Genomic DNA, 111,492 nt, shown 5'->3' on the forward strand with positions numbered 1-111,492 from the left:
CCACCGCCCACCACAGCGACCGCCCCAACCCTCGCACCCAGCCGACCGACGCCAGCGCCCCCGCCGCCCGGCCGGACGCCACGGACGCGACAGTGACCCCGTTGCGGCGGAAACGAGCCCCGGCCGTGCCGACACGCCGCCAGCGCCGCACACAGCCCCCGCCTACGGGGCGGATGTGGGTCGGGCCGACCAGTGAGCAGACCCGCCGCCTGGTCGCCGAGAGCCGCCTGCGGCAAGGACTCCCGCCCCGGATCGAGCACCCCGCCGTGATCGAATCCCTCGCCCTGTTCCTGCGCAACACGCTCGCCACCCTTCCCCCAGACCGCGACCAAGACCGCGACAACGATCGCCGCGCCGCCTGACCCCGAACACCGAACAGACGCGGGCCTCGGCGGGCCGGGTTGCTTTCCCGGCCTACCGAGGTCCGCGTCCGTGCGTAACGGGTCCGGGTCTAGCCGAGGTCGCGCCACAAGATTTCGACCGAGGACTCATCGAATCGCCATAGCTTGCCGTTCTGGTCCTCCCATTTGGCGGCATACACGCGCGCGGGTTTGACGATCACTTTCTCGATCAGCCGCGCAGCGGCCTCGTGCCGCCACCGCGACCCCTTCGTGTCCCACGCCTTGCGCAGCTCGCCCGGTGTGGACCCGATGTCGGCCAGCACGGCCAACGCTTGCGTGCTCCGCAGCGAATTCTGCTCGCTGCGAAGATCTTTCAATGTATGTTTCAGACCCGCGATGGTGCGTTCGATCACCCGCAAGTCGTCGGCGTCCCGCGCGCCGGTCAACACTTCGGTGCGGCGGTCGGTTTCGGCGTCCAGATTCCCCGTCGTGGTCTCGATCCGCTGTTGCAACTCCGCGATCCGGGCGGCGTTGTCGTTGCCGCGATCCAAACGAGCCAGGATTTCCGGGTTCTCGTATTCGGCGATCACCGCTTGCGCGACATACATCTCCAGCGCGCCAGCGTCACGGAACACCCGCCCGCAGCCACACCGCACTCGCGCGGAGTCGGTGGCTTGGCACCCGTAGCGGCGCTGCACGATGGTGCCGTGCTTGCGTTCTCGCTCGATCAGTGAGCCCACCAGCCACTGCCCGCAATACTCACCCGCCCGTTCGGTGCCCGCTTTCCAAGTCCCGCCACACTGGGCCAGCCCCGTCAGCCAGTACTCGCCGTTGCGCTGCCGGGGCCGCTCCGGATCCTTGCCGCGACGGTGCGCGATCAACGCCGCCCGCATCGCCTCGTGCTCGGCACGGGTGAAAATGCCCGGCCACTGGGCGCGATGGCGGGTACCGGTGCGGGCGTGCACGCGAATACCGTTGCCCTGCGGATTGTCCAGGCACCCACACCGGGCACCGGTCGCGTCGGTGTGCTCACCCAGGTCGTAGATCACATACGCCTCGAGCAGCAGCTGCTGCGACAGTTTGCCCACCCGCCACCGTCCACCCTCGGACGTGGTGATCCCGCGCGCGTTCCAATCGGTGATGATCGCCGTCTGCGACTCGCCGTTGATCACCCGGTCCCGGCCTTCGCGCAGTACCGCGACCTCCTCCGCGCGCAGCGCATACCGATCCAGGATCTCGGCGCCCGTAATCGGATGCGTGCCAACAACTTTGCCGTATCCGAACCGGCGTGAACCCCCCTGCATCACCCCCTTCTCCGCTTCCTCAGTCATCCGGTCCAGCAGATTCTCGGTGTTGACCTCCCGGTACTCCGCCGCCTCGGCCACCTTCACCGTGAAGTTCTTCCTGCCCGCGCCGGTGGTCAGGTCGTACTCATGGTCCTTCATGAATACGAACCGCACACCCTCGTCCCGGCCGAGTTTCATCAGCTCGTTGCCCAAGTCGTAATCGCGTGTCAACCGTGCCACATCACGAGCAAGAACCATCTTCGCCGGGCCGGACGTCACCAACTCGAGCAGTTCCCGCAACGCCGGACGATCCGGATCCGCGCCCGACATGTCGTTGTCACAGAAGATCCGCGCCAGCCGCAACCCCTTCCGCTCCGCATACGCCACCTCATACTTGGCCTGCAACCGCACCCCCTCCGCGCCGTCCTTGTCATCCCTGGAAATTCGCACATACCCGTAGACCCACTCCACCGGGTCCACCCCGACCAACCCTGCCGCCAACGCTTCGTTGATCTCCGCCAGCCATGCCAGATCGTCATCCGATTTCCGTGCCATACCAACCACGGTACGGACGGAGTGTATAGGCGCAATGTCGCTGGGGTCGGCGTGTCCTGGTACACCTGGCTCGAGCAGGGTCGCGATATCAAGGTGTCGTCCGAAGTGCTCGACGCGGTCGCGAGAGCACTGCGATTGACCGAGTGGGAGCAGGCCCACCTGTATGTACTGGCGGGAATGAATCCGCCTCGGGCCGTGGGGAATCGGGATGCGCGGGTCACCGACGAACTGCGACATCTGCTGACGGTATGGTCGCCGCGGCCTGCGGTGCTGCGTGACCGGTACTGGAACATCCTGGCCGTCAACGATGGGGCGCGCACGGCCTTCGGCTACGACTGCGACGACTACAACTGCCTCGTCTCGTTTTTCACCAACGCGAGCTACCGGGAGATGCATCTGCACTGGGCCGCCGCCGCACCGGCGGTCGTCGCCGCCTATCGTGCCGATGCGGCGCAGGGCGATCCCGAATTCGACCGGGTGATCACCGAACTCTCCACCGTCAGTAGCGAATTCGCCGAGTTGTGGGCACGGCACGACGTGGGCGCCCCGACGCAGGCGGTCCACGCGGTGCGCCATCCGGACGCGGGCGACCTGTACTTCGACACCACCACGCTGATCCTCGCGGACCATCCCGATCTGCATCTGGTGCTGTACAACCCGCGGCCGGGCACCGGGACCGAGCAGCGACTGGGCCTGCTGGCGCCGGAACGGTCGGCCGCACCCGCATAGCCTGGTGGTAGTAATCCCACGTTGACCTCGCACTGGTTGTCCCGGGCGATCCTCGGCAGGCTTCTCGCCATGGCACACAACAGATTCGACGGCAAGACGGCACTGGTCACCGGCGGTACGAGCGGTATGGGACTGGCCACCGCGCGGCGGTTGCGCGACGAGGGCGCGCGAGTGATCGTCACCGGACGCGACCCGGCACGGCTGGCCGCGGCGGCCGATGATCTCGGACCGGAGGCGCTCGCGATCGCCGCCGATACGACCGATCTCGCCGCTCTCGATGCCCTGTTCGACACCGTCCAGACCAGGTACGGCCGGTTGGACGTGCTCTTCGTGAACGCGGGCATCGGATTCTTCCCGCCGACCGACGCGGTGACCGAGGCCGATTTCGACCGCGTGGTCGGCGTCAACCTCAAAGGAGTGTTCTTCACGATCCAGAAGGCGATTCCGCTGCTGTCGTCCGGCGCGGCTGTCGTGATCAACGCCTCGTGGGCACTGCACCGCGGTATGCCGTTCGGCTCGCTGTACTCCGCGAGCAAGGCCGCCGCGCACAATCTCGCGCGCACGCTCGCGGCGGAATTGGGCGGCAAGGGAATTCGGGTCAACTCGGTGAGCCCGGGATATATCGACACCCCCGCGCTGCGGTCCGAACTGCCCGCGGCCGCGCAAAGCGCTGTGGCCGACGATATCGTCGCGGGGAGGATCGGCTCAGCCGAGGACGTCGCGGCTGCGGTGGCATTCCTCGCCTCGCACGAGGCGTCGTACATCACCGGTCAGGACCTGCTCGTCGACGGAGGCCTGGTGGGCCTGGTTCCGGGCGCGGCAACCTGATATCCCGGTCCGCAGTGGTCACCGCTGAGCGTGCGGCCGATGCTCGCACATGAACTCCCGCTGCGCCTCGTCCCACGGCAGGTCGCGGTCCACGAGCTCTGTCGGGGTGGCCGAGGCAGTCGCCTCCGCCGTCGGCACACAGGCGCGTACGCCCGAACCTACGTGGGAGGAGCGGGGTGTTCGTGGACGCGCGGAGGCGCGGCACCAACCGTTCGGCTGCCGGCTGCCGGCTTCACGAAGCTCGATCGCCGTTCACGAAGTCCACCATGAGGGCGGGGTCACGACTGGGATTCCATGCGTAGTCCAGTGCTGCCAGCAGATGCTGCTTCAGCCCTCGCGTCTCCCTGTTGTCCGTACGGCCCGGAGCCAGCGCCGCCTGCAACATCTGCAGGAACCGTCGTCTGGCGACGCCGAAACGCACCAGCAACTCGCTGGAGTCGGCACCGCCGAACGGCGCCCAATGAATGGCGAATACGACTATCGACCGCGCATGCGGATCGAGATAGCCGTCTCTCTCGAGAAGTCGGCATTGCTGCAGCGAGGTCCGGACCCATGCCTGGCTGTAGCACCGCGCGACACGAGGTTCACCGCGGCGCACGGTCTCGTCCGTCGGAACCGGAGGACGTCACCGATTCGCTGTGCCGGCGATCAGCACAGACGACGAAAACCGGAAACCTGTCGTCTCGCGGACGCGGCGGCTGGAAATGCACACGCACCGGCCGATCCGCGAGCAACGGCACCTCTCCCTCCAGCGAGGTGTAGACCCATGGACCCTCGTCGAGTTCGACGATCGCGACCGTCGACTGAGCCAGCACACCACCCGCACCGGCACGTTCCACCACCCGCCACGACACGATCGAACCCGCACCCGACGACGGCACCCGTTCCAGAACATCCGACGCACACGAGGAACATCCCGCCGTCAGCGGCGCGAACAACTTGTCACATTTCGCGCAACGCCGAATCATCAAGACCTCTTCCGAGGCCGTCGTACCGATATGAGACCTGTGCTGAAGCGTGGGTGCAGACATCGAATCCTCCGCAACGTGACCGATAGAACGCACTCCAGCCTCGTCACCGACGGGCACCACCGCGACGGTAGAACTACCCCTGCGTATACCTATTTCTCGGCAATCGGCTTGCCGAGTGACACCGCGCGCCCGTCGAACACCTCGCTGGCAGTCAAGTGATTCCATCGCGCGTCGGCCCCTTGTCGGCCACTTCACGACTCAGGCCACCCGGTATGGGGCGCGAGATCGGGGGAGGACACGTCTTCTACCTGGGAAAATGAAGTGGGCGCAGAGGGGTTCGAACCCCCGACCGCTGGTGTGTAAGACCAGTGCTCTACCACTGAGCTATACGCCCGGACTTCACCGGCCGGGCGGCGGTGAAGATGGTGTGCTGCGCGGGCCGGGTGACCGGGTCCGTGCGCGGCGGTTCATGAATCTAGTGCAGTGAGCGCTTTCTCCCAAGCCGCCTGGTCACGGGGCTCTCCGGGGCCGTTCATTTCGGCGAAACGGATGATTCCGTCCTTGTCCACGACGAAGGTGCCGCGGTTGGGGAAGCCGGTTTTGTCGTTGAAGACACCGTAGGCCTGGGTGACGGCGCCGTGCGGCCAGAAGTCCGACAGCAGCGGGAAGGTGTAGCCCTGCTCGGCCGCCCAGATCTTGTGGGTGGGCGGGGGTCCGACGGAGATGGCGAGGATCTCGGCGTTGTCGTTCTGGAACTTGGGCAGTTCGTCGCGCACCTTGCACAGCTCACCCTGGCAGATGCCGGTGAACGCCAACGGATAGAACACGATCAGGACGTTCTTGTGGCCCCGGTAATCGGCGAGGCTCACCTCCTGGTTGTTCTGATCCTTCAGCGTGAAATCCGGTGCGGCCGTACCCACTTCGAGCGGCATGCGCAGTCCTCCTGTCTTCGACGGCGGGCTGTTCCGGTACTCGGCGGCCGCCCGTGCGAAACAATAGTCACGCGGTGGATCAGCGCTGCTTCGAGGGCGTCTTGGGCTGCATCAGCTTGGTGCCGGTCCAGGTGCCGAGGCTGACCGGTGTGGTCGACGTCAACCCCGCGGTGGGGGCGGATTCGGCGATCTCGCTGGGATCGACATGCCCGGGCTGGCCGGTCTTGGGGGTGAGCACCCAGACAACACCGTCCTCGGCGAGCGGACCGATGGCATCCATCAGTTCGTCGACCAGGTCGCCGTCTCCGTCGCGCCACCACAGCAGTACGACGTCGATCACCTCGTCGGTGTCCTCGTCGAGTAGTTCGGAGCCGATCGCGTCCTCGACAGACGCCCTCAACTCGTCTGCGGTGTCCTCGTCCCAGCCCAACTCCTGAACCGCCATGCCGTGGGCAATGCCAAGCTTCTGAGCGTAGTTCTGCGCGTCCGCCGCGGCGACCACGGTGGTGTCCTCCTCAACTCCCGACAACAGATAGTTGCAAGCGAACATGGTTATCGGCCGCAACGCAAGCCGATCCGCTCAAATAGCCTCCGAAATGTCGCGGATGCATGCCCCGGGACGAAGCGTGCAGAGGCGGTTCGCAACGCCCTGAGCGGCCCCGGGACATCCGTTCCCCGGCTATCGCGCCGGGCATGCGGTACGCACCGCGTTCAGCGCGTCGTTGACTCGCTTACTGGCGTCGTTGAGCGTGCCGACGGGCGCGGTGTAGGTCATCTTGCGGGATTCGCCGGCCAGTCCGCGGGCGGCGTTCACATAGTCGGTGAACTTCTGCGCTAGGTCCGCGGGTAACGCGTCGCCGGCGGCGGTGACCCGTCCCTCCACGGTCCGCGCGGCGTCCTCGAGGGTCTGGGCGGCGGAATCGCGCTTGGCGTCCTGGTCGGGGGCGTTCGCATCGTGCGCGTCGACGAAGTCGTTGTACTTCGTCACCGCGGCGCCGGTGGTCTCACGGAACGGTGTGCAGTTGTCGGCGACGGCTTTCGTCTGTGCGGCAGCCTTTTTCGACGAGGTGGCCGCGGCCGAGGACGACGCCATCTCGGTGCGGAACGCGGCCGCGTCCGCCTGGTTCACCGTCGCGGTACCGTGGACAGCGGTAGAGCATCCTGCCACCACCAGTCCGGTGCCGACCGCCAAGGTCGCGCACATCAGTCCGAACCCACGTGGGTTCAGCAGTTTCATCGTCCTCCCCGCTTCTCGAGCAGTCGAAAGAATGTTCTGTGGCGAGCTTCGCTGCAACGAGCGTCACAGCCTAGCGAACGGTACTGGATTTACGGCTGACATGATGACCTGGGACGCATCATCGACAAGGATGTGAGGTGCGCCCCAACCGTGAGCGACGGACGGCCCGCACACCAGCGGTGCTGCCCGGGGTTAGAGCCATCAGCTTGTCCACCCCCTGTACGAGGAGCATTGATTTTGACCGACCTGATGCACCCGATTTCGTCAAGTTCTGCATCCGACCCCGAGCCGACGAGCAGCAACGGTTCCGCCGATCACCAGTCGGCGCCCGCCCGCCCGGCCGGTGCGCGGGTGCGTGTGATCCGCGAGGGGGTGGCGTCATATCTACCGGACATCGACCCGGAGGAGACGAGCGAGTGGCTCGATTCCTTCGACGAGATGCTCGAGCGCGAAGGCCCCGGCCGCGCTCGCTATCTGATGCTGCGCCTGCTCGAGCGCGCCGGTGAACGTCACGTCACCATTCCTTCGTTGACCTCGACCGATTACGTCAACACCATCCCCACCGAGAACGAGCCCTGGTTCCCCGGCGACGAAGAGGTCGAACGCCGCTACCGCGCCTGGATCCGCTGGAACGCCGCGGTCATGGTGCATCGCGCGCAGCGGCCGGGAATCGGTGTGGGCGGCCATATTTCGACCTACGCGTCGTCCGCGGCGCTGTACGAGGTCGGCTTCAACCACTTCTTCCGCGGTAAGAACCATCCCGGCGGCGGCGACCAGATCTTCATCCAGGGCCACGCCTCCCCCGGCATCTACGCGCGCGCCTTCCTCGAGGGCCGCCTGACCGAGGATCAGCTCGACGGCTTCCGCCAGGAATACAGCCACGGCGGTCCGGGCCACGGATTGTCGTCCTATCCGCATCCGCGACTGATGCCCGATTTCTGGGAATTCCCCACGGTATCCATGGGCTTGGGTCCGATGAACGCCATCTACCAGGCGCGCTTCAACCACTACCTGCACGATCGCGGGATCAAGGACACCTCCGATCAGCACGTGTGGGCCTTCCTCGGCGACGGTGAGATGGACGAGGCGGAATCGCGCGGTCTGGCCCATGTGGCGGCGCTGGAGGGTCTGGACAACCTGACCTTCGTCATCAACTGCAACCTGCAGCGGCTCGACGGCCCCGTCCGCGGTAACGGCAAGATCATCCAGGAGCTGGAGTCGTTCTTCCGCGGCGCCGGCTGGAACGTCATCAAGGTGATCTGGGGCCGGGAGTGGGATGCGCTGCTGGGCGCCGACCGCGACGGCGCGCTGGTCAACCTGATGAACTCGACCCCGGACGGCGACTACCAGACCTACAAGGCCAACGACGGCGCCTACGTGCGCGAGCACTTCTTCGGCCGCGATCCGCGCACCAAGGATCTGGTGAAGGACCTGACCGATCAGCAGGTCTGGAACCTCAAGCGCGGTGGCCATGACTACCGCAAGATCTACGCGGCCTACGCGGCGGCGCTGGCGCATCAGGGCAAGCCGACGGTGATCCTGGCCAAGACCATCAAGGGTTACGGTCTCGGCAAGCACTTCGAGGCGCGCAACGCGACGCACCAGATGAAGAAGATGACGCTCGACGATCTGAAGGCGTTCCGCGATGTGCAGCGCATTCCGATCACCGACGCCCAGCTCGAGGCCGATCCGTATCTGCCGCCGTACTACCACCCGGGCATGGATTCGCACGAGATCGGCTACATGCTGGACCGGCGCCGCGCCCTGGGCGGCTACCTGCCCGAACGGCGTTCGGTCGCAAAGCCTTTGCAGCTGCCCGGCGACGCGCCCTACGCCTCGGTGCGCAAGGGGTCGGGCAAGCAGAACGTGGCGACCACCATGGCGTTCGTGCGGCTGATGAAGGAACTGTTGCGCGACAAGGAGATCGGCAAGCGCATCGTGCCGATCATTCCGGACGAAGCCCGTACCTTCGGTATGGACTCGTGGTTCCCGTCGCTGAAGATCTACAACCGCAACGGGCAGTTGTACACCTCCGTCGACGCGGAATTGATGCTGGCCTACAAGGAAAGCCAAGTCGGCCAGATCCTGCACGAGGGCATCAACGAGGCCGGCTCGACCGCATCGTTCACCGCGGCCGGTACGTCCTACGCCACCCACGGCGAGCCGATGATCCCGCTCTACATCTTCTATTCGATGTTCGGGTTCCAGCGCACCGGCGACGGCCTGTGGGCGGCCGCCGACCAGCTGGCCCGCGGCTTCGTCCTCGGCGCGACCGCCGGGCGCACCACGCTGACCGGTGAGGGTTTGCAGCACAACGACGGTCATTCGCTGCTGCTGGCCTCGACCAATCCGGCGGTGGTCTCCTACGATCCGGCGTTCGCCTTCGAGATCGCCCACATCGTGCGCGACGGCCTGCGCCGGATGTACGGGGGCGGGCGACCGCAGCTCGGGCCGGGCGGAACGCTGGCCTCGGAGGTGCCGGGAACCCATCCGGTCATGAAGGACGACGTCTTCGGCGGCGAGAACGTCTTCTACTACATCACCCTGTACAACGAGCCGTATCAGCAGCCGGCCGAGCCGGACGACCTCGATGTCGAGGGCCTGTTGAAGGGTATCTACCTGTACCGCCGGGGCAACGAGGGTGACGTACGCGCCCAGATCCTGGTCGCGGGTGTGACGCTGCCCGACGGCCTGCGCGCTCAGGAGCTGCTGGCGCAGGACTGGGGTGTGCAGGCGGACGTGTGGTCGGTGACCTCGTGGAGCGAGCTGCGCCGGGAGGCGCTGGCCAAGGAGATCCACACACTGCGCCATCCGGACGCCGGAACCGACGCGCCGTACGTGACGCGGGTGCTGTCCCAGGCGCAGGGGCCGTTCGTGGCGGCGTCCGACTGGATGCGCGCGGTGCCGGACCAGATCCGCAAGTGGGTGCCGGGCGACTACACCACCCTGGGCACCGACGGATTCGGGTTCTCCGACACCCGGCAGGCGGCGCGGCGGGTGTTCAACGTCGACGCCGAATCCATCGCCCTGGCGGCACTGGAGGCCCTGGGACGCACCGGCGGTATCGATCCGGCAGTCGTCGCGCAGGCCGCGGCCCGCTACCGCATCGACGACGTCGATGCCGCACCGAAATCGATGAGCAGCGAAGAACAGCTCGCGTGACCGGTCCGGTAGGGGCGCGAATCGCGCCCCTACCGGGGGGTTGCGGAGACCGACCAGCGCGATGACGGAATATTGAACAGTGGAACGTAAACCGCCGCGGCCTCGCCGGGTTTCCGAGGGGTCGTCCGAGCATGAGGTCTACCTGCCGACCGGGGCCCTGTCACCCAATCGGCAAACCCGCGATCCGCTGCCGGACACCCTGCTGAAACGGGTGAAGCAGTTCTCCGGGCGGCTGTCCACCGAGGCGATCGCCTCGATGGAGGACCGGCTACCGTTCTTCGGCGATCTGGACGCCGCCCAGCGGGCGGGCGTGCAGATGCTGGTGCAGACCGCGGTGGTCAATTTCCTGGAGTGGTTGCAGGATCCGGAAAGCGATATCCGCTTCAGCCTCGACGCGTTCCAGGTGATCCCGCAGGATTTGGCCCGGCGCCTGACCCTTCGCCAGACCGTCGACATGGTCCGCGTCGCGATGGAGTTCTTCGAGCAGTGGCTGCCGGCGCTGGCCCGCAACGACCGCCAGCTGGTGGCGCTCACCGAGGCGGTGCTGCGCTACGGCCGCGAACTCGGTTTCGCCGCGGCCTCGGTCTACGCCTCGGCGGCGGAATCCCGCGGCGCCTGGGACACCCGCCTGGAGGCGCTGGTCGTCGACGCCGTGGTGCGCGGCGACACCGGCGCCGAAATGCTCTCGCGCGCGGCCACATTGAACTGGGACGCCACCGCCGCGGCCACGGTGCTGGTCGGTACGCCGCCGAAAGATCAAGTGGCCGTGGTGAGTTCGGTACACGTCATCGCCGCCCGGCACGGCCGCGCGGCACTGGCGGTGGTGCAGGGTTCGCGGTTGGTGATGGTGGTCAGCGGCAATCTCGGTGACACCGGCTACCCCTCGCCGTTCCTGATGGACCTGCTCGCCGAAGCGTTTTCCGACGGTCCCGTGGTGATCGGCCCGACCATGCGCACGCTGTCCGCGGCCCACGTCAGCGCGGTGGAGGCGATGGCCGGAATGGAGGCCGTGGTGGGCTGGCGGGCGGCGCCGCGACCGGTGCACGCCTCCGAACTTCTGCCCGAGCGAGCACTGCTCGGGGATCGGGCTGCGGTCGACGCTCTGAACGAGTATCTTGTGCTACCGTTGGCCGCCGCCGGGTCGGCCCTGTCGGACACCCTCGACGCCTACCTCGATTGCGGTGGAGCCGTCGAGACATGTGCCCGTCAGCTGTTCGTTCATCCAAATACGGTCCGCTACCGGCTCAAGCGCATCGCCGAGGTCACGGGCCGGGATCCGATGAATCCGCGTGACGCGTATGTGCTCCGAATCGCGGCAACAGTGGGTCGTTTGACACGAACCCGTAACGAATCGTCAACACCTGCCCCAGAAGACTCCCCGGCAACTTTCTACGAAGATCGCCTGTAACGGACATCGGGGCGCGGTCGATCGCGACAACCCACGTGCCGTTTTGTGGGGTCCACACAAAAGCGTCGCTCAAACATCATCGGCGCCGACATCTCCACAGAGCCCCCTCACAGTGTTTTGTTAGAGGCGTGATCGCGTTGTTCGCCCCTGGACAGGGCTCCCAGACACCCGGCATGCTCGCGCCATGGCTCGATCTTCCCGGCGCGCGTGACCGCCTCGAACTGTGGTCCAAGGCCTCCGGCCTGGATCTGCTCCGCCTCGGCACCACGGCCACCGCGGAGGAGATCACCGATACCGCGGTGACCCAGCCGCTGGTCGTCGCCGCCGCACTGCTGGCTTTCGCCGAGATTCCGCACGAAGCGGTTCCGGCGGATACCATCGTCGCCGGACATTCGGTCGGCGAGCTCGCCGCCGCAGCCGTCGCCGGAGTCGTCTCCCCCGATGACGCGGTGAAACTGGCCGCGATCCGCGGTGCGGAGATGGCGAAGGCGTGTGCGCTGGTTCCGACCGGCATGTCCGCCGTGCTCGGTGGCGACGAAGCCGCCGTGCTCGACCGGCTCGCCGAGCTCGACCTGGTCCCGGCCAACCGCAACGCGGTCGGCCAGATCGTGGCGGCAGGCCGGCTGGATGCGCTGGCGGAACTGGCCGCGAACCCGCCGGAGAAGGCGCGGATTCGTGCGCTGCCCGTCGCCGGGGCCTTCCACACCGCGTTCATGGCACCCGCCCAGGACGCCGTGGCCGAAGCCATCTCCCAGATAGTCCCCGGTGAGCCGACCCGTACCCTGCTGTCGAACTACGACGGCAAGCCGGTCGACTCGGGCTCCGACGCCATCGAGAAGCTGGCGGCACAGGTGACCCGGCCCGTCCGGTGGGATCTGTGCACCGAAACCGTTCGCGCGGCAGGGGTTTCCGCGGTGGCCGAATTGCCACCGGCCGGAACCCTGGTCGGCATCGCCAAGCGGGAGCTCAAGGGCACCCCGAATCTGGCGCTGAAGACCCCCGAGAACATCCCCGCGTTTGTCGAGCTCTCGGCAACCGGCTAGCTTTCCTCGCGGCTCGCAGTGACGCGACCGTGAGCAAGCAGGACGAAACATTCGTCCACCTCGTACCGAAGAAATAATCGGACCTCCGATTCACGTCGGACCAACGAAAGAACAAGAAGGGAGCCACCAAGTGGCCGCTCTGACCCAGGAACAGATCGTCGAAGAGCTCGGCAAGATCATCGAAGAGGTGACCGGCATCGAGCCCTCCGAGGTGACGATCGAGAAGTCTTTCGTCGATGACCTGGACATCGACTCGCTGTCGATGGTCGAGATCGCCGTGCAGACCGAGGACAAGTACGGCGTGAAGATCCCCGACGAGGATCTCGCCAGCCTCAAGACCGTGGGTGACGCCGTCTCCTACATCCAGAAGCTCGAGGCCGAGAACTCCGACGCGGCCGCCGAGCTCAAGGCCAAGTTCGACGCCCAGTAAGGCCGACACTGTGACCACTCCTTCCACTTTGAACGGGAACTTCCCGAACGTCGTCGTCACCAGCATGGCGGCGACCACGTCGATCGCGGGTGACGTCGATGCGACGTGGAAGGGACTCCTCAACGGCGAGAGCGGCATCGACGTTCTCGAGGATTCCTTCATCGAGGAATACGACCTGCCGGTTCGCATCGGCGGCCACCTGAAGGTTTCGCCGGACACCTTGCTCAGCCGAGTCGAGATCCGCCGCATGGCCTATGTCGAGCGGCTGGCGATGGTGCTGGGGCGTGAGGTGTGGAAGAACGCCGGCAGCCCCGAGGTCGACCCCGAGCGCCTGGCCGTGGCGATCGGCACCGGCCTCGGCGGCGGCGACGCGCTCATCGACTCGGTGGACAAGCTGAAGAACGGCGGCTACCGCAAGATCTCGCCGCTGGCCGTTCAGATGGTCATGCCGAACGGGCCGTCCGCTGTCGTGGGCCTCGAACTGGGCGCCAAGGCGGGAGTGGTCACCCCGGTCTCGGCATGTTCGTCGGGATCCGAGGGCATCGCCAACGCGTGGCGGATGATCGTCATGGGCGACGCCGACATGGTCGTCACCGGCGGTGTCGAGGGATACATCTCCGACGTGCCGATCGCCGCGTTCTCCATGATGCGCGCGATGAGCACCCGCAACGACGACCCCAAGGGCGCGTCGCGGCCGTTCGACAAGGATCGTGACGGCTTCGTCTTCGGCGAGGCCGGTGCACTGATGGTCGTGGAGACCGAAGAGCACGCCAAGGCGCGCGGGGCCACCATCCACGCTCGCCTGCTGGGTGCCGGCATCACCTCCGACGGCTTCCATCTGGTCGCCCCGGATCCCACGGGTGCCGGTGCGGCGCGTGCCATGGAGCGCGCCATGCAGACCGCCGGACTGACGAAGTCCGACATCACGCACATCAATGCGCATGCGACCGCCACCCCGATCGGGGACACCGCGGAAGCGAACGCGATCCACAAGGCCGTGGGCACGCACGCCTCGGTCTACGCGCCCAAGTCCGCCCTGGGCCACTCGATCGGCGCTGTGGGCGCCCTCGAGTCGGTACTCACAGTGCTCAGCATTCGCGACGGCATCGTTCCGCCCACGCTGAACCTGGAGAACCAGGACCCGGAGATCGACCTGGATGTCGTGCACGGTGAGGCCCGTCGCCAGGACATCGAGTACGCGATCAACAACTCGTTCGGTTTCGGCGGCCACAACGTGGCGCTCGCCTTCGGACGGTACTGATCCGACTCGTCGACAACGTCTGTCGACAACTTCAGCGAACCCGGTGGGGCTTTTCGGCCAAGGCAGATCCCCTCGTCGAAAAGCCCCACCGGGATTTTCATCTTCGCAGCCGCGTCAGCGACTCCACATTCCCTCGAGGAGAGACCGCGATGACCATCATGGCCCCCGCGCAGGCGGACGCCACGACCGATCCCCGGGATCCGCTGGGTCGGTTGCAGCGCTTCTTCGATCCCGGAACGGTCCTCCCGCTCCACCCCCGCGACAAGTCCGGCGTGCTGGCCGCCATCGGCGAGGTCGACGGCGTGCGCACCGTCGCGTACTGCTCCGACGCCACCGTGATGGGCGGCGCCATGGGTGTCGACGGGTGCAAGCACATCGTGGACGCGATCGATACCGCCATCGACTCCCGGATTCCCGTCGTCGGCATCTGGCATTCGGGTGGCGCGCGCCTGGCCGAGGGTGTCGAGGCACTGCATGCGGTGGGCACCGTCTTCGAGGCCATGGTTCGCGCGTCGGGCCTGGTCCCCCAGATTTCGATCGTGGTCGGCTTCGCCGCCGGCGGCGCCGCGTACGGTCCCGCGCTCACCGACGTCGTCATCATGGCGCCCGAGGGCCGCGTCTTCGTCACCGGTCCGGATGTCGTCAAGTCGGTCACCGGTGAGAACGTCGACATGGCCACCCTCGGTGGTCCCGAGACCCACGGCAAGAAGTCCGGCGTGTGCCATATCGTCGCCGACGACGAGAACGACGCGATGCACCGCGGCCGCCGCCTGGTCTCGATGTTCGCCGAACAGGGCGAATTCGACCTGTCCGCCGCCGCCCACGGCGACGTGGACCTCAAGGCGATGCTGCCGGAGTCGGCCAAGCGCGCCTACGACGTCAAGCCGGTCGTGCGCGAGCTGCTCGACAAGATCCCCTCGCCGGACGGTAACGACGAATCCTCCTTCGAGGAGCTGCAGGGCGGTTACGCCCGCAGCATCGTCACCGGCCTGGGCCGCCTCGGTGGGCGCACGGTCGGTGTGCTCGCCAACAACCCGCTGCGCATGGGCGGCTGCCTCACCAGCGAATCCGCCGAGAAGGCAGCGCGTTTCGTGCGCCTGTGCAACTCCTTCGGCATTCCGCTGGTCGTGATCACCGACGTGCCCGGCTACCTGCCCGGTGTCGGCATGGAGTGGGAGGGTGTGGTGCGCCGCGGCGCGAAGCTGCTGCACGCCTTCGCCGAGGCCCGCGTTCCGCGCGTCACGCTGGTGACCCGGAAGATCTACGGCGGCGCCTACATCGCGATGAACGCCCGCTCGCTGGGCGCGACCGCGGTGTACGCCTGGCCGGAGTCCGAGGTCGCCGTGATGGGCGCCAAGGCCGCGGTCGGCATCCTGCACAAGAAGGCCATCGCGAAGGCCCCCGAGGAGGAGCGCGAGGCTCTGATCGAGCGCCTCACCGCCGAACACGAGACCATCGCCGGCGGTGTCGGGCGGGCCCTGTCCATCGGCGTCGTGGACGAGGTCATCGATCCCGCCAAGACCCGGTCCACCATTGCCGCCGCGCTGGCCTCGGCGCCGGCCAAGGCCAGCCACAACAAGAACATCCCGCTGTAAAGCTCTCGGCGGCAACACATTACGGGTGGTCTCCCGCGCGGAGGCCACCCGTCGTGTTTCCCGGGACCGATGCGGAACTCAGCCGACGTCGCGACGGAGCCAGGTGACCTCGGCGCCTTCGCCGCCGGTGCGGAAGGGTTCGAGTTCGTCGTCCCAGGCGGTGCCCAAGGCGCGATCGATATCGGCGGAGATGTCGCCGTGGCGGCCACGAGCCCGGGCCGAGCGCACGATTTCGCGCAGGCGCATCTCGCCGACCATGACGTCGCCGTTGGCGCTCATCGCACCGGTCCACAATCCGAGGCCGGGAACGAAACTGTAGCGTTCGCCGTCGACCCCTTCGGAGGGATCCTCGGTGACCTCGAAGCGCAGCACCGGCCAATCCCGCAACGCCTTGGCAATTCGCCCCGCGGTGCCGACCGGGCCCACCCAGTCGGTGGTTGCGCGCAGTTGTCCCGCGGCGGCCGGCTGGGCGGTCCAGCGCAGCGACGCAGGCGATTTCAAAGTGGAGGAAAGCGTCCATTCGATGTGCGGGCACAGCGCGGCCGGTGACGCGTGGATGTACACCACACCACACGTCACATCCGCGAACTGATCAGATGCGCGCACCTGTACACCTCCAGCCTCGACGTCGGACGTCTTCCCCAACATCCCGTCGAGCGCAGGCGTTGCCCGAGTTTACTGGAGTGCCCGATGTTACGGCTGTTACTTTTCGGCCGTGTCGCGAATCCGCTGGATATCGGCGATGACGGCATCGCTGAGCGTCGGCCACACCGCTCGGGCCCAATCGCCGAAATTCTCGTCGCTCAACGCCACACACGCCACCTCGATCTCCGGATCCACCCACAGGAAGGTGCCGGACTGCCCGAAATGCCCGTAGCTTCGCGGCGAGTTGGCTCCCCCCGTCCAATGCGGAGTCTTGTGGTCGCGGATCTCGAATCCCAGACCCCAATCATTGGGGCGCTGCGATCCGTATCCGGGAAGTACTCCGCCGACGCCCGGGAATTGCACGGAAGTCGCCGCAGTGAGCATGTCACCGGATATCAAGATCGGGTTCAGCAATTCTCCGGCGAAACGCAGCAGATCGTTCACCGTGGAGCGGGCGGCGTGCCCGGCGGATCCGGCCAGTACCGAGGATTTCATTCCGAGTGGCTCGAATACCGCTTGCCGCAGATATTCGGGGAATTCGATTCCGGTCTCGCGCGTGAGGAACTCGGCGAGCACTTCGAATCCGGCGCTGGAATAGATGCGGCGCTGCCCGGGCTCGGCCATGATCACGGTGGTGTCGAACGCCAGTCCGGCCGTATGCGCCAGCAGGTGCCGCACGGTGGAGCCGGGCGGGCCGGCGGGCTGGTCCAGTTCGATCGCACCTTCTTCGACCGCCACCAGAACCGCGTAGGCGGCAAGGGGTTTCGTGACCGACGCGAGGGCGAACACTCGATCGAGGTCTCCCTCGGTGCCGACCACGCCATGGGTATCGACGACGCCCGCCGCGGCGTGCCGGACGGGCCAGTCGCGAATCTGTTCCAGTGCTCGCACGGCACCGAGCCTACGAGAAGGGCCCGAGCCCACCGCCGCGGGGAGTCCGGTTACGCCGGGCCGTCGTTGCGATAGGGCGCGGCCACCAGTTGCTCGTCCTGACGAGCCAGCAGCGTGCGGCGCCGGGTCAGCTCGGCGATCTGCGCGTCGAGGTGAGAAAGGCCCTCCCGCATGATCTTTCGGGTGTGATCGCAGTGCTGCAAGCCCGTGGCGGTCGCACACGGCAGCAGTTCGCGGATGGCGCTGGTCGGCAGTCCGGCAGCGAGTAGTTCGCGAATGCGATGCACCCGCTGCGGCGCGTCGCCGGTGTAGACGCGGTAGCCGTTACCGTCGCGGCGGGCGCTCAGCAGACCCTGTTCCTCGTAGTAGCGCAGCAGGCGGGTGCTGACGCCGGTGGTGTTCGCCAGCTCGCCGATCAGCACCGCACCCTCCCGGCCTTGACCTTCACACTCATGTCAATCCCTAACGTCGCGGCCATGACGAACATTTCACTGTCCACATCGGTCACCGGCAGCGGTCCCGCGGTCGTGCTCGCGCACGGCGCGGGCGGCGGGATCGAGGCCAACTTCGGTTCTCTGATCCCGTTGCTCGCCGAGCGGTACACCGTGATCGGCTCCGACTATCCGGCCGACGACACCGTCCTGACTCTCGACGGGTTGGCCGACGCACTGGTCGAGGAGGCCGTGGCGGCGGGCGCCGAGCGGTTCCCGATCATCGGGTTCTCGCTCGGCACGGCGGTGGCGGTGCGCGCCGCCGTGCGTCATCCCGATCGGGTCACCGGGTTGGTGCTCGCGGCCGGGCTGGCGCGAGCCGACCATCGGGCCCGGCTCGTGCTGGATCTGTGGCGCGGAGCGCTCGCCGCCCGCGATCACGACGCGTTCGCGCGCGTGGTGCTGCTGTCCGGATACAGTGCCGCGTTCACCAATTCGCTGCCGGACGAGGTTTTTGCGCAGTATCTGGCGCAGATCGCGGCCCAGGTTCCGGGCGGGGCGGCGGCGCAGGCGGATCTGGTGGCCCGGGTGGACACCCGGGCAGATCTGCCGCGGGTCACGGTGCCGACCCGGGTCATCGCCGCCACGGCGGATCTGCTGGTCGATCCCGCGAATTCGCGTGAGCTGGCGGCGGCGATTCCGGGCGCCGATTACGTCGAGGTGGCGGCGGGGCACGTGCTGATGCACGAGGCGCCGCAGGCGTGGCATCGCGCCGTCCTCGACTACTTCGCGGACAGCTCCCGGATCCACGCCGCCTGATCGGTTTCCGATCCGGGTGGACACCGCACGACGCCGCAGCGATGACCGTTACCATCGGTTGCACTATGGGCGAGGTTGCTGAGGTGCACGGTGAGGTGGCGAGCGGTTTCGAGCCGGTCGCGGACGCGTTTCGACGCAACTTCACCCGATTCGGCGAGATCGGCGCGGCCGTGGCCGTCTACGACGGGGACCGGCCGGTGGTGGATCTGTGGGCGGGGTTCCGCGATCGCCGCGGACAGCTGCCGTGGGAGCGCGACACCATGGTTCCGGTGTTCTCCTCGACGAAGGGGATGACGGCATTCGCCGTGGCGAGTGCCGTCTCGCGTGGGGTGCTCGACTACCAGGCGCCGGTCGCGCAGTACTGGCCGGAATTCGCCGCGCACGGCAAGGAATCGATCACCGTGCGGCAGCTGCTCGACCACCGCGCGGGTCTGCCGGTGCTGGATCGGGTGGTGCGGCTGTCGGATATGGCCGACCGGGATCGGCTCGCGGAAATTCTGGCCGACCAGAAACCACTGTGGAGCCCGGGCACCCGGCAGGGTTATCACCCGATCACCGCCGGGCTGTATCAGGGCGAACTGCTCCGCCGCGTCGATCCGCGGCACCGCACCCTGGGCCGCATCTTCGCCGAGGACTTCGCCGGCCCGCTCGAGCTGGACTTCTTCATCGGACTGCCGGAGGAACAATCCCTCGATCGCATCGCCACGCTCGCGTCCACCTCCGGGCTGGACGTGCTGCGGTACGAGCGAGACGTGCCGCTGCGCATCGCGATTCAGATGTTCCTGCGGCGCGGACTGACCTATCGCGCCTTGAGCAGCCCCCGCACCGGCGCGCCCGAACGTGCCACCCGCCGCGAATTCCTCGGCGTCGAGAGCCCGGCCGCGGGCGGCGTGGGCACGGCACGGTCCCTGGCGCGGGTCTACGGCGCAGCGGCCGGACGCACCGGTGAATTGCCCATCGCACCGGGCATTCTCGACCGGCTGGCCACCGCCGACACCGTCGACGACGTGCCCGCCGACGATCTGGTGCTCCTCACCCGCAGCCGCTACCACCTGGGGTTCCGCAAATCCTGTGGCAGCTTTCGTTTCGGCAGCGACAAGCGCGCCTACGGCACCACCGGTTACGGGGGCTCGTTCGGATTCGCCGATCCGGCAACGGGTTTGGGTTTCGGCTATGTGATGAACCGCCTCGGCACCGCCGTCCTCGACGATGCGCGGGCCCGTGCCGTCCGGGAGGCATTACTCCGCTGCGGCTGATCTCGCCACCCGCGCCGACTTACCACCACTGACGATGACCTCTTCCGTGCTGTTAACTCACTCGTTGCCGGCAGGTGACCGTGTGTGCGAGCGGATCGCACACACTGTCCGAGCCGGACGGCGAGAAGAAAGCGCGGATGCGAATGGTGATCGGACACAGGCCAACCCACGCCACCACTCGGGACGGCATCCGAGACCCCGGTAGATTCGGTGCCTTCGGCGGGCGTTACGTTCCCGAAGGACTGATGGCGGCGCTCACCGACGTGGAGAACGCCCATCGAGCGGCCTGGGCGGATCCCGAATATCACCGTGAACTCGACCGGTTGCTGCGCGAGCGCGTCGGCCGGCCGACCTTGCTGCATGCGGCGCCGCGGCTCGCGCGGGCGCTGGGAGTGCCCGGGGTGCGGGTCTTCCTCAAGCGCGAGGATATGACGCACACCGGCGCCCACAAGATCAACAATGCGCTCGGGCAGGCGCTGCTGGCCGTGCGGATGGGCAAGACCCGCATCATCGCCGAAACCGGGGCAGGGCAGCACGGCGTCGCGGTGGCGACCGTCTGCGCCATGCTCGGACTGTCGTGTGTGATCTACATGGGCGCCGACGATATGGCCCGGCAGCAGAGCAACGTCGTGCGGATGCGCCTGCTCGGGGCGGACGTGCGCGCGGTTCGTTCCGGGGATCGCCGCCTGAAAGCCGCGGTGACCGAGGCCGTGCGAGATTGGGTGGCGCACACCGAAACCACGCATTTCCTGTTCGGCACCGCCACCGGGCCCGCACCCTATCCGCGCATGGTGCGCGACCATCAGAGCCGGATCGGCATCGAATCCCGGGCACAGCTGCTGGCGGCGACGGGGCGGCTGCCCGACCACGTCATCGCCTGCGTGGGCGGAGGCAGCAACGCGATCGGCATGTTCCACGCGTTCACCGGCGATGCGCAGGTGCGGCTGACCGGCGTGGAAGCCGGGGGCCGCGGGTTACACACCGGCGAGCACGCGGCCACCCTCAGCGCGGGCACACCGGGTGAGATGGACGGCTCGTTCAGCTACGTCCTGCAGGACCACGAGGGTCAGATCGCGCGAACCCACAGCATCGCGGCCGGGCTGGATTATCCAGGGGTGGGCCCGGAACTGAGCCATCTCAAGGACATCGGCCGCCTCGATCACGCCGTCGCGACCGATGCGGTGGCGCTGCGCGGACTGGATACGCTGTGCCGGACGGAAGGCATCATCACCGCGCTCGAGTCCGCGCATGCCGTGGGATATCTGCTGGAGTCGGCCGAGCAGGGCGGGATCGCCGAGGACGCGCTGATCCTGCTGTGCCTGTCCGGCCGTGGCGACAAGGATCTGGCCATCGTCGCCGATCTGCTCGACGCCGGCTGACGCCGTGCCACATCCGCTCATTCGCAGAGCCGGGCGGCCTTCTCGAACAGTTCCAGCGTGATGGCGTGCAGGAAATCGCCGGTCTGCTTGGGCGCCTTGCCGGCGAAGGCCCGGGCGTGCGTGCCCTCGAGCACGATGCCGAGTTTGAAGCAGGCCAGCACCGTGTACCAGGTGGCGTGGCCGAGGTCGCGGTCGGAGAAGTTCGCGTAGTGGGCGATCATGTCCTCGGCGGTGGGCAGGCCGCCCGCGGCGCCGAGCTTGCCGACCAGGGCGGCGCCGGTGGTTCCGGGTTCGGGCCGGGTGGCGATCTGCCAGCCCAGATCCAGCAGCGGATCACCGATCGTCGACATCTCCCAGTCGACCATGGCGGCGACCTCGGGCCCGTCGTAGGAGAACATCATGTTGGCGAGGTGGCAGTCGCCGTGCAGGATGCCCGGCCGCCACTGCGCGGGCCGGTTGCGGTCGAGCCAGTCCCCGACCCGGTTCACACCCGGAATCTGCGGGCCGGGATAGCCGTCGTTGCTGTTGTAGGACTCGAGTTCGCCGAGCCAGCGCGGCACCTGACGTTCCAGGAAACCATCCGGCTTGCCGTAATCGGACAGGCCCAGCGCCTCGTAGTCGAGCGATCCGAGCCGGGCGATGGCCTCGACCGCCGACAGTCCCATCTGCCGCCGCACCTCCGGATCACCGGCGTGCAGAGCGGGCAGTTCGTTCTGCGGGTTGAAGCCGGTGATCGGCTCCATCAGATAGAAGACCGCGCCGATCACCGATTCGTCGGCGCCCGCGGCGATCACTCGCGGGGCGCGCACGCCGGTGCCGGCCAGCGCGCCGAGCAGGCGGGATTCGCGGCGGATGACGTCGTTGCTCTTGGGACGCAGATGTTTCGGCCCGCGGCGCAGCACGAAATCGCGGCCGCCCCGGCGGAACCGCAGCATGATGTTCTGGGTGCCGCCACCGAGCGAGGTCACATCCTCGAAGTCACCGCCGGGCAGGCCCTGTTCATCCATCCATTCGCCGACGGCCGCGAAGTCGACGACCTCGCGCTCGACCTCGGCCGGTTGCACCACAGACATGCCCCACATTGTGCACCACCACGACCGGCCAACTGAAGGCATATGCCCTCACTGCATGGTCCGAGATGCCCGATACGGTGATGCACATGAGTACGTCCTGGTCTCGGCATTCGAGCGAGACCACTGTCGACCACGGGGTGCAAGCCCGGACCCCCGTGCGCACGCTGCTGGTCGACAACTACGACTCGTTCACCTACAACCTCTTCCAATTGATCGGCACGGTGAACGGGGCCGAACCGCTCGTGCTGCGCAACGACGAGATCGACACCCTGGCCGGGTTGGACCTCGACCGGTTCGACAACATCGTCGTCTCCCCCGGGCCCGGACGCCCCGATGTGCCAAGGGATTTCGGGATCTCCCAGACGCTGATCGAGCGGGCGGAGCTCCCGCTGCTGGGCGTCTGCCTCGGCCATCAGGGCATCGTGCTGGCGGCCGGTGGGCGGGTGATTCCGGCGCCCGCACCCCGGCACGGCTATCCGGACCGCATCAGCCACGACGGTCACGACCTCTTCGCCGGCATTCCCGCCGACTTCCTGGCCGTGCGCTACCACTCACTGTGCGCCGCCCAGCCGCTGCCGGACGCGCTGGCTATCACCGCGACCGCGCCCGACGGGGTCGTGATGGGCGTTCGGCATCGCCATCGCCCGCAGTGGGGTGTGCAGTTTCATCCGGAGTCGGTGTCCAGCGAATTCGGCGCCGCATTGCTGGGGAATTTCGCGCGGCTGACGCGCGAGTGGTGGGCGCGTCGGGAGATGCGGCGATCGTCGGTCGTGGTTGCCGCACCGGTGACAGGGGCGGGTCCGGCCTCTCCGGGCGAGACCACGACCGAGGCGTCCGATTCAGCGCGGACCGCGGGGCCGTCGGCTTCCGATACGAGGACCGTGCTTTCGAGGCGCGATCCCGACGGCAGTGCGACCGGCGCGGCTGGCCACTCGGAAGCGCGAGCCCACGCCCCCGCGTCGGCATCGTCGCCTGATGCGTCCGAGCCGGATTCCGGTGCGGCCGGACGTGCGGGCAACGCCGCAGCCGGACGTTCCACGATCCGGTCCCTCACCGTTCTGCACGAGGTGATCGATCGCCCCGTGGACACGGAATCGGTTGTGCTGCATATTTATTCGGATTCACCCACGGTGTTCTGGCTCGACAGCTCGCATGTGGAGCCGGGCCTGGATCGGTTCAGTTTCGCCGGTGATGCGGCCGGGCCGCTGGCGGAGGTGGTGCGGTATCGGGTCGGCGCGGGATGTGTGATCGAGGATCGATCCGGGACTCGCACCGATCCGCGGCCGGTGCTCGACTATCTGTCGGCACGGCTGAGTGAGCTGAGTATCCGATTCCCCGATGTGCCTTTCGATTTCGTGGGCGGCTACGTCGGTTATCTGGGCTACGAGATGAAGGCCGACTGCGGTGCGCGGGCCGGACATCGATCGCCCTATCCGGATGCGCAGTGGATCTTCGCCGATCGGCTGGTCGTGGTCGATCACGTCGCGGGCCGCACCCATCTGCTCGCCGTCACCGACGCGGAGTCGGCCGAGGCGAATCACCGCTGGCTGGCCGATACCCGCGCGACCGTCGCGACACTGCCGGATCGGCGAAATCCGGAACCGCTCACCCTGCCCGCCGACGAAGAGGCCGTCGTCTCGCGCCTGAGCCGTGGCCGGGACCGCTATCTGGCCGATATCGCGGCGATCGATGCCGAACTACGCGCCGGGCAAACCTACGAGGTGAACCTCACCGACAGCGCCGGCATCGACTCCGATGCGCCGGGGCTCGACGTCTACCGGGTGCTGCGGCGCAGCAATCCCGCCCCGTACGCGGCGTATCTGAGATTCGGTGAACTCCATATCGCCTGTTCCTCACCGGAGCGCTTCCTCAAGGTCGACCGCACCCGCACGGTGGAGACCAAACCGATCAAGGGCACCGCTCCCCGCGGCGCCACCCCGGAAGCCGATGAAAACCTATGTCGCGCATTGGAATTGGATCCCAAGACGCGAGCCGAGAATCTGATGATCGTCGATCTGCTGCGCAACGATCTGGGCCGGGTGTGCGAGCTGGGCAGTGTGCACGTCCCCGAGCTGATGGTCGCGGAGACCTACACGACCATGCATCAGCTGGTGAGCACCGTGCGCGGCCGGCTGCGTCCCGAGGTGGACGTGATCGATTGCCTGCGAGCCTGTTTCCCGGGCGGCTCGATGACCGGGGCCCCGAAGCTGCGGACCATGGAAATCATCGACGGGCTGGAAACCGAGGCGCGCGGCATCTACTCGGGCACGATCGGATTTCTGGGTCTGGGTGGCACGGCGGATCTCAATATCGTCATTCGCACCGCGGTCCGCGACGAGCGCGGCTGGCGGGTCGGCGCGGGCGGCGCGGTGGTGCTGGACTCCGATGCCGACGAGGAATTCCACGAGATGGTGCTCAAGGCCGCCGCCGCGGCTCGGGCGGTGATCGCCACGGCGGATATGCCGCGGCCGGTGGGCGGGGCGGATCTATTTTCCGCGTCGACGTGACTTCGGCGCCGGTTGCGGTGGTTCCGCCTCGCGGCCGGTGAGGCGGCCCAGCATCGAGATGCCCGGAAGTTTCGACAGCCGGCTGAGCACGTCCTCACCCAGCGCGATCACGGCCTCGAGCCGGGGCAGCAGCCGGTCGTAGGCCGCGAAGGCCGGATCGGCCAGAGCCAGGGTCCGGTCGAGGCGGTCGATGGTGGAATTGAGCCGGTCGATGGCGGTCGCCAGATTCTCGATCAGATCCGGAAGTTGCGCGGCCAGCTGTACGGACGCGGGCGGGAGCCGCACCGCGGTGCCGAAGGCGGTACCGGCGGTGACCTGCGCGGCGTCGATGGCCTGGCCCGCGGCGGTCTGTGCGGCCTGCGCGGCGGCCTGGGCGGCGGCGAGGATTTCCGTCGCACCCGGCACCCGCGCGCCGCCGGGCTTGCGCCCGGAGTCACCCTTCGGGTTCGTCATGGTTCCACTGTGCCGCACCCGGACGGTCACGAAAAGCTCCGCGCCGACCGCGCGATTCGTGTCGGGACGGCCTGGCATAGTTCGGGGCGATGACAACCATGCGCCCCACCGTCGACGGCGACGCCACGCCGGTACCGACTTCGCTTCTGTCGGTACTGGTTTCGTGGCGTTCGACGGCGCTGCTGGATGCGCATGCGGTCCTGCTGACCGCCGCCGGACGGGTCCGCTCCGCCCGCGACGTGGTGTATTTCAACGCGCCGCGCCATCCCTCCCAGGCGGTGACCGTCGATCAGGATCCGCAGCCCGGCACCGCACGGCTGTCGGTCTCGCTGCCCCGCACCGAGGCGGAGATCGTCCGCATCCTGATCACCGGGTCCGCTCCCGACGAGCCCCTGACCGCACTGCCGGGCCTCGCGATGTCGGTCGAGGATGCCGAGGGTCTGGTGGCGCGTGCCGACGTCGCCGCGGAACCGGGTGCGCGGGCCGCGGTGTTCGGCGAGTTCCGCCGCGCCGAGGACCGCTGGTGGTTCGTGCGCGGCGGACCGCAACATGCCGACGCCGCGGAGTTGTTCACGACCTTCGGCGCACCCCTGGCGGATTCGCCGCAGCACCGCTCGCAGCGACTGTCGTTGCACCGCACCAGATTCGCCGTGCCGATGCCGCCGCCTCAGGACGAACGCCCGGATTGGCATCCCGATCCCGCGGATGCGGCGTCACTGCGCTGGTGGGACGGCTCCCGGTGGACCGACCAGACGGTGGCGCGCCCGCCCGCCGACCCGCGCGGCTGTCCTCGCTGCGGCCGGCGGCGGGGCTGGCGACTGCTCGGCGCCGCGCTCTGCCGCGCCTGTGCGGCCGAGGTCGAGGACTATCTGTCCGATTGGCGCATCCGAGCGCTTCGCGTCCTGACCACCACCGGTCCGAGCGGACCCGACTGGGACGAGCTGTGGACCCGGATCCGCCATCAGCGCATCGACCCCGATACCGCCCGCGCGGCCCTGCGCGGACCCGCCGTCGCGCATCTCGAGCGCACGGCGGCCTTCGCCCTGGCCGACGGCACGATCACCGGCGCCGAACTGGAACGATTCGACGCGACGGTCGCCGCGCTCGGGGTGCGCGACGGGTCGGTGGACGAGTTGCGCCGCAGTCTGCGCCGGCTGCGCATCCTGTCCCGGCTACGGGCGGGCGAGCTTCCGGTGATCGCGGTGCCCGATCTGCATCTGGACCCGCAGGAACGCGTCCACCTCGACACCGCCGCCACCCGCCTCCGACGGACGGGCCGCGGGGCGCACGCGTCGCCGGGTCGGTTGATCTGCTCGAACCGGAAGCTGCGCTTCATCGGGCCGGACGCCGGTATCGAAATCCCCTGGACCCGAGCGGTTTCCGTATCGGCCACCGAGACCGGGGTGACGGTGGCGGCGACCTCGGCGCGCGGCGGCGCCGCATTCGATGTCGACGAGCCGGAATTGGTGGCCGCGATCATGGAAGGCGCACTGCGTGTGGCGAAACGGCTCACCGTCGCACCGGGCAGACGTGACAGCCGGTCCATCGCGCCCGATATCAAGGCCGAGGTGTGGCATCGCGACGGCGGCCGGTGTGTGGAATGCGGCGCCACCCACTACCTCGAATTCGACCACATCATTCCGCTGAGCCGCGGCGGGGCGACCAGTGCGGCGAATCTGCAGATCCTGTGCCGCGGCTGCAACCGCGACAAGGGCGACCACATCTGAACCGTCGTCAGCCCGCGTCCCCGGCGATCTCGAATCCGGCCTCGGTCAGCGCATCGGTCGCGGCGGCGCTGCGCGATTCGGGGACCAGCACCAGGTCCGCGTGGTAGGTCGAGGCGACGAACACCGGAATTCCGTGCTGCGCCAACGGTTCCAGGATCGCGGTCAGCGCGCCGGAGGTGTCCAGCTCGCGCGGCGTGGCGGCGTACAGCCCGAGCCAGCACGACTCCCGCTCCCACGGCGGAGCCTCGCGGACGACCGTCAGCCCCTCCGGCGCTCGCACCAGCGCCACCCATTCGTCGTCCTCGGGGAAGGTCGCGGCCGGGAGGTGGTCGACGCTGAATCGGGACGGCACGATGTGCAAGCGCTGGGATTTCGCCATCGGCTCATCGTAGGCGGGACTCAGGTCGTCGCCACCAGCAACTCCTCGCCGTTCGAGGTGCGCAGCCCGTCCGGACGCCCGGCGAAGTACCGGTTGTTCAGCTCGTCCGCCGAAATGTGGTGCGCCGAAGCGAAACCGGCCTCCCGGGCCATGGCGACGATCTGCGCCGGGGCGTAGAAGCTGCGGAACGGCGTGCCGGAGGCGGCCGCGCCCGATTCCGCGAACTCCCGGCTCGTTCGGTCCTGTTCGTCGAGCAGTTCCAGTGGCGGCATGAAGGACAGGACGACCGTGGAACCGGGCGCCGAGGCCGCCAGCAGCGACAGCGTTTCGCGGTTGGCCTCGTCGGTGAGATACATGCTCACCCCCAGCGAGGCGACGATCGCGGGCCGGGCCGGATCGAAGCCGGCCGCGGTCAGCCGCTCCAACCACGAATCCTTCTCGAAATCGACCGGGACCGAACGCAACCAGTCCGGGAGCTCATAGCAGGTCTCGACCAGGCGCCGGCGCTTCCACTCCTGCGTCTGCGGTTGATCGACCTCGAAAATCCGGAAGCGAGAAGCGATCTCGGGTCTGCGCTGCGCGAACGTCTCCAGTCCCGCGCCCAGCAGCACGTACTGGTCGACGACCCCGGCCTGTTCGGTGAGCAGATCCTCCACGAATCGCGACCGCACCACGATGCTCGCCCGGAAGCGGCTGGTGCCCACCGGATCCATATCGCCGCGCTCCCGCCAGCCCGCCGGCGGATCGGTCAAGCGCAGGCCGATCTCGTCGTCGAGCACATGCGGCGGCGGATCGAGCTGGACGTGCAGCGCGCGCCACAGCGCAACCCGCACGGCGGTCTGGTCGGGGACCACGGTGCGCTCGGGCACCGCACCGGTCCGGGTATCGCTCATCGGTCACCACCGGGAGCCTGCAGCGTCCACACCCGCCCGTCCGGGTCGCGCACGGTCATCTCGCGGGTTCCGTAATGGGTGTCGGCGAACGGCGACACCACCTCCACCGGCGCCGGAAAGTCCTGCTCCGCTTGCACTTTCAGCACGACCTGCATTCCGGGTTCGCGGTCCGCCGGCACCTCGGCGATGAACAGGTACGGACCGTCCCCGTTGCGGAGCTGTCCGGAATTGTGGTCGGTGGCGAATTCCAGTTCGAAACCCAACTGCTGGAAGAACTTCGCCGATTTCCCCCAATTGTGGGTCTCCAGAAAAATCGCCTCGACACCTCTGGTGGCCATATCACTTCTCCTTCTCACGCGTCGGCGGTTCGGCGCCGAGGTACGCCCGCAGCGCCTCGGCCACCAGCGCCGACAGCGACATCTCCGATTCGACCGCCCGGTATTTGACCTGCTTGATCAGCTCCACCGGGAGATACACGTTGAACTGCTTGACTTCCTCGGCACCCACGAGAGAACACTAACATGCTAGCAATCTAGATTGCTAGATCCAGTTCCGCACGAACTCCACGAAATGACAGCCCAGACCGATTACTCGGACGACTCCTCATCCGACCGCGGCGTCCCGGACAGCCGGATCACGCCCGCGTCCAGGTCGAGATCCAGCCGCGGCCGATGCTGCTGCCCGTCGCTGTCACCGCTGCTCTCATCGGTCAGCTTCTTGCCGGGGAACATCTCACCGAACACGCCCATAACCCCACGATAGCCGCCTGTCCGTCCGCAGGCGGGGATGGAACGGCCTCAGCGGAGTTTGATGGAACCGCCGTCGACCATCAGGGTCTGACCGGTCATGTATTTCGCGTCCGCGCTGGCCAGGAATACCGCGACCCGGCCGATATCGGTTTCCGGATCGCCGAAGCGGTGCAGCGGGGTGCGCGCGAGCAAGGCCTCCTCGACGCCCGGATTGGCCTCGATATAGGCCGCGACGCCCTCGGTCAGCGCCAGCGGCGAGATGACGTTGACATTGATGTCGTCGGCGGCCCATTCGTTGGCGGCGACCCGGCTGATCGCCCGGATCGCCTCCTTCGCCGCCGCATAGGAGCCCTGCCGGACCTGTCCCTCGAGCCCCGCCCCGGACGCGAAGTTGATCACCGAACCGCGATTGCGTTTCAGGTGCGGATAGCAGGCGCGCATCAATCGGAAGGTCGGATAGAAGCCGGTGCCGAAGGACAGATCGAACATCTCCTGCGTGGTGTCGAGCAGCGGCGCCTGCTGGGACACGTGGGCGTTGTCGACCAGCACGTGCACCGAACCGAACCGCTCGACCGCCGCGGTGACGATCAGCTCGGCGCTCTCCTCGCGCGTGATGTCGGCGTGCAGATACACCGCGGCGCCGGCCAACTCCTGTTCCAGCTCGCGGCCGGCCTCGTCGTTGATGTCGACGAACAGGATCTCGGCGCCTTCCTTCGCGAAGGCCCGCACGATCCCCCGGCCGATGCCGCCCGCGCCGCCGGTGACGATCGCAACCTTTCCCCCGAGCCGCACACCCACTCCTCTCGCTTCGAAAAACCCCACGCTGTCAGCTCCGCGAGACCGGTTCGGGCGCCGTTCCGGTCAGCGGGATACCGGACGAACGGAACAGACCGCCATCGCGCGGTGTGTCTGGCGTCACTACACTCGGGCTTCAATTCCGGTTCTCGCCCAGATTCGACGGGCAGGATGGAAGCGACTCACGATCGGAGGCATCGATGCCACTGGCCACTTCGGCACCCGGGCCCCTGCCGCCATCGATGGTGGAGCGGATGACGCTCATTCTCGACATGTTCGAGCACCGGTCGACGCGGCTGAGCCTCGTGGAGATCTGCACACACAGCGGGCTCCCGCGCTCCACCGCGCATCGCATCCTCGACCAGTTGGTGAAACTGCACTGGCTCGAGCACACCCCCTCGGGCTACTGCCTGGGCCGGCGCTCGCTCGGGCTCGGCGGGTACGACGGCCGGCACGGCGAGATCCGCGAGGCGGCGGCCGAGCACCTGCACGAGTTGCAGCTGCGGACCGGACTGGTGGTGCACCTGGCGGCGCTGGAGGGCGCCGACGAGGTGTTCCTGGACAAACTCGGCGGGCCGTTCGCGCGCACACTCGAATCGCATGTGGGGCGCCGCAGTTTCGCCCACCTCACCACCGGCGGCCGCGCGATGCTGGCCTGGTTGCCACCGGAGGAGGTGGAGGCGCTGCTCGGTAAGCAGCTGTCGAATCCGGTGCAGGGCCGGGGATGGGATGTGCCGAGCCTGCATCGCGAATTGAACCGGATCCGCCGCAATCGCGGACTGTCGTTCGACCGCGGCGAGTACGCCAATGCGATGGTGGGCCGGGTGCTTCCGAGCGTGGCCGCCGCCGTCCGGGGTCCGCAGGGCCCGCTGGCCGCGATCTGTCTATGCGGGGAAACGAACTTCGCCACCATGGAGCGACTCGCCCCGCTGGTCGCCGAGGCGGCCGCCCGCACCTCGCGCGCGCTGTCCGCCGAGCCCCGCGGGCGACGGCAGGTACCGGCCGCGCGGCGCGGTCAGGCGGTCCGGACGGGCGGTCGCCCGCTCGCCTCCTCGCCGAGTCGCGCGTAATCGCGCGGGAGTCTCGCTGAGCGGAAACGCCGGCATCTGCGGCCGGTGGGCGTGACACAGTGCGGTGGTTGTGATGCTCCACACAGAAGGACCGCCCATGACCACCACGTCCATGCCCGATATCGCCGCCGTCATGCGGGAGCTGACCGGTCCGGGCGGCCGGTTCGAGCTCGTCGAGGAGGAGGTTCTCGGCGCGCGCATGCCGGTGCTGCGGCATCGCCGCCGCGCGGTCGCGGAACTGCTCGCCGCATCGGTCGCCTTCGGTGACCGGGACTATCTCGTCACCGAGGACCGGCGGCTCAGTTATCGCGAACATGCCGCTGCCGCAGCCGCTCTCGCGGCCGCGCTGCGCGAGGAGTACGGGGTGGGGCGCGGTGATCGGGTTGCGATCCTGGCCGCGAACACCGTCGAATGGGTGATCACCTTCTGGGCGGTGCAGAGCCTCGGCGCGATCGCGGTCGGGCTCAACGGGTGGTGGGTGCCGCGCGAGATCGAGTACGGACTGGCGTTGACCGAACCTGCCGTGGTGGTCGTGGACGCGAAGCGGGCGAAACTGCTCGCCGATATCGACACCTCCGCGGCCGTGGTGACCATGGACGAGGATCTGCCGCGTCTGATCGCCGCCCACGCCGGCGCCGAACCCACGGTCCCCGATGTGGTGGAGGACGATCCCGCCGTCATCCTGTTCACCAGCGGGACCAGCGGAAAACCCAAGGCGGCCTTGCATTCCCAGCGCAATCTGCTGGCCGTCACCGGCTATTTCGAATACACCGACGCACTCGCCGCCGCGTTCACCGGGAAGACGCCGGAGCCCGGTGCATCGCTGGATCTGCGCTGTCTGCTGACCTCTCCCCTGTTCCACATCGCCAGCCTGCACAACCTGGTGGTGCCGCGGCTGGCCACCGGAAGTGCCGTGATCATGCCGCAGGGCGGGTTCGACGCCGACCGGATTCTGCGCCTGATCGAGAAGGAACGGGTGACCAACTGGGGTGCGGTGCCGACGATGGCCTCCCGGCTTCTCGAACACGGCGATATCGGACGCTACGACACCTCCTCGCTCACCGCGTTCGCCCTGGCCTCGGCGCCGTCCTCACCGGCGTTCAAACAGCGTCTGCGCGAGGAGGTTCCGTTCGCCGCCGACGCCCTGGTGGACAGTTACGGTCTCACCGAATGCAGTACCGCCGTCGCCGTCGCGACCCCCGCCGACCTCGCCGAATCCCCCGGCACCCTGGGCCGGCCGATCATCAGCGTGGCACTCGAGATCCGCGATGCCGACGGGGCTCCGGTTCCCGAGGGCGTCGAGGGTGAGGTCTACGTCCGCAGCCCCTTCGTCATGCTGGGTTACTGGCGCAATCCGGAAGCCACCGCGGCAGCGATCGATGCCGAGCGCTGGTTGCGCACCGGCGATTTCGGCGTCATCGAACAGGGCCGGCTGCGCTTGACCGGCCGCCGATCGGATCTGATCCTGCGTGGCGGCGAGAACATCTACCCGGTCGAAATCGAGCAGTGCCTCGACGAACACCCCGACGTGGTGGAATGTGCCGTCGTCGGTGAGCCGCACCCCGATCTCGGACAGCAGGTGGCGGCCGTCGTGGTCCTCGCCGAGGGGTCCACGGCGTCGGAGGCGGATCTCCGCGAATTCGCCCGTGCGCGGCTGGCCTATTTCAAGGTGCCCGAACGGTGGCGGATCACCTCGGAGCCGTTGCCGCGCAACATCACCGGCAAGATGATCCGGGCCGAGATCACGATCTGACAGGGGATCCCTCCCGATATTGCCGAATGTACGCCACGCCGGGCTCTACACTGGTGCGGACCTGATTGCCCTGTGTCACAGAGTGAGTGGTGTGCATGCCTCCGGATCCCGGCCAGATGACGGCGGCGTTCGAACGATTATCGACCCGAATGACGGTGCTGCAGGCCGGAATGCTGCTCGCGCCGACGATGCACGAACAGGGTGCCGCCCGCTACGGCCGCATTGTCGCCGCGCAGCTGGCGGCACTCGCGATCCGTGGTCATATCGATGTGCATATCGGTAGCGACGGATTCGACGGGGCGGATTCGTTGCGCGCGGTCCTGCTGCCCGGCCCGCCCGACTCGGTGGCCACGGAGGAGCGGCAGTTGGTGCGCCACCTGTTCGGCAACGGATACTCCGTGCGCATCGCCGCCTGCACCGACGGCCCGGGCTGGGATCGGCTGAACGCGACGGTGCGTCACGAGTTGATCGCCAACGGTTTCGGCTGGGCCCGGCCCGACCGCTACCGGGCGTTGCGCACGATGGTCCGGCTGCGCCGGCGAATGCTGGACTATGCGGCGCAGCGACCGGCGTGGCAGGACAACGAACCGCTGCACCGCGCGGGCTATCCCTATGCGGTGCTGTTCGCCGTCGACACCGGTCCGGGCCCGCATTGGCCGGGACCGGAGTACGGCGCGCACGGGCAGCTGTCCCTGCCGTGGAATCTGCCGCAGGCGTGCGCGCACGCCGTCCGCGATTCGGGCGAGATCGCCTACAGCGCGCCACCGGTCGGCACCGAGGAGCGGCTGGCCGAAGTGGAGCAGTTGCTGATCGCAATGGACTCCCATTCGCAAGGAGTGCGGTATCACCATGTGGTCGAGGCCGAGCGACTGCACCGCCTGATCGACGATTACCGCTGGCGCTACAGCTTTCACACGCTGACCACCTCTCCCCGCCCCGAGGTATTGCGGGCGGCGCTGCTGGATCTGGTCCGCGAAACCGAAACCGTGCGCGCGTACGTGCCGCCCGGGGTGCCGGGTCACGAAGAGGCCGTACTGGTTTCGATGTACGCGGTACGGCTGTCGGACCTCGTGCTGGACCGGACGCCGTGAGTCGGGTTCAGGTCTCGTTCAGTCATGGAATCCGGTGAGCGGCCAGCCACCGGCGGCCAGTTTCGCCGCCACCTGGCGCAGATCGTCCTCGCTCGGATCGCAGCGGGTGACCTCCACGATCGCCGCCTCCACCTGCTCGCGATCGACCACGTCGGGCCGCCCGGCCAGCAGCAGGCCGAGAATCCGGTCGAGTTCGTCCTGGTTCAGCTGTTTCTTCAACAGCGCGAGCAGCGGGAAGTAGTCCTTCGGCGGGACGCCGTCCGGGTAGCCCGCGCGCAGCCAATCCAGGATCTGCGCGAGCAGGCCTTCGTCGTTGGTCCTCGAATTCACCTAGCGAGCTCTATCGTTTCCATGGTTCTCAGACCTTCGCGATCGTGTCCGCGGGAGCGACCGGCTCGTCCCATTCGGCGTTGACGTTGGTGTGGTCGACCTTCTGCAGCTGGGCGCGCCGGTACATGTAGACCGAGAGGGCGCACAGGATCGCGAAGGCGATCAGCGGGCCGAGCAGGGTGGGGATCTTCGCCGCGATCACCCACATGACCGCACCCACCGCCGCGGCGGCCGGCAGGGTGATGACCCACGCCGCCACCATGCGCAGCGCGATGTTCCAGCGCACCCGCGCGCCGGGCTTACCGACACCGGAGCCGAGGATCGAGCCGGTGGCCACATGGGTGGTCGAGAGCGCGAAGCCGAGGTGGCTGGAGGCGAGAATGATTGTGGCCGAGGATGCTTCGGCCGCCATGCCCTGCGGCGAGCTGATCTCGACCAGCCCCTTGCCGAGGGTGCGGATGATGCGCCAGCCGCCGATGTAGGTGCCCAGGGCGATTGCGGCGGCGCACGCGAACTTCACCCACAGCGGCACATTGTCGGTTTCGTGCCAGGCGAACGGACCGGTCGACTGCGGGTCGGAGGCGCTGTATCCGATCAGCGCCAGGGTGATCACGCCCATCGTCTTCTGCGCGTCGTTGGTGCCGTGCGCGAGCGAGACCAGTGAGGCGGTACCGATCTGCCCCCACCGGAAACCGGCCTCGGTGAACCGTTCGCCGATACCGACCACGATCTTGAAGATCAGGAAGGTGCCGACCGCGGCCACGATGCCCGCGATCACCGGCGAGAACAGCGCGGGCATGATCACCTTGCCCACCACGCCGTCGATCTTGCCGTGCCCGATCCACACCACGCTCGTGCCGGAAGCCAGTGCGGCGCCGATCAATCCGCCGAACAGCGCGTGCGAACTCGAGCTCGGCAGACCCAGCAGCCAGGTCAGCAGATTCCAGATGATGCCGCCGATCAGCCCGGCCATGACGATGATCAGCAAGGCCCGTCCTTGGTCCGAAGCCGTTGGTGAAATCTGCGCCTTCTGCCTGCAGGTTTCATCTATGTCGGGCGAAGATTCATCAAAAGTTCCCGGTGGAATCGTCTGCGTGCCATCTGCGGGAATCGACGGGATTTCGGTGAACTATTCGTGCAAACCTCGTCGCCTTTTCGCGTTTTCCGCCAATTTCGCCGAGGTTTGCACGGAAAGTTCACCGGGTGCGCGGTGGGGTGCCGCTGCACCACGGCCGCCCGCGCTGTACCGATCGTCGCGATCCCCGCCCTAGGCGGCGACGATCGTATCGGCGACCAGGCGGAGATCCGGCACGATGCCCTGCGGTTCGCGCACCCATGTCCGGCGCGGATTGCCGGGTGTCGGGAGGGCGATCAATGCGCCGGGTCTGGTCTGGGTTACGAAGCAGCGGAACAGGTCCACAGACCACCAGCCCGCTCCCTCACCGCAGCGGGGATTCTCGGCGAGAAACGACCACACGCACCGATCCCCCACCCCGACCTCCATCACCGGCACCTGCAGATCGCCGAGCAGGCCGAGCACCGAGGCGCCCAGCCCGGCCGGTGTCATCACCGCGCACAGCCGCCCCGACCGCATGACCAGCGCGCCGATCCGTTCCTCGTACCAGGTGTCACCGAACATCTCCCGATACCGCGACTGCGCGGGCGCAATGCACGGACCCGGCTGTTCGATTACCTGCTCACTCGCGTAGATGGCTGTCATCAGCCGATCCTGCAGCCCGTTCGCTATCGGACTGTGGCGGTGGAGTGACAGACGTGCTACGTCATCGGCGACCGACCGGCATAGTTCGGTGGGGGCCGAAGGGTTTCGCTTCTACTGTCCCGGCATGAGTTCAGTGCAGCAGAGCCGTGAGGCCGAGGCATTTTTCGCGGCGCGTCGGACCATTGCTCCGGATGTCGTCAGCGCGTGTGCGGGGTGGACGGCGCATGAGGTCACCGCGCATCTCGTGGCCGGGGCCGTCGAGGTCAGCCGGCATCTCGAGCCGTATCTGAACGGCGATCCGGTGCCCGCGACGCGCGGCTTCGAGGAGCGGGAGGCGCCGTTTCGGGCGATGAGTGATCCGGAGTTGATGCGGCGGCTGGAGCTCGAGGACCAGCGGCTGCGGGGGCTGCTCGGGGACGTCCTGGCCATCGACCGTGACGCGGTGATTCCCTGGACCGGCCGGAGGATGCCCGTGGCGATGTTCCTCCCACATCTGCGCAGCGAGTTCGCCGTCCATCGCTGGGACATCACCGGCGACGACGGCATCGGCGACGAACTCCTCGCCCAGCCCGAACTCACCTCCCACGCCGTCCGGGTGCTCGGCCCGATGCTGCTGGCGTCGGGCGTGCGCCGCGATCCGTCTCCGGAGCAGGACTTCCACGTGCGTCTGCGCTCACCGGGGGCTCCCGATATCCGATTGTCGGTCGAATCCGGTTGCGCCGAACTGGGATTCGCCGAGGCGGAGTCCGACGAACCCGGTCTCGACCTGGACGCGGCGGCCCGTCTGCTCGTCCTGTGGGGCCGCCGCCCCGAGCGCCGCGACCGCATCCGTAGCACCCTCACTCCCGCCCAGCTGACCAGACTGCACGCCCTGCTCGCCGGCTACTGACGCGGAACGGCGAAACCACCTTCGCGCCATGCATTTTCACCGCGAGGCGCTGCCCGCCCGAGCCCAACTAGGCCGTCGCACCCCCGACCCGGTAGCATCCCCCACGCGCGTGCAGCGCGGCGAGGGGCGGTAGCTCAGTCGGTTAGAGCCGCGGACTCATAATCCGCTGGTCGTGGGTTCGAGCCCCACCCGCCCCACAAATGCCTTCTCAGATCAACGTCGTGACCGAAATTCGCTAGCAGCGCCTGGCACTCCGGACGCCAGAATGAAACGTTATGCGCTCAACCGCCCCGGCCGTCATATTGATGATGGCGGCAGTCCTGCTGACAGGATGTACTCTTCCGACACGAGGGCCCGACCAGGCCGAGCGTGACAGCTGGTCACGCGTGATCGAGACTGCCATCCAGGCTCTTCCCGGGGTGGTCGATGCCTCACATTGGTTCGATTACGAGGGCAAGTCCCGCACGTACGCCTCCCGACTCGATGTGCATCTGGAGGATGGCGCCACACCGGACGAGGCCGCGTCCGTGGTGCGTGCCATGGGCGCCCAGCCGCTTCCGCCGCGGTACCGAGGCGACTACACGCAGGTCAATCTCGACCGGATGGCGGATTCTTATTCTGCGGATTGGGGGTTCGGTCGGGACGTGAGCAGGGAAGCGAACTCGGCACATACCTGGGTGAGAGTCTCTGCCCCGGGCACACAGGTGGGCTGGCTGTCACGCGGCTTCGTCGTAGACAAGATGAGCAACGCCATCGGCGTGGCATCGGGCTCCGATGCCGAACCCCACCGTGCCACCGCGGCGATGCGCCGAATCATCCAGGACTTCCCCGAACTGGCCTCCAACTACTGGACGGTGTCCACCATTCCTGAGGAGAGCGGGTACCACAATCACTCGAAACTGGAACACGGGTGGCTCAACACGGACCTCTCCGGCTTCCCGCCCGGCCGACCGCGCTTCCCGTCCGATGGTGAACTCGAGATGTGGGAGTGGTTCCTGACCGATCAACCCACCCCGTTTTTCGTCGAGATCTCCGTATACGACCCGCCCGGCAAAGCAGGACGCACCCTGGACGTCGCGATATACCCTCCTGCCGGAACGCAATTCACCGCTGCGCAGGCGACGCAACTCGCCGACAAGCATCTTCCCTACCTGGCCCAGCCCGGTGCCGTGGTCGACTACACGATCGGAGGCCCCTACATCCCCGTTCTCGCGGTCTTCATCGGCGGTTGCCAGCCGTCCACGCGCGATGTTCCACCGGAGTCGCAGCCCTACGCGCGTCAGTATGAACGCTGCTGAGCCGGCCTGGCCGAACGTACCGATGCTCACCGATCACACCGGTCCGCGTTCCAGTACCAGCGATGCGGCTCGACGCGACGGTAACCACGCCGATCGGGGCGTCCGTTTCGGGTGCATCCGCGTGGCCATGGTGCAAGGCTGGATCCGACAGCGATGCGATCCGAGGAGCAGTCATGGGCACCACTGCCCGCGGCGAGCCCGACAGCGCCGCGTTCCGGTCCTGCACCGATATCACCGCCGCACGCCGGCGCCGCTCCGGTCCGCACACCTCCGGTACGGCATGGTCGCCCAGCAGGTAGGACGCTGCCTGCCGCTGTCGAATCCCACATCGACTACTCGTTTCAGGGAGCACACGATGTCCACCATTCACCTCACGCACACCACCACGTCGACACCGGAGCAGTTCGTCGCCGCCCTCACCGACTTCGGTCCGGGCCGGTCGAAACTCTTCGGCAACAGCACCGACGAATACCTCCATGTCCATGCCCAGGACGCCACCCACGCCGACGTCACCGAGGGCTCGCACCGCATCTGGGAGCGCCTGCGCTACGACTGGTCCGACCCGCACCACGTCGTCATGACGACCACCGACTCCAACATGTGGGGCGGCGCATCCAGCCACACCTACACGCTCACACCGATGCCCGACGGGACCACCGAAGTCGATGCCGTCGTGGTGCGCGAAGGTAAGAATTTGACGGGACATCTCCTCGAGGCAGTGCTCGGCACGGTCGGCAAACGCGTCTTGGACAACGAGCTCGTCAAGACCATTCACGCTGTCGAAGCGCGCAATGCCGGCGGCCCGTCGACCGACCCGACTGCAGGGCCACACGACCTGCATTCCTGACGTCGTTCCCGTCGAGAAGTCACCCGAACCACCGCCCCGACCGCCGCGACAGCACATCTCGGATATCCCGATCAGGTCCGCTCACAGCGCGTCGACATCGCCGAACAAGCTTCCATCGCAGCAAACTGGTCGAGGCCGCCGTGGCGATCCGGGCGTGACCGCCCCGCCCTATCGTCCCGCGAGTTCGGCGACCACCGGAGCCAGTCGCTCGGCGACGTCGGCGCCGAAGACGAAGTAGGAGAAGCCGATCTCCTCGCGGCGGCGCTGGATTTCCTCGGCCGCGGCCGCCGGGTCGTCCGGGAGTACGGCCAGGGCGTCCGCCGCGCGCAGGGCGGCGGGGTCGGTATCGGGGGGTGCCATATGGGGGGCGACAGTGTCGCCCACGACCGGCACGGCGAGGGCGAGCTCCAGGTCCCCGGTGATGCGGAAGTCACGAGCCAGCTCCTCGACTTCGCCGCGAGACTGATCTCCCAGTGCGAAGGTCACCGTGTCCGCGACCTCGGCCGCCAATGCTCGAGCCTTCGGACCGAGGACGGCCATCGCCACCGGCGTGTGCAGGTCGGAGCCGTCGAGATCTCGCAGCGCCTCCACCGTCTTACGCACCTCGGCCAGCCGCTCACCCGGCGAGACGACGGGCAGCCCTTTGTCGCGCAGTTCGTCCTCGATGCCCGGCCTGCCGGTGCCGATACCCATCTCGAAGCGCCCCTCGGTCAGCAGCGACAGCGAGTGCGCTTCCCACGCCGTCTGCCAGGGCGGCCGCAGCGGAGAGGCGTAGACCCAGGTGCCCACCCGCAGGTCGGTCAGGGCCGCGGCGGTGGCGAGCATGGGCCCCGGCGCCGGTTGGGTGAGCGGGAAATCGGCCACCAGCAACGTGGAGTAACCACTGTCGGCGATGCGGCGCACGCGATCCCGCCACGTCGGCACGTCGGTCATGAGCGGGGCGACAACCCCGAATCGAAACGGTCGCGTCATAACTGGACTCCTATCGCTCGCTGCGTTCAGAGACAGGGACGGCGGTCCCACCCGAAATTCATCGGTGCGACCGGTGCGTGCCCGGCCGGCCGCGGTCCGGCAGGCGCCGGAGTCAGCGGCTACCGATATTGAGCGAATTCCACAGCGGTACAAGCATTCTCACCAGAGACCAGGGGCAATGCCGCCGTCGGGAGCTATCGCCGCCCTGCTCGCTCGGCCATCAGCTGGGCCGCGCCCTCGCCGGTGAGCTGGTCCCGGGCGGGCCGGCGGCCGGTGATGAGCAGGAGCAGGGTGGTGCCCGAGCCTTCGATCACCGGTCCGGTGCCGGCGGTCCACTCGCTGTCGGAAGCGACGAGGTGGTAGTGACCGAACTTCTTGCGGGCGTGAAACGGGAAGCCGCCGTTCCATATTCGGTCGAGTGCCAATTCCGCGGCCGCTGCCGGCATTTCGCGCGGGATGCCGAGTGGGATGGCGATGTCTTGACCGTGCACCAGCAGATCCATCAGCCGGTCGACGGGGGTCGTGCCGACGGGTGTGACCCGGGCGCCGATGCTGTCGTGCAGCTCGGCGAGCAGTTGCGTGGTGGTCCGGCGGTCGGCGTGCCGAATGGCGGTGTCGCGGACCATGCGGTCGAAGTCGCCTCGGGCTCGGATCAGATTGAACAGGATCGCCCCGAGACCGGAATCGGCCGACAGGATCAGGTGCGCGACGACATCGCGAACCCGCCAGTCCGCACACAAAGAAGGCTGCTCCCAACCATTCTCGGGAAGGGACCGCAGCAGTTCGACGAGACTCGTGCGCTCGGCGGCGACGGCCTGCCAGATCTGCTCGGTGTCGATGGTTGTCTTTCCGGTCATTGTCGGAACTCCTCGCCTGATCGGTGTTGCAGTACCGTAGGAGTTCCAGTCGGGTGGAGGTTCCAGCGATTGTGACTCACAGCACACATCGAGACGGTCTGATGACCATCGGGGAACTGTCCGTGCGCACCGGCGTCCCCGTCCGCACCATCCGCTTCTACTGCGACGAAGGGGTGCTGGAAGCGCGCCGCAGCGCGGCTGGGCATCGACTGTTCGATCCGGCGACCGCGGTCGATCGACTGCAGCTGGTGCGTCGGCTGCGCACCCTCGGCCTCGGGTTACCCGCGATCATGGGCGTCCTCACCGGGGCCACGTCGGTAACCGACGCCGTCGCCATCGAAAAAGCTTCGCTGGACACCGAATTGGCAGCCCTGACCTGGCGAAGGGCAGCGCTGGCGGCGGTCGCCGACGCATCGCCCGGCCGGCACGCCGCGCGGCTGGAACTGCTGGCCGCCGTCGGTGACGGCCGACGCGCCTACGACGATCTCATCGAGTTCTGGCGCCGCCTGCTCACCCCGATCGCACCGGAATTGTTCGACGCTTTCGTCGCCATGAACATTCCGGCCCCGCCCGCCGATCCCACCTCCCGGCAGGTCGTCGCCTATGCCGAACTCGCCACCGCCGCAACCGATCCGGTGTTGACCGCCGCGCTGACGAAGCAGCTCTGGCGCCACGATCCCGGACATGTTCGCGACAAACGCGCACTGCTTGCCGGTGTCGCCGAGGCCTGCGCGATCGTGGACCCGCTGGTGGCCGCACACGTCGAACCGCGGCCCGGCGCCGAACTCGACCGGTTTCTCGCCGCTCACGCCGCGGCCCGGGGCGTCCGTCCCACGGCCGAGTTCCGGCGCCGGCTTCTCTACGGCGCCGACGATTACGATCCACGCATTCGCCGGTACTGGACGCTCACCACCGAGATCACCGGCACGACCACCACCGGTGCGGCACAGAACTGGCTGCATCGGGCGCTGAGCCGGTCGTAGCGGCGAGCCGGAGCCTCGCCGTCACTTCTCCAGATACGCGATCATTCCGTCGATGAGTCCCTGGATGGCGTCGTCGAGGTTGCCGTAGGTGCCGAGGGTGCGTTCGGAGGTGATGCCGCGCATGGCGGCGGGGATGAGGGCGGCGACGCGGCGGATTTTCACCGGGTCCACACCGAGGTCGACGAAGGCGCGTTCACATGCCTTGTCCCAGTTGGGTTTCCAGGAGGCGAGTTCAGCGGCGGTCAGGGGATAGTCGCGTTCGAGTTCGGCGTGGTCGCGAGGCAGGGCGGCGCGCAGGGTTTCGATGGCGAGGGATTCGGGGCGGCGCAAGCCGATCGCCATCGTGTTGATCAGGGCGCTGACCCGTTCGGCCAGGGTGCCTTCCGTGGCGATGCCGGCGGGCAGGTCGCCGCGTTTGTCGGCGGTGTACCGGAGTACCGCCGCCCACAGGCCGTCGATATCGCCGAACTGATATTTCACGACTCCCCAGGTGGCGCCGATGTCGCGGGCGATCCGGTTGCCGGATACGGCTGCCGGGTCGCCGGTGGCCAGCGAGGTGATCGCGGCCTCGAGCATGGCCTCACGCGATTGGATACCGCGCTTGTTCGCACGCCTCCCGCTTACCGCTACATCCGTCACGACGGTCGATAATACCGTGCCTGATCTGCGGCACCAAGTTTCAACGAACCCTCTTGTTTTCTTTCATAGAGGGTTCTACCCTTGTGTCGCCGGGCCCGAGTTCAGCGGTCCGCGCCGCGATGTGCGGCCCCTCGCCGAACGTGGAGGATCGAGATGGCAAAGCCACCCCTGTCGATGGAGCCGACGGGCTGGTTCCAAGTCGCCTGGTGTGCGGAAATCGCGGTCGGCGCCGTCCACAAGATGAAGTACTTCGGCCGCGAGATGGTCGCGTGGCGTTCGGCGTCGGGGCAGCTGGCGGTGTTCGACGCCTACTGCGAACATCTCGGCGCGCACCTGGGCTACGGCGGGCGCGTCGACGGCGAGAACCTGGTGTGCCCGTTCCACGGCTGGGAGTGGAATCGGCAGGGGCGCAACGTCTGCATCCCCTACGAGTCACGTCCCAACAAGGGCCGCCGCATCCGCAGCTATCCGGTCGTCGAACGCAACGAGGCGGTGTGGATCTGGTACGACATCGACGGTCGCGCACCGTATTTCGAGGTGCCGGATATTTTCGAGGCGTTCGGCGACGACCGGACCGCCGCCGACTACTATCCGCCGGTGCCCGCGGCCACGTTGTTCCGGCCGGGGCTGGAACTGCATCCGCAGTACATCATGGAGAACGGCGTCGACTTCGCGCATTTCAAGGTCGTGCACAAGACGCCGTTCGTGCCGGAGTTCACCCGCCACGACTTCTCCGGCCCGGTCTCCTACGTGGACTTCACCATCGCCTTCGACGAGGGCGTCAGCGAATCGGACGTCAACAGTGGCGTCGAGTCGATCAACGCCGGGCTGGGCTGTTCGATCACCAAGAGCTGGGGCATGGTCGACAACCGCACCATGCCCGCGGTCACCCCGGTGGACGAATGCACCTCCGACGTCCGGTTCACCGTGTGGATCGGCCGCAAGCCGGGCGACGACAGCCCGGAGATCACCCGATACGGCAAGACGATGGCCGATTTCGTCATCGAACAGTTCCAGGCCGACATCGACATCTGGGCGCACCAGCGCTACTCCGACCCACCCGCGTTGAGCCGCAAGGAATTTCAGGGATTCACCGCGCTGCGCGAATGGGCGCTGCAGTTCTATCCCGACGGCGGCCCCACGGGTACCGACCCGCGCCGACCCCACAGCGGCGCTATTCATCCCGCGGCCGACGCGACCGCTCGAGTACCGTCACCGAACACACCGAAAGGCATGCGATGAGCACCTCCGACACGATCCGGGTATTCCAGGTCGCCACCGGCAATCTCGGCACCGAGATGATCGGCCGGATCCGGAACCATCCGGATCTCGAACTCGTCGGACTCCACTGCTACACGCCCGAGAAGATCGGCCGCGACGCCGGTGAGATCGTCGGCCTCGACCCGATCGGGGTCACCGCGACCGGGACCGTCGAGGAGATCATCGCCGCGCGACCCGACGTGGTCACCTTCCACGGCGTCTTCCCCGACGAAGACCTCTACGAGAAGGTGCTCGAAGCGGGCATCAACGTGGTCACCACCGCGGACTGGATCACCGGCTTCCACCGCGACACCAACCACGCCCATCCCTCGGGCCGCAAGGTCAGCGAGGTGATCCAGGCCGCCTGTGAGCGGGGAAATGCCACCTTCTACGGCACCGGCATGAACCCGGGCCTGTGCCAGATCCTGGGCATCGTGCACACCGCGGACGTCGCCGACATCGAGAACATCACCGTCACCGAATCGGTCGACGTCTCCTGCCACCATTCCGTCGACACCTGGAAGGCGGTGGGCTACGGCCGCCCGATCGACGACCCGACGATCCCGGACTCGCTCTACCAGTACACCGCGGTGTTCGCCGACTCGGTCTACCTCATGGCCGACGCCTTCGGCCTCGAGCTCGACGAGGTGAAGTTCAGCTACGAACTCGGCGCCTGCACCAAGGACGTCGACCTCGGTTGGTACTTCATGCCCAAGGGCTCGCTCGGCGCCAACTACATCAAGTACCAGGGCATGGTCGACGGCGTCGCGCGCGTGGAGACCCATCTCGAATGGCAGATGACGCCGCACACCGATCCGTCGTGGGAGATCAAGGGCTGCTACATCACTCAGGTGACCGGCGACCCCAACATCTACAGCAAGCACATGATCTTCCCGCGCAAGGGATTCGACCTGTCGAACCCGGAGAACTTCGCCTCGATCGGCATGACCGTCACCGGCCTGCCGGCCCTGAACGCCATCCGATCCGTAGTCGCCGCGCGCCCCGGCATCATCACCAGCGCGGACCTGCCGCTGCGCAGCTTCGCGGGACGCTTCAAGATCTGAGCGGTCGACAGCCGCATCCCGGATCGCTCATGCACGGGGTGCGGCTGAATCTCGTTGCGGGCTTTCGCGCTCCGCGCCGGTTAGGGTTGGGCAATGGGTTTGCCTGATCGGAGGTGTGGGATGGCTGATTTGTTTTCCACTGCGCTGCGGGCTCATCAGTGGATCTACGAGAAGTCGGACGGGTATGTGGGGCACCGGCTGCTGTTCGGAAATCCCACCCTGTTGTTACGAACGGTGGGGCGCAAGACGGGACAGCCGCGGACCAGTGCGCTGACCTATGCGAGAGACGGTGACGACTATCTGGTGACGGCGTCCAACGGTGGGTCGCCGCGGCCGCCGGGGTGGCTGGCGAATGTGAAGGCGGCGCCGGAGTGTGAGATCCAGGTCGGGCATCGGCGGATTCCGGTGACCGCGCGGCCGACATATCCGGAGGACACCGAGTACGCGCGGCGGTGGACGCTGGTCGACAAGGTCAACAAGGGCCGGTACGCGCAGTATCAGAAGATGACCGATCGGCCCATATCGGTCGTGGTGCTCAGCCCGCGGAGGTGACGCGGGCAGCGGTCGGACCGGTCACATTCGTCCGGATCGCTTGGTTTTCGGGCAAAGGTTTCGCTATCCTCGCTTCCGAGGGGAGTACTTCCCAAGCGCCACACCGGTCAGTACGGATTCCGCCGTCGGGATCCCCGGATGGCCACCCGGATATCGGGTGAAGGAGACCTCGGGTGCTTACGCATACCCGAGGAGACCTGTGAATTCGTCCGTTCTCGCAGCCGAACAGCTGCACACCATCGGCAGTCCGTGGCTGTGGGTCGCCACTATCGCCGGTGTGCTGGTGCTGCTCGCGCTGGACTTCGTCGTCACCCGCAAACCGCACGAGGTGTCGATGCGGGAGGCGGTCGGCTGGACCGTGTTCTACCTGGCGCTGCCGGTCGCGTTCTTCGGCATTCTGTGGGCCGGATTCGGGTCGAAGCCGGCCACGGAATTCATCACCGGTTATCTGCTGGAGAAGTCGCTCTCGGTGGACAACCTGTTCGTCTTCATGCTGCTGCTGGCGGCCTTCGCGGTCCCGGCGGTGCTGGCGCAACGGGTGCTGTTGTTCGGCATCGTGGGCGCGCTGGTGCTGCGCGGCATCTTCATCGCCGTCGGCGCGGCCGCGCTCGCCTCGCTGGACTGGGCGTTCCTGCTGTTCGGCGCGATTCTGCTGCTCACCGCGCTCAAGCTGATCCGCGACGCGGTCACGGGGCACGAACAGGACGTCGACATCTCGCGGATGCGGTCGGTGCGCCTGATGCGCAGACTGATGCCCGTCACCGACGACTACCGCGGCACGAAGATGACCGTGCGGGAGGCCGGCCGCCGCGCCCTGACCCCGCTCGCCCTGGTGGTCACCGCCGTCATGGCGACCGACCTGGTATTCGCCATCGACTCGGTGCCCGCGGTCTACGGCGTCACCGGCGACCCGTACCTGGTGTTCGCCACCAACGCCTTCGCCCTGCTGGGTCTGCGCGCCCTCTACTTCGTCCTGCAGGCGGTCCTGGCCCGGCTCGTCCACCTCGCCTACGGCCTGGCGGTGATCCTCGGCTTCATCGGCGTCAAACTGGTGCTGCACTGGGCGCACGGTTATTGGGACTGGCTACCGGAGATCCCCACCGCCGCCTCGCTGCTGGTGATCGTGGTGGTGCTCGGCGCGGTGACCGTGACCAGCCTGCTGGCCACCCGGGGCGAGAAGGACGGCGACTCCGCCACCGTCGACACTCCCGCTCGATAAGAAGCACGCGGCCCGCGGGCACCGGAGTTGTCCCGCACCGAAATTCCGCCGTACCGTGAGCCGGTGCTGTCCCGTTTCCGGCGTATCGATCCGGTCCGCACCCGGCGCGCCGTCGATGCGCTGCGATTGCCGGAGGCCGTCTTCAAGACCTGCCCCTGGCAGCCGCGAGACGTGGTGGAAACCGGTCTGCGGCAATGGTTGCGGTGCTGCGGTGCGGCAATGGCCGACGATCAGGTGATCGGAATGCCGTCCCATGCCGTGGACGAGGCGTGGCACGGTTTGATCCTGTGCACCAAGCGATATCGCGACTTCTGTGATGCCGCGTACGGCCGGTTCCTGCACCATTTTCCCGAGGGCGACGGCTACGGCGGCGGCAGCGGTGTGCCGATGGCGACTCAACTCGGCCGCACCGTCGTCGCCTGGTCCATCGTCGCCGACCCGGGCGAGGAATGTGCGCTGTGGGATCTGGATACCGTTGTGGGAGTGGATAATCCGTGGGGCGTGCCGCCGGAGCGGGTCGCCGAGGTGGAAACCGCCCTGGGTGAGATCACCGCCGGCTCACCGCACCGCTCCCCCGTGTAATGGCCGACGCGGCCCGGCACTGCCGGGAACCCGCGCGCACTGTCGGCTGCCGAGGTCAGTCGGTGGCTCCGAGCCCGAACGCTCGGGGGGTGAAAGTTCTGCCGATAACCGCCGCCCGGGTCCGGAAACACCGCTTCGGCTATTCCGTGTGATCTCGGTGCCGGATCGAACCGCTGCGGGTGATGCAGGATCGACGCGCCCGAATGCGTTTCAGCGTCCGAGGACGGCAGAGGTGACGACGACGAGGTGCGGCCGACCCCCGCGACTTGGTCGAGACAGTGACCACCATGCCGGTCGGCGGCAGCGAACACCCGCACTCCCGGCCGCATTCACTCTGGACCCGATAGGACTGCTCGATCTAGCTGCTGCTGCCGCCGCCACAACTACTCCCCCCACCGCAACTACTTCCGCCGCCACAACTGCTGCTTCCCCCACCGCAACTGCTATTCCCACCGCCACAACTACTGCCTCCTGAGCAACTACTACCCCCGCCGCAACCACTGCCTCCTGAGCAACTACTGCCCCCACTGCAACCACTGCCCCCACTACAACCGGCCGTACTGCAACCGCCTCCGCCGCAATCGCTTCCGCTGGATCTGCGGCCGCCACCACTCGTATCACCGGCCTGCCATCGACGGCGGCGGGCCGACGGCGATATTTCGCGGCGGACGGCCGCCACCGAGATCCAGACGAGTATGCCGACCACGGCGGCGATGACGACGAAGAGCATGAGCGGACGGTAACCGCACGACCCGTCCTTCGCCCGGCGAACCGGTTGTTGCGCGGCCCCGGCTGCGAGCGATCCGGCCGGTCGCGCCCCACACGAAAGCGTGATAGCCCGCTCGGCGCAACGGTGCCATGATCGATGGCAGGAGCCCGGTCGCGGGCGTGCCGGGCGTTTCGCATGGTGGTGACGCTATGGACGTTGCGACGTTTGCCGCATTCATCGTGGGGGCGGGGGCGGTGTGCGCCGGCATCGCCTTCAGCACCGGGTTGCGGGTGGTTCAACAGTACGAGCGCGGGCTGGTGTTCCGGTTCGGGCGGGTGCGGGCGGTGCGTAAACCGGGGTTGCGGGTGCTCATTCCGTTCGTCGACAAGATGCGCAAGGTGCCGATGCAGGTCGTGACGATGCCGGTGCCGGGCCAGGAGGGCATCACCCGCGACAACGTGACCGTGCGGGTCGACGCGGTGGTGTACTTCCGGGTGATCGACCCGGCGCAGGCGGTGGTCGAGGTCCAGGACTATCTGTTCGCCGTCGAGCAGGTGGCGCAGACGTCGCTGCGGTCGATCATCGGCAAGAGCGAACTCGACGATCTGCTGTCCAACCGCGAGCAGTTGAACAAGGGTCTGGAGTTGATGATCGACAGCCCGGCCCTCGCCTGGGGCGTGCATATCGACCGGGTGGAGATCAAGGATGTGGCGCTGCCGGAATCGCTGAAACGGTCGATGTCGCGGCAGGCGGAGGCCGAACGCGAACGCCGCGCCCGCGTCATCACCGCCGAGGGTGAGCTGCAGGCCTCGCGCAAGCTGACCGACGCCGCCGAACGGATGGCGACCGCCCCGGCGGCATTGCAGCTGCGACTGCTCCAAACCGTCGTCGAGGTTGCGGCAGAGAAGAATTCGACCCTGGTGCTCCCGTTCCCGGTGGAGCTGCTGCGGTTCCTGGAACGATCGACCCCCGCGGAAGCGAGCGCACCGCCGGCCGACACGTCCACCGAGACCGAGAACATCGCCGATTCAACCCCGGACCCGAAACCACTACATGTCCAACCGCCCTGGACGCAAGCGGAACGCACACCGCAGCAGAACCCGGCCCATCCGGAGTGAATGCCGCAGGCTGCGGCGGCGTGTGGTCAGGGCACCGCTCGCAGCGGTTGGCGGCTCGAACCGCACCCGTGCGAACCCGACAATTGCCGCCCAGGCATTCACAGGCGGGACGGAGCGCTCGCCGCGCCACCCGGGGGCAGCGAGCCGGACTCCGCTTCCGCGCGAAAGCCCCCCTACGTCAACTTCACCCGCGCGGCCACGAAGCGGTGCAGGGCCGGGGCCAGTCGGCTGAAGTGGTACTGCAGATGGGCTTCCGGGGTGACCGGCACGATGTCGCGATGACGTTCCACCGCGCGCACGATGCGGTCGGCGACCTTCTCGGGGCCGTAGCCGCGCTTGCGGTACAGCGCGTCGTAGCGGGCCTGCTTCGCGGCCTCCGCGTCGTCGGACAGGCCCGAGAACTTCGTTGTCGCAACGATATTCGTGTGCACGATGCCGGGGCAGATGGTGTGCACCTCGATACCCTTGCCGGCCAGTTCGGCGCGCAGGCAGTCGGAGAACATGAAGACCGCGGACTTGCTGGTCGAGTAGGCGCTGAAACCCTGCTGCGGGCTGTAGGCGGCCATGCTGGACAGGTTGACGATATGTCCGCCGAGTCCGCGCTCGGCCATGGCGGCGCCGAAGGTGCGGCAGCCGTTGACCACACCGCCGAGATTCACCCGCAGCACCCGGTCGAATTCGGCGGCGGAGGTGTCGAAGAAGTCTCCGGCCTGGCCGATGCCGGCGTTGTTGATCAGGATATCGGGCACGCCGTGGGCGGCGATCACCGCGCTCGCGTGCTCGCTCATCGCCGCCTCGTCGGAGACGTCGACGGCGTAGGCGTGGGCACTGCCACCGGCCGCCGTGATCCGTTCGACGGTCTCCTTGGCGGCATCCAGGTTCAGATCCGACAGGACGACCTCGGCGCCGCGACGAGCGAAGGCCAGCGCCGTTTCCCGGCCGATGCCGCTGCCGCCGCCGGTGATCACGACCAGCCGATCGGTGAACGGCCCGGCCTGCGCACCGACCTCGGCGCGGCGCAGCGTGCGCGGATAATCACCGGTGTCGACGGCCGTGGCGAGTTCGGTGGCCGAGGTGGCCAGCAGCTCCGGATGGGAGAACGGCAGCCAGTGCCCGCCCGCGATCTCGCGCCGGAACAGCCGATCGGTCCACTTCGATGTGTCGTCGTACCCGGCCGGACGCACGGCGATGTCGCGGCGGGCGATGACCAGCTGCACCGGAACCTCGGTGTGCCGCTCCCGCGGGCCGAGCATGCGCGGCACGATGTTGGCGCGGTAGATCCGCATCCCGTCGAAGAAGTCCTGGCGGAACGCCGGGCCGAGTTTGACGTTCTCCGGGGAGGTTTCGTTCATCAGGCCGATGAACCGCTTCCACACCTTCTCCGACGACAGCGGCCGCATCACCGCCTTGTTCAGCCCCGGCGTCATGAACAGGAAGGTGTAGGCCGACGACAGCAACTGGGTGGCCGGCCCCCACACCGCGCCGCGGCCCATCCGATTCCGGGTCCACTTCGCCAGGTGGTCGAGATTGGGGCCGGACACGGAGGTGAACGAGGCCACCCGGGTGGCGGCCTGCGGTTCGCACACCGCCTCCCACACCTGGACCGAACCCCAGTCGTGGGCGAGCACGTGCACCGGCCGGCCCGGGCTCACCGCGTCGGCGACCGCGTAGAAGTCGGAGGCGAAGCGGTCCAGGCCGTAGTCCTCGGTGCGATCGGTGCGGGTGGAGCGGCCGTGGCCGCGGGTGTCGTAGGCGACGACGTGGAAACGCCCGGCCAGCAGGGGAATCACGCGATCCCACAGGTGATGGTCGTCGGGCCAGCCGTGGACGAGCAGCATGGTCGGGGCGGCGGGATCGCCGTATTCGTAGACGGCGATATCGAATTCACCGTTGCGGACGAAATGTTCGGTGTCCGGGACGGGCGCGGTGTCGGTCACGAGAATCTCCTCGAGGAGGGGGCCAGTGGATGTCAGAGGTCGAGCACCAAACGTTCACCCGCACACCGTGATACGCAGATGAGCAGTTCGCCCTCGGCGCGCTCGGCGGGGGTGAGGACGGTGTCGCGATGATCGGGCTGCCCGTGGAGTACGCGCACCTTGCAGGTGCGGCAGAAACCCTGCCGGCAGGAGTAGGCGATATCGGGCCGCACACGCAGCACTTCGTCGAGTACCGTGCGGTCGGCGGGAATGTCGAGCACCTCACCGGTGCGGGCGAGTTCGACGCGGAACGGCTTTCCGTCGACCACCGGTGCGGCGGAGAAGCGCTCGGAATACAGTTCCACGCCGGGCATTTCGCGCACCGCCGCGGCGATCGCGGAGGTCATCGGGACGGGTCCGCAGCAGTAGACCGAGGTGTCGACGCCGACGCCGGGCAGTAGATCCGCCGCCGTCGGCAGACCGCCGTCGTCGTCGGTGCGCACCGTCACCCGGCTGCCGAAGGATTCGATGTCGGCGAGGAACGGGATGGTGTCGCGACTGCGGCCGGTGTACACCATGGTCCAGTCCACGCCCAGCCGATGCGCCATCCGCACCATCGGCAGGATCGGCGTGATCCCGATGCCGCCCGCGACGAAATGCACACGGGCAGCGGAGGATCCGTGCCCGGGCAGGACGAACGGGAAGGCGTTGCGCGGCCCGCGGATCGTGAGTTCGGCGCCGACCCCGAGTTCGTCGTGCACCTCGACCGAACCACCGAGCCCGCCCGGTATCCGGCGCACCGCGACCCGAAAGTGATACCGATCGGCGGGGTCACCGCACAGCGAGTACTGCCGCAACCGGCCCGAGGGCAGTTCCAGGTCCAGATGGGCGCCCGGACGCCAGGTCGGCAGCGCGCTGCCGTCGGTGGCGCGCAGCACCAGGCTCACCACGTCCGCGTCGTGGGCCTCGATCCGCCGCTCGACCACGCGCACCCGCAAGCGGCCGCTGTCGACGGCGCCGGTCACCGGACGCCGGTGGATCAGCGACGCCCACCGCATCCGCGCCTCCGCGACCGCGCCGATGATGCGGATCGGCCGGTCCGAACCGCGCCCGCCGTAGAGGTCGGGCGGTAGTTCGGCGGGCACGGGCCTGCGGGTCGTCACGACGCGAGTGCCTGTGCCGCAGGCGATTTCGCCAGATATGCGACGGCCTGCGCGGTCGATCCGACCGAGGCCGGGGTGTATCCGGGTTTGGCCACCGACAGCGCCGACCACAGCAGCGAGGGAATTCCGGGCAGCGCACCCCGCCACATCGCGCCGAGCGCCTTGCCCACGATGCGTGGATACCCCATGTTCGGCAGCTCGGCATCCTGGCGCACCAGGTATTTGGTGCCGCGCAGCACCAGCGCCACGAAGATCGGGAAGGTGATCGCCATCAGCGCACAGCGGCGCACGTAGCCGACCTCGAAGTAGGTGGCGACATCGTGGGCGACGAAGCGGTGTTCGACCTCTTCGGCGCCGTGCCAGCGATACAGGTCGAGCATGTTGGGCGCGGCGTCGAAACGCTCCAGGTCGGCGTTGATGATCCAGTCGCCGAGGAAGGCGAAGAAGTGCTCGAGGGTGGCGATGAAGCCCAGCCGTTCGACCAGGGTCTGGAACTCCTCGCGCGGTGACTGCCTGTCACGCGGGCCCAGCGCCTTGCGGAAGATGTATTCCATCTGCCGCGCGTAGCTGTCGACGTCGACGCCGTGGGCGCGGAACACCTGTTGCAGCGAATCGTTGTGGGTTTCGGCGTGCATGGCCTCCTGCCCCATGAAGCCGATGACCTGTTCGCGCAGCTTCTCGTCCTTGATCAGTGGCAGCGCCTCGGAGAAGGTCTGGATGAACATCCGCTCACCCTCGGGCAGCAGCAGGTTGAGCGAGTTGAACACATGCGAGGCGATGGGTTCGGCGGCCAGCCAGTGCAGCGGCGTGGCTCGCCAGTCGAACTGCACGTTGCGCGCGTGCAGCGCCACCTCACCGGGATCGCCCACGCCACGATTGCGCATGGGAAGTAACTTCATCGGTACTCCTGGTCGTCATCTCGGCCATCGGTTCCGGCCGCACCGGCACCGTTGCTACAGCAGCGTAGCAATTATCGGACGGTAAGCGACACCCTGAGTACCACATAAATTCTAACCGCCGAAGCGGATCACCGCGGGGTTCTCGGCCAGGTGTAGGTGTGACCGTCGGCATCCAGGGTGGTCACCTTGGTGAACACATTGCCCGGCCGGGCGACGTCGGTCAGCGTCAGATGCACCTTTTTGGTGACGTACTTGCCGGCCGCGCAGTTGGGATCGCACGTGTTGTCCCGTTCGACCCCGTCACCCTGCGCCTGATCCGGCCCCCAGCTCTGCCACACGATCTGTTCCACCTGGGCGCCCAGATCGGCGCAGGCGAGGATCATGCTCTCCGGCCGGACCACCGGCTTGCTGAAGGAACAGTCGATAACTTCCGGGACCGTGCTGGTGGTGGTCGCCTTCGGCGCGACCGAGTCGGCCGGGCGGGCGTTGCCGGAGTCGGACGAGCCGCAGCCGGCCAGTATCAGCAGGGCGGCAGCCGCGGCCGCGCCGAACAGCGGACGGCTACCGCGCCGAATCGTGTCACCGTTCATGTCAGTCCCCAGATCTCGTCGAACTCCACCCGCCGCCCGTGGGCGTGTCTCACAAACCTAGTGGATCGATTCGGCGGGCGGGCGCTCGCAGCACCGGCGCAAACGCGCAATCCGCAACCCTTGCCACGAGCTCCCACCGCCACGGTTCCGCCGGGCGCCCCCACCGATGCCGGATCGCGACCGCCCGGCCGAATTCGGCGGGCCGGCTACTCGCCCACCGTCGCGTCCGGATCGAGGTGGTCCGTCGCCCACGCCCACAGCGGTTCCAGCGCACGCACGAGTTCACTTCCGGCCGTGGACAATTCGTAGGCCTTGTCGGCGCGTTTGACGATCACACCGGCGCCTTGCAGGGTCTGCAGGCGCACCGAGAGCATGCTCGAGGAGCAGTTGTCCATGCGCCGGCGCAGTTCGAGGAAACCGAGCGGTCCCGGCGCCAGTTCCCAGACGATGCGCAGCATCCAGCGCTGCCCCAGCAGCTCCATCGCCGCCTGCGGGCCGCCCTCGCGCTCTCTTGCACTTCTCATTTCGAACCACCATAGTGATTCTGAAATAGAAGCAATGAGTGGGAGTACCGGGTGGATTCACAACGCATCGTGTTGATCACCGGCGCCTCCCGCGGTATCGGGGCGCAGACCGCCCGGATTCTCGCGGGGCGCGGCGATCACGTCGTCCTGAACTATCGCGAGAAGCGCAGGCGGGCACGCGATCTCGCCGAGGCGATCGCGGCGGACGGCGGCGCGGCGACGCCGGTCGGCGCCGACCTCTCCGAGCCCGAGGCGGCGGCGGCCATGATCGAGGAGATCCGCACCCGGTTCGGGCGGCTGGACGTGCTGATCCTCAACGCCTCCGGCGGACTGGAACACGGCGCGGCGCCCGACTACGCCATGGCGATCAACCGGGACGCCCAGCTGCGGCTGGTCCACCTGGCCCTGCCACTGCTGACCCCGGGATCACGCATCGTGTTCGTCACCAGCCACCAGGCGCACTTCCACGGCCGCAAACCCACCCCGCCGGACTACGAGCCCATCGCACGGAGCAAGCGCGCGGGTGAGGACGCGCTGCGCGCGATGGTCGGCGAATTCGACTCGCGCGGTATCGGTTTCACGGTCGTATCGGGCGACATGATCGAGGGCACCATCATCGTGCGCCTCCTCGAACGCCGCGATCCGGACGCGGTGGCGGCGCGGACCGAGCACGGCGCGCTGCCGACGATCGACGAGTTCGCGACCGCGATCGCCGATGCCACCACGGCCGACACCGAGCCCGGCCACACCGTCTATGTCGGCGGGACCGACTACCTGGCCACCACACTCGATCCGGCTACCTGATCGCCGAACGCGAAGTCGGCGGAACCGCCACGGCCACGCTCCGACCCCTCGCTGCGAAGCGACCACCGTGCGCGGACGCTCACCCGTTCGCGTGGTCGAACCACTGGTGCGGGATCGACCAATCCCATTCGGCCTCGGCCGCTTCGGCGTCGCGGTAGTCGTCCACGTGGCATTCGTTCAGGTAGACCGGAACCATCGCGCCGAATCCCGCACCCAGTGCGGACAATCCGTCCAGCACACAGCGCCACAGAGCGGACTTCTCGAGTCGGTGCACCGGAATCGACCTCCTTGTCGCACTCGGCGATCGCTCCGGGGCGACGCGGTCACCCTCGGCGCCTTCGCCGACCAACGCTGTGGGGCAAAACGGTACGCCCGGCAGGCCCCGGCCGTGTCCGGTTTCGGCAATCTTCACAGCAGACCCGCGGCGGTCAGATCCCGGACGTATTTGCCGATCAATTCCCGGCTCAGATGTGGGATGTCGCCGTCCGGGCCGGTTCCCGCCGCACGCACCGCGGCTCGGAACCGCTCGGCCGGCAGCGCCGATCCCGCGATGGCCGGGGCCGGGCGGCGGAAGGCATGCAGCAACGGCAGTACCGAATGCCGCCGCTGCCGTTCGGGCAGGGCGCGCAGTGCGGTCTCGAACCGCGCCAGCCAGTCGGCGTAGTCGGCGATGCGCGTGATGCGGTGACCGTCGTCGACCAGCCAGTCGACGAAGGTGTCCAGGCCGATGCCGTCGTCGTGCGGGTTGAGCACATCGAAGGTCCCGAATCCACTGTCGGCGCCGGGACCGAGCGCGGTGATCGCGGCGGCGGTGAAGTCCGCGGGCAGGCCGTCGTAGTGAGCGCGGGCGCGACTCCCGTCGGCGGCGGGGCGGTAGAACGATTCCGGCGCGAGACCGGTCGCGAGCACGCTGAGCAGCAACCGCGTGAACATATCGGGCAGATTGAACTGCCCGGCGAAGTCGCTGTGCGCGAGGATCATGTCCGACCGGAAGACCGCGACCGGCAGCCCGCACAGGTCGTGCGCCGCGCGCAGCAGCACCTCACCGGCCCATTTGCTGTTGCCGTACCCGTTGGCGTAGCCACCGTCGATGACCCGCTCGGGGCTGATCTCGCGAATATCGCCATCCTCGGTGAAGCGGTCGACCTGGGAGGCCACCGCGACGGTGGACAGATAGGTGACCGGTTTGCGGCGCGCGGTGATCGCCAGGCGGACTACCTCGGCCGTACCGACCACATTCGGCCCGAACAGCTGGTCGTAGGGCAGGACGTGATTGACCAGCGCCGCCGGGTGCACCACCAGGTCGACGGTTTCGGTGAGTTCGCGCCACCGGTCCTCGTCCAGGCCGAATTCCGGCTCGGCGATATCGCCCGGCAGGACGGTCAGCCGCCGTTGCGCGAGCTCCCGATACCGTTGCAGGAGAACGAGATCCCCGCTGTCGAACGCCTCGTCCAGGCGCGCCCGCGCGGCTTCGGCGTCACGGCCGCGGATCACACAGATCAGCGTGCCGTCGCAGGCGTCGAGCCGGTCCAGCCATTCCAGGCACAGGAACCGGCCGAGGTAGCCGTTGGCCCCGGTCAGCAGCACCGTGCGCGGCGGGGTCGACGCGGATGGCAGAGACTTTGCGGCGGTGAGGGTTTCGTGGTCGATGAACGCGTCGAGAGTCAGATCCGCGGCCCGTACGCGGGTGCCGGGTCCGTGCACGGTGGCGAGCGTGGGGCGGCGACCGCCCTCGTGCCGTTCGCTGTCGATGTATCCGGCCAAGCGCCGCAACGTATTCGCCGGGTGGACGATGGTGCCCACCGGCACCTCCACGCCGAACAGTTCGGTCAGCAGATTCGACAGCGACAGCGCCGACAGCGAATCGCCACCGAGGTCGGTGAAATGCGCCTCCGGCCGGATATCGGTGCTCGCACAGCCCAGCAGGGCCCGCGCGGCCCGGCCGACCGTCTCCAGCACGGGGCGGTCCGCGGCGCCGTGGCGCAGTGCGGCCAGTTCGTCGGCCTGTTCCCGCGAGAGTTCGGCGTAGAGCTGCTCCAGGCGCTCGCCGTAGCGCTGTTTCAGCTTGGGCCGCAACAACTTTCCGATTCCCGACAGCAGGCCGTTGTCCTGGGTGAAGGGTTCGGTCTCGAGCAGGAAGTCGCGCGGAATCTCGTAACTGTCGAGGCCGGCCTCCTTCGCCAGCCGCTGCAGCGATTCGGCCAGTGCCGCACGGGGATCGGGGAGCGTCAGCGCCTCCTCGGACGGCACGATCACCGCGAGCAGATAGGCGCGTTCGCTGCTGCCGTAGACGAAGATCTGGCGGATCAGCGCACTGGTGGAGAACACCGATTCCAGCTTCGCGACGGTGACGAACTCGCCCTGCGACAGCTTGAGCACGTTGTTGCGGCGATCGACGTAGACCAGCTGGTCGTGGCCGAGTTCGGCGACCACGTCGCCGGTGCGGTAGAAGCCGTTCTCGTCGAACATCTCCGCCGTGATCTCGGGCCGCTTGAAGTAGCCCGGGAACATAGTGGTGGTCTTGAGCAGGAGTTCCCCGCGCGGATGCGGCTGGTCGGTGCCGAAGTAGCCGAGTTCGGGCACGTCGACCAACTTGTAGTCCAGGACCGGTGGGCGCCGGACCTTGTTGTCGACGATGACACTGCCGCCGGCCTCGGTGGAACCGTATCCGTCGTGCAGGCCGATGCCGAGGACGGATTCCATGAAGGCGCGCATCTCCGGCGCCAGCGGCGCACTGGCACACATCGCGCCGAGGAAGCGGCCACCCAGAAGCCGTTCGCGCAGTTCGGTTTTCACCTCGTCCTCGACGACGTCGCGCTCACGGCCGGCCGCAACCCGGGCCTCCACCTCACCCTGGTGGTGTTGCAACAGCATCTCGCAGACGCGCGGCACGAAAACCAGTTCGGTGGGCCGGGTCAGCTCCAGATCCTCGAACAGCGTCGACATATCGCTGCGTGCGGTGAAGTAGGCGGTGCCGCCGCGGGCGAGCGTGCCGCCCAGTTGCAGCCGCCCGGCCACATGGCTGAGCGGAAGGTAGTTGAGGGTGATCGCGGGCGCCGGCGCCTTTCCGGTGTACAACCACATGGCGGCGGCCAGGCGGTCGGTGTACATGGCGCCCTTGGGCGTTCCGGTGCTGCCGGAGGTGTAGACGAGCAGCGACAACGGGTCGTCGCCGGGTGCGCTCGCGAGCGGTACGGCCGGGAGGGCGAAACCACGCTCGACGAGGTCGTGCAGCGATTCGAGCGTGATCTCGCGACCGGATTCGGCCAGCCGGGCGCGCGCCGCCGCGACGGCCGCGCGTTCGGCATCGTCGTCGGCGCTGTCGAAGACGACCAGCTGCCCGATCGTCGCACTCGCGAGCGCGGCCTCGACAGCGGCGTCGAGCAGTTCGGCGCTGCAGGCCAGCACCCGCGCCTCGGTCTCCGCGATGATCGAATGCCATTGCGCGACAGCGGCAGTGGCCTGCAGCGGCACCGCCACGGTGCCGAGCCGCACCCCTGCGAGGTCGACGGTGACGTAATCGCTGCTGACGAATCCGACGGTGCACACGAAATCCCCGGCCCGCACCCCCGCCGCCTGCCAGGCACTCGCCAGCGCACCGGCGCGCGACCACAGCTGCCGATAGCTCAGCGTCTCGAAGCGCGGCAGCAGCCGCCGCACCCGGCGCCCCTCGGCATCGACGACGATCTCACCGGCTCGCTGCCCGACGGCAGGGCGGTCGGCGTACGCGGTCATGACCGTGTCGATCAGTTCGGCCAGCCGCAGCCCGGGACGCGCGAGTGCGGCGCTGACGTCCGCATCCGGCCAGGCCGCGCGCACCTCGTCGTCGGCCATCGCCGCCGCGAGCCGCCGTTTACGCTCGGCCTTCTGCACGTCATCGGGCATGGGTAGGTCTCCCTGGGTCGTCAACCGGCGGACGAGTCGTCGCCCACGCGCCACTGTAGCGCGCATCACGGTTAACTTAGCTCCGCTAACTACCCGTTCGTCAAGCCTTCGCGGCAACAATTCGCTACACCGTGACGGAAACGCCTACTCACATGCGGATGACCTCAGCTGTCGTGCACTCGGGTCGCGAAGATGTCCTCGACCTTCAGGGTTCCGGGATGTCGATGCCGAAGGTTTCCAGGGTGACGTCGGCGGGTTCGGGGCCGCCGCGTTGTCCGGTGTCGAGGGCGTCGATCGCCGCGAGCTCGGCACCGGTGAGGTCGAAGTCGAAGACGTCGAAGTTCTCGGCGATGCGTTGCGGCCGTGTCGATTTGGGGATTACCGAGCGTCCCTGTTGCAGGCCCCAGCGCAGCATCACCTGGGCCGGCGTCTTCGCGTGCGCCTCGGCTATCGCGGTGATGACGGGGTCGTCGAGCGTGCTGGTGTGTCCGCTGTCGCGGTAGAAGGTGATGCCACCGATCGGCGACCAGGCCTGGGTGAGAATTCCGTACTCGTCGTCGGCGGCGAGGACGTCGGGCTGGCGGAAATACGGATGCACCTCGATCTGATTCACCGCCGGGACCACGGAGGTCTGCTTCAGCAGATTCTCGAGGTGCTCGCGCATGAAGTTGCTGACCCCGATCGCACGGACGCGACCGTCGGCGAGCAACTGCTCCAGCGCGCGGTAGGCGTCGACGGTGAGATCGAATCGCGAGGGCAGCGCCTGATGCAGGATCAGCAGGTCGATCCGGTCGACACCGAGTTTGCCGGCACTCTTGTCGAACGCATGCAACGTCGCGTCGTAACCGAAGTCGCTGATCCAGATCTTGGTCTCGATGAAGACCTCGGAACGGTCCACGCCCGAGCCCCGGATCGCCTCCCCCACCTCGCGTTCGTTCCCGTAGGCCGCCGCGGTGTCGATATGCCGATACCCGGTCGCCAGCGCCGCATCGACCGCCGCGGCCGTCTCGTCGGGCGGCGTCTGGAAGACCCCCAGCCCGATCGCGGGCATCCGGACGCCATTGTTCAGGGTCAGCATCGGTGTAGTCGTCATGTCCAGGTCCTACCCCCGATGTGGCAGGTAAACGTGTGGGCCGGTGCGGGGGTGAACTAATCGTGCAAACCGCGGCGAAATGTGGCGATTTCCGTCATCGGCGGCGAGGTTTGCACGAAAAGTTCAGCCGGACGCGGGATCGGCGGGGATCGGAGCGTGGCACTATCGTGAACGGCCTGACTATCGCACGGGGGTAGACCATGAATGTGGTGCGAGCGCGGCATATTGCGCGTCCCGACGTAGACCTGTACGGGGAGGAGGTCGGCGATGGGCCGACGGTGGTCTTGCTGCATGCCGGGGGTGAGCGGCGACAGGTGTGGGCTCCCGTCGTGGAGCGACTTGTCCAGGACGGATTGCGGTGTGTCGCTTTCGATCAGCGCGGCCACGGCGACAGCGGTGGGTCACTCAGGAGGCTGGACGAGTGCGCGGGCGATGTTGCCTCGATAGTCGATGCGGAACCCGGATGCGTGCTCGTCGGCGCCTCCCTGGGCGGGCTCGCCGCCGTTGCGGCACTGGGTGATCCGCGCACCCGGGCGAAGGTCACCGGGCTGGTTCTGGTGGATGTGGTGCCCAACCTCGATGCGGGCCGGGTGCGGCGCTTTCTCGATGCCGGTGGCCTGTCGGATGTCTACCCGGACTTCATCGACGATGTCTTGGCCCACGTCCCGGGACTGCGGCAGATCACCGCACAACTGGATATCCCCATCCTTCTGATCCGTGCCGATCGGGCCTCATCGCTCACCGACGTCGAGGCGGAGGGGTTGCTCCAGCTGGCTCCGCACGCCGCGGTGACCCGGATTCCGGGCGCCGGGCATCTGGTCGCCCGCGACGAGCCCGAGGCGTTGGCGCGGACGCTCGCGGATCTCACGACACCGTGGCCGGCGCTGGCGCTGCTGCGCGAACTCGGCGCGGCCCGGGTGGAGCATCCCGGTGGGGATCTCCTCGATCATCTCGAGCGGGTGCGGCAGCTGGTCGCCGACCTCGGCGGCGGTACCCGGGTTCGGCTGGCCGCACTCACCCACGCCACCTACGGCACGGACGGCTTCCCCCACTCGCTGCTGCCGCCCGACCGGCGATCACGCCTGCGCGCGGCAATCGGTCACGACGCGGAAGCGCTGGTCTACCGCTACGGCGCGTGCGACCGAGCCGAGACCTATCCCCACCTCGGCGACACCCCACTTCCGATCACCGACCGCTTCACCGGCGAGGTGGCCGCCGTAGACGGCACCGAGCTCGCGGATTTCGCACTCCTCACCATCGCCAACGAACTCGACGTGGTGCGCCATGCCGCGCTCGCCACCGAAACTGTTGATGGGATCCGGGCTCTCATCACCGCGTGTGCGACCTACGTGCCCGATGCCGCCGCTCGGGCCCTCACCGACCGGCATCTCCGCTGAGAACGCGGGACACGGCTCGAATTGCGTTGTGTCAGAGGGGCTGAACTTTCCGTGCAAACCGTCGGGAAATTTGCAGGTTTCCGCAAAATCGGGTGAGGTTTGCACGAAAAGTTCAGGCAGATAATCGTCCGGGCCCCCAATCGAACGCCACCCGCCCGGTGCGCCCTCACCTCAGCGAGGACGAATACGCGAGAACCCCCGAAGTCCAAGGGAGATAAGAACGTCGGGGGCTCTCGAACCGTAGTGAGCGGAGGCTGCTACGCCCGATCGAACCGGCCGCGCTGGACGCTGGTCGTGAAGGAGGCCCATTCGGCGGGGGTGAAGACCAAAGCCGGGCCGGTTGGGTTCTTCGAATCGCGAACGCCCACAGCATCATCGAGGAACGCCACCTCGACGCACTCCTTGGTCGATCCCGAGCGGCTCGATTTGAACCACTTTGCCGTGAACAGATCGTTGCTCATGGCACGCTCCTATGCCTGGTCGAAGTCACCTTGCTCTACGCTCGCGGTGAACCTGGACCACTCCGAGGGCGTGAAGATCAGGGCCGGACCGGTTGGGTTCTTCGAGTCACGAACGCCCACACCACTATCGAGGAACGCCACCTCGACACAGTCCTTGGTCGAGGTGGATCGGCTGGACTTGAACCACTTCGCCGTGGACAGATCGTTGGTGCTCACCGGCTGTGCTCCTTGCAAATTTTGGACAACAACGTCTTCGACTTGGCCTCGTCCAACGCTACACGACTGAGCTCGCGTACGACTCGCTGATATCGACGGATCTCAGGCTCTCGTTCCAGGTAAAGGTCCCCCGCATACCCTTCGGAGTAGACGATCGGAGGGGGTACCACATTGGACGGTAGCGCCGGGAATTCCAGTACCGTGAACGAGCCGGCGAAACGGCCGACGTGCGGGCCGGCACTGAACGGCGTGATGCGGATGTCTATGTTGGGAAGCTCTGCAAGCGCGGTAAGTTGGCGAATTTGGTCCGCGACGACGGCCCTGCCGCCTACCTGATCACGCAAGACTGCTTCTGACAGGAACGCGGTGATCTCCAGACCTGGATCCTTCAATCGCTCTTGGCGATGCGTTTGCCATTCGATCCGCCGTTCCAATTGCTCAGAGGGCAGGTCAGGAGCTTCTGTCCAAGCGATGGCGCGACGATACTCGGGGGTCTGCAGCAGGCCCGGAACGATCATCATCTGCCAGATCGTGAGCTTGTCCGCTGCGTCCTCTAGCGCCAGGTAGTGGTCGAAACCAGTAGTTTGCGCGTCCGCATACGCCCTCCACCAGCTGGCCGTCACCTTCCCCTCCCGCGACGCACGTATCTCCTTCACCAGATCCAGGCAGATACGCCGCTCCTCGTCGCTCGCCCCGTAGCTGTCGCACAGTGCGTTCACCTGGAGGCTCGTAATTCTGGTCGTCTGCCCCTCTTCGATGCGGCCGATGGTCTGATGCGACGTTTCCGCAATACGCGCGGCCTGGGATTGCCCCATTCCCTTGATGTTTCGCAGCCGCCGCAGCTCGCGCCCCAATGCTCGTTGCGCGAGTGTGCTCCCTGACCCCATGTTGTTAGCTCCCCTATCGATTGTGTCCCGGTTTTCTGGACAGGTCCCCACTGGACAGGTTGCTGGTAGACGAGTTCAAACAATCGGTACGGCAACGGATACCCGAAATCCCCACCATTCGACTACAACTCGCGGCCGAGTCGATGCAACCTCAACGCCGACAACCACTTTCACATCGCAGGGGAAGTATCCACCATGGGACTGCTCAACCACGATCGAATGCCGATCATGACCGTCTCCTACGCGCATATCATCATGCAATTGCACATCGACTGCGCTGTGTGCGTGTGCCCGGTGAAACAGCAGGCGAAGCAGCGACTGATCGAGGCGAAACACCTGGTGCCGGACTCGGGTCGGGAGTGAGGCCGATGTTCTGGGAATTCGTTCTGCTGATCAGTATTCCGCTGTCCGTCATTCTGCTCGCGGTGTTCTGGCCGGAGCAGATCTCCAAACCCGAATCGCGCGATTCCGTGCGCGCGATCATCGACCGGATCGCGCGCGAAAACCGCGCCGGAGAGGCGAAATACCATGACCGATACCGCGAATAGCGGCCACTTCCGGACGAAACTGGGGGCATCCTCCGCGTGGTGGCGGGTCGGCGACGGCGAGCGGGTGGAGATCACGCACTTCACCGATTACGAAACAAGCCTCGCCACCGCATGTTTCGCGAATTTCCGGGTGGTGCGGTATTCGTGCCACGGCGTGGTGTTCATCGACACGCCGAGTTTGGCGCAAGCACATTCCCTTCTGCCGCACTACCACGCACTGTGGTGCTCGGTGAGCGAGGAGTTTCGCCGCCGGTTCGCCTCCTGACCGCCGGGTGCCCGCCGCAGGCCCGGGCAGCGACGCCGGTAACTCCGCCCGACGGTGGAGATGGAAATGGTTTCCACCAGCTCGCGAGCGGCGTGGCCGAGGAAACCGAACTATCGTCTGGACACCTGTCCGAGGCGGCCGGTGCGGGCATACACTGACCCGTAAGGTGAACCGGCACCCCCGACGCGTAAAGGAGATTCCATGTCCCAGAAGGTTCGCGGCGTCATCGCCCGCAGTGTGGGCGCCCCGGTCGAGATCGTCGATATCGTCATCCCGGATCCGGGTCCGCACGACGTGGTGGTGCGGGTGCAGGCCTGCGGGGTGTGCCATACCGATCTGACCTACCGCGAGGGCGGCATCAACGACGAATTCCCCTTCCTGCTCGGCCACGAGGCGGCCGGCGTGGTGGAGACCGTCGGCGACGCCGTCACCCACGTCCAGCCCGGCGATCACGTGGTGCTGAACTGGCGCGCGGTATGCGGCCAGTGCCGCGCCTGCAAACGCGGCAAGCCGTGGTACTGCTTCGACACCCACAACGCCAGCAAGCCCATGACGCTGGCCGACGGCACCGAACTGACCCCGGCCCTCGGCATCGGCGCCTTCGCCGACAAGACCCTGGTGCACGAGGGACAGTGCACCGTCATCGACCCGGAAACCGATCCCGCCGTGGCCGGTCTGCTCGGCTGCGGTGTGATGGCCGGGCTGGGGGCGGCGATCAACACCGGCGGCGTGAGCTACGGCGATTCGGTCGCGGTCATCGGCTGCGGCGGCGTCGGTGACGCGGCCATCGCGGGGGCGCGGCTGGCGGGCGCCACCACCATCATCGCCATCGACCGCGATCCGCGAAAGCTGGAGTGGGCCAAGGAACTCGGCGCCACGCACACCCTCGAGGCCGGTGACGACGTGGTCGAGCGGGTGCAGGAATTGACCAGCGGTTTCGGCGCCGACGTGGTGATCGACGCGGTCGGGCGGCCGGAAACCTGGAAGCAGGCCTTCTACGCGCGCGATCTGGCCGGCACGGTGGTGCTGGTCGGCGTACCGACGCCGGACATGAAGCTGGAGATGCCGCTCATCGACTTCTTCTCACACGGCGGCTCGCTGAAATCCTCCTGGTACGGCGACTGCCTGCCGGAACGCGACTTCCCGATGCTGCTCGACCTCTACAGCCAGGGCCGGTTGCCGCTGGAGCGGTTCGTCAGCGAGCGCGTGGCCCTCGACCAGGTCGAGCAAGCCTTCACCACCATGCACCACGGCGACGTCCTGCGATCGGTGGTGACGCTGTGAAGATCGACCGCGTCGTCACCTCCGGAAAGTTCGAATTGGACGGCGGCAGTTGGGATGTCGACAACAACGTCTGGGTCGTCGGCGACGACCGTGAGGCCATTGTCATCGACGCCGCCCACCAGGCCGAGCCGATCATCGCGGCCGTCGGCGATCGCACGGTGCGCGCCATCATCTGCACCCACGCCCACAACGACCACATCAACGTGGCCACCGAACTGGCCGCGGCGCTGCAGGCCCCGATCCGGCTGCATCCGGCCGACGAGGTGCTGTGGAGTGCGCTCTACCCCGACACCCGGTACGAACCGCTGCACGATCGGGAGCGAATTCCGGTGGCGGGCGGCGAGATCGAGGTCCTGCACACACCGGGCCACTCCCCCGGCGCGGTGAGCCTGTACCTGGCCTCGGAGAAGACGGTCTTCACCGGCGACACCCTGTTCCAGGGCGGTCCCGGCGCCACCGGCCGCTCGTTCTCGAGCTTCCCGACGATCATCGAATCCATCCGTACCCGCCTGCTGCATCTGCCCGCGGACACCACGGTCCTGACGGGCCACGGCGACTCCACGACCATCGGCGCCGAGGCGCCCCACCTACCGGAGTGGATCAAGCGCGGACACTGATGACGAAGGCGCCACCCGGGGGCCTACGGGCACTTCAGTACCTGGCAGACCTGGATGAAGTGATCGCGACGGACGTCCCGGCCGTTCGAACCACCGTTGATGATCCGCGAAACCGGGTCGATGCTCGCCGGGTCCCGGGGGTGGGCGTTGTCCGCCACGGCATTGAGGTTGTGGGTGGTCCAGTACCACGCGGCCGTGGCGAACGCGTACTGCGGATCGGCGACCAGCTCCGGATGGTTGACGAAGTCGACGCCCAGCGCCTGGCTCGCGAGTTCGTAATTGTGCCGGCCGGTGAGCTGGAGGGCACCACGCCCCTTGTATCTGGGCCCGTCACCGGGCTGGGTGTTGCCGAGATCCGCGCGCCCGTCGTAGTCGCTGCCGTCGCTGTATTCGGTCAAGGTGGCGAAACCATCCGTTTCCTGACCGATCTGAGCGAGGAAAGCGGCAGCACGCTGCGGTGTGTCGTCGATACCCGCCGCTGCCATCGCAGTGTTGATCTGCGGGAGCCAGGCGCTGACATGCGCCTGATCGGCGCCGGGCAGCGCCGCTGGTGCGGCAATGGGCTGGGGCGCCGGAGCGGGCGCGGCAGCGGGCGCCGCCGCGGGCGCCGGAGCTGCTCCGGCCGGTGCCGCCGGGACAACGGGGGTCGACAACGCTTGCAGCGCGACCGCGTCCGGCTTGGCCGACTCGCTGACGCCCGCGGCGGTGGTGATGGCCGCGACCGCGGCGGCGGCCGCTGCCACAGCACCGGCGGTACGAACGAGTGATGTCACCGACTTGCGGCGCACGGGTTTCGAAGACATGCGATGTGATTCCTTGTTCTTGACCGTTCGGCCGGGCTCGGGCATGCGGCGGGCAGCGCGCGACCCGAAGGGATCGCGACGAACTCGCCTCTGCACGAGGCGCTGTGGGGATGACTTGATCTGGAGCGGCCGAACTACCGCAGGCGCCGCGATGTGCCGCGCCTCGACATATGTCAGGCCTACGTCCTGCCGCGTTCGGTCCGCCGACGGGGTTTCACTCCGAAGGCGCGGCCGAGTATGACGACGGTTTCAATTGGGGAGACACGAATGCGCGATTCGCATTACATAACCGAATCGGGCGAGCCGGTTATATCTCAAGACGATAACGCTCATGCATCATGGGTGCAACGAACACACATTCGAAAGAAGGGGACGAGCACCGCACTTTCCCCGGACGACCGGGAGATCCTCGCTAAACTGTGTGTTGGCACACAGTTGGGGATTCTGTATTGCGGATCACGTTCAGATCACGAGAGCCGCGTCCCGAGCCTCCGAACAGGGCGCGGAGGTGGCAACAGTAGGCTGACGGCTGCTCCACCTCATCTCCGGGAAAGAGACCATGTCGCAGTTCGAGAACGTCAGCGTGGCCACCAAGGCCAATGTGTACTTCGACGGCACATGCGTGAGCTACAGCCTCACGCTGCCCGACGGCACCAAGAAGTCGGTCGGCGTGATCCAGCCCGCGACCTTGACCTTCAGCACCGGCGCCCCGGAAGTCATGGAGCTGGTGGAGGGCGAATGCGCCGTGACTCTGCCCGGCGAGACCGAGCCGACGACCTATCGCGGCGGGGAATCGTTCTCCGTGCCCGGTGACAGCTCGTTCGACATCGAGGTGGTGCAGACGCTGCACTACGTGTGCCACTACGGCTGAACCACGGGTGCCGCCGGCGCTCCCCCGCCGTCCCGATGACCTTGTCCATTTCCCGCCGGATCGACGGCCCGCGCGGCAGTAGAGTCCGGACCATGACATCGGACAGCAAGACCGTCGTTCAGGCTGCCTGGCGAGCATTCGCCAGCCACGACGCCGAGCAGATCGCCGCGTTCTTCAGCCCGGACGCCGAATGGCTGGCGCCGGTCGGCAACGCCACCGCGATCGCGCTGGACGGCCCCAGCCACCTGGTCGGACGCGAGGCCATCACGCAGTTCATCGCGAACGACTTTCCGCGGCTGTTCGTCGCCGATGTCGCGCTGGACTTCCACGGCTTCTATGCCGAGGGCGACCGGGTGATCGTGGAAGAGACGATGAGTGCCACGCTCGCGAACGGGAACCGATACCGCAACGACTACTGCTTCATCTTCGAGCTGCGCGACGGGTTGATTCACCGGGTTCGCGAATACATGGACACCGCACGCGGACATCGTGCCGTCTTCGGCGAACCGGCGGTCACCGGCTGACCGGCCGCCGGGCGATCATCGACGCCGGGCAGCGTGACGGCGCGACCCGGCGATGATCACGGCCGGGCGTCGAGCAACGAGCGGATCAGCTTCGCACCCTTGGCCTCGAGCCAGTCCCGGAAGGTCATCAATCCCGGATGCAGGGCACGTAGTTCGTCGATGTCGACGTCGGGGACGCTGCCGTCACCGCTGTTGAGCAATTCGTAGCCGCGAGCGAAGCGTTCGTTGATGCGGCGAAGTTCCTCGATCGGACGCTGGATGTAGGGGACCGTGCGCCCGACAGCCGCGCTGACCTGCGCGGCGACCTCGGACGGAGTGAGCACGTCGCCGACCAGTTCCAGCGTCCGGCCGCGGTAGTCGTCCGGATTACGCAGGGCGAGGGCGGTGAGCGCCCCGATATCGTCCAGTGCGATGAATTGCTGACGCACGTGGGCAGCGGCGGCGGTGCGCAGTGCGCCATCGCGGATCCCGACCGTGTCGGACTGCGTGATCAGGTTCTCCATGAAGGAACTCGGCCGTAGCACCGTCGCCGAGACACCCGACGCGGCGATGTACTGCTCGATCTCCCATTTGGCCGGCTGACCGCCGCGGTCGGCGCCGAGGCCCGAGCTGTAAACCAGATGTGCCACACCGTATTTCACCGCCGCGTCGGTGACGGCCTGGCCGGCCTTCACCTCGTCCTGCTCCGGGGCCAGCGGCCCGGGATGCACGCTGTACACGCCGTAGGCGCCGTCGACGCAGCGGTCGATCGTCGCGGGATCCTCCAGCGAGCCCGCGATCACCTGTGCGCCCGCCTGCGCCAAGCTCCGCGCCCGGTCGCTGTCCGGGCGCCGAGTCAGCACCCGCACCCGCCATCCGTCGGCGAGCAGACGATCGGCGACCGCCCCGCCCTGCTGTCCGGTCGCGCCGGTGACGAAAACGACCTGCTCCATGTGCCCTCCCAAGGGGGATCTTCAGATACCGCGCCGTCAAGCCGCAGTAAACGGAGAATGATCTCCGTTTGTGCCACTATACGGAGAGGTCTCTCCGTTTCGCAATGGTCGCCGCTACGATCGAGCCATGGGTAACGACGCCGAGCAGGGCGGCAAGCCACTGCGCGCGGACGCACGCCGCAACCGAGACCAGGTGCTGGCCGTCGCCCGGGAGCTGCTCTCGGTAGACGGCTCGTCGGCGTCCTTCGACGAGATCGCGCGCCGAGCGGGCGTCGGCGTCGGCACCGTGTACCGGCATTTCCCCACCCGTTCCGCATTGTTCGAGGCGGTCGTCGTCGGCCGGGTGGAGGAGTTCACCGAACGAGCACGCATGCTCACGGGCACGGATATCGCGCCGACCGATACCGATATCGCGCCGGAGGACGCGTTCTTCGACTACTTCACCCACCTCGTCGGCGAGGTCGCCCTCAACCAGGCCCTGTGCGAAGCGCTGGACGACGGTGACACGGCCGTCGCGATCCCCGACCGGCTCCGGCACGAGTTCATCCGGTCGTTCGACACTCTGCTCTCCCGAGCGAAAGAGGCAGGGGCCGTGCGACCCGACATCGATGTCGCCGACGTGCTCGACCTGGTCATCGGCGCGGCGACGGTCCAACGCCGCTCCCGGGCACGCAACGCACCGAACCCTCTGATCGCCGTCGTGCTCGACGGCCTCCGCCCTCGGTTGTCCCCCAGCCCTTTTCCCGGGTCTAGGAGTATTCGACCTGCCAGTGCTTGATGCCGTTGATCCAGCCCGAGCGCAGGCGCTGCGGGTCGGCGATCTGGTGCAGATCGGGCATGACGTCGGCGATGGCGTTGAACATCAGGTCGATTTCCAGGCGGGCCAGGTTGGCGCCGACGCAGAAGTGGGCGCCGGTGCCACCGAAGGCCAGATGCGGGTTGGGGTCGCGCAGCACGTCGAAGTCGAAGGGCTTGTCGAAGGCCGCCTCGTCGAAATTGGCCGAGCTGTAGAACAATCCGACCCGCTCGCCGGCCTTGATCAGCTGCCCGCCGAGTTCCACATCCTCGGTCGCGGTGCGCTGGAACGCGGTGACCGGAGTCGCCCAGCGCACGATTTCGTCGACCGCGGTGCGCGGGCGCTGCTGCCGGTACAGCTCCCACTGTTCCGGATGATCGACGAAAGCCTTCATCCCGTGCGTGATCGCATTGCGGGTCGTCTCATTCCCGGCGACCGCGAGCAGAATGACGAAGAATCCGAATTCGTCCGAACCCAATGCCTCGCCGTCGATATCGGCGCTGACCAGTTGGCTGACGATATCGCCCGCCGGTTCCGTCCGGCGCGCCTCGGCCATATTCCACGCGTAGCCCAGAATTTCGGCCGAGGCGACCGCCGAATCGCCGTACTCGGGGTCGTCGTAGTTGAGCATCTGATTCGACCAGTCGAACAGCTTGTGCCGATCGTCCTGCGGGACGCCCAGTAGTTCGGCGATGGCCTGCAGCGGCAATTCACATGCCACCTGTTCGACGAAATCGCCGCCGCCGGATTCCTTGGCCGCGCGCACTATTCGCGCGGCCCGCTCGGTCAATGCCGCGCGCAGGCTCTCGACCGCGCGCGGGGTGAAGCCCTTCGAGATGATGCGGCGGATCTTGGTGTGCTTGGGCGGATCCATGTTCACCAGCAGCGCACTGGTCACCGACAACTGCTCCGGCGTCGCGAATCCGGGCAACCGGATGATGGATCCTTTCCTCTCCGAGGAGAAGACGTCCGAGCGGCGGGAGATCTCCTTGATGTCCTCGTGGCGGCTCACCACCCAGTAGCCGCCGTCCTCGAACGGGTAGGCCTGCTCCTCACTCTGGGCGTTCCACCAGACCGGCGCGGTACGCCGCAATTCCGCGAATTCGGCGACCGGGCTTCTCGCGGCCCACAGTTCCGGGTCGGTGAAATCGAATCCGGCCGGTATCGACGGAGCAGCCACAGTTCCTCCTCGTGTCCGCTGCACTGCGAATCATGGATTGTTTCGAAACGTGTTCTTCCTTGATTAGAACACGTTGCACTGCAGCGGAAAAGGGCTGCGGACGCGCGCATTCCGGAAAAACAGAAGTTATGACAAAACTATTTCGAGCATACGAAATACAGCCCGATCGACGGGATTTCCCGATCGTCCGGGCGCGCATCGCCCAACGCTATTCGTCTGTATCGCACTGTTCGGTCGATGAAAACCCGAGTGACACCCGGGAATTCAACGGCGGTGTTCGTTCATCCGCTCACCTCGGTTCTCCGGTCGCGATGCAAATGCGGCGCGGCCCGCCCCGCCGGCAGCGGCAGATCGAGATAGGTCCGCACACCCGGAGCGGCCGACACGACATCGGGGATCGCATTTACACAGTTCAGCGCCGTGGCGACGATCGAAGGATTGCGCCGGGCCCCTTCGGCCGGGTCGTGGGCGTGCAGCCCGGACAGGGTCAGGACACAGCCGGGATCGCCACGCACCTCGACCTCGAACCGCTGCCCGTTCGGCCCGAAGGTCCACGCCGGGTCGAAGTCCCGCTCACCCATGAACCAGTTGACCGCCGCCGTGATCACCGGTTCGCCGTCGACGGTGCCCTCCCACCGAAAGTGCTGGGCCGCAACCTGTCCCGGCTCGATGATGCCGATCGGTGAGTCGATCGGCGCGGTCGCGACCGCGATGTCGTGGGTGGTGCGGATATCGGGATCCAGGTCGAAGCCCAGTTCGTCCGCGAGCATCCACACCGACTGGCTGTAGCCGCCGGCCAGCATCGCCGCGACCGTGCTCTGTCCGGCCTTGTCCGGATCGGCGCCGAACATCATCCAGTGCCGCACCACATCCGGGGCGCCGTAGGTGCGGATATCGGAGAATTCCTCGGCGCGTACGCCGGTCACCGAACCCGACAGCGCCGAGACCACCAGCGGCAGGCGCTCGGTGAGCCCGCCGGGGTGAATTCCGGTGCCGTGCAATGTGACTGCGCCCTCGGCGCAGACCGCGTCGAATTTCTCGCGGTCGCGCTGCCGGGGATAGAACCAGCCCAGCGGAGTCACGACATTCTTGCCCGAGCGCAGGATCGCGCGCAGCACCGAGGTGTCGGCGAAGACCGGGCTGTAGACGACACAGTCGGCGTCGAGGGCCAGCAGCGCCTCGGCATCGGTGGTGGCCGTGACGCCGATCGGGTCGCGACCCACGAGGGTGCCGAGGTCGACGCCGTCCTTGTCGGGGCTGTGCACCCAGGCGCCGGCGAGTTCGAGCTCCGGATGATCGAGAATGCCCTCGATCGCCGCCCGCCCGACGCCGCCGGTCGCCCACTGGATCACCCTGATAGCGCTCATCACTGATCCCGCACGATCGACAGGGCCTGGGTCGGGCAGTAGCGCACCGCGTTCTCCACGTCGGCGCGATCGGCCTCGTCCACCTCCGCGCGCACGATTTCGACCTTGCCGTGTTTGGGCACGTCGAAGTAGTCCGGCGCCTCGGCCTGGCACATCGCGTGGCCCTGACACAGGTCCAGATCCACCTCGATACGCATCAGCCCTGCTCCTGTTTCGGTGAGTCCGGTTCCCGCAGCGGGGCTTCCGGCTGCACCTCGACCAGCACCAGATGCGCGCCGCGCGGTGTGTTGACCACCGCGGCGATCGCGGCGGCGAGGTCGGATGCCCGCAGGAAGAAGGGGTGGCGGGCGAAGCCCCACTTCACCCAGTCGTCGAGCAGCGGTCCGACCTGATCGGGTGCGGCGTTCATCCCCATTCCGGTCTGTGTCGCGCCCGGCCGCACGATCGAAGCGCGAACACCGGTGCCCTCCAACTCCATTCGCAGCTGCCGGGCCATCGCCTCGAGTCCGGTCTTGGCGGCGTTGTAGGCGCCGTTGCGGGGGCGGACCTGGTCGGCACAGTCGGAGCCGATGAAGACGAAATCGCCGCGGCGCCGGGAGATCATGCCGGGCAGGATGCGGTGGGCCAGCCGCTGCGCACCCACCAGATGGACGTCGACCTGTTTCAGGAAGGTCTGCGGTTCCATCTCGTAGGCCAGCCCGAATTCGATGTCACCGGCACCCGATACCGCGACCTCGATCGGGCCGAGCGCCTCCTCGGCGGCGGTGACGAAGGCGTCGACCGACGCGTCGTCGGTGACGTCGAGCGAGCCCGCGAAGGCCGTGCCGCCGTTGGCGGTGATCTTGTCGGCGAGCTCACGGCATGTTTCCACCCGGCGCGCACCGAGCGCCACCGGGAATCCGGCCTCGGCCAGCACGATCGCGGTCGCGGCGCCGATCCCCGACGACGCCCCCGCGATCAGAACCGGTCGCACATCCGGATGCGGATCGAAACGCGGCATATTACGAAACCTCCACGGTGACAGGGAGTTTCGCGAACCCCCGGACATTGGTCGAATGCACCCGCTCCATGGCGGACTCGTCGATCGAGTACTCCCGGACGCGGGAGGCGAACTCGCGCAACGCGACCACGGTTTCCAAGCGGGCCAGATGCGCGCCCAGGCAGAAGTGCACGCCGCCGCCGAAACTGGCCAGCGCGCTCTTGTCGGTGCGTTCGATGTCGTAGCGATCTCCGTCGGTGAAGACCGCGTCGTCGCGATTGGCCGAGCCGATGAGCAGCACCACCTTCGAACCGGCGGGGATCACCCCGTGTTCGAACGGCACGTCGACGACCGAGGAGCGCGCCACCATCTGGCTCGAATTGTCGTAGCGCAGCGTCTCCTCGACCCAGTCCGGCACCAGATCGCCGTCGGCGACCACCTTGGCGAACTGTTCGGGATTGCGACCGGCCCAGTACAGCGCGTTGCCGAGCAGTTTGGTGGTGGTCTCGTTACCGGCCACGACCATCAGGAACATGAAGCCGATGATCTCGTCGTCGGTGAGTTTGTCGCCGTCGATCTCCGCGTCGAGCAGCGCCGAGGTCAGATCCTCGGTGCGGCTGCGGCGACGCTCGGCGACCATGTCGGAGTAGTAGACGACCAGATTCAGCGAGGCCTCGATGGCCGCCTCCGGCACGTCGAGCACGCCCTCCTCGCGGTGCACCACCAGATCGGCCATCCGGCGGATCTCCGCGCGATCGGGTTCCGGCACGCCCATCATGTCGGAGATGACGTCCATGGGCAGTTTGCCCGCGAAGTCCTCGATCCAGTCGAAACTGCCCTGCTCGAGCGCCGGTTCGAGATGTTGCAGCGTCAGTTCCCGGATCCGGTCCCCCATACCGGCGATCCGGCGCGGGGTGAAGCCCTTGTTGACCAGCTGGCGCATGCGCAGGTGACGCGGATCGTCCATGGCGAGGAACGACATGGTCTTGTGCGCGTGCGGGCCCCACGCGGCCGGATCCAGGGAGACCCCGTTGGCGCTGGACAGGCGGGCGGCGTCGCGGAATGCGGCGGTCACGTCGGCGTGGCGCGAGAGCGCCCAGAAGTCCAGGTCCGGGTTGTAGTAGAGCGGCGCCTCCGTGCGCAGCCGCCGATAGACCGGATACGGATCCTCGTGGAACCGGTAGTCGTAGGGATCGAATACGACCGGTCGCGCAGATGCCGCAGTCATCACACCCACCTCTCGAAATATAACGCGTTCACATCGAGCCTCATCCGCACACCGCCAACCGAGACACAGGACTGGACATGTGTCTGGACGCTACCACCGGACCGGAATCCGGACAATGGGCGAGCGTCCCCGGCAGGGTGGGCGCACCACCTTGGGCAGGCGAGCGCCGCCATCCTCCTCACGCCCCGTCGCCGAGGAGCGGCTGCAGTTCGGCCACCGACCACGGCGGAGTATCGGCATGGTCGCGATAGCCGATCGACTCGAGCTTCGGCCGGGCGAAGCGACCGACGAAACCGCCTGCGGCAACGAAGATCTGCCCCGTCGCGGTCGCGAGGTCGGAGGCGAGATAGACATACAGCGCGGCGGCGTGCTCCGGCGGCGGCGCGTCCAGTGACGACTGCGCGGTGAACTCGTCGAGCAGGCCGCGCTCGCGCAGCTCGGCGATCTTCGCCTCGTATTCCGCTCCGGTGGACAGCCGCGTCCTGGCCCCCGGACAGATCGCGTTCACCCGGATACCGTGCTCTTTCAGCTCCGCGGCCATGGCCAGCGTCAGGCTCGCGACCGCGCCTTTTCCGGCCGGATAGCCGGTGCCGCCATAGTCGCCCAGATAGGCGAACGAGCCGGTGTTGACGATCGAACCCGCGCCGCGAGCCACCATCAGCGGCGCCACCGCGCGACAGGTGTTGAACACCGTGGTGAGGTGTGAATCCAGCTGGGCGCGCCAGTCCGCGGTCGAGATGTCGAGAATCGAGGAGTGCGCGGGTTCGGCGATCCCGGCACAGTTGACGAGAACATCGACGGCACCGAAACTTTCGACGCACCGGCTCACCAGCGCGTCCGCGATCGTTTCGTCCGCGGCCGAGCCCGCGACCGCGACGGCGCGACCGCCCGCCGCGCGAATCTCGTCCACCACCGCGTCCACCGCCGCCTCGGCCCGGGAATTGACCACCACGCCCGCGCCCTGACGCGCCAGTTCGACGGCCACGGCCCGGCCGATACCGCTGCCGCCGCCCACCACGATCGCCGCCTTGCCGGCCACCGCCGCATCTCCGGTCATCGCCGGTACCCGCCTCTCACGATTCGATCACTCTGCAACACGTTCTTGTATTCACAGCTCCGTCCAAACTATATTCCGTACAGGTGTCCAGACAGCCCTATCGGAGAGGCGAATGACGAAACTGCTCCCCCCTGGCGAGGGATCCCGGCTTCTGATCGACGGCAAACTGGTCGCCGGCGGCGCGGGGGTATTCGCGACGGTCAATCCGGCGACCGAGGAAGTTCTCGGCCAGGCCGCCAATGCCGACGCCGCCGATATGGACGCGGCCATCGCCGCCGCCCGCGCGGCCTTCGACACCACCGAATGGTCGCGCGATCACGCGTTCCGGGCCCGCCGCCTGCGGCAACTGCGCGACGCGCTGCGCGACAACATCGAGGAACTGCGCGAGATCACCATCGCCGAGGTGGGCGCCCCGCGCATGCTGACCAGCGGCCCGCAACTGGAGGGCCCGATCGGCGATCTCGGCTATTTCGCCGATCTGGCCGAAAGTTACGAGTGGGTCAGCGATCTCGGCGTCGCGAAGCCGATGGGAATTCCCACGGCGCGCACGGTGCGCCGGGAGGCGATCGGTGTGGTCGGCGCCATCACGCCGTGGAATTTCCCGCATCAGATCAACTTCGCCAAACTCGGTCCCGCCCTGGCGGCCGGGTGCACGGTGGTGCTCAAACCGGCTCCCGACACCCCGTGGGTCGCCGCGCTCGTCGGCACGGTGATCGCCGAACAGACCGACATTCCGGCCGGCGTGATCAATATCGTCACCTCCGACGACCACCAGCTGGGCGCCCAGCTGGTCACCGATCCGCGGGTGGACATGATCTCGTTCACCGGGTCGACGCAGACCGGCCGGACCATCATGGCCGGTGCGGCGCAGAGTCTGAAGAAGGTGTTCCTCGAACTCGGCGGCAAGTCGGCCTTCATCGTCCTGGACGACACCGATGTGGCCGCCGCGGCGAGCTATGCGGGCTTCACCGTCTGCGTCCACGCCGGCCAGGGCTGCGCGCTCACCACCCGCCTGCTCGTCCCGCGCGAGCAGTACGACACCGCGGTCGCGGCGGCGGCGAAGTCGATGCGCGGCATCGTCCCGGGTGATCCGAACGAGCCGGGTACCGTCTGCGGACCCGTCATCTCGGCGCGGCAGCGCGACCGCGTGCAGCGCTACATCGATATCGCTCGCGCCGAGGGCGCCACGATTGTCACCGGTGGGGGCAGTCCCGACCGCGAGCGCGGGTACTTCATCGAACCCACGCTGATCAGCGGCGTGTCAAACACCTCGACCGTGGCGCAGGAGGAGATCTTCGGCCCCGTGCTGGTGGTGATCCCGCACGACGGCGACGACGACGCCATCCGGCTGGCCAACGAATCGCCCTACGGGCTCTCGGGGGAGGTGTGGGGCACCGACCGGGCGCGAATCGACCACGTGGTCAACGGTGTTCGGACCGGAACCCTCGGCGTCAACGGCGGTATCTGGTACAGCGCCGATGCTCCGTTCGGCGGCTACAAGCAGTCCGGCATCGGCCGTGAACTCGGTGTCGCCGGTTTCGAGGAGTACCTCGAGACCAAGCTGATCGCCACCGCGCAGAAATAGACAGCACGCGACCTCATCGCGAACCATCGACAGGAGAAGACAACTCATGGCTCGTTTCACCGATCGCGTCGCGATCGTCACCGGCGCGGCGCAGGGCATCGGCGCCGAATACGCGAAGGCACTGGCCGGCGAGGGCGCCACCGTCGTCGTCGCGGATCTCAACGCGGACAAGGGAAAACAGGTCGCCGAGGAGATCACCAGCGGCGGCGGCACCGCGGTCTTCCATCCCGTCGACGTCTCCGATCCGGAATCGGTCACCACCCTGGCCGACTACACGCAGAACGAATTCGGCGCGATCAACCACCTGGTCAACAACGCCGCCATCTACGGCGGAATGAAGCTGGACCTGCTGCTGACGGTGCCGTGGGACTACTACAAGAAGTTCATGAGCGTGAACCTCGACGGCGCGCTGAACATGACCCGCGCGGTGTGGCAGCACATGTCGAAGGGCGGCGGCGGGTCCATCGTGAACCAGTCCTCCACCGCCGCATGGGTGTATTCGAACTTCTACGGTCTCGCCAAGGCCGGGGTCAACAGCCTCACCCAGCAGCTGGCGGTCGAACTCGGCGGATCCAACATCCGGATCAACGCCATCGCGCCGGGACCGATCAACACCGAGGCGACGCAGACCGTCACCCCCGGCTCGATCGTGAACGACATGGTGAATCGCCTGCCGCTCAAGCGGATCGGCACCCCGCAGGATCTGGTGGGTGCGTGCCTGTATCTGCTGTCCGACGACGCGGCGTGGGTCACCGGGCACATCCTCAACGTCGACGGCGGGCAGATCATCCGGTAGCGAGCGCGAGCGACGCCCGTCCCGCTATGGGACGGGCGACAGAATAATGGCGACGACAACATTGCTCTCCGAATTCGAGAATGCTGTTTCGGGCAATCTCGACGTCATGGGTATGCGCTACAGTGGCTCGCCGATACGATTCACAGCAGGGACGGGGGCACGGTCGATGTCGATACCGACCACGACACAGCGCATTTCGACGAGCCGGGTGCGGTAGGCGATGGCCACCGACGATCGCCCGGATTCCCCGCAGCAGCCGCCGTCCGGTGAGCCGGGCCCGCCCCCGGCGCCGCCGACCCGGGCCTACCCCGGTGGCGTGCCGGATCCCGGCGCCCCCGTGCCACAGCAACCGGCTCCGCCCACCCAGGCCTATCCGGGACAGCCCGCCCCGCCGACCCAGGCCTACCCCGGGCAGCAGGCGCCGCCGACCCAGGCGTATCCCGGCGGGCAACCGGGCCCGCCACCCGGGTCCGAGGATCCCACCGTCCATGCGGGACAGGGATATCCCGCCGGAGTGCCGTATCCGGGCGATCCGAATCAGCCCCCGATGTACGGGCAGGCATATCCGCCGGGCGGCTATCCCGAAGGCGGATATCCGGGCGGGCAACCGTATGCGCAGCCGTATCCGGACGCGCAGTACGGCGCCCAGCCCTACCCGTATCCTGGTGCGCCACAGCAGAATTCGGGTGGAGGCAAGGTGCTGGCGATCGTCGCGGCAGTGGTCGCAGCCGTCCTCGTGCTGGGCGCGGTCGTCGCGGTGATCGTGGTGCACAACCACAACAAGAACAGCGATACCGACGCTGCCGCCCAGCAGTCGACGACCACCCGCCCTTCGCCGACGTATTCGACCTCGACCGCACCCACGACCCGCGACACCACCCGCTACGCTCCCCCGCCTCCGGCGACACCGGCCGATGTCTGGATCGCCGCGGGCTACGACGTCGACACCGGCAAGGTGACCTGGGCGCGCAGCACGGTCAGCTCCGACGACGCCACCAACCAGGTCCAAACCCGTTGCCCCGGTTGCGCACAGCCGGCGGCGTGGGCGCGCAACGCCTGCGTCGCGGTGGTCGTCGGCCAGAACAACGGCTGGGCCTCCACCTGGGGCACCACCGCGGAAGAGGCCGAATCCAAGGCCGTCAGCAGCGCACAGGACAACTACGGGGTGTCGGGACCGTTCAACAAATGGTCCAAGTGCGCGACGGAGTAGGCGCTGCGCGCTTTTCTTCCCAGCAACGGGAGTAGAGCCTTCCGGCGCCACGCTTATGCTTCCGGCAGTGATGTCGGCGGGCACCACCGGGTCGGCGTCGGCGGCGCACACGAAATACCGTGTGGCCGAGGACCGACGACGACCTCCGTCCCGCTCCGGGAAGTCCGGTAACCGACGCGTGTCGACTCTGCCTGGTTGAGAGCGAGGCCCCGATGAGCTCCGATGGCACCAGCCGACTGGGCGATCTGCACGAGCTCCCGGACTGTGCGCCGGCCGGCTTGAAAGGGCTCTTCAACGCCGCGGAAGGGGTCATCCAGGAACAGGTCCGGCTGCTCGGTTCGGGCACGCCGTCGAAGGCTCCCGACCTGCGGGTGCTGTTGCGCGGTAAGGGAATCGCCGACCCCGAGGACGAGTCGGCGATGATCGACAAGTACAGCGATCGCAAGAGCCAGATGCTCGAGGCGACGTCCAGCATCCACCGCAAGGACGCAGGCATCGTGGTGCACACGGCGGGCATCGGCGATGCCGTGACCGAGGCCTACGGGGCCGTCGATACCGCGGTGGGGGAGCTCAACACGAAGATCGACGCCTCCTTCAAATCCGTGCGGACGGTGAAGGACGAGGACGGCACCTCCCACCAGGAACTACCCAGGGAGATCATCGACGGCTTGTTCAAAGGCGTGTGGGAGTGCGTCGGTACGACCTACGACAAAGTGCACGGCGTCTCGGACAAGGCCGCGGCCGCGGCGCTGAAGATCAAGGGTGACGCCCCGCCCTCATCCACGGGGAATCCGGTACCGGCCGTGGCGCCCAGTTCAGGTCCCTCCGCGGGAGCCACACCATCGGCGTCCAACGGGAGCACCCCCTGGAGCGGCCAGTCGGGTTCCATGGGCACCGCGATCATTCCGACCACGGAGAAGCCCACCGCGATGGCGATGATGAAGTACCTCATCGACACCTACCACTTCACGCCGGCGCAGGCGGCCGGCATCGTCGCCAACGCGAAGTTCGAGTCGGGATTCGATGTTTCCGCCACCGGCGACAACGGATCGGCAAAGGGCCTGTTCCAGTGGCGTTTCGACCGACTATCCGGCCTCCAGGCCTTCGCGAAACGGCCCGGTGAGAATATCGGCGACTGGCATACCCATCTCGATTACATGGTTCAGGAACTGCGCGGTGGCAATTATCAGCAGGCGAACAACGCCGTCACCGCCAACCCCGACGACGCCCGGACAGTGGCCGAGTCCTTCGACAGGTACTACGAGAAGAGCGCGGGCCTCTCGACCAACGACCGGCGCGATTACGCGGCGGGGCTGCTCGCGGAGTACAACAAGTCGGCGCTGGCCGTCTGAGACCGGCGGCCGGCGTGTGGCCGAAACCTGATCAAGGCACGATGACGGCGCGTCCGCGCAAGGTGCCCGCCGCGAGCCGGCGATACGCCTCGGGCGCGTCGTCGAGTGTGAACCGTTCGACGGCGATGTCGAGGACACCCTCGTGCGCCAGATCGATCAATTCGATCAGCTCACTGCGCGCACCCCAATACGGGGCGGTGGCCGTCGCCTCGTACGGGCTGACGCCGAAACCGATGCGCGCCGCGGACTTTCCGTCGCCGATACCGACGATCGTCACATCGGACTCCACGCCGGCGACGGCCATCGCGATATCGATGGTCGGCTGGTATCCGACGAAATCGAGTACCAGGCTCGCGCCCGCCGCGCCGGTGATCTTGCGGACGTTGTCGGCGGCCTGGGCGTTCGACAGCACCGCCTCGTGGGCGCCGACCGATTTCGCGAATTCCAGTTTGTCGTCGTTGACGTCCAGCGCGACGACGCGTGCCGGGGACAGGTGGCGCAGCAATTGGATTGCCACATGGCCCAGTCCGCCGCTGCCGATGACGACGGCCCAGGACCCGGGACGCAACTTCGACAGCGACCGTTTGATCGCGTGATACGGGGTGAGACCGGCATCGGTGAGCGGAACGGTCGCCACCGGATCCAGATCCCCGATCGGAACGAGATGGCGGGACGAATCGACGATCAGGTAGTCGGCGATGGCTCCCGGCGCCCCGAGGCCGGGCGGATAGATGCCCAGTTCGGCCGCGCGGGAACAGTAGTTCTCCAAACCTTGCGCGCAGAACCAGCAGGTGCCGCAGCCCCACGGTCCGTACACCACCACGCTGGTGCCCAGATCCAAGCCGCGCACACCGTCGCCCAGTGCGGCCACCGTCCCGGCGCCCTCGTGTCCGAGAGTCAGCGGCAGCGGATAGGTGAAGGCTTCCGCGGGCAGCGACATCACGAAATCGTCGGAATGGCAGACCCCGGCCGCGGTGACCTTCAGCAGCACCTCACCCGGCCCCGGCTCGGGCGTGGGAATCTCGCGGACTTCCGGTTCGGCACCGACGGTGACGTACTGCAGAGCCTTCATAGCGCTTTTCCTCTCGGTCGAGCAGCTGGGGTCGCGATCGTTCACACCGGCCTGGCAACTCCCAGGCTAGTGCGGACCCGCTGCTCTCGGCGTTCGGCGCGCTAGTTCGGTACGCGTCATGGTCGGCATCGATGGTGCGGATGACGCAGCAGGCGGCGTCGCTCGTGAGACAATCACGTTGTTTCGTCTCGATACGAGACACCACAGGCCGAAGGGATCATGTCCGGCGATGCGAACCACCGACGTCGATCGGCCGGCGGGAGGGGTCCCGTTGTTCGTCGGCCTCACCACCGTCGACCTCTCCTACGCCGTCGACGCCTATCCGGCCGAAGACACCAAAACCCGTGCGCGCGAACAATTTCTGGGCGCCGGTGGCCCGGCCGCCAATGCCGCGGTGGCCTGCGCGATACTGACCGGCGGCGCCCGGCTGCTCACCGCCGTCGGGCAGCATCCGCTCACCGCGCTGATCCGCGACGATCTGCGCTCCCACGGTGCCGAACTCGTCGACACCACGGCGCGTCGTACCGACCCGCCGCCGATCTCGTCCATCGTCGTCGCGGCCGGTGCCGGGACGAGAACCGTTGTCTCGCTGGATGGTTCGGGTATCGAGGTGTCGTTCGACGACGAATTCGCGGCCCTCGTCCAGGAAGCGCCGGTGGTGCTCGTCGACGGACATCACATCGAACTGGCCCTCGGCATCGCGCGGGTGGCGCGCGACGCGGGAATTCCGGTGGTGCTCGACGGGGGGCGCTGGAAGCCGGAACATGCGCAGTTGCTGCCGCTGGTCGACATCGCCATCTGCTCGGCCTCGTTCGCGCCACCGGGTTCCCAGGACGTGTTCGACCACCTGCACCGGATCGGGGTCCAGGCGGTCGCCGTCACGCGCGGGCAGCAACCGATCATCTACTCCGCCAACGGTGTTCGGGGCGAGGTCGCGGTGGGTGAGGTGGACGGCGCGGATACGCTCGGTGCCGGGGACATCCTGCACGGCGCGTTCTGCGCGTACCACTCGCGCGACCACGACTTCGTCGACGCGCTGACCCGCGCCGCCGCGGTCGCCACCCTGTCGTGCCGGTTCTTCGGCACTCGCGCATGGGGAGATCGGCTCGGCGAGTTGGCCGAATGAGGTGACCGGCTGCGGTGCTCTGGACACGCTCATCGAGTCACACGAATCAGTCGGTCAGACGCACGCCGGACAGGCTCACCGAACCGGGCGGATACGGTAGCCACCCGCGACCGCACGCAGCACGAGATCGGCTCGGTCCGCGGTCCGCGCGATGAGACGGGCATTCGGCAGGTCGCTGCCGGCGACCATGGCCTGTGCGCGATCCGGTGATTTCCCGCCGCGCCGATGCCGGCGCAGCAGGCGCCGCTCGATGACCGATTCCTCGGCATCGAGGTACCAGACCTCGTCGAGATACTCCCGTACCTCCCGCCACCCGGGCCGATCCAGCAGAAGGTAGTTTCCTTCCACGATCGCGACCCGTTCGCCGGTGAAGGTCACCGCATCGGGGATCGGGTCGTGGCGGGCTCGATCGTAGACCGGCCACGGCACCGGCACGCCGATCGCGCTGTCGCGCAGCCTCCGAAGCCGCGCGACGAACGCTGCCACATCGAAGGTGTCGGGCTGCCCTTTGCGACCGAGCGCGCCGGAGTCGCGCAGCTCAGCCGAGCTCCGATGAAATCCGTCCATCCCCGCCACCTCGGCGGGTACTCCCGCACTCCGCACCGCATCGGCCAAACCTTGTGCCAGCGTGGACTTCCCGGCTCCCGGCGGTCCGGTGACCCCGACCAGGTACCGGCGCCCGCCCGCCTCCTCCGCGGCCCGCTCGATCCGCGCCGCCAGCTCACCCGTCCCCGTCACCTCGGCTGTCACCGGGCACCTCCTTCACCGCAAGGCCGATCTCGCTTCCCCGCTCTCACTCGACCAGGATCACGATCAACCGCCTGGGCCCGTGCACACCCTGCACGCGGGTCATCTCGATATCCACGGTGGCCGACGGACCGCTGATCCAGGTGGTCGGCCGACGCGGGTCGAGACGCGGAACGACCTCCGGCAGTGCGGTTTTCACCTGCTCGGCGTGGACCACGCACACGTGACAGTCCGGGACGAGGGTAGGGGCGCGGCGGCCCTGTCCGGCGTCGCCGTCGAGGACGATCGTGCCCGATTGCGCGATCGCGGCGGCGCAGGTGGTCACGACCGCGTCGACCTCGTCCAGTTCGAGCGTCACCAGCGGCGGATCGTCGGTCACGACGCGGTGCTCGGAGCGGTCCGCCCACAGGGCCGTCCAGATGTCCGGTAGTCCGGGCGGCGTCAGCACCACCCGCGCCGACGCGTTCCGCAGTTCCCGGTCCACGGCCGCGGCGACCCCCGCCAGGGTGGTCCGATGCACCTGTGCGCCATAGCGTTCCAGTCGCTGTTCGAACAGCTCCAGAATCGCGGCGCGATCGTCGGGGTCCACTCCCGGCGCGGTCCGCAGATAGTCGCGCGGCACGGTGCCCGCGTCCACCGGTTCGCCGATGGCCTCGCGGACACGTCGCAGAATCGTCTCGCGCGCATTCACGGGCGGCCCCCGTCGGTGCGCGCCCACCAGCGGCGAAACGATTCGGCGGGGATGTCGGGTACCCGCCGGCTGTCGGTCCACCCGCCCAGCGGGCCGGGCAGATGCCGCTTCGGGACCGCGACGCCGATGCGCGCCGCCGAGCGCACGGCCGCACCCCACAGCGCCGGATGGCTCATGAATCCCGCCATCGCGTCGAAGGCCGCCCGCTCGACCCGATGCTTCACCGCCGCCTCACCCTCGGCGACCTGATGGCGCAGGGCCAGCAGATTCCCGGTGATATCGATGCGGACCGGGCAGACGTCGTCGCAGGCCCCGCACAGCGCCGACGCATAGGGCAGCGAGGCGGTCTGCGGATCGTCGGCGCCCTTCAGCAACGGGTTGAGGATGGCGCCGATCGGCCCCGGATAGACCGAACCGTAGGCCTGTCCGCCGGTGCGTTCGTAGACCGGGCAGATATTCATGCACGCACCACAGCGGATGCAGCGCAACGCTTCCCGCCCGAGTTCGTCGCGCAGCGCGCGGGTTCGGCCGTTGTCCACCAGGACCAGGTGAAAGGCCGAGGGACCGTCCTGGGCGGTGACGCCGGTCCAGGTCGACACATACGGCGACATCCGCTCCCCGGTCGCGCTGCGGGCCAGCAACTCCAGATAGATCTCCAGATCGCGCCAGCTCGGAATCACCTTCTCGATTCCGGCCACCGTGATCAGCGTCTCCGGCAGGGTCAGGCACATCCGCCCGTTGCCCTCCGACTCCACCATCACCACCGTTCCGCTCTCGGCGACAAGGAAATTCGCGCCGGTGATGCCGACCTTCGCGCGCAGGAACTTCTCCCGCAGATGCAGCCGGGACGCATCGGCGAGCGCCTGCGGATCGTCGGTCAGATCATCCGGCGCGGGACGGCCGTGCTTGCCCATCTCGCGGCGGAAGATATCGCGAATCTGGCTGCGGTTCAGATGCATCGACGGCACCACGATATGGGAGGGCAGATCGTCGCCCAGTTGCAGGATGATCTCGGCGAGATCGGTTTCGCGGGTGTCGATTCCCGCCGCGGCGAGCGCCTCGTCCAAGCCGATCTCCTCCGACAGCATGGATTTGGCCTTGACGATCTCCTTCTCGCCGGTCTCCCGGACCAATGCGGTGACGACGGCGTTGGCCTCGGCGGCGTCGGTCGCCCAATGCACCACTCCCCCGGCGCCTTCCACCGCGTCGGCCAGTCGCTCCAGGTAGATGTCGAGACGGCGCAGCACATCGTCCTTGACCGCGGCCGCGGAGGTGCGCAGTTCCTGCCAGTCCGGTCGTTCGGCCACCAGGGCGTCGCGCTTGGCGCGGATGGTGTGGGTGGCACGGTGCACGTTGGCGCGCAGCTGGTCGTCCGCGGTCGCGGTCCGCGCGGCCTGCGGGAACGGCGGCCACCCCACGAAACTCGTACTCATGAGCGGGCTCCCGCGACCATCGGCAGCCCGGGCATCGGCCCGTCGGCCTTCGTGCGCGCCAGGATTTCCACCAGATGCAGATCGCGCACCGGGCTCGCGTCGGCGGCGAGGCGCCCGCCGATGTTCATCAGGCACGAATTGTCCACGGCGGTCACCACACTCGCGCCGGTCTCGCGTACGTGCGCGGCCTTGTCGGCGTTCATCGCGCCGGAGGCGGCGGCATTCTTCACCGAGAAGGTGCCGCCGAATCCACAGCATTCGTCGGCCGCGGGCAGATCGACCAGATCCAGTCCGGCCACCGCGCGCAACAAGCGATACGGGCGGTCGCCGATGCGCTGCACGCGCAGCGAATGGCAGGTCGGATGGTAGGTCACCCGATGCGGGAAATAGGCGCCCACATCGACGACACCCAGGTCGTCGGTGAGGAATTCGGTCAACTCCCGGATTCTGGGGAGCAGCGCCTCGGCATCGCGGGCCAGCGCGGCGTCGCCGACCTGCTCGGCCACCACCCGGTAGAACTCGCCGGGCGCCGCGCCACACGAGGCCGACGGCACCACGATCCGGTCGTAGTCACCGAACACCGAGACGAAATGCCGGGCCATCTTCGCGGTGTCGGCCCGATAACCGGTATTGGCATGCATTTGGCCGCAACAACTCTGGGCCATCGGAAAGTCGACCTCGACGCCGAGGCGGCGCAGCAACGCCACCGCCGCCCGGCCGGTTCCCGGATACATGACGTCGTTGACGCAGGTGATGAACAATGCCGTACGCGCCGACATGCGGCCCCTCTCGTCACCGATGCCGCGGGCCGGGCACTGTTGTGGAGCGGCACCTCGATACGGATACTGGCGGACGATCCCGGCCAGAATACGCCGCACGCACCGCGGCGAGGCGGATCTGCGGGCCGTGTGGGCCCAACGGATCCGCCTCGCCGGCGGCGTTCGTCAACTCACCGCGTCCGCCCCGGTGAGCGGCGGCGGTCCGGAATCGAGTTCGGCCACTTCGGCGTCGGTGAGCAGCCGGGACCGGATCAGGAACCGCACCCCCTCGGGGGCTTCGAGCGAGAATCCGCTACCCCGCCCGGGCACCACGTCGACGGTCAGATAGGTGTGCTTCCAGTACTCGTACTGATCGGCGCTCATCCAGAACGGGGTATCGGCGCCGACCCGGCCGAGCAGCACATCCGAGGCGCCCACCCGGAATTCCCCGCGCGGGAAGCACATCGGCGCGCTGCCGTCGCAACACCCGCCGGACTGATGGAACATCACCGGCCCGTGCTGACGAATCAGATTGTCCAGCAACGTCTGCGCGGCCTCGGTCAGGTCGACGCGGGTACCCATCAGAAGAAGCCGAGTTTGTTCGGCGAGTAGCTCACCAGCAGGTTCTTGGTCTGCTGGTAGTGATCGAGCATCATGCGGTGGTTCTCGCGGCCGATACCGGACTTCTTGTAGCCGCCGAAGGCCGCATGCGCCGGGTAGGCGTGGTAGCAGTTGGTCCACACCCGGCCGGCCTTGATGCCGCGGCCCAGGCGGTAGGCGGTGTTGCCGTCGCGGCTCCACACGCCCGCGCCGAGGCCGTAGAGGGTGTCGTTGGCGATCGCGAGCGCCTCCTCGGTCGAATCGAAGGTGGTCACCGCGACGACCGGGCCGAAGATCTCCTCCTGGAACACCCGCATGTCGTTGGTGCCCTTGAGCACCGTCGGCTCGACGTAGAAGCCGTTCGGCAGGCCGTCGACCTTGCGCTGGCTACCGCCGGTGAGCACCTCGGCGCCCTCTTTGCGCCCGATGTCGATGTAGGACAGGATCTTTTCGTACTGGTCGTTGCTGGCCTGCGCGCCGATCATGGTCTCGCTGTCGAGCGGATTGCCGCTGACGATCGCCTTGGTCCGCTCCAGGCAGCGCGCCATGAACTCGTCGTAGATGGAGGAGTGGATCAGCGCGCGCGATGGGCAGGTGCACACCTCGCCCTGGTTCAGCGCGAACATCACGAAGCCCTCGACCGCCTTGTCCAGGAACGCGTCGTCGGCGGCCATCACATCGGGCAGGAAGATGTTGGGGCTCTTGCCGCCCAGCTCGAGGGTGACCGGGATGATGTTCTCGCTGGCGTACTGCATGATCAGCCGGCCGGTGGTCGTCTCACCGGTGAACGCCACCTTCGCCACCCGCGGGCTCGACGCCAGCGGCTTACCGGTTTCGACGCCGAAACCGTTGACCACGTTGAGAACTCCCGGCGGCAGCAGATCGGCGATCAGCTCGACCACCTTCATGATGGAGGCCGGGGTCTGCTCGGCGGGCTTGAGCACCACCGCGTTTCCCGCGGCCAGCGCCGGCGCCAGCTTCCAGGTCGCCATCAGGATCGGGAAGTTCCACGGGATGATCTGACCGACCACACCCAGCGGCTCGTGGAAGTGGTAGGCGATGGTGTCGGCATCGATCTCGCTGACGCCGCCCTCCTGGGCGCGGATGGCGCCGGCGAAGTAGCGGAAGTGGTCCACTGCCAGCGGCAGGTCGGCGGCCAGGGTTTCGCGCACCGGCTTGCCGTTGTCCCAGGTTTCGGCCACGGCCAGCTGGTCGAGATTCGCCTCGATCCGGTCGGCGATCTTGTTCAGGATGTTGGCGCGGTCGGCGGCCGAGGTGGCGCCCCACGCGTCGGCGGCGCCGTGCGCGGCATCCAACGCCGATTCCACGTCGGCGGCGGAGGATCGGGCCACCTCACAGAAGGTTTCCCCGTCGACCGGCGACGGATTCTCGAAGTATCTGCCCTCGACCGGTGCCGTCCATTCGCCACCGATGAAGTTGTCGTAGCGGTCGGCGTAGGAGACGATGCTGCCTTCGGCGCCGGGCTTGGCGTAGATCATGACGGGTGCTCCTCGATGAGTCACGAAGGGTCGCATCACGACAGGGCTCGCCGTGATGTGGACCACTATGAGCCGCGAGGGTTGGCACAAGGTTGAATGCGGCGGGCGCGTCGCGATCGGCTTCGCAGTGCCGATCAGCTGCGCAGTGCGCTGTGCAAACGCGCGGCGGCCACCGCGCGGCGCGCGTCGCGGGCGGGGAGCAGCCGCAGCGCGTGTTCGTGGATCGCGATGTCACCGGGCGCTTTCGCACCGTAGTCCAGGGCGTATTCGGCCTCGCCGGCCGACAGGACCGCGGTGCGGATGCCCACCTCGAGGTGTTCGCGCCATTCGACGATGCCCGGTGTCTGCGATCCCGGCAGCAGCGGGCCGCGATACAGCCGCACGGCGGTGGCGGTGTCCCCCGTGGCCAGGGCGGCGAGCATGTCGGTCGCATCGCAGGAGACCGGTGTGGTCAGCCGATAGACCCGATTGCTGATATCGCCGCCGGTGGCGCGGCGCAGATGCGACACGTCGGCCTTGAGCGTGCTGGAACCGGTGGGACGGTCGCCGTAGACGGCCAGCTGCAACCGTTCCGGCGTGTAGCCGTCGGGTTCGAGGGCCAGCAAAGTGAGGATTTCGAGCAACCGCCGGCGCAGTCGCAGCGGCCGCCCACCCCTGGTCAGTGCGGCGGCGCCGAGACATTCCAGCCGCACCCCGGCGGCCGTATTCGCCACGCCCCCTTGTAGTTTCGCTTCCACGGCCGCGGTGAGCGACAGCACCGTCGACATGGCCAGCGGATGCGAGCGATCCCAGGTGGTGGACAGATCCAGCACGCCGAGCTGCCGGCCGTCGGTCGCACGGATCGGCGCGCAGTAGCAGACCCAGCCGTGTAGTGCCTCGACCAGATGTTCGGCGGAGAACACACTGCTGGGGCGGCCGGTGTGCAATGCCAGCGACAGCGCGTTGGTGCCCATGTGGTTCTCGTCCCAGCGACCGCCGGGGGTGAAGCCGACCCGCTCGGCACGCCGTCGCATCACCTGACCACCGTCGGACCACAGAATGGTTCCCGCTTCGTCGGTGACGGCGGCGACGAATCCGGCGTCGTGGGTGATGCTGTGCAGCTGATCGGAGAGTTCGGCGATGGGACCGCGCAGCGGCGAATCGGCCCATTTCGACGCGACGTCCCCGGCTACCGCGGGCGCGCAGTCGGTGGCGGGGTCGACGAACGCTCGGGACCGCACCCAGGACTGCGCCACATCGGCCCGGGGTTGTGCCGCATCGGTTTCGGGCGCCTCGCGCTCCGGAACCCAGCGCGCCCACTGCCGTTCCAGTGCCGCGCGTCGCCGCAGCAGAGCACTGTCCTGTCCTGATCGCATCCGCATCTCACCCGTCGCCGCTCGGTCCGCACCGTGCGTTCCGGCGATGCCTGGGGCCGGGCCGCACATCGTCGGCTCGGCCCCATTGTCCAGCAGGCCGGCTCGCCGCGGGAGCGAAACCGGCCGGTGCGCACCGTCGAAGTCGGCTCAGATGGGCGTCAATTCGAATACCCGGAACCGGCGCGTGCCCGCCAGACGCTGTTCCATGGTGTATCCGGGCCAATAGGCCACCGCGCGGGCCCAGGCGTCCTCGCGCTCGGAGCCGCTCAGGTGCCGGACCCGCACCTTGATTCGCCTACCGCCACTGTGGATCTCGGCGTCGGAGGCGGCGGCCAGATTCGCCGACCAGGACGGATGTTCCGGCCGCCCCCAGTTGGACCCGATCAGCAGATACCGCTCGGGTCCATCCGGTACGTACAGCAGCGACACCGTCCGCGGCAACCCGGATTTACGTCCGCGCACCGTCAACTCCATCGACGGCAGGCCCGCCAGGTCGAGCACGCCGTGCCGGCCGCCGGTGAGCCGGCGGATGACGCGTTCCAGCACGATGACGACCGGACCGGTACGCATCACCCACGGGATGCGCGCGATCGCGCGTCCCAGGGCCGACAGCGGATTGCCGATACGTGAGCGACGAGTGCGGTCCGACATGCCGGCCTACTGCGGGGTCGCGGCGCGCTTGGGCAGCTTCCAGCCCGGCCGGGGGAAGTGGCAGGTGTAGCCGTTCGGATAACGCTGCAGGTAGTCCTGGTGCTCCGGCTCGGCCTCCCAGAAATCGGACGCCGGGGTCACCTCGGTGACCACCTTGCCCGGCCACAGCCCGGAGGCGTCCACATCGGCGATCGTGTCCAGCGCGACCGCCTTCTGCTCGTCGTCGAGGTAGAAGATCGCGGACCGATAGCTGCTGCCGATGTCGTTGCCCTGGCGATCCTTCGTCGACGGATCGTGGATCTGGAAGAAGAACTCGAGCAGGGCCCGGTAATCGGTACGCGCGGGGTCGTAGACGATCTCCACGGCCTCGGCATGCCCCGGATGGTTGCGGTAGGTGGGGTGATCGTTGCGCCCGCCGGTGTATCCGACGCGCGTGGAAATCACACCCGGCTGCTTGCGGATCAGCTCCTCCATGCCCCAGAAGCATCCGCCTGCCAGAATCGCCGTGCGCGTGTCGGTCACGCTTCCTCCTTCGAATCGGGTCCCCGCCCCAAGTCTCGCACCGGTACAACCCCGGTGGGGGCCCGAAAAATCCCGCCGCGGCGCGCGCCTCGCCCGCCTGCTGCCTATCGCATACCCGCTCCCCGCGCGGATTAACGGACTACCCCCGGTCGTGTCCCGCGGTCGACTCGGAACCCGTTGGCGCCGAGACGATTTCGGTGCGCATCACCACACGGGTGCCGTCGGCGCCGGTGGTGATCTCGACATCGCGGACCAGGGCGCGCATGATCGACAGTCCCCGCCCGCGCACAGGATCCGGAACCTCGGGACGGGGTTCCCAGCTGCCGTGGTCGACGATGGTCAGGTACAGGTCCGACCCGCTGATCTCCGCACGCAGACCCACCATGCCGGCGCCCTCGCGGTAACCGTGCTCCACGGCATTCGTGCACGCCTCGTCCACCGCCAGCAACAGATCGTAAATCTGTTCCGAGCCGATTCCCCCGCGCTCGAGCCAGGCCCGCAGATCGTGGCGCACCTCGGCGATCCGGTCGGCCTGCGACGGGAAATTCGCCTCGAAGGGGGCCACCCGTAGCGGGTGCGGCTCGCGTACCGCGGGCCCTGGGGCGGGGTCGCCCGGGGGATCTGGAAATCCGCTCATGTCCTCATTCCGATCGCAACCGATGATCTCCACTCGATGATCTCCTCGGCATCCGCGATACCCCCTTTCCCGCACGCCATGCGGCGCCGTCGGCCTACCTCAGTCGCGCAGCGCCTTCTCGCGCAGCTGTTTGAGCGTTCTGGTCAGGATCCGCGACACCTGCATCTGGGAACACCCGAGTTCCCGCGCGATCTGTTCCTGCGTCATTCCGCCGAAGAAACGCATGGTCAGCACGTACCGCTCCTTCTCCGGCAGCGCGTCGATGAGCGGCTTCACCGTCAGAGTGTCGTCGATCGCGCCGAAAGTCGGATCCACGTCGCCCAGCGTGTCGAGGATCGCATTCCCACGGCTGTCGTCCTCCGAGGTCGGCGTGTCCAGCGATTGGGTCTGGTAGGCGTTGCGGGCGATCAGCGCCTGCGTCACCTCGCCCAGGTCGGCGTCCATCTCCTCGGCGATCTCCCGCGCCCGCGGCATCCGGCCCAGCTGTTGCGACAACGTCTCCACGGTCGGTCCCAGCGCGGTCTGAATCTCCTTGATCCGCCGGGGCACGCGCAGGGCCCAGGTGTGATCGCGGAAGTGGCGGCGCACCTCGCCCATCACCGTCGGCACCGCGAAGGCGAGGAACGGCGACCCCTGCGTGGGATCGAACCGGTCGACGGCCGCGACCAGGCCGACCCGGGCGATCTGCAGGAGGTCCTCGAAGTTCTCGCCGCGTCCGCTGAACTTGCGCGCGATGTGCTCGGCCAGCGGCAGACACCGGTTGATGATTCGTTCGCGCAGCCGGTCGTGTTCCGGATCGTCCTCGGGGAGGGCGGCGAGCTCGACGAACAGCGGCGCGACGTCGTCGTAGCCGTCGGGATGGCGCGCGGTGCCCGAGCCGTTCTCAGTCGACATCGGTTCCGCCACGTGCCCAGCGGAACTCGACGACGGTCGGGTGCCCGCCCACGGATGCGTCGTAGTCCGAACTCTCGGTCTTCACCCACTGGGTCAGCGTCGAGACGATATGCCAGCCGAAGCTGTTGGTGTCCGGGCCGCCCGCGGTCGTGGTGACGGCGGATACGCGCACGTCCATGGTGGTATCGGTCGCGCTGAATGTGCAATCGATCACCGATTCGGCGGCCGCGCCCACGATCAGCGCGCTGACCACCTCGTCGACGGCCAGACGGATGTCGGTGGCCTCATCGATACCGAAATCGGCGACCAGAGCGACGGTTTCGGTCAACGCCCGGACCATCATCAATTGCGCCGCATCGGCCGGCACCTGGAATCCGACCGCAGTGGTCCCCGCGTCCGGGGACACTTTCTCGACCATGCCCATTCGTTGCTCCCAAATATCGTGCCGCGAAACGAATTCACAGCGTACGCGAGCGCCCGGCGGACGCCTTCCGATCGCGGTGCCGGTCTCCGCTCGGATCTCGCCGAAACGGGTATGTTGGTCAGCGGCGAATCGTCGCCACGCCGCGGACAGCGGCGCAGATCGAAATACGCCGGAGGTATCGAAGTGGCGAAATGCGGTACGAATCGCCTCGTGCTGGGGACGGCCCGATGAGCGGCGAACGGGTGTCGCCGTTGCTGCGCGTCGAGCAGCGCACGGAAGGTTCGGCCGTGGTCGTGACCGTGGCCGGTGAGGTGGACATGAACTCCGCGCCGGAGCTGCAATCGGCCCTCGACCAGGCGTTGCAGGGCGAGCCCACCGCCGTGGTGCTGGACATGACCGAGGTCGGTTTCCTCGGGTCGGCCGGACTGAGCGTGCTGCTCGCCAGTTCCCAGTCCACCGCGACGGGGAGCCTGCGGGTGGTCGCGTCGCCCGCGGTGCGGCGCCCGATCGAGGTGACCTCGCTGGACGCGTTGCTGCGCCTGTTCCCGACCGTCGCGGACGCGCTGGCCGCGCCGGAGCAGACCACCCCGGCCTGATCCGGCGCCCGTCCGGCGCGTTTCTCGCCGGCGGGTTCATCGCTGACGTGGCAACCGGACGACCTGAACGAAGAATTCGTCGATGTGCTTGATCGCGGCGATGAATTGATCCAGGTCGACCGGTTTGGTCACATAGGCGTTCGCGTGCAGCCGATAACTGCGCAGAATGTCCTCTTCGGCCGCCGAGGTGGTGAGCACCACCACCGGAATATGGCTGAGGTCGGGATCGGATTTGATCTTTTCCAGAACCTGGCGGCCGTCGTATTTCGGCAGGTTCAGATCGAGCAGAATCAGATCGGGCCGCGGCGCCTGCGCGAATTCCCCCTGCCGGTAGAGGAAGTCGAGCGCCTCCTGGCCGTCGTGGGCGACGTGCAGCGTATTGCCGATCTTGTTGTCCTCGAACGCCTCCCGGGTCATCAGCTCGTCGCCGGGGTCGTCCTCCACGAGCAGGATGTCGATGGGCTGGCTCACCGGTGCGGTCATGCGTCGGCTCCTTCGGATACGGGTTCGATCAGTGCGGGGGCGGCGGCCTCGGTCGCCAGGGTGAAGCGGAACCGGGCGCCGCCGGTGTACTCGGTGTCGATCCACAGGTCCCCGCCGTGGTATTCGACGATCTTCTTGCACAGCGCCAGGCCGATCCCGGTGCCGCCGTAGTCCTCCCGATTGTGCAGGCGCTGGAAGATCACGAAGACCTTGTCCGCGAATTCCGGCGCGATGCCGATCCCGTTGTCGGACACCGAGAATCGCCATTCGTCCGGTTCGTCGCCCGGCTCGCACTCGATGCGCACCACCGGCGCGGTGCCGGGGCTGCGGAATTTCACGGCATTGCCGATGAGGTTCTGCCACAGCATGGTGAGCAGGGTCGGCTGGCCCGCGATGTCGGGCAGCTGCTCGGGACGCTCGATCACCGCGCCGGAATCCTCGATCGCGCCGGACAGGTTGTCCAGCGCCGAATTCAGGGCGGCGTCCAGTGCCACCATCTCGTTGCCCTCGATCACCCGGCCCACGCGCGAGAAGGTCAGCAGATCGTTGATCAGCCGCTGCATCCGCTTGGCGCCGTCGACGGCGTAGTCGATGTACTGTTTGGCCCGCTCGTCGAGCTGATCGCCGTAGCGTTTCTCCAGCAGCTGGCAGAACGCGGCGACCTTGCGCAGCGGTTCCTGCAGGTCGTGGGAGGCGACGTAGGCGAACTGCTCCAGTTCGGCATTCGAGCGGCGCAGCTGCACCGTCTGGCGATCCAGATCGTCGGCCTGCCGCGCGAGCAGGTCCTCCTGTGCGCGCGAGGACCCCAGTTCGGAGACGATGCGCACGCGCATCTCCTCCACGGCGTCGGCGACGGTCGCCAGGTCGGCCGGTCCGTGCGCCTCGATGTGATGATCGAATTCGCCTGCCGAAACCCGCCGGGACGCTTCGGTGAGCTCGTCGAGCGGCCGGGCGACCAGCCGCCGGATCAGCACGGTCAGCGCCAGGCCGGTGAGCAGGATGAGGACGACCACTGCGATCAGCACACCGTCGCGCAGGGTGCGCGCGTTGTCGAGGTCGTGGCGGTCCTGGGCGATCGCGGCCGCCGAGTCCGCGTTCTGCGTGGCGAACTTCGTGCGGATCTCGTCGAACAGGGCCTTGCCCCGCGTGACCCTGGCGGCGGATTCGGCCGGCGACACCTTGCCCGCCGCCGCGATCATCGGCTGCACGTATTCGGTACGCCAGCGCTGAGCGGCAGCCTCGACGGCGTCCAGATCGCCGAGCAGCGTGGTGTTGCCGGCGGCCACCTCACGCAAGCGCCCCGCGGCGGCGGCTTCGTCGGTGACACCCTGGTTGTAGGGCCGCAGGAACTGCTCGTCGGCCGAGATGGCGTAGCCGCGCAGGCCGGTTTCCTGGTTGATCAGGGCGGCCTGGAGCCGATAGGCCTCGGTCGCGGCGGGCTGGGCGCGATCGAGCAGCCGGTCCTCGATGGAGTCGGTGCGGGAAATCATCTGCGCGGCGGCGATCGCACCGGCGATCACCACCACGAGCATCAGGGCGAGGACCAGCTGAAACCACATCTGTGCGGTGAGCCGGCCGACGATCCCCTCACGGTGTCGGACGTCGTTCACCGGACCCACTCACCCCCGTGCCAGCGCAGATAGACGATCGCCAGATCGTCGTCGAGTCCTCCGGCCGGGGCGGCCGCGGATTCGACCTGACCCAGCAACTCATCGAGATAGCGTGCGGGCTGTTGGACCGACACACCCTTCGCCATCGCCAGCAGGCCGTCCTCACCGAGCCAGTCGCCCGTGCCGGTGCGCACCTCGAACAGGCCGTCGGTGAACAGCACCAACCCGGCACCGGCGGGAACGGTCACCTCGGTGACCGGCCAGTCCGCGCGCCCCGGCATGAAGCCCAGGGCCGGTCCGCCCGGCACCTCCAGCCATTCGGTACCGGTCGGCGAATGGACGAGCATGCCGGGGTGACCGGCCCGGATCACCTCGACGGCGCCTCGACCGGGCGGGGCGTAGAGCGTGGTGAGCGTGGCGAACGTCTGCGGACCGGTGCGCTCGGCGACCAGCACCTCCTCCAGCAGTTGCAGCTGACGAGGTCCGGTGATGCCGCTGAATACCAGTGTGCGCCAAGCCAATCGCAGGCCCACGCCGATCGCGGCCTCATCCGGGCCGTGGCCGGCCACATCGCCGATCAGGGCGTGCACCGTACCGTCGGCCTCCTGGACGACGTCGTAGAAATCGCCGCCGAGCAGCGAATGCGCGCGACCGGGGCGGTACCGCGAGACCACATCGACGATCGGCGCGCCGCGCAACAGCGGCTTGGGGAGCAGCCCGCGTTCCAGGCGCGCGTTCTCCTGGGCGCGCATGGTGCTCGCGCGCAGGGCCGCGGTGGTGCGCTCGGCCTGTTTACGCTGAATCGCATAGCGCACGGCCCGGCCGAACCACTCCGGCTCGACCCGGCCCTTCACCAGATAATCCTGCGCACCGGCCGCCATCGCGGCCAGCCCGGTCTGTTCCTCGTCCAGGCCGGTCATCACGACGACCGCGACTTGATCGGTGTATTCCCGCAACTGCGCGAGCGCGTCCAAGCCGTGGGAGTCGGGCAGATTCAGGTCGAGCAGCACACAGTCGGGCAGGCCCGCCGCCAGCCACGCACCCGCTTCGGCGAGTGAGCGCACATGTTCCAGGCGCACGCCGGGCGCCCCGTCGGCAACGAGTTCCTCGACCAGCAGGGCATCCCCGGGGTCGTCCTCGACCAGCAGGATCGTCCGCCCGAGCGGCGATGCCGTGCCCAGCGGCGTGACGCCGTCGAGAGGTGGCCGCACGGTGGAGCCGCTGCTCTCGTCTCGAACGGATGCGGAATTCGAACCCTCGGACGAGTGGCCCGCGGAACGGCTGGATACATCGCGAAACCGCGGGGTCTGTTCCGTCACCGCGACCGTGCGAGGGCGCGGAGCGCCGTCGATGCGACGAACGCGCACGGTGTCGGTCCGCAGCGCACCGGCTACATCGGACCGCGACGAGGGAACAGCAACCGTGCCTGGGACGGCACGCTTCGACAATGCTGCCTCCGATCAAACGAAGTGGCGGCCCGAGCGCACGCCGACTTGCTCAGCGGCCCGTTTTTCGACCGTGAGGCTTGCCGATCCTATCGGACCCCGGCCGAACACGCTGCGCGCACCGGGGGGCAGGCCACGATCAGGACGTCGCGTCGGCACCGGCACGAGGCCGGAGAAGAGGCTGATGTACAACAGTTTTCGCTACGAGAGGCGCCGCCCCGCGCAGGGCGTCAGCGGTGCGCCGAACGCGCAATTTCGCCGTCCACACCGCGACCACCGCCGCATGCACCGCGATGACGATCAGTGATACCGAGCCGATCACCATGAGCAACGCAACCACGACTGTCCCGGTCCTCTCGAGTTGGATGTCCTGTGTACCGACGACAAGATGCCCCGAAACCCTCATATCAAACAGATAACGCGCGCGGGGCACGTCACATCCCGTCCGACCTGGTGTAACACCCGACCACAACACAGCGGATACTGTGAAGGTGAGTACGGAACAGTCGCCGCGCATCGCGCCGCTCGACCCCTTGACGAGCGTGCTCGGCACACAGCCCTGCGATCATGTCGGCTGGTTCCGATTCTGGTTCGACGATCAACGCTGGGAATGGTCGGACGAAGCGGCGCAGATGTACGGATATCCGGGCGCCGACACCGAACCCACCACCGAACTGCTCATGTCGCACAAACACCCGGACGACCGGGAGGAACTGGCGGCCAGCATCGCGGCCTCGGTGGAAACCGGCGACCCGATCTGCGGCCAGCACCGCATCATCGATGCCGAGGGCCACACCCACGAGATCATCGTCGTCGGCGAACAGCTCACCGGCGACGACGGCACGGTGGTCGGCGCCAGCGGATATTTCGTCGACGTCACCGAGACCATCGCCGAGGAGCGCAACGATGCGCTGTCGGAGGTGCTGCCCGAGGTGATCGAGTCGCGCGCGGTGATCGAACAGGCCAAGGGCGCGCTGACGCTGGCCTACGGCATCAGCCCCGAACAGGCGTTCCGGGTGCTGAGCTGGCGTTCCCAGGAGACCAACACCAAGCTGCGGGAACTGGCCGCGCAGTTCGTGCACGAGTTCCGCCGCCTGAACGGCGAGAACGCCGCCCTGCGCAGTCGCGTCGACCATATCGTCCTGACCGCCCACCGCCTCATCCCGCACGACTGAGCGGCGGTCGATCTCTCGGTGCGGTCAGGAGGCCGCGTCGGTGACGACGATCTCGCGGGTCGGGCCGGTGCCGATGGCCGTCGCGTGGGCATCGATGCGCACTTGGGTGCGGCCGCGGATGGCGCGATCGCAGCGCTCGGCCAGATCGTGGCGATCACTGCCCGGTTCCTCGATCGGCAGCAGGACGAGTTCGGCGACGACGCCCTTGGCGCGCAGCACGCGGCGGGCCGAGTCGAGGAAGGTATCCACGCCGACGAAGCCGGGGACCGTCGACGTCTCGCCGGTGTGGTCCAGATAGCGCAGCCGGATCGGCTGTACCGGCGTGGCGGTGTCGACCGCCGCCTGGAACAGGGCTGGGCGCAGCCGGCCGTGGGCCCGGCCGCACCAGGTTGTGCCCTCGGGGAACATGGCGACCCGCTCCCCTGCCGCCAGCCGCGCCGACATCGCCGCGATCACCTCGGGCAACTGCCGCAACCGCTCCCGATCGATCGGGATCACGCGCATGAGCCGGGCCAGCTGCCCCAGCACCGGCCACGACACCAGATCACCGCGGGCCACGAAGCCCATGGGCGAGACCGCCGCCAACGCCAGCACATCGGCCCATCCGACGTGCCCGGCCACCACCAGCAGGCCGCGTCCGGAATCCGCCGCAGCGCCACCGCGTTCGTCGACAATCCGCAATCCGATTCCGCAGCAACGCAATGCCGCCCGCGCATACCGGCGATGCAGCCCGGTCCGGCGGACGGGCCGAGTCGCCACGTTGACCACCGGAAACGCCACCAGCAACCCCACCACGCCCAGCAGCCGCACCACACTTCGCACCGCACCCGCGGTGTCCGGCGCCGCCACACAGCCGGCCCCACACGGGCTCGCGGGCATCCACGCGTGGATCGCCGGCGCATCGGCCGCTGTCGCTGCGGCTCGTTCACTGGATGTAGACGTGGCGGGTTCGAGAACAGCCGCGTCGCTTCGTAAATCCGTTGTCTCGGTCATCGTGTTCCTCCGCCGGTATCGCGGGCCCGCGCGGCATCGGCTTCCGATGCGCGGGCGTCTGTGCCTTCCGCCGCACGAGCATCCATGGCTCCCGCGGCGCTCTGCAGGCGTTCCAGGTAGCGGGTGTTGATGGTTTCCAGGCCCAGGAGGGCGACGAAATCCGCGACGCCGAAATCCGGGTCGTGGGCCGGTTCACCGCAGATCTCGGCGCCCAGGCGCAGATAACCGCGCAGCAGCGGCGGGAGTTTCGGCCGGGCCGGGGCGGCCAGTTCGTCGAGTCCGCGGCCGTCGACCACGACCGGGCGGTAGGGGCGCACGCGGCGAGCCGGATCGCCGGCGTGCTTGCTCAGCAACAGATCCCGGACCGCGGCGACATTGGCACCGGGCGGATCGGCGGGGGTGTCGCGCATCGGCACCGAGACGCAGCCCATCACCCAGTCGTAGCCGGTGAGCTGGATGTAGTGCAGGATTCCGGCCCACATCAGCGTCAGCACCGAGCCGTTGCGATGGTCCGGAACCACACAGGCGCGGCCCATTTCGACGATCCGGCGCCCCTCGGGATCCAAGGTGCTCAGATCGAATTCGGTCGCCGTGTAGTAGCCGCCGGCCGCGCGCACCTTGTCCGGCGGCAGCATCCGATAGCAGCCGACGAAGTCGCCGGATGCCTCGTCGCGGACCAGCAGATGGTCGCAGTGCTCGTCGAACCGGTCGGCGTCCAGGCCCTCGGCACTGAAGGGAATGTCGAATCCGGGTTCGCCGGCGAACACCCGGTAGCGCAGCCGCTGCGCGGCGCGGCGATGGTCGAGATCGGAGGACACAACCAGGGAGTACTGTGGCGCCGCCACCCCTGGGCCTGTCGTGCGGGTCGGGTTCAGCACGGACGTTGGCGTCATGGTGTCGATGAAGCCAGTCCGATTCGGCGAGGCGGCGACGTTCGAGTGTCGAGCGAATGCCAGTCCGGTGAACGAGATCCCCGTCACACCGAACGTTCACTGCGTCGTTCCCCCGAGTTGGCCCACGCGCGGCGAAACCGCCGCGCCGGAGCATCGGCGCGGCGGCAGTGAGCAGAGTAGCGGTTCAGGCGTTCTCGCGGGCGAAGCTGCGAGCGCCGACCACCATCAGCGCGACGGCGACCGCCACCGTCAGGCCGGTACCGAGATAGACCTCGGTGACCCCGAAGTCACCACGGAACAGTGCTCGCGCGGCCTCGACGGTGTGCTGGAACGGATTGATGTCGGCGACGATCCGCAGCCAGTGCGGCGCCAGACTCATCGGCAGCAGGATGCCCGACAGCAGCATCAGCGGCACCGAGACACTGTTCAGCACCGATGCCAGGGTGTCCTCCGAACGCGCCCACAGCGCCAGCGCATAGGACCCCGAGGCCAGCCCGGCCGCCATCACCGAGATCAGCAGCACCGAGGCGATCAGCCCGAAAGCGTTGGGGCGCAACGAGAATGCCGCCATCGCGACCGCGACCAGGACCAGCGCCTGCACGATCAGCACGACCATATCCTTGAGCACCCGGCCCACCAGCAGCGCGCCCCGGTTGGCGGGGGTGACGCGCTGGCGTTCGATCACGCCGGCCCGCAGTTCCTGCACCATCGCGAACCCCGCGAACATGGACCCGAACAGCCCGACCTGAATCACCAGTGCCGGCGTCAGCACCTTCCAGGGGTCGGTATCGGCGCCCAGCGCGGGTGCGATTGCCTTCACCAGCGGACCGAACAGCACCAGGTACAGCACGGGCTGACTCAATCCGATGATCACCCACACCGGATTGCGCAGCTGGGTGCGCAGTTGCGACCAGAACACCAGTCCGGTCTCCCGCAGAAAGCTCATTTTTCCTCCCGCAGCGAACGTCCGGTGACGGTGAGGAACACGTCGTCGAGGCTCGGTCGTTTCACGGTCAGCGCACCGGGCACGATGCCGTGCTCGTCCAGTGCGCGCAGCAGCGGCACCACGGCGGCATCGCCGCGCGCCACCGTCAGATGTACCAGTCCGTCGGCACGCAGTTTCGAGCGCAACTCCAGCACCGAATCGGCGATCTCGATCGCGAGATCCGCTTGCGCGTCGGCGATGTCGAGGCTGATCACATCGCCGGAGATCCGCTGTTTCAGCTCGTCCGGCGTACCGGAGGCGACGATGCCGCCGTGATCCATGACCAGGATCCGGTCGCACAGCGCGTCGGCTTCCTCCAGATAGTGCGTGGTGAGCACGATCGTCGTGCCCTCGGACCGCAACCGCCGCACGTGGTCCCAGAGGTTCGCGCGGCTCTGCGGGTCCAGTCCGGTGGTCGGCTCGTCCAGGTAGACCAGCCGCGGCCGATGCACCAGGCCGAGTGCGATATCGACGCGGCGGCGCTGCCCGCCGGACAGTTCGCGGCAGCGGCGACGGCCGAGCCCGTCGAGTTCCAGCGTCCGCAGCAGATGTTCGGCGCTCTCCGTGGCCCGCGCCTTGCTCAGCCCGAAAAGCCTTGCCTGCAGGACCAATTGGTCGATCACCAGTTCTTCGTCGTTGGTCATGCCGCCCTGGGCGACGTACCCGATGCGAGCGCGCACCTCGCGCGGGGCCCGGCGCAGATCGGCGTCGGCGATCTGCGCCTCGCCCGCGGTCGGCGCGAGCAGCGTCGCGATCATCCGCAGGGTGGTGGTCTTACCGGCGCCGTTGGGACCCAGTAGCCCCACGATCTCGCCTTCGCGGACCTCGAAGTCCAAGCCGTTCACGGCCTGTACCGGTCCTGTTTTCGTCGTGAAGGTCCGTGCCAGCCCCCACACTCGGATCGCCGAGGTGCGGGTGCGGTCACGAACGGTAACCGTCGTTTCCATACCGCTCACGGTAGGAAGGACGGCTCAAATAGTCAAGCTTTACTATTCAGTCTTGATCATCTGCGGCTCCGACGTCGCCCTGCGGATGCTCGAAGAGGGTGTACGGTGCCGACGCCCAGACATCCAGCTCGCCGTTCTCGATGCGCTGCAAGGTTTTTCGCGACCACTCCAGGTCCGCGCGGGTATGGGCGGCGGCCAGCGCCACAGCGTCGGCCACGTGATACGGCTCGGTTTCGGTCGGATCGCCGCTGCCGGACAGGATCCGCTGCTCCTCGCGCTCGAAGTAGCCCAGATCGGCCTCGAACTTCAGGATGCGGCTGCGCAACGCCGCGATCACATCCCCGCGCGGCGCGAACGGGAACAACGCCACCGCGGCGTGATACGGATGTTTCGGCTGCTCGGCCGACCACAGACCCTCCCGGATCAGATCGGCGAGCACCTTCTCCCCCTCCGACGTCAGCCGATACGAGGTCCGTTCCGGTCGCGCGCCGTCCTGGCCCACGCCCTCGACGGCGATGAGCCCGTCGCGCTGCAGGGTGTTCAGCGCACCGTAGACCGAGCCGGGTTTGACGTTGGCCCATTCGTCGGCATGCCAGGACAGCAGCTCACGCCGCACGTCGTAACCGTGCACGGGTTGCAGCAGCCGGACCAGGGCCAGCACCAGCAGTCGAGTCGTCGGAACAGCCATACCGAAAATTCTGCCCCCGCCGCCCGGCGGCCGCCGCCGCGCCCCGGCCGATCACAACGGGTTGTTCGGATCCCGTTCCGGCAGTGGGCGTTCGGTGATCACCGGGCGGCCCAGCGGATTGCGGACCCGGCGCTTGGCGGCCTGATAGACCTGAATGGTCTCCGCCGCCACCACATCCCAGGCGAAATCGGCGGTCAGCCGATCGTGGGCCGCGTAGGCGCGCTGCTGGGCCGCGATCGGATCGTCGAGGACGGCCGTCACCGCCTCGACCAGTCCGGTCACATCCGCCGGTTCGAACGAGGCCCCGGTGACGCCGTCGATCACCAGTTCACCGAGCCCGCCCGCGGTCGAGGTCACCAGCGGCGTTCCGGCCGCCGCGGCCTCCAGGGCGACGATGCCGAACGGCTCGTAGCGGCTGGGCAGCACGATCGCGTCGGCGCCGTGCAGCCAGCCCAGCAGTTCCGCGTGGTCCAGGCGCCCGGCGAAATTCACCGCCCGCGCCACCCGGTGTACCCGTGCGCGCTCACGCAACCATTCGAACTGCGTGCCCACCCCCGCGATGGTCAGCGTGGCGCCCGGATGCGCGCGCCGGATCCGCGGCAGCGCGGCGATGGCGTCCTGGACGCCCTTCTCGTATTCGAGGCGGCCCACGTACAGCAGTCGGGGCGGGCCCGACCGCGGCGCCCGATCGCGAAAAGTCCACGCCCCCACGTCGATTCCGTTGCGGATCACCGTCACCGGCACCAGTTCGGGGCCGTAGAGCTTTTCCACCTCGTCCTGCATCGAGGCCGAACACGTGATGAGAGCGTCGGATTCGCGAGCCAGCCACCACTCGACCGAATGGACCTGCTTGTTGACCCGGCCCGAAACCCAGCCGCTGTGCCGGCCCGCCTCGGTGGCGTGGATGGTGGAGACCAGCGGCACGTCGTAGTACTCGGCCAGGGCGATCGCCGAATGCGCGACCAGCCAGTCGTGGGCGTGCACCACATCCGGCGTCCAGCCCTCGGCGATACCCGGTTTGCTCAGCGCGATACCGGCGCGGACCATCGCGTGCCCCATGGCCAGGGTCCAGGCGAGCATGTCCTCGCCGAAGTCGAAGGCGGGCGGATCCTCCGCGACCGCGACCACCAGCACCCGTTCCTCGATGAAGGTGTGCGTGGGATGCGTCGTGGCGTCGGTGCCCATCGGCCGGCGCGCCAGAACGACGACCTCGTGACCGGCGGCCGCCAGTTCGACGGCCAGATGATGGACGTGCCGGCCGAGCCCACCGACAACTACCGGTGGGTACTCCCACGACACCATCAAGATCTTCATGCCGGTCCTTCTGTTGCTCCCGCCGAGCGGTGACCGACTGAGGGGATGTCCGTACCGCGTGCGTCGAGTCGTCGCGCGTCGAGAGCGGGGAAGAATCCGTCGGCCGCGTACCATCCTGCCGCCAACTGCCGTGCTTTGGCGAGTTGGCCCGCGGTGACGGCCGCGGCGATCTCGCGGACGGCGTGCGCGTGCTGATGCGCGCGATCGCGGGCGTATCCGGCCGCGGAGTCCTTGCTGACCATGAACGCCCAGTCGCTGGACACCGCCAGAATCGCCTCGCGCAGCAGCTGATCGGCGACCGGATCCCGCAGACCGTCGGACTGCGCGGCCATCTTGTCCAGCGTGTCCAGGGCCGCGCGCACGATCTCGGCATTGAGGTCGACCAGGTCGCGGACCTGATCGCCGGCCCACACCCGCCAGTCCTTCCCCGACCCCCACGACGAATCGGCCAGCTCGACCGGTGCGCCGACGAATCCGTCCGCCCGGGCATCGGCCAGGGTGCCGACGGTGACGCCGGCCTCGGGCAGGGCGCGCAGTACCTGTTCCAGCCACTGCGGCCCCTCGTGCCACCAGTGGCCGAACAGTTCGGTGTCGAAGGCCGCCACCACCAGCGCCGGTCGGCCGATCCGCTCGGATTCGGTGATCAGCCGTTCGCGCACGGTCGCCACGAAATCGGCGACATCGCGTTCGATCGCCGCCGCGGCGGCCGCGGGATCATAGGGCGCCTTGTCCGGACCGGCGACCTGCTTGCCGGTGACGCGCGCCGGTTTGAGGCCGGTCTCGTGGTCGTAGTGGTGGAAGTCGCGGTAGTGGGCCTGGCCCGGATATCCCGATTTCGGCGACCACACCCGATAGCTGACCTGCAGATCGCGTCCGAACGCGACCACATCGCTGTCCCACACGGGCCGACCGAGAGTGGTGTCCCCGCGCAGCGCCGGACCGTCGACCATGAAATGCGTCACGCCCGCCGCGGCATAGCCCTGTTCCATCCCCGGAGTGAAACCACATTCCGGCGCCCAGATCCCGGCCGGGGTGTGTCCCCAGCGATGCCGCGCATCGGCCAGACCTTCGCGCAACTGGAAGTCGCGCAGGCGTGAATCGAGCAGCGGCTGGAACGGGTGCGCCAGCGGACCGCCCAGCAGTTCGATCGCCTCGGCGTCGATCAGTTCCCGCCACACCGGCGAGCCGCCGTGCCGCCACCGCTGCTCGAAATCGGCGAGCGCCTCGGCGGCCAGCGCGTGTTCGTAGCCGCCCAGTTCGCGCTTGCCGGCCATCGACGCCTCGTCGGCACGCATCTGCCAGTTGCCCAGCCAGTGATGCATGGCCGCGAGCGCGTGCGGATCGTCGAGCTGCGCGGCCAGCACCGGCGTGATGCCGAAGCTGAGCAGATGCGAACGTCCTTCCGCAGCAAGGGTTCTCAATACCCGGGCGACGGGCAGATAGGACGCCGCCCACGATTGATACAGCCATTCCTCACCCACCGGCCAGCGGCCGTGATGCACCAGCCAGGGCAGATGGGAATGCAGGACCAGGCTGAACCGGCCCGGCACCGCCCGCGAATCGCTCACGGCTTCACCGCGATGGCGACCAGATCGAGGCTGGCATCGATATCCGGATCCCACGCCGGGACGACCGGCCCGGGCGCCGGGCGCAGCTCGAAATCGTCGGTGCGCACCCCGGCCACCGCCGTGGTGAGTTCGGCGGGCCAGGGCTCACCGGCCAGCGCCCGTTCGATCTGCGCGTCGATGAACGAGCCGCCCCACTGTTCGTCGAGGGCGACCAGCGCCGGGCCGTGGTGGACACCGGCCATCACGTCGACGCGGAATCCGGCCTGCTCCAGCAGTTCCGCGAGTTCGGCGGCGTTCAGCTCGCGAGTGTGGAAGGGGTTCAACGGCGTATCGCGCCCGGGCGAGAAGGTGATCCGGTTCGGCGTGCTGATCAGCAGCTGCCCGCCGGGACGCAGCACCCGCAGGCATTCACGCAGGAATTGCCCCTGATCCCAGAGATGTTCGATGACCTGGAAGTTCACCACCACATCGACCGAGGCGTCGTCGAGCGGCAGTTCGGCGAGATTGCCCTGCATCATCTCGACCCGGGGGTAGGCCGCGCGCACGTGTTCCACCGCGCTGGTGTCGTAGTCCAGGCCGATCACCCGGGTGGCGACGTCGGCGATCATGTTCGCGCCGTAGCCCTCGCCGGAACCGGCCTCCAGAACCGTTGCCCCGGCGCAGCGTTCGAGCAGGCGCGCGTAGACGATCTCGTGTCGGCGGAACCAGTAGTTCTCCTCCGCGATACCCGGCACGGTCCGTTCGCCGGTCAGTGGCAGCGACTCCACCCCGGCAGACTCCCCGCTCACCGGGGAGACGACAGCCTCACTCATTGGGTCGACGTTAGCGGTTGCCTGTATCACACCGGCGCCCGGACCGGCCATGGAGAACATCACACCCTAAGTTACCCGTGAGTAACTTAATGTAGGGTAATCTCCCGGACGGAGCTTTAGATGTGACGGAGCTTTTCATGTGGACGTACGGCCACCCGATCGTGCGACCCCACCTCACGTGCCACCAGAACAGGAGGTCGACGAAGACCAATGCCGAACATCGTCGTACTGATCAAGCAGGTTCCCGACACCTGGTCCGAGCGCAAGCTCAGCGATGGTGACTACACCCTCGACCGGGAGGCCGCCGACGCGATCCTGGACGAGATCAACGAGCGTGCCGTCGAAGAGGCTCTGCTGATCAAGGAAGCCCAGGGCGGCGAGGTCACCGTTCTCGCCATGGGTCCCGAGCGTGCCACCGAGGCCATCCGCAAGGCGCTGTCCATGGGTGCCGACAAGGCCATCCACGTCAAGGACGACGCCATCCACGGCTCCGACGCCGTGCAGACCGCGTGGGTGCTCGCCGGTGCGCTGGGCCAGATCGAAGGCATCGAGCTCGTCATCGCCGGTAACGAGGCCACCGACGGCCGCGCCGGCGCCGTGCCGGCCATCATCGCCGAGTACCTGGGCATCCCGCAGCTCACCCACCTGCGCAAGCTGACCGTCGACGGCGACAAGATCTCCGGCGAGCGCGAGACCGACGAGGGCGTGTTCAAGCTCGAGGCGAACCTGCCCGCCATCGTCTCGGTCACCGAGAAGATCAACGAACCCCGCTTCCCCTCCTTCAAGGGCATCATGGCCGCGAAGAAGAAGGAAGTGCAGACGTTCACGCTGGCCGACCTGGGCATCGACCCGTCGACCGTCGGCGTGGGCAATGCCGGCACCGCAGTCTCCGGTGTCACCCCGAAGCCGCCGCGCACCGCGGGCGAGAAGGTCGTCGACGAGGGCGAGGGCGGCAACCAGGTCGCGCAGTACCTCATCGGCCAGAAGGTCATCTGAGCCCACCGAGCGCAATCACCACAGACTTCAGGAGAAGCAACATGGCAGAAGTACTCGTGCTCGTCGAGCACGCCGAAGGTGCCCCCAAGAAGGTCACCACCGAACTCCTCACCGCCGCCCGCACGCTGGGCACCCCGGCCGCGGTCGTGCTGGGTGCGCCCGGTACCGCCGACAAGCTGGCCGACGCGCTGACCTCGGCCGGTGCCGAGAAGATCTACGTCGCCGAGTCCGACGACGTCGAGGGCTTCCTGGTCACCCCGAAGGTCGACGTGCTGGCCGGTCTGGTCGAGTCGGCGTCGCCGGCCGCCGTGCTGGTCGCCGCGTCCGCCGAGGGCAAGGAGGTGTCGGGTCGCCTGGCCGCCCGCATCGGCTCGGGCCTGCTGGTCGACGTCATCGACGTCAAGTCCGACGGCACCGCCGTGCACTCCATCTTCGGTGGCGCGTTCACCGTGGACGCCAAGGCCACCGGCGACGTGCCGGTGATCTCGGTGCGCCCGGGCGCGATCGAGGCGGCCCCGCAGGCCGGCGCCGGCGAGAAGGTGACCGTCGAGGTTCCGGCTCAGGAAGAGGGCGTCACCAAGGTGACCTCCCGCGAGCCCGTCGCCGGTGGCGACCGTCCGGAACTCACCGAGGCCACCATCGTGGTCTCCGGTGGTCGCGGCGTCGGCAGCGAGGACAACTTCCACAAGGTCGTCGAGCCGTTGGCCGACGCGCTGGGTGCCGCGGTCGGCGCCTCGCGTGCCGCCGTCGACTCGGGCTACTACCCGGGCCAGTTCCAGGTCGGCCAGACCGGTAAGACCGTGTCGCCGCAGCTGTATGTGGCGCTTGGCATCTCGGGCGCGATCCAGCACCGCGCCGGCATGCAGACCTCGAAGACCATCGTCGCCGTCAACAAGGACGAAGAGGCGCCGATCTTCGAGATCAGCGACTACGGCATCGTGGGCGACCTGTTCAACGTCGCGCCGCAGCTGACCGAGGCGGTCAAGACCCACAAGGGCTGATCGAGACCCCTGCAGGGAGTACGGCTCGCCGAATCGGTACCTCGCGGTATCGGTTCGGCGAGCCGTCTGCGTTCGCGGATTCAGTCCGGCGGACGCGGCGTCCGGTTGCTGCCGACAGTGATGCCGATGACGGTCGGTATGCACAGCGCGAGCCCCCACGGCACCTCGACCCAGAACGGCCAGAAGTATCCGGCGCCGGTGGCCAGCCAGATCACGACGCACAGGATGTTGACGAAGACCCACGGCGTCCACATGATCAGCACCCAGGGCGGCACCCGCCCGGCCCGGGCGGCGCCCGGCCGCTCCCGCACCGCCGGCAGATCCGACAGGATCGGCGACAACTCCCCGTAGGTGCGCGCGACATAGACCTGCTGGACCCGGTCGTCGAATTCGGCGAGATTCAATCGCCCCTCGTTCATCGCCGAGCGCAATCGCTCGACGATCTCCTCCCGGTCCGCGTCCGAGGCCCGCACGTGCTCGTTTCCCACGGGCCCAGCCTAGAGGCGACCCTCGCCATGCGCCGGGGAACATCATCCGGAACCCCCACGGGCAGGCGGTAATCCGCTTGCGCTCCCCCGCCGCGCTCGGCCAGGCTGAGGCGGTGCCGACTCCGACCGGACCGCCGATCGCACTCCCACCCCAGGTCGTCGAGACCGTGAGCACGGTCTTCGGCGCGCGCGGGCGGACCTGGCTCGCCGAACTTCCCGAGCGTGTCGAGACCCTGTGCGCACGCTGGCAATTGACGCCGCTCGGCTCCGCGTTCGCCGGTGGCACCCATTCCTATGCCGCTCCCGTCCGCCGCGCCGACGATTCGGTGGCGGTGCTGAAGATTCCGGTGGTCGACGAGGAGAACGTGGGTGAGGCGGCCGGGCTGTACTGCTACGACGGCGACGGAGCGATCCGCCTGCACGACTACGATCCCGGCAGCGGCGCCCTGCTGCTCGAGTGGGCGCGGCCGGGTACGCCACTGCTGGCGCAGCCCGGATTCCCCAGCCTGGAAGGTCTGCCGGAACATGCGGACAAAGTCGATCTGGCCTGCCGGTTGTATCGGCGTCTGCGCCGCCCGCCCGTCACACTTCCCGCCGGTTATCCGGACATTCCCACCGTTTCCTCCGTGATCGCCGACTGGACGGTCCGCTTCGGACAGCCGAAACCCGAACTGGTCCACGCCGTTCCGTCCACCCTGCTGGACGCCGCGACGGCGCGATGCGACGAACTGTCCCGGCCGCGGGAACCGCCGGTCGTCGTCAATCGCGATACCCACCTGGGCAATATCGTTGCCGCCGAACGGGAGCCGTGGCTACTGATCGACCCGAAACCGTATCTCGGCGAGGCCGCATTCGACGTCGGCTTCCTGATCATGATTCGGATTCAGCGCTTGCCGACCGCCGAGCACGCGAAACGAATGGTCACCGCCACGGCCGCGGCCACCGGCGTCGACCCCGGACGAGCATGGCGGTGGGCGTTTCTGCGGGCAATGGAGGAAATATCCTGGGCCGTCGATGATCACGCATCCGAGGACCTGCGGTTACACCTCGCCGTCGCCACCGCACTGCACGCCGTCGCGGCGTCTTTCGAGGTGAATCGAGGCCCGGTGAACCCGCCGAGTCCGAAACACCGGCGATGAACATATTCCCTACCGAGCCGTAGATAACGAATCGGTCGCTGCCACCCGGAATTGCTGCTATCTTTGCTGTCGTCGGGTGCTGGGGCCGATCGGGATCCTCCACCGGTAGGTCGATGGTGAATTCGCCTGTCCGGTAAGCGCTTCGAGGTCCCATTCAGGTTAGGTGCAGTATCATCCTGCCTGCCGCGTTCCCGCCGTCCGACCTGAGTGTTATCCCGGCCGCGTCGTTCGCGGTCGTCGAGTAGGGAAGGACGAAGCGGCCGGAAATCCGGCACCGAGGGAACTGATGAATCAAGCTACCGCCGTGACTCTTTCGTGGATCCTCGCCGCAATTCTGATACTGACGATCGCGGGAGCTCTGTATGCCGCGTATTACGCGTCGCAGCAGCGCGCCCGCGCCCGCAGTGCCGAGGCGGAATTGCGCGCCCACGAGGACGAGCTCGAACATTTCACGAGCACCACAATGGGTTTGGTGGCCGACTCGGTGCGCCGCGCCGAATCGACGGTCGAATTGCCCGCCATCGACCGCGGCGGTTCTCGCTTCGCCCAGCTGCTGCAGCGGCTGACCGAGCGTTACGCCGACGACCTGCACCGAGTGGCCGCCGAAACCCATGAACGCACCAGCCATGAGCTGGAATACGAGAAGCAGCAGGCGATCTCCGCCACCGAGGCCAGCATCCGCGAACAGGTCGAGAACGCCTCCCGCGAGGCGACCAGCGCCGCGGTGCGCGCGTTCGGTACCTCCGTGGTCAGCCTGGGCGCCGACGTCGGCCAGGTGGTGAGCGCCGCGCTGCGCCAGCACCGCGGTGACGACGTCTACGAGACGCTGATCCGCATCGACCACAGCGTCCAGCAGATGATCCGCCAGGCGCAGTCGTACGTGATCGTCTGTGGCGGTCTGCCCGGCCGCCGCTGGCCGCAGCAGTCGCTGACCGACATCGTCGGCGGCGCGATCGGCCGCGTCCGCGACTTCACCCGGATCCGGCCGCAGCAGCTCGACCGCGTGATCATCAGCCGTGCGGTCGAACCGCTGGTGCACACGCTGGCCACGCTGCTGGACAACGCGCTGCGGTACTCGCCGCCGACCTCGTTCGTGGACGTCACCTTCCAGGAAGGCCACCACGGCCTGACGGTGATCATCGACGACGCCGGTGTGCGGATGAACCCCGAGCAGATGGAGGAGGCCCGCCAGGTCCTCGCCGGCGAGCGCACCGTCGACATCCATCAGCTGGGCCCGACCCCGCGGGTGGGTTTCCCGGGCATCGCCGCGCTGGCCCGCCGCTACGGCTTCACCGTGTACATCGACGGCCCCAATATCTACGGTGGTATGCGCGCGATGGTCTACGTACCCGAGGGGCTGCTGGCCGCCCGGCCCGACAACCTCGAAAGCGTCACGGCCCCACCGATTTCCACACCGATCGAGGTCGCCGCGGCACCCGCCGCGGTCGCGAGCGGCAATGCTGCCCCCGCCCCGATGAGCCCCGCTCCGGTGAGCCTCGCCCCGGCGCCGGCCGCCCCGGTCGCCGAGGCCGAACCGTTGCCGGCCGCGGACCCGACACCGACCGGTCAGTCGTCCACGGTGCACGAGATCACGCCGGGCGGGCTGCCGCGCCGGCGGCGGCGCAGCGTGGCGTTGCCCGCCTCCGCCCGCGGGCCCCGCACCGACACCGGACAGCCGCATACCGATACGGGCCTGCCCCGCGTCGATATCGCCGAAGCCTGGCAGACCGGTTCCACCAGCGGACGTGCAGCCGCACATGACAACTCCGAAGGGATGACATCCTGATGGCCACACCCGGCACCACTGTGACCGACGGCGACAACAAGCTGTCGTGGATGCTCGAGGATCTGACCGTTCCCGGCGTCCGATTCGCCGTACTACTGTCCGAAGACGGCCTGCGCATCGCCCACGTCGGCGCCATCTCCCTCGACGACGCCGAACGCTTCGCCGCGGCGGCCTCGGGCCTCAGATCCCTGGGCAAGGCCCTCAGCG

Annotated in this window: 116 protein-coding genes, 2 tRNA genes and 1 pseudogene (1 of these 119 only partly in view); 51 read left to right on the forward strand and 68 right to left on the reverse strand. The window is 67.8% G+C overall.

Translation table 11 applies throughout. The features are described 5' to 3' along the window. A partial coding sequence (locus C8258_RS32555; RefSeq protein WP_199195653.1) for a hypothetical protein occupies window positions 1-362 on the forward strand: 362 nt, incomplete at its 5' end. 89 nt (window positions 363-451) lie between these two features. Here C8258_RS32555 and C8258_RS09825 read toward each other — a convergent pair. Then, window positions 452-2,419, reverse strand: a complete 1,968-nt coding sequence (locus tag C8258_RS09825) for a recombinase family protein (protein ID WP_369974735.1) — start codon at window positions 2,417-2,419, stop codon at window positions 452-454. Between C8258_RS09825 and C8258_RS32850 the strand changes: the two genes are divergently transcribed. Both C8258_RS32850 and C8258_RS09835 read left to right on the forward strand, forming a co-directional pair. Further along, window positions 2,378-2,911: a transcriptional regulator gene (locus C8258_RS32850; RefSeq protein WP_233225020.1), complete on the forward strand. Its 534-nt coding sequence runs from the start codon at window positions 2,378-2,380 to the stop codon at window positions 2,909-2,911. The two genes, C8258_RS09825 and C8258_RS32850, sit on opposite strands and share 42 nt — an antisense overlap. Before the next feature lie 69 nt (window positions 2,912-2,980). Then, the gene (locus tag C8258_RS09835) at window positions 2,981-3,739 is read left to right on the forward strand and encodes a glucose 1-dehydrogenase (RefSeq protein WP_106954930.1); all 759 of its coding nucleotides are present in this window, start codon (window positions 2,981-2,983) and stop codon (window positions 3,737-3,739) included. Between the two features lie 232 nt (window positions 3,740-3,971). Here C8258_RS09835 and C8258_RS09840 read toward each other — a convergent pair whose 3' ends face one another. The 6 genes from C8258_RS09840 to C8258_RS09865 form a co-directional block, all read right to left on the reverse strand. Continuing rightward, window positions 3,972-4,337: a hypothetical protein gene (locus C8258_RS09840; RefSeq protein ID WP_106954931.1), complete on the reverse strand. Its 366-nt coding sequence runs from the start codon at window positions 4,335-4,337 to the stop codon at window positions 3,972-3,974. Next, window positions 4,324-4,770, reverse strand: a complete 447-nt coding sequence (locus tag C8258_RS09845) for a Zn-ribbon domain-containing OB-fold protein (protein ID WP_106954932.1) — start codon at window positions 4,768-4,770, stop codon at window positions 4,324-4,326. The genes C8258_RS09840 and C8258_RS09845 overlap by 14 nt, the downstream gene beginning before the upstream one ends. A 262-nt stretch (window positions 4,771-5,032) precedes the next feature. Next, window positions 5,033-5,104 (reverse strand) — tRNA-Val (locus C8258_RS09850). 73 nt (window positions 5,105-5,177) lie between these two features. Next, complete coding sequence (locus tag C8258_RS09855; RefSeq protein ID WP_106954933.1) at window positions 5,178-5,642, reverse strand: peroxiredoxin; 465 nt, start codon at window positions 5,640-5,642, stop codon at window positions 5,178-5,180. A 79-nt stretch (window positions 5,643-5,721) separates the two neighbouring features. Next, entirely contained in the window at window positions 5,722-6,144 is a 423-nt protein-coding gene (locus tag C8258_RS09860; RefSeq protein ID WP_030518770.1) for a DUF3052 domain-containing protein, read from the reverse strand. A 177-nt stretch (window positions 6,145-6,321) separates the two neighbouring features. After that, window positions 6,322-6,879 carry a hypothetical protein gene (locus tag C8258_RS09865; RefSeq protein WP_233224986.1) on the reverse strand — a complete coding sequence of 186 codons (558 nt, stop codon included), beginning with the start codon at window positions 6,877-6,879 and terminating at the stop codon, window positions 6,322-6,324. A 237-nt stretch (window positions 6,880-7,116) separates the two neighbouring features. Between C8258_RS09865 and aceE the strand changes: the two genes are divergently transcribed. From aceE to C8258_RS09895, 6 genes are all read left to right on the forward strand, one after another. Next, complete coding sequence (aceE, locus tag C8258_RS09870; RefSeq protein ID WP_369974736.1) at window positions 7,117-10,041, forward strand: pyruvate dehydrogenase (acetyl-transferring), homodimeric type; 2,925 nt, start codon at window positions 7,117-7,119, stop codon at window positions 10,039-10,041. A 79-nt stretch (window positions 10,042-10,120) separates the two neighbouring features. After that, window positions 10,121-11,449, forward strand: coding sequence for a CdaR family transcriptional regulator (locus C8258_RS09875; RefSeq protein ID WP_051024468.1), 1,329 nt, complete (start codon window positions 10,121-10,123; stop codon window positions 11,447-11,449). Between the two features lie 128 nt (window positions 11,450-11,577). After that, entirely contained in the window at window positions 11,578-12,492 is a 915-nt protein-coding gene (locus tag C8258_RS09880; protein ID WP_106954934.1) for an ACP S-malonyltransferase, read from the forward strand. A 130-nt stretch (window positions 12,493-12,622) separates the two neighbouring features. Next, window positions 12,623-12,922, forward strand: coding sequence for a meromycolate extension acyl carrier protein AcpM (gene acpM, locus C8258_RS09885; protein ID WP_030518485.1), 300 nt, complete (start codon window positions 12,623-12,625; stop codon window positions 12,920-12,922). A gap of 10 nt (window positions 12,923-12,932) precedes the next feature. After that, window positions 12,933-14,183, forward strand: coding sequence for a KasA/KasB family beta-ketoacyl-ACP synthase (locus C8258_RS09890; RefSeq protein ID WP_036499810.1), 1,251 nt, complete (start codon window positions 12,933-12,935; stop codon window positions 14,181-14,183). Window positions 14,184-14,332: 149 nt separating this feature from the next. Next, window positions 14,333-15,778, forward strand: a complete 1,446-nt coding sequence (locus tag C8258_RS09895; protein ID WP_036499812.1) for an acyl-CoA carboxylase subunit beta — start codon at window positions 14,333-14,335, stop codon at window positions 15,776-15,778. A 78-nt stretch (window positions 15,779-15,856) separates the two neighbouring features. On the opposite strand, the gene C8258_RS09900 is transcribed toward C8258_RS09895, so the two are convergent. From C8258_RS09900 to C8258_RS09910, 3 genes are all read right to left on the reverse strand, one after another. Continuing rightward, window positions 15,857-16,384, reverse strand: coding sequence for a DUF3145 domain-containing protein (locus C8258_RS09900; RefSeq protein ID WP_062999500.1), 528 nt, complete (start codon window positions 16,382-16,384; stop codon window positions 15,857-15,859). 96 nt (window positions 16,385-16,480) lie between these two features. Next, a complete protein-coding gene (locus C8258_RS09905; protein ID WP_106954935.1) occupies window positions 16,481-17,314 on the reverse strand; it encodes a serine hydrolase in 834 nt (277 codons plus the stop codon). 50 nt (window positions 17,315-17,364) lie between these two features. Then, entirely contained in the window at window positions 17,365-17,736 is a 372-nt protein-coding gene (locus tag C8258_RS09910) for a MerR family transcriptional regulator (RefSeq protein WP_106954936.1), read from the reverse strand. Between the two features lie 54 nt (window positions 17,737-17,790). On the opposite strand from C8258_RS09910, the gene C8258_RS09915 reads away from it, so the two are divergent. The 3 genes from C8258_RS09915 to trpB all read left to right on the forward strand — a co-directional run bounded on the left by C8258_RS09915 (window position 17,791) and on the right by trpB (window position 21,199). Next, window positions 17,791-18,564 carry an alpha/beta fold hydrolase gene (locus C8258_RS09915; RefSeq protein WP_106954937.1) on the forward strand — a complete coding sequence of 258 codons (774 nt, stop codon included), beginning with the start codon at window positions 17,791-17,793 and terminating at the stop codon, window positions 18,562-18,564. Window positions 18,565-18,629: 65 nt separating this feature from the next. Next, window positions 18,630-19,820, forward strand: a complete 1,191-nt coding sequence (locus C8258_RS09920; RefSeq protein ID WP_106954938.1) for a serine hydrolase domain-containing protein — start codon at window positions 18,630-18,632, stop codon at window positions 19,818-19,820. A 143-nt stretch (window positions 19,821-19,963) separates the two neighbouring features. After that, complete coding sequence (gene trpB / locus C8258_RS09925; RefSeq protein WP_106955150.1) at window positions 19,964-21,199, forward strand: tryptophan synthase subunit beta; 1,236 nt, start codon at window positions 19,964-19,966, stop codon at window positions 21,197-21,199. Between the two features lie 17 nt (window positions 21,200-21,216). Here the strand turns inward: trpB and C8258_RS09930 are convergent, their stop codons facing one another. Then, window positions 21,217-22,281 carry a phosphotransferase family protein gene (locus tag C8258_RS09930; RefSeq protein ID WP_106954939.1) on the reverse strand — a complete coding sequence of 355 codons (1,065 nt, stop codon included), beginning with the start codon at window positions 22,279-22,281 and terminating at the stop codon, window positions 21,217-21,219. Window positions 22,282-22,427: 146 nt separating this feature from the next. Here C8258_RS09930 and pabB point away from each other — a divergent pair, with 146 nt between their 5' ends. Continuing rightward, window positions 22,428-24,779: an aminodeoxychorismate synthase component I gene (gene pabB / locus C8258_RS09935; protein WP_199195664.1), complete on the forward strand. Its 2,352-nt coding sequence runs from the start codon at window positions 22,428-22,430 to the stop codon at window positions 24,777-24,779. Here the strand turns inward: pabB and C8258_RS09940 are convergent. Continuing rightward, window positions 24,759-25,232: a hypothetical protein gene (locus C8258_RS09940; protein ID WP_106955152.1), complete on the reverse strand. Its 474-nt coding sequence runs from the start codon at window positions 25,230-25,232 to the stop codon at window positions 24,759-24,761. The two genes, pabB and C8258_RS09940, sit on opposite strands and share 21 nt — an antisense overlap. Before the next feature lie 89 nt (window positions 25,233-25,321). Between C8258_RS09940 and C8258_RS09945 the strand changes: the two genes are divergently transcribed. Continuing rightward, entirely contained in the window at window positions 25,322-26,959 is a 1,638-nt protein-coding gene (locus tag C8258_RS09945; protein WP_233224988.1) for an HNH endonuclease, read from the forward strand. A gap of 7 nt (window positions 26,960-26,966) precedes the next feature. On the opposite strand, the gene C8258_RS09950 is transcribed toward C8258_RS09945, so the two are convergent. The 6 genes from C8258_RS09950 to C8258_RS09970 form a co-directional block, all read right to left on the reverse strand. Beyond that, entirely contained in the window at window positions 26,967-27,338 is a 372-nt protein-coding gene (locus C8258_RS09950; RefSeq protein WP_106954940.1) for an ACT domain-containing protein, read from the reverse strand. Between the two features lie 20 nt (window positions 27,339-27,358). Further along, entirely contained in the window at window positions 27,359-28,231 is an 873-nt protein-coding gene (locus C8258_RS09955) for a class I SAM-dependent methyltransferase (protein ID WP_106954941.1), read from the reverse strand. After that, window positions 28,228-28,569, reverse strand: a complete 342-nt coding sequence (locus C8258_RS09960) for a glyoxalase/bleomycin resistance/extradiol dioxygenase family protein (RefSeq protein WP_063009535.1) — start codon at window positions 28,567-28,569, stop codon at window positions 28,228-28,230. The genes C8258_RS09955 and C8258_RS09960 overlap by 4 nt, the downstream gene beginning before the upstream one ends. Before the next feature lies 1 nt (window position 28,570). Further along, a complete protein-coding gene (locus C8258_RS09965) occupies window positions 28,571-28,738 on the reverse strand; it encodes a CopG family transcriptional regulator (RefSeq protein WP_036499828.1) in 168 nt (55 codons plus the stop codon). Window positions 28,739-28,818: 80 nt separating this feature from the next. Beyond that, window positions 28,819-28,980 (reverse strand): hypothetical protein, encoded by a 162-nt coding sequence (locus C8258_RS32855; protein ID WP_167331959.1) that lies wholly within the window; start codon window positions 28,978-28,980, stop codon window positions 28,819-28,821. Window positions 28,981-29,028: 48 nt separating this feature from the next. After that, window positions 29,029-29,772 (reverse strand): SDR family NAD(P)-dependent oxidoreductase, encoded by a 744-nt coding sequence (locus tag C8258_RS09970; protein WP_106955154.1) that lies wholly within the window; start codon window positions 29,770-29,772, stop codon window positions 29,029-29,031. Between the two features lie 257 nt (window positions 29,773-30,029). Between C8258_RS09970 and C8258_RS09975 the strand changes: the two genes are divergently transcribed. The 3 genes from C8258_RS09975 to C8258_RS09985 all read left to right on the forward strand — a co-directional run bounded on the left by C8258_RS09975 (window position 30,030) and on the right by C8258_RS09985 (window position 33,689). After that, window positions 30,030-30,845 carry an IclR family transcriptional regulator gene (locus C8258_RS09975; RefSeq protein WP_051024471.1) on the forward strand — a complete coding sequence of 272 codons (816 nt, stop codon included), beginning with the start codon at window positions 30,030-30,032 and terminating at the stop codon, window positions 30,843-30,845. A gap of 97 nt (window positions 30,846-30,942) precedes the next feature. Further along, window positions 30,943-32,598 carry a class I adenylate-forming enzyme family protein gene (locus C8258_RS09980; RefSeq protein WP_106954942.1) on the forward strand — a complete coding sequence of 552 codons (1,656 nt, stop codon included), beginning with the start codon at window positions 30,943-30,945 and terminating at the stop codon, window positions 32,596-32,598. Window positions 32,599-32,747: 149 nt separating this feature from the next. Continuing rightward, window positions 32,748-33,689, forward strand: coding sequence for a hypothetical protein (locus tag C8258_RS09985; protein WP_106954943.1), 942 nt, complete (start codon window positions 32,748-32,750; stop codon window positions 33,687-33,689). An 18-nt stretch (window positions 33,690-33,707) separates the two neighbouring features. Here C8258_RS09985 and C8258_RS09990 read toward each other — a convergent pair whose 3' ends face one another. The 3 genes and pseudogenes from C8258_RS09990 to C8258_RS10000 all read right to left on the reverse strand — a co-directional run bounded on the left by C8258_RS09990 (window position 33,708) and on the right by C8258_RS10000 (window position 35,739). Next, a complete protein-coding gene (locus C8258_RS09990; RefSeq protein ID WP_194808277.1) occupies window positions 33,708-34,019 on the reverse strand; it encodes a DUF3349 domain-containing protein in 312 nt (103 codons plus the stop codon). Window positions 34,020-34,047: 28 nt separating this feature from the next. Beyond that, window positions 34,048-35,022 (reverse strand): annotated as a pseudogene (locus tag C8258_RS09995) (anion permease); the annotation flags it as partial. Window positions 35,023-35,286: 264 nt separating this feature from the next. Further along, window positions 35,287-35,739, reverse strand: a complete 453-nt coding sequence (locus tag C8258_RS10000; RefSeq protein ID WP_036499833.1) for a hypothetical protein — start codon at window positions 35,737-35,739, stop codon at window positions 35,287-35,289. Between the two features lie 124 nt (window positions 35,740-35,863). Here C8258_RS10000 and C8258_RS10005 point away from each other — a divergent pair, with 124 nt between their 5' ends. From C8258_RS10005 to C8258_RS10020, 5 genes are all read left to right on the forward strand, one after another. Next, entirely contained in the window at window positions 35,864-36,628 is a 765-nt protein-coding gene (locus C8258_RS10005) for a maleylpyruvate isomerase N-terminal domain-containing protein (protein WP_158271241.1), read from the forward strand. Window positions 36,629-36,751: 123 nt separating this feature from the next. Further along, a tRNA-Ile gene (locus C8258_RS10010) sits at window positions 36,752-36,825 on the forward strand. Between the two features lie 189 nt (window positions 36,826-37,014). After that, window positions 37,015-37,926, forward strand: coding sequence for a hypothetical protein (locus tag C8258_RS10015; RefSeq protein WP_146161206.1), 912 nt, complete (start codon window positions 37,015-37,017; stop codon window positions 37,924-37,926). 173 nt (window positions 37,927-38,099) lie between these two features. Then, the gene (locus tag C8258_RS33495) at window positions 38,100-38,225 is read left to right on the forward strand and encodes a hypothetical protein (protein WP_255420417.1); all 126 of its coding nucleotides are present in this window, start codon (window positions 38,100-38,102) and stop codon (window positions 38,223-38,225) included. 56 nt (window positions 38,226-38,281) lie between these two features. Then, complete coding sequence (locus C8258_RS10020) at window positions 38,282-38,773, forward strand: hypothetical protein (RefSeq protein ID WP_106954947.1); 492 nt, start codon at window positions 38,282-38,284, stop codon at window positions 38,771-38,773. A 168-nt stretch (window positions 38,774-38,941) separates the two neighbouring features. On the opposite strand, the gene C8258_RS10025 is transcribed toward C8258_RS10020, so the two are convergent. Both C8258_RS10025 and C8258_RS10030 read right to left on the reverse strand, forming a co-directional pair. After that, window positions 38,942-39,745 carry an LLM class flavin-dependent oxidoreductase gene (locus C8258_RS10025; RefSeq protein ID WP_106954948.1) on the reverse strand — a complete coding sequence of 268 codons (804 nt, stop codon included), beginning with the start codon at window positions 39,743-39,745 and terminating at the stop codon, window positions 38,942-38,944. A gap of 194 nt (window positions 39,746-39,939) precedes the next feature. Continuing rightward, on the reverse strand, window positions 39,940-40,602 hold the full coding sequence (locus tag C8258_RS10030) for a maleylpyruvate isomerase family mycothiol-dependent enzyme (protein WP_106954949.1): 663 nt from the start codon (window positions 40,600-40,602) through the stop codon (window positions 39,940-39,942). A 101-nt stretch (window positions 40,603-40,703) separates the two neighbouring features. Between C8258_RS10030 and C8258_RS10035 the strand changes: the two genes are divergently transcribed. Continuing rightward, complete coding sequence (locus tag C8258_RS10035; protein WP_106954950.1) at window positions 40,704-41,585, forward strand: MerR family transcriptional regulator; 882 nt, start codon at window positions 40,704-40,706, stop codon at window positions 41,583-41,585. A gap of 21 nt (window positions 41,586-41,606) precedes the next feature. On the opposite strand, the gene C8258_RS10040 is transcribed toward C8258_RS10035, so the two are convergent. Beyond that, complete coding sequence (locus C8258_RS10040) at window positions 41,607-42,224, reverse strand: TetR/AcrR family transcriptional regulator (RefSeq protein ID WP_106954951.1); 618 nt, start codon at window positions 42,222-42,224, stop codon at window positions 41,607-41,609. A 153-nt stretch (window positions 42,225-42,377) separates the two neighbouring features. Between C8258_RS10040 and C8258_RS10045 the strand changes: the two genes are divergently transcribed. The 6 genes from C8258_RS10045 to C8258_RS10075 all read left to right on the forward strand — a co-directional run bounded on the left by C8258_RS10045 (window position 42,378) and on the right by C8258_RS10075 (window position 48,728). After that, on the forward strand, window positions 42,378-43,466 hold the full coding sequence (locus tag C8258_RS10045; RefSeq protein ID WP_106954952.1) for a Rieske 2Fe-2S domain-containing protein: 1,089 nt from the start codon (window positions 42,378-42,380) through the stop codon (window positions 43,464-43,466). Beyond that, on the forward strand, window positions 43,463-44,548 hold the full coding sequence (locus tag C8258_RS10050; protein WP_106954953.1) for a dihydrodipicolinate reductase: 1,086 nt from the start codon (window positions 43,463-43,465) through the stop codon (window positions 44,546-44,548). Before C8258_RS10045 ends, C8258_RS10050 begins: the two co-directional genes overlap by 4 nt. A 120-nt stretch (window positions 44,549-44,668) precedes the next feature. Further along, window positions 44,669-45,100 carry a nitroreductase family deazaflavin-dependent oxidoreductase gene (locus C8258_RS10055; protein ID WP_106954954.1) on the forward strand — a complete coding sequence of 144 codons (432 nt, stop codon included), beginning with the start codon at window positions 44,669-44,671 and terminating at the stop codon, window positions 45,098-45,100. 199 nt (window positions 45,101-45,299) lie between these two features. Further along, window positions 45,300-46,319 (forward strand): TerC family protein, encoded by a 1,020-nt coding sequence (locus C8258_RS10060; RefSeq protein WP_036499850.1) that lies wholly within the window; start codon window positions 45,300-45,302, stop codon window positions 46,317-46,319. A gap of 63 nt (window positions 46,320-46,382) precedes the next feature. Beyond that, window positions 46,383-46,901, forward strand: a complete 519-nt coding sequence (locus tag C8258_RS10065) for a hypothetical protein (protein ID WP_369974737.1) — start codon at window positions 46,383-46,385, stop codon at window positions 46,899-46,901. 918 nt (window positions 46,902-47,819) lie between these two features. Beyond that, complete coding sequence (locus C8258_RS10075) at window positions 47,820-48,728, forward strand: slipin family protein (RefSeq protein WP_106954956.1); 909 nt, start codon at window positions 47,820-47,822, stop codon at window positions 48,726-48,728. 173 nt (window positions 48,729-48,901) lie between these two features. Here the strand turns inward: C8258_RS10075 and C8258_RS10080 are convergent, their stop codons facing one another. The 5 genes from C8258_RS10080 to C8258_RS10100 form a co-directional block, all read right to left on the reverse strand. Continuing rightward, window positions 48,902-50,665: an SDR family oxidoreductase gene (locus C8258_RS10080; protein WP_369974738.1), complete on the reverse strand. Its 1,764-nt coding sequence runs from the start codon at window positions 50,663-50,665 to the stop codon at window positions 48,902-48,904. Window positions 50,666-50,697: 32 nt separating this feature from the next. Next, window positions 50,698-51,807 carry a 2Fe-2S iron-sulfur cluster-binding protein gene (locus C8258_RS10085; RefSeq protein ID WP_369974739.1) on the reverse strand — a complete coding sequence of 370 codons (1,110 nt, stop codon included), beginning with the start codon at window positions 51,805-51,807 and terminating at the stop codon, window positions 50,698-50,700. Beyond that, window positions 51,804-52,706: a metal-dependent hydrolase gene (locus C8258_RS10090; protein WP_106954958.1), complete on the reverse strand. Its 903-nt coding sequence runs from the start codon at window positions 52,704-52,706 to the stop codon at window positions 51,804-51,806. Before C8258_RS10090 ends, C8258_RS10085 begins: the two co-directional genes overlap by 4 nt. Before the next feature lie 128 nt (window positions 52,707-52,834). Further along, complete coding sequence (locus C8258_RS10095) at window positions 52,835-53,296, reverse strand: hypothetical protein (protein WP_106954959.1); 462 nt, start codon at window positions 53,294-53,296, stop codon at window positions 52,835-52,837. 206 nt (window positions 53,297-53,502) lie between these two features. Further along, window positions 53,503-53,820 (reverse strand): helix-turn-helix domain-containing protein, encoded by a 318-nt coding sequence (locus tag C8258_RS10100; RefSeq protein ID WP_233224989.1) that lies wholly within the window; start codon window positions 53,818-53,820, stop codon window positions 53,503-53,505. Window positions 53,821-53,871: 51 nt separating this feature from the next. Here C8258_RS10100 and C8258_RS10105 point away from each other — a divergent pair, with 51 nt between their 5' ends. After that, on the forward strand, window positions 53,872-54,624 hold the full coding sequence (locus C8258_RS10105) for an SDR family oxidoreductase (protein ID WP_233224990.1): 753 nt from the start codon (window positions 53,872-53,874) through the stop codon (window positions 54,622-54,624). Window positions 54,625-54,703: 79 nt separating this feature from the next. Here C8258_RS10105 and C8258_RS10110 read toward each other — a convergent pair whose 3' ends face one another. The 3 genes from C8258_RS10110 to C8258_RS10120 all read right to left on the reverse strand — a co-directional run bounded on the left by C8258_RS10110 (window position 54,704) and on the right by C8258_RS10120 (window position 59,602). After that, window positions 54,704-54,898, reverse strand: coding sequence for a hypothetical protein (locus C8258_RS10110; RefSeq protein ID WP_106954961.1), 195 nt, complete (start codon window positions 54,896-54,898; stop codon window positions 54,704-54,706). Between the two features lie 134 nt (window positions 54,899-55,032). Further along, the gene (gene car, locus C8258_RS10115; protein ID WP_106954962.1) at window positions 55,033-58,509 is read right to left on the reverse strand and encodes a carboxylic acid reductase; all 3,477 of its coding nucleotides are present in this window, start codon (window positions 58,507-58,509) and stop codon (window positions 55,033-55,035) included. A gap of 205 nt (window positions 58,510-58,714) precedes the next feature. Continuing rightward, window positions 58,715-59,602 (reverse strand): aldo/keto reductase, encoded by an 888-nt coding sequence (locus C8258_RS10120; RefSeq protein ID WP_106954963.1) that lies wholly within the window; start codon window positions 59,600-59,602, stop codon window positions 58,715-58,717. A 200-nt stretch (window positions 59,603-59,802) separates the two neighbouring features. Between C8258_RS10120 and C8258_RS10125 the strand changes: the two genes are divergently transcribed. Further along, window positions 59,803-60,999 carry an alpha/beta fold hydrolase gene (locus C8258_RS10125; RefSeq protein ID WP_199195655.1) on the forward strand — a complete coding sequence of 399 codons (1,197 nt, stop codon included), beginning with the start codon at window positions 59,803-59,805 and terminating at the stop codon, window positions 60,997-60,999. A gap of 257 nt (window positions 61,000-61,256) precedes the next feature. Here the strand turns inward: C8258_RS10125 and C8258_RS10130 are convergent, their stop codons facing one another. The 3 genes from C8258_RS10130 to C8258_RS10140 are packed head-to-tail and all read right to left on the reverse strand — an operon-like array spanning window position 61,257 to window position 62,563. Beyond that, window positions 61,257-61,460, reverse strand: a complete 204-nt coding sequence (locus C8258_RS10130; RefSeq protein WP_106954964.1) for a DUF397 domain-containing protein — start codon at window positions 61,458-61,460, stop codon at window positions 61,257-61,259. Window positions 61,461-61,469: 9 nt separating this feature from the next. Beyond that, complete coding sequence (locus tag C8258_RS10135; protein WP_106954965.1) at window positions 61,470-61,676, reverse strand: DUF397 domain-containing protein; 207 nt, start codon at window positions 61,674-61,676, stop codon at window positions 61,470-61,472. Then, complete coding sequence (locus C8258_RS10140; protein WP_106954966.1) at window positions 61,673-62,563, reverse strand: helix-turn-helix transcriptional regulator; 891 nt, start codon at window positions 62,561-62,563, stop codon at window positions 61,673-61,675. Before C8258_RS10140 ends, C8258_RS10135 begins: the two co-directional genes overlap by 4 nt. A gap of 195 nt (window positions 62,564-62,758) precedes the next feature. Here C8258_RS10140 and C8258_RS32860 point away from each other — a divergent pair, with 195 nt between their 5' ends. The 5 genes from C8258_RS32860 (at window position 62,759) to C8258_RS10160 (ending at window position 65,277) form a co-directional block, all read left to right on the forward strand. Next, window positions 62,759-62,926 (forward strand): hypothetical protein, encoded by a 168-nt coding sequence (locus C8258_RS32860; protein WP_199195656.1) that lies wholly within the window; start codon window positions 62,759-62,761, stop codon window positions 62,924-62,926. A gap of 5 nt (window positions 62,927-62,931) precedes the next feature. After that, entirely contained in the window at window positions 62,932-63,111 is a 180-nt protein-coding gene (locus C8258_RS10145; RefSeq protein WP_106954967.1) for a hypothetical protein, read from the forward strand. Then, complete coding sequence (locus C8258_RS10150) at window positions 63,092-63,376, forward strand: hypothetical protein (protein ID WP_106954968.1); 285 nt, start codon at window positions 63,092-63,094, stop codon at window positions 63,374-63,376. The genes C8258_RS10145 and C8258_RS10150 overlap by 20 nt, the downstream gene beginning before the upstream one ends. 201 nt (window positions 63,377-63,577) lie before the next feature. Then, on the forward strand, window positions 63,578-64,660 hold the full coding sequence (locus C8258_RS10155) for an S-(hydroxymethyl)mycothiol dehydrogenase (protein ID WP_106954969.1): 1,083 nt from the start codon (window positions 63,578-63,580) through the stop codon (window positions 64,658-64,660). Then, window positions 64,657-65,277 (forward strand): MBL fold metallo-hydrolase, encoded by a 621-nt coding sequence (locus C8258_RS10160; RefSeq protein ID WP_233224992.1) that lies wholly within the window; start codon window positions 64,657-64,659, stop codon window positions 65,275-65,277. The genes C8258_RS10155 and C8258_RS10160 overlap by 4 nt, the downstream gene beginning before the upstream one ends. A gap of 23 nt (window positions 65,278-65,300) precedes the next feature. On the opposite strand, the gene C8258_RS10165 is transcribed toward C8258_RS10160, so the two are convergent. Continuing rightward, a complete protein-coding gene (locus tag C8258_RS10165; RefSeq protein WP_106955160.1) occupies window positions 65,301-66,080 on the reverse strand; it encodes a glycoside hydrolase family 19 protein in 780 nt (259 codons plus the stop codon). Between the two features lie 559 nt (window positions 66,081-66,639). Between C8258_RS10165 and C8258_RS10170 the strand changes: the two genes are divergently transcribed. After that, window positions 66,640-66,951, forward strand: coding sequence for a pyrimidine/purine nucleoside phosphorylase (locus tag C8258_RS10170; protein WP_039784241.1), 312 nt, complete (start codon window positions 66,640-66,642; stop codon window positions 66,949-66,951). Window positions 66,952-67,043: 92 nt separating this feature from the next. Then, a complete protein-coding gene (locus tag C8258_RS10175) occupies window positions 67,044-67,475 on the forward strand; it encodes a nuclear transport factor 2 family protein (protein WP_106954971.1) in 432 nt (143 codons plus the stop codon). Between the two features lie 56 nt (window positions 67,476-67,531). Here the strand turns inward: C8258_RS10175 and C8258_RS10180 are convergent, their stop codons facing one another. Further along, on the reverse strand, window positions 67,532-68,407 hold the full coding sequence (locus C8258_RS10180) for an NmrA/HSCARG family protein (protein WP_106954972.1): 876 nt from the start codon (window positions 68,405-68,407) through the stop codon (window positions 67,532-67,534). Between the two features lie 127 nt (window positions 68,408-68,534). On the opposite strand from C8258_RS10180, the gene C8258_RS10185 reads away from it, so the two are divergent. Further along, a complete protein-coding gene (locus tag C8258_RS10185; RefSeq protein WP_106954973.1) occupies window positions 68,535-69,185 on the forward strand; it encodes a TetR/AcrR family transcriptional regulator in 651 nt (216 codons plus the stop codon). Here the strand turns inward: C8258_RS10185 and C8258_RS10190 are convergent. The 6 genes from C8258_RS10190 to C8258_RS10215 form a co-directional block, all read right to left on the reverse strand. Beyond that, entirely contained in the window at window positions 69,157-70,383 is a 1,227-nt protein-coding gene (locus C8258_RS10190) for a cytochrome P450 (RefSeq protein ID WP_106954974.1), read from the reverse strand. The genes C8258_RS10185 and C8258_RS10190 overlap by 29 nt on opposite strands. A gap of 281 nt (window positions 70,384-70,664) precedes the next feature. Then, the gene (locus C8258_RS10195) at window positions 70,665-71,750 is read right to left on the reverse strand and encodes a dihydrodipicolinate reductase (protein ID WP_106954975.1); all 1,086 of its coding nucleotides are present in this window, start codon (window positions 71,748-71,750) and stop codon (window positions 70,665-70,667) included. Continuing rightward, entirely contained in the window at window positions 71,750-71,947 is a 198-nt protein-coding gene (locus tag C8258_RS10200) for a ferredoxin (protein ID WP_062999594.1), read from the reverse strand. The genes C8258_RS10195 and C8258_RS10200 overlap by 1 nt, the downstream gene beginning before the upstream one ends. Continuing rightward, entirely contained in the window at window positions 71,947-72,750 is an 804-nt protein-coding gene (locus tag C8258_RS10205) for an SDR family oxidoreductase (protein WP_106954976.1), read from the reverse strand. Before C8258_RS10205 ends, C8258_RS10200 begins: the two co-directional genes overlap by 1 nt. 1 nt (window position 72,751) lies before the next feature. Continuing rightward, entirely contained in the window at window positions 72,752-73,957 is a 1,206-nt protein-coding gene (locus C8258_RS10210; RefSeq protein ID WP_106955161.1) for a cytochrome P450, read from the reverse strand. Between the two features lie 178 nt (window positions 73,958-74,135). Then, entirely contained in the window at window positions 74,136-75,014 is an 879-nt protein-coding gene (locus C8258_RS10215) for an SDR family NAD(P)-dependent oxidoreductase (protein ID WP_106954977.1), read from the reverse strand. 112 nt (window positions 75,015-75,126) lie between these two features. Here C8258_RS10215 and C8258_RS10220 point away from each other — a divergent pair, with 112 nt between their 5' ends. The 4 genes from C8258_RS10220 (at window position 75,127) to C8258_RS10235 (ending at window position 79,957) form a co-directional block, all read left to right on the forward strand. Continuing rightward, window positions 75,127-76,599 (forward strand): aldehyde dehydrogenase, encoded by a 1,473-nt coding sequence (locus tag C8258_RS10220; protein ID WP_106954978.1) that lies wholly within the window; start codon window positions 75,127-75,129, stop codon window positions 76,597-76,599. Window positions 76,600-76,645: 46 nt separating this feature from the next. Continuing rightward, a complete protein-coding gene (locus tag C8258_RS10225; protein ID WP_106954979.1) occupies window positions 76,646-77,395 on the forward strand; it encodes an SDR family oxidoreductase in 750 nt (249 codons plus the stop codon). 220 nt (window positions 77,396-77,615) lie between these two features. Then, complete coding sequence (locus C8258_RS10230; RefSeq protein WP_106954980.1) at window positions 77,616-78,605, forward strand: DUF4189 domain-containing protein; 990 nt, start codon at window positions 77,616-77,618, stop codon at window positions 78,603-78,605. Between the two features lie 212 nt (window positions 78,606-78,817). Next, window positions 78,818-79,957 carry a phage tail tip lysozyme gene (locus C8258_RS10235; protein WP_106954981.1) on the forward strand — a complete coding sequence of 380 codons (1,140 nt, stop codon included), beginning with the start codon at window positions 78,818-78,820 and terminating at the stop codon, window positions 79,955-79,957. A gap of 31 nt (window positions 79,958-79,988) precedes the next feature. On the opposite strand, the gene C8258_RS10240 is transcribed toward C8258_RS10235, so the two are convergent. Continuing rightward, on the reverse strand, window positions 79,989-81,029 hold the full coding sequence (locus C8258_RS10240) for an NAD(P)-dependent alcohol dehydrogenase (RefSeq protein WP_106954982.1): 1,041 nt from the start codon (window positions 81,027-81,029) through the stop codon (window positions 79,989-79,991). Window positions 81,030-81,258: 229 nt separating this feature from the next. Here C8258_RS10240 and C8258_RS10245 point away from each other — a divergent pair, with 229 nt between their 5' ends. Beyond that, entirely contained in the window at window positions 81,259-82,155 is an 897-nt protein-coding gene (locus C8258_RS10245; protein WP_106954983.1) for a PfkB family carbohydrate kinase, read from the forward strand. A 75-nt stretch (window positions 82,156-82,230) separates the two neighbouring features. On the opposite strand, the gene C8258_RS10250 is transcribed toward C8258_RS10245, so the two are convergent. The 12 genes from C8258_RS10250 to C8258_RS10305 all read right to left on the reverse strand — a co-directional run bounded on the left by C8258_RS10250 (window position 82,231) and on the right by C8258_RS10305 (window position 92,360). Next, the gene (locus tag C8258_RS10250) at window positions 82,231-82,905 is read right to left on the reverse strand and encodes a nucleoside/nucleotide kinase family protein (RefSeq protein WP_106954984.1); all 675 of its coding nucleotides are present in this window, start codon (window positions 82,903-82,905) and stop codon (window positions 82,231-82,233) included. Window positions 82,906-82,948: 43 nt separating this feature from the next. Beyond that, window positions 82,949-83,593, reverse strand: coding sequence for an LUD domain-containing protein (locus C8258_RS10255; RefSeq protein WP_106955162.1), 645 nt, complete (start codon window positions 83,591-83,593; stop codon window positions 82,949-82,951). Next, window positions 83,590-85,026 (reverse strand): LutB/LldF family L-lactate oxidation iron-sulfur protein, encoded by a 1,437-nt coding sequence (locus tag C8258_RS10260; RefSeq protein WP_106954985.1) that lies wholly within the window; start codon window positions 85,024-85,026, stop codon window positions 83,590-83,592. Before C8258_RS10260 ends, C8258_RS10255 begins: the two co-directional genes overlap by 4 nt. Then, window positions 85,023-85,805 carry a (Fe-S)-binding protein gene (locus tag C8258_RS10265; protein WP_106954986.1) on the reverse strand — a complete coding sequence of 261 codons (783 nt, stop codon included), beginning with the start codon at window positions 85,803-85,805 and terminating at the stop codon, window positions 85,023-85,025. The genes C8258_RS10260 and C8258_RS10265 overlap by 4 nt, the downstream gene beginning before the upstream one ends. 165 nt (window positions 85,806-85,970) lie before the next feature. Next, window positions 85,971-86,366 carry a DUF779 domain-containing protein gene (locus tag C8258_RS10270; RefSeq protein ID WP_039784274.1) on the reverse strand — a complete coding sequence of 132 codons (396 nt, stop codon included), beginning with the start codon at window positions 86,364-86,366 and terminating at the stop codon, window positions 85,971-85,973. Further along, window positions 86,366-87,883, reverse strand: a complete 1,518-nt coding sequence (gene adh, locus C8258_RS10275) for an aldehyde dehydrogenase (RefSeq protein WP_036504035.1) — start codon at window positions 87,881-87,883, stop codon at window positions 86,366-86,368. The genes C8258_RS10270 and adh overlap by 1 nt, the downstream gene beginning before the upstream one ends. A gap of 134 nt (window positions 87,884-88,017) precedes the next feature. Then, window positions 88,018-89,238, reverse strand: a complete 1,221-nt coding sequence (locus C8258_RS10280; RefSeq protein WP_106955163.1) for a transcriptional regulator — start codon at window positions 89,236-89,238, stop codon at window positions 88,018-88,020. Window positions 89,239-89,385: 147 nt separating this feature from the next. Next, window positions 89,386-89,889 carry a nitroreductase family deazaflavin-dependent oxidoreductase gene (locus tag C8258_RS10285; protein WP_233224993.1) on the reverse strand — a complete coding sequence of 168 codons (504 nt, stop codon included), beginning with the start codon at window positions 89,887-89,889 and terminating at the stop codon, window positions 89,386-89,388. 6 nt (window positions 89,890-89,895) lie between these two features. Next, window positions 89,896-90,363 (reverse strand): peptide-methionine (S)-S-oxide reductase MsrA, encoded by a 468-nt coding sequence (msrA, locus tag C8258_RS10290; protein WP_369974741.1) that lies wholly within the window; start codon window positions 90,361-90,363, stop codon window positions 89,896-89,898. Window positions 90,364-90,550: 187 nt separating this feature from the next. Further along, the gene (locus C8258_RS10295) at window positions 90,551-91,048 is read right to left on the reverse strand and encodes an ATP-binding protein (RefSeq protein WP_146161207.1); all 498 of its coding nucleotides are present in this window, start codon (window positions 91,046-91,048) and stop codon (window positions 90,551-90,553) included. Window positions 91,049-91,147: 99 nt separating this feature from the next. Further along, a complete protein-coding gene (locus tag C8258_RS10300) occupies window positions 91,148-91,942 on the reverse strand; it encodes a SigB/SigF/SigG family RNA polymerase sigma factor (RefSeq protein ID WP_106955165.1) in 795 nt (264 codons plus the stop codon). Then, the gene (locus tag C8258_RS10305) at window positions 91,932-92,360 is read right to left on the reverse strand and encodes an ATP-binding protein (protein WP_233224994.1); all 429 of its coding nucleotides are present in this window, start codon (window positions 92,358-92,360) and stop codon (window positions 91,932-91,934) included. The genes C8258_RS10300 and C8258_RS10305 overlap by 11 nt, the downstream gene beginning before the upstream one ends. Before the next feature lie 233 nt (window positions 92,361-92,593). Between C8258_RS10305 and C8258_RS10315 the strand changes: the two genes are divergently transcribed. Continuing rightward, window positions 92,594-92,962, forward strand: coding sequence for an STAS domain-containing protein (locus C8258_RS10315; protein ID WP_106954991.1), 369 nt, complete (start codon window positions 92,594-92,596; stop codon window positions 92,960-92,962). Window positions 92,963-92,998: 36 nt separating this feature from the next. Here C8258_RS10315 and C8258_RS10320 read toward each other — a convergent pair whose 3' ends face one another. The 3 genes from C8258_RS10320 to C8258_RS10330 are packed head-to-tail and all read right to left on the reverse strand — an operon-like array spanning window position 92,999 to window position 96,266. Continuing rightward, complete coding sequence (locus tag C8258_RS10320) at window positions 92,999-93,445, reverse strand: response regulator (RefSeq protein ID WP_030515710.1); 447 nt, start codon at window positions 93,443-93,445, stop codon at window positions 92,999-93,001. Further along, entirely contained in the window at window positions 93,442-95,004 is a 1,563-nt protein-coding gene (locus tag C8258_RS10325) for a CHASE3 domain-containing protein (RefSeq protein ID WP_106955166.1), read from the reverse strand. The genes C8258_RS10320 and C8258_RS10325 overlap by 4 nt, the downstream gene beginning before the upstream one ends. Window positions 95,005-95,051: 47 nt before the next feature. Beyond that, window positions 95,052-96,266 carry a PP2C family protein-serine/threonine phosphatase gene (locus C8258_RS10330; RefSeq protein ID WP_233224996.1) on the reverse strand — a complete coding sequence of 405 codons (1,215 nt, stop codon included), beginning with the start codon at window positions 96,264-96,266 and terminating at the stop codon, window positions 95,052-95,054. A gap of 725 nt (window positions 96,267-96,991) precedes the next feature. On the opposite strand from C8258_RS10330, the gene C8258_RS10340 reads away from it, so the two are divergent. Further along, entirely contained in the window at window positions 96,992-97,675 is a 684-nt protein-coding gene (locus C8258_RS10340) for a PAS and ANTAR domain-containing protein (RefSeq protein ID WP_233224997.1), read from the forward strand. Between the two features lie 24 nt (window positions 97,676-97,699). Here the strand turns inward: C8258_RS10340 and C8258_RS10345 are convergent, their stop codons facing one another. The 8 genes from C8258_RS10345 to C8258_RS10380 form a co-directional block, all read right to left on the reverse strand. Beyond that, window positions 97,700-98,668 (reverse strand): 1-acyl-sn-glycerol-3-phosphate acyltransferase, encoded by a 969-nt coding sequence (locus C8258_RS10345; protein WP_233224998.1) that lies wholly within the window; start codon window positions 98,666-98,668, stop codon window positions 97,700-97,702. Then, complete coding sequence (locus C8258_RS10350; protein WP_106955168.1) at window positions 98,665-99,561, reverse strand: GNAT family N-acetyltransferase; 897 nt, start codon at window positions 99,559-99,561, stop codon at window positions 98,665-98,667. The genes C8258_RS10345 and C8258_RS10350 overlap by 4 nt, the downstream gene beginning before the upstream one ends. A gap of 184 nt (window positions 99,562-99,745) precedes the next feature. Beyond that, window positions 99,746-100,507, reverse strand: a complete 762-nt coding sequence (locus C8258_RS10355) for an ABC transporter permease (protein WP_063010067.1) — start codon at window positions 100,505-100,507, stop codon at window positions 99,746-99,748. Then, window positions 100,504-101,493, reverse strand: coding sequence for an ATP-binding cassette domain-containing protein (locus C8258_RS10360; protein ID WP_106954995.1), 990 nt, complete (start codon window positions 101,491-101,493; stop codon window positions 100,504-100,506). Before C8258_RS10360 ends, C8258_RS10355 begins: the two co-directional genes overlap by 4 nt. Before the next feature lie 46 nt (window positions 101,494-101,539). After that, entirely contained in the window at window positions 101,540-102,181 is a 642-nt protein-coding gene (locus C8258_RS10365) for a PadR family transcriptional regulator (protein ID WP_106954996.1), read from the reverse strand. Between the two features lie 51 nt (window positions 102,182-102,232). Next, window positions 102,233-103,495, reverse strand: coding sequence for a glycosyltransferase family 4 protein (locus C8258_RS10370; protein ID WP_036504044.1), 1,263 nt, complete (start codon window positions 103,493-103,495; stop codon window positions 102,233-102,235). Further along, window positions 103,492-105,063, reverse strand: coding sequence for a glycoside hydrolase family 57 protein (locus tag C8258_RS10375; protein WP_106954997.1), 1,572 nt, complete (start codon window positions 105,061-105,063; stop codon window positions 103,492-103,494). Before C8258_RS10375 ends, C8258_RS10370 begins: the two co-directional genes overlap by 4 nt. Then, window positions 105,060-105,875, reverse strand: a complete 816-nt coding sequence (locus tag C8258_RS10380) for a bifunctional 2-polyprenyl-6-hydroxyphenol methylase/3-demethylubiquinol 3-O-methyltransferase UbiG (RefSeq protein ID WP_106954998.1) — start codon at window positions 105,873-105,875, stop codon at window positions 105,060-105,062. Before C8258_RS10380 ends, C8258_RS10375 begins: the two co-directional genes overlap by 4 nt. Window positions 105,876-106,085: 210 nt before the next feature. Between C8258_RS10380 and C8258_RS10385 the strand changes: the two genes are divergently transcribed. Both C8258_RS10385 and C8258_RS10390 read left to right on the forward strand, forming a co-directional pair. Beyond that, complete coding sequence (locus tag C8258_RS10385) at window positions 106,086-106,871, forward strand: electron transfer flavoprotein subunit beta/FixA family protein (RefSeq protein ID WP_036504046.1); 786 nt, start codon at window positions 106,086-106,088, stop codon at window positions 106,869-106,871. Window positions 106,872-106,912: 41 nt separating this feature from the next. Continuing rightward, window positions 106,913-107,872 (forward strand): electron transfer flavoprotein subunit alpha/FixB family protein, encoded by a 960-nt coding sequence (locus C8258_RS10390; RefSeq protein ID WP_036504049.1) that lies wholly within the window; start codon window positions 106,913-106,915, stop codon window positions 107,870-107,872. Window positions 107,873-107,952: 80 nt separating this feature from the next. On the opposite strand, the gene C8258_RS10395 is transcribed toward C8258_RS10390, so the two are convergent. Then, on the reverse strand, window positions 107,953-108,360 hold the full coding sequence (locus C8258_RS10395) for a DUF1707 domain-containing protein (protein WP_106954999.1): 408 nt from the start codon (window positions 108,358-108,360) through the stop codon (window positions 107,953-107,955). Between the two features lie 113 nt (window positions 108,361-108,473). On the opposite strand from C8258_RS10395, the gene C8258_RS10400 reads away from it, so the two are divergent. From C8258_RS10400 to C8258_RS10410, 3 genes are all read left to right on the forward strand, one after another. Next, window positions 108,474-109,499, forward strand: a complete 1,026-nt coding sequence (locus C8258_RS10400; protein ID WP_106955169.1) for an aminoglycoside phosphotransferase family protein — start codon at window positions 108,474-108,476, stop codon at window positions 109,497-109,499. A 304-nt stretch (window positions 109,500-109,803) separates the two neighbouring features. Continuing rightward, window positions 109,804-111,285, forward strand: coding sequence for an ATP-binding protein (locus tag C8258_RS10405; protein WP_304598375.1), 1,482 nt, complete (start codon window positions 109,804-109,806; stop codon window positions 111,283-111,285). Next, window positions 111,285-111,492: the start of a roadblock/LC7 domain-containing protein gene (locus C8258_RS10410; RefSeq protein WP_051024835.1), read on the forward strand. It continues 221 nt past the right edge of the window; the window shows 208 of its 429 coding nt (coding positions 1-208); its start codon is at window positions 111,285-111,287; its stop codon lies beyond the right edge, outside the window. Before C8258_RS10405 ends, C8258_RS10410 begins: the two co-directional genes overlap by 1 nt.

Source organism: Nocardia sp. MDA0666 (assembly GCF_003023875.1).
Classification (GTDB): domain Bacteria; phylum Actinomycetota; class Actinomycetes; order Mycobacteriales; family Mycobacteriaceae; genus Nocardia; species Nocardia aobensis.

What these genes read in the sequence shown, in the direction of transcription:
- C8258_RS09825 (WP_369974735.1), bottom strand. Translation starts at nt 2,419, where the DNA reads ATGTCGCAGTTCGTCGGTGACCCGCGCATCCCGATTCCCCACGGCCCG.
- C8258_RS09835 (WP_106954930.1), top strand. Translation starts at nt 2,981, where the DNA reads ATGGCACACAACAGATTCGACGGCAAGACGGCACTGGTCACCGGCGGT.
- C8258_RS09845 (WP_106954932.1), bottom strand. Translation starts at nt 4,770, where the DNA reads ATGTCTGCACCCACGCTTCAGCACAGGTCTCATATCGGTACGACGGCC.
- C8258_RS09855 (WP_106954933.1), bottom strand. Translation starts at nt 5,642, where the DNA reads ATGCCGCTCGAAGTGGGTACGGCCGCACCGGATTTCACGCTGAAGGAT.
- C8258_RS09865 (WP_233224986.1), bottom strand. Translation starts at nt 6,879, where the DNA reads ATGAAACTGCTGAACCCACGTGGGTTCGGACTGATGTGCGCGACCTTG.
- C8258_RS09895 (WP_036499812.1), top strand. Translation starts at nt 14,333, where the DNA reads ATGACCATCATGGCCCCCGCGCAGGCGGACGCCACGACCGATCCCCGG.
- C8258_RS09915 (WP_106954937.1), top strand. Translation starts at nt 17,791, where the DNA reads ATGACGAACATTTCACTGTCCACATCGGTCACCGGCAGCGGTCCCGCG.
- C8258_RS09920 (WP_106954938.1), top strand. Translation starts at nt 18,630, where the DNA reads ATGGGCGAGGTTGCTGAGGTGCACGGTGAGGTGGCGAGCGGTTTCGAG.
- trpB (WP_106955150.1), top strand. Translation starts at nt 19,964, where the DNA reads ATGGTGATCGGACACAGGCCAACCCACGCCACCACTCGGGACGGCATC.
- C8258_RS09930 (WP_106954939.1), bottom strand. Translation starts at nt 22,281, where the DNA reads ATGTGGGGCATGTCTGTGGTGCAACCGGCCGAGGTCGAGCGCGAGGTC.
- C8258_RS09940 (WP_106955152.1), bottom strand. Translation starts at nt 25,232, where the DNA reads ATGACGAACCCGAAGGGTGACTCCGGGCGCAAGCCCGGCGGCGCGCGG.
- C8258_RS09945 (WP_233224988.1), top strand. Translation starts at nt 25,322, where the DNA reads ATGACAACCATGCGCCCCACCGTCGACGGCGACGCCACGCCGGTACCG.
- C8258_RS09950 (WP_106954940.1), bottom strand. Translation starts at nt 27,338, where the DNA reads ATGGCGAAATCCCAGCGCTTGCACATCGTGCCGTCCCGATTCAGCGTC.
- C8258_RS09955 (WP_106954941.1), bottom strand. Translation starts at nt 28,231, where the DNA reads ATGAGCGATACCCGGACCGGTGCGGTGCCCGAGCGCACCGTGGTCCCC.
- C8258_RS09960 (WP_063009535.1), bottom strand. Translation starts at nt 28,569, where the DNA reads ATGGCCACCAGAGGTGTCGAGGCGATTTTTCTGGAGACCCACAATTGG.
- C8258_RS32855 (WP_167331959.1), bottom strand. Translation starts at nt 28,980, where the DNA reads ATGGGCGTGTTCGGTGAGATGTTCCCCGGCAAGAAGCTGACCGATGAG.
- C8258_RS09975 (WP_051024471.1), top strand. Translation starts at nt 30,030, where the DNA reads ATGACGCTCATTCTCGACATGTTCGAGCACCGGTCGACGCGGCTGAGC.
- C8258_RS09980 (WP_106954942.1), top strand. Translation starts at nt 30,943, where the DNA reads ATGACCACCACGTCCATGCCCGATATCGCCGCCGTCATGCGGGAGCTG.
- C8258_RS09985 (WP_106954943.1), top strand. Translation starts at nt 32,748, where the DNA reads ATGACGGTGCTGCAGGCCGGAATGCTGCTCGCGCCGACGATGCACGAA.
- C8258_RS10000 (WP_036499833.1), bottom strand. Translation starts at nt 35,739, where the DNA reads ATGACAGCCATCTACGCGAGTGAGCAGGTAATCGAACAGCCGGGTCCG.
- C8258_RS10005 (WP_158271241.1), top strand. Translation starts at nt 35,864, where the DNA reads ATGAGTTCAGTGCAGCAGAGCCGTGAGGCCGAGGCATTTTTCGCGGCG.
- C8258_RS33495 (WP_255420417.1), top strand. Translation starts at nt 38,100, where the DNA reads ATGGGCACCACTGCCCGCGGCGAGCCCGACAGCGCCGCGTTCCGGTCC.
- C8258_RS10020 (WP_106954947.1), top strand. Translation starts at nt 38,282, where the DNA reads ATGTCCACCATTCACCTCACGCACACCACCACGTCGACACCGGAGCAG.
- C8258_RS10025 (WP_106954948.1), bottom strand. Translation starts at nt 39,745, where the DNA reads ATGACGCGACCGTTTCGATTCGGGGTTGTCGCCCCGCTCATGACCGAC.
- C8258_RS10030 (WP_106954949.1), bottom strand. Translation starts at nt 40,602, where the DNA reads ATGACCGGAAAGACAACCATCGACACCGAGCAGATCTGGCAGGCCGTC.
- C8258_RS10035 (WP_106954950.1), top strand. Translation starts at nt 40,704, where the DNA reads ATGACCATCGGGGAACTGTCCGTGCGCACCGGCGTCCCCGTCCGCACC.
- C8258_RS10045 (WP_106954952.1), top strand. Translation starts at nt 42,378, where the DNA reads ATGGCAAAGCCACCCCTGTCGATGGAGCCGACGGGCTGGTTCCAAGTC.
- C8258_RS10050 (WP_106954953.1), top strand. Translation starts at nt 43,463, where the DNA reads ATGAGCACCTCCGACACGATCCGGGTATTCCAGGTCGCCACCGGCAAT.
- C8258_RS10055 (WP_106954954.1), top strand. Translation starts at nt 44,669, where the DNA reads ATGGCTGATTTGTTTTCCACTGCGCTGCGGGCTCATCAGTGGATCTAC.
- C8258_RS10075 (WP_106954956.1), top strand. Translation starts at nt 47,820, where the DNA reads ATGGACGTTGCGACGTTTGCCGCATTCATCGTGGGGGCGGGGGCGGTG.
- C8258_RS10090 (WP_106954958.1), bottom strand. Translation starts at nt 52,706, where the DNA reads ATGAAGTTACTTCCCATGCGCAATCGTGGCGTGGGCGATCCCGGTGAG.
- C8258_RS10095 (WP_106954959.1), bottom strand. Translation starts at nt 53,296, where the DNA reads ATGAACGGTGACACGATTCGGCGCGGTAGCCGTCCGCTGTTCGGCGCG.
- C8258_RS10100 (WP_233224989.1), bottom strand. Translation starts at nt 53,820, where the DNA reads ATGAGAAGTGCAAGAGAGCGCGAGGGCGGCCCGCAGGCGGCGATGGAG.
- car (WP_106954962.1), bottom strand. Translation starts at nt 58,509, where the DNA reads ATGCCCGATGACGTGCAGAAGGCCGAGCGTAAACGGCGGCTCGCGGCG.
- C8258_RS10120 (WP_106954963.1), bottom strand. Translation starts at nt 59,602, where the DNA reads ATGACGACTACACCGATGCTGACCCTGAACAATGGCGTCCGGATGCCC.
- C8258_RS10125 (WP_199195655.1), top strand. Translation starts at nt 59,803, where the DNA reads ATGAATGTGGTGCGAGCGCGGCATATTGCGCGTCCCGACGTAGACCTG.
- C8258_RS10130 (WP_106954964.1), bottom strand. Translation starts at nt 61,460, where the DNA reads ATGAGCAACGATCTGTTCACGGCAAAGTGGTTCAAATCGAGCCGCTCG.
- C8258_RS10140 (WP_106954966.1), bottom strand. Translation starts at nt 62,563, where the DNA reads ATGGGGTCAGGGAGCACACTCGCGCAACGAGCATTGGGGCGCGAGCTG.
- C8258_RS32860 (WP_199195656.1), top strand. Translation starts at nt 62,759, where the DNA reads ATGGGACTGCTCAACCACGATCGAATGCCGATCATGACCGTCTCCTAC.
- C8258_RS10145 (WP_106954967.1), top strand. Translation starts at nt 62,932, where the DNA reads ATGTTCTGGGAATTCGTTCTGCTGATCAGTATTCCGCTGTCCGTCATT.
- C8258_RS10150 (WP_106954968.1), top strand. Translation starts at nt 63,092, where the DNA reads ATGACCGATACCGCGAATAGCGGCCACTTCCGGACGAAACTGGGGGCA.
- C8258_RS10155 (WP_106954969.1), top strand. Translation starts at nt 63,578, where the DNA reads ATGTCCCAGAAGGTTCGCGGCGTCATCGCCCGCAGTGTGGGCGCCCCG.
- C8258_RS10165 (WP_106955160.1), bottom strand. Translation starts at nt 66,080, where the DNA reads ATGTCTTCGAAACCCGTGCGCCGCAAGTCGGTGACATCACTCGTTCGT.
- C8258_RS10170 (WP_039784241.1), top strand. Translation starts at nt 66,640, where the DNA reads ATGTCGCAGTTCGAGAACGTCAGCGTGGCCACCAAGGCCAATGTGTAC.
- C8258_RS10175 (WP_106954971.1), top strand. Translation starts at nt 67,044, where the DNA reads ATGACATCGGACAGCAAGACCGTCGTTCAGGCTGCCTGGCGAGCATTC.
- C8258_RS10180 (WP_106954972.1), bottom strand. Translation starts at nt 68,407, where the DNA reads ATGGAGCAGGTCGTTTTCGTCACCGGCGCGACCGGACAGCAGGGCGGG.
- C8258_RS10185 (WP_106954973.1), top strand. Translation starts at nt 68,535, where the DNA reads ATGGGTAACGACGCCGAGCAGGGCGGCAAGCCACTGCGCGCGGACGCA.
- C8258_RS10195 (WP_106954975.1), bottom strand. Translation starts at nt 71,750, where the DNA reads ATGAGCGCTATCAGGGTGATCCAGTGGGCGACCGGCGGCGTCGGGCGG.
- C8258_RS10200 (WP_062999594.1), bottom strand. Translation starts at nt 71,947, where the DNA reads ATGCGTATCGAGGTGGATCTGGACCTGTGTCAGGGCCACGCGATGTGC.
- C8258_RS10205 (WP_106954976.1), bottom strand. Translation starts at nt 72,750, where the DNA reads ATGCCGCGTTTCGATCCGCATCCGGATGTGCGACCGGTTCTGATCGCG.
- C8258_RS10210 (WP_106955161.1), bottom strand. Translation starts at nt 73,957, where the DNA reads ATGACTGCGGCATCTGCGCGACCGGTCGTATTCGATCCCTACGACTAC.
- C8258_RS10215 (WP_106954977.1), bottom strand. Translation starts at nt 75,014, where the DNA reads ATGACCGGAGATGCGGCGGTGGCCGGCAAGGCGGCGATCGTGGTGGGC.
- C8258_RS10220 (WP_106954978.1), top strand. Translation starts at nt 75,127, where the DNA reads ATGACGAAACTGCTCCCCCCTGGCGAGGGATCCCGGCTTCTGATCGAC.
- C8258_RS10225 (WP_106954979.1), top strand. Translation starts at nt 76,646, where the DNA reads ATGGCTCGTTTCACCGATCGCGTCGCGATCGTCACCGGCGCGGCGCAG.
- C8258_RS10230 (WP_106954980.1), top strand. Translation starts at nt 77,616, where the DNA reads ATGGCCACCGACGATCGCCCGGATTCCCCGCAGCAGCCGCCGTCCGGT.
- C8258_RS10235 (WP_106954981.1), top strand. Translation starts at nt 78,818, where the DNA reads ATGAGCTCCGATGGCACCAGCCGACTGGGCGATCTGCACGAGCTCCCG.
- C8258_RS10240 (WP_106954982.1), bottom strand. Translation starts at nt 81,029, where the DNA reads ATGAAGGCTCTGCAGTACGTCACCGTCGGTGCCGAACCGGAAGTCCGC.
- C8258_RS10245 (WP_106954983.1), top strand. Translation starts at nt 81,259, where the DNA reads ATGCGAACCACCGACGTCGATCGGCCGGCGGGAGGGGTCCCGTTGTTC.
- C8258_RS10260 (WP_106954985.1), bottom strand. Translation starts at nt 85,026, where the DNA reads ATGAGTACGAGTTTCGTGGGGTGGCCGCCGTTCCCGCAGGCCGCGCGG.
- C8258_RS10265 (WP_106954986.1), bottom strand. Translation starts at nt 85,805, where the DNA reads ATGTCGGCGCGTACGGCATTGTTCATCACCTGCGTCAACGACGTCATG.
- C8258_RS10270 (WP_039784274.1), bottom strand. Translation starts at nt 86,366, where the DNA reads ATGGGTACCCGCGTCGACCTGACCGAGGCCGCGCAGACGTTGCTGGAC.
- adh (WP_036504035.1), bottom strand. Translation starts at nt 87,883, where the DNA reads ATGATCTACGCCAAGCCCGGCGCCGAAGGCAGCATCGTCTCCTACGCC.
- C8258_RS10280 (WP_106955163.1), bottom strand. Translation starts at nt 89,238, where the DNA reads ATGCGATCAGGACAGGACAGTGCTCTGCTGCGGCGACGCGCGGCACTG.
- C8258_RS10285 (WP_233224993.1), bottom strand. Translation starts at nt 89,889, where the DNA reads ATGTCGGACCGCACTCGTCGCTCACGTATCGGCAATCCGCTGTCGGCC.
- msrA (WP_369974741.1), bottom strand. Translation starts at nt 90,363, where the DNA reads ATGGAGGAGCTGATCCGCAAGCAGCCGGGTGTGATTTCCACGCGCGTC.
- C8258_RS10295 (WP_146161207.1), bottom strand. Translation starts at nt 91,048, where the DNA reads ATGAGCGGATTTCCAGATCCCCCGGGCGACCCCGCCCCAGGGCCCGCG.
- C8258_RS10300 (WP_106955165.1), bottom strand. Translation starts at nt 91,942, where the DNA reads ATGTCGACTGAGAACGGCTCGGGCACCGCGCGCCATCCCGACGGCTAC.
- C8258_RS10305 (WP_233224994.1), bottom strand. Translation starts at nt 92,360, where the DNA reads ATGGTCGAGAAAGTGTCCCCGGACGCGGGGACCACTGCGGTCGGATTC.
- C8258_RS10315 (WP_106954991.1), top strand. Translation starts at nt 92,594, where the DNA reads ATGAGCGGCGAACGGGTGTCGCCGTTGCTGCGCGTCGAGCAGCGCACG.
- C8258_RS10320 (WP_030515710.1), bottom strand. Translation starts at nt 93,445, where the DNA reads ATGACCGCACCGGTGAGCCAGCCCATCGACATCCTGCTCGTGGAGGAC.
- C8258_RS10325 (WP_106955166.1), bottom strand. Translation starts at nt 95,004, where the DNA reads ATGTGGTTTCAGCTGGTCCTCGCCCTGATGCTCGTGGTGGTGATCGCC.
- C8258_RS10345 (WP_233224998.1), bottom strand. Translation starts at nt 98,668, where the DNA reads ATGACCGAGACAACGGATTTACGAAGCGACGCGGCTGTTCTCGAACCC.
- C8258_RS10350 (WP_106955168.1), bottom strand. Translation starts at nt 99,561, where the DNA reads ATGACGCCAACGTCCGTGCTGAACCCGACCCGCACGACAGGCCCAGGG.
- C8258_RS10355 (WP_063010067.1), bottom strand. Translation starts at nt 100,507, where the DNA reads ATGAGCTTTCTGCGGGAGACCGGACTGGTGTTCTGGTCGCAACTGCGC.
- C8258_RS10360 (WP_106954995.1), bottom strand. Translation starts at nt 101,493, where the DNA reads ATGGAAACGACGGTTACCGTTCGTGACCGCACCCGCACCTCGGCGATC.
- C8258_RS10365 (WP_106954996.1), bottom strand. Translation starts at nt 102,181, where the DNA reads ATGGCTGTTCCGACGACTCGACTGCTGGTGCTGGCCCTGGTCCGGCTG.
- C8258_RS10370 (WP_036504044.1), bottom strand. Translation starts at nt 103,495, where the DNA reads ATGAAGATCTTGATGGTGTCGTGGGAGTACCCACCGGTAGTTGTCGGT.
- C8258_RS10380 (WP_106954998.1), bottom strand. Translation starts at nt 105,875, where the DNA reads ATGAGTGAGGCTGTCGTCTCCCCGGTGAGCGGGGAGTCTGCCGGGGTG.
- C8258_RS10385 (WP_036504046.1), top strand. Translation starts at nt 106,086, where the DNA reads ATGCCGAACATCGTCGTACTGATCAAGCAGGTTCCCGACACCTGGTCC.
- C8258_RS10390 (WP_036504049.1), top strand. Translation starts at nt 106,913, where the DNA reads ATGGCAGAAGTACTCGTGCTCGTCGAGCACGCCGAAGGTGCCCCCAAG.